This is a genomic window from Alkaliphilus sp. B6464 (genome assembly GCF_018141165.1).
Taxonomy (GTDB): Bacteria; Bacillota; Clostridia; order Peptostreptococcales; family Natronincolaceae; genus Alkaliphilus_B.
In genome coordinates, this window is record NZ_CP058557.1 from 807,399 (window position 1) to 922,741 (window position 115,343).

The 115,343-nt window shown below is 33.0% G+C and carries 93 protein-coding genes, 2 riboswitches and 2 other annotated features (2 of these 97 cut by a window edge); of the genes, 9 read left to right on the forward strand and 84 right to left on the reverse strand.

Going from position 1 to position 115,343, the window contains the following annotated elements; all coding sequences use genetic code 11:
- The 12 genes from HYG84_RS03995 to HYG84_RS04050 all read right to left on the reverse strand — a co-directional run.
- Positions 1-261 carry the start of an amino acid ABC transporter permease gene (locus HYG84_RS03995; protein ID WP_212380841.1) on the reverse strand. It extends 381 nt beyond the left edge of the window, so 261 of the gene's 642 nt are visible here — the first part of the coding sequence; the start codon lies at positions 259-261; its stop codon lies off the left edge, out of view.
- A 24-nt stretch (positions 262-285) separates the two neighbouring features.
- Positions 286-1,137 carry an amino acid ABC transporter substrate-binding protein gene (locus HYG84_RS04000; RefSeq protein ID WP_212380842.1) on the reverse strand — a complete coding sequence of 284 codons (852 nt, stop codon included), beginning with the start codon at positions 1,135-1,137 and terminating at the stop codon, positions 286-288.
- A gap of 65 nt (positions 1,138-1,202) precedes the next feature.
- Positions 1,203-1,470, reverse strand: a binding site (T-box leader).
- Positions 1,471-1,550: 80 nt separating this feature from the next.
- Positions 1,551-2,519 (reverse strand): class II fructose-bisphosphatase, encoded by a 969-nt coding sequence (gene glpX / locus HYG84_RS04005; protein WP_212380843.1) that lies wholly within the window; start codon positions 2,517-2,519, stop codon positions 1,551-1,553.
- Between the two features lie 165 nt (positions 2,520-2,684).
- A complete protein-coding gene (glpX, locus tag HYG84_RS04010; protein ID WP_212380844.1) occupies positions 2,685-3,689 on the reverse strand; it encodes a class II fructose-bisphosphatase in 1,005 nt (334 codons plus the stop codon).
- 136 nt (positions 3,690-3,825) lie between these two features.
- On the reverse strand, positions 3,826-4,605 hold the full coding sequence (locus tag HYG84_RS04015; RefSeq protein WP_212380845.1) for a sirohydrochlorin cobaltochelatase: 780 nt from the start codon (positions 4,603-4,605) through the stop codon (positions 3,826-3,828).
- Between the two features lie 76 nt (positions 4,606-4,681).
- Positions 4,682-5,485: an energy-coupling factor ABC transporter ATP-binding protein gene (locus tag HYG84_RS04020; protein WP_212380846.1), complete on the reverse strand. Its 804-nt coding sequence runs from the start codon at positions 5,483-5,485 to the stop codon at positions 4,682-4,684.
- Complete coding sequence (gene cbiQ / locus HYG84_RS04025) at positions 5,486-6,115, reverse strand: cobalt ECF transporter T component CbiQ (protein WP_212380847.1); 630 nt, start codon at positions 6,113-6,115, stop codon at positions 5,486-5,488.
- Positions 6,116-6,152: 37 nt separating this feature from the next.
- Positions 6,153-6,446: an energy-coupling factor ABC transporter substrate-binding protein gene (locus HYG84_RS04030; RefSeq protein ID WP_212380848.1), complete on the reverse strand. Its 294-nt coding sequence runs from the start codon at positions 6,444-6,446 to the stop codon at positions 6,153-6,155.
- Positions 6,430-7,161 carry an energy-coupling factor ABC transporter permease gene (locus tag HYG84_RS04035; RefSeq protein ID WP_212380849.1) on the reverse strand — a complete coding sequence of 244 codons (732 nt, stop codon included), beginning with the start codon at positions 7,159-7,161 and terminating at the stop codon, positions 6,430-6,432. Before HYG84_RS04035 ends, HYG84_RS04030 begins: the two co-directional genes overlap by 17 nt.
- A gap of 237 nt (positions 7,162-7,398) precedes the next feature.
- Positions 7,399-7,576: riboswitch (cobalamin riboswitch) on the reverse strand.
- Positions 7,577-7,621: 45 nt separating this feature from the next.
- Complete coding sequence (fsa, locus tag HYG84_RS04040) at positions 7,622-8,266, reverse strand: fructose-6-phosphate aldolase (protein WP_212380850.1); 645 nt, start codon at positions 8,264-8,266, stop codon at positions 7,622-7,624.
- A 12-nt stretch (positions 8,267-8,278) separates the two neighbouring features.
- The gene (locus HYG84_RS04045; RefSeq protein WP_212380851.1) at positions 8,279-9,088 is read right to left on the reverse strand and encodes a 3-keto-5-aminohexanoate cleavage protein; all 810 of its coding nucleotides are present in this window, start codon (positions 9,086-9,088) and stop codon (positions 8,279-8,281) included.
- 87 nt (positions 9,089-9,175) lie between these two features.
- Positions 9,176-9,556: a hotdog domain-containing protein gene (locus tag HYG84_RS04050; protein WP_212380852.1), complete on the reverse strand. Its 381-nt coding sequence runs from the start codon at positions 9,554-9,556 to the stop codon at positions 9,176-9,178.
- 379 nt (positions 9,557-9,935) lie between these two features.
- On the opposite strand from HYG84_RS04050, the gene HYG84_RS04055 reads away from it, so the two are divergent.
- Both HYG84_RS04055 and HYG84_RS04060 read left to right on the forward strand, forming a co-directional pair.
- Positions 9,936-11,315, forward strand: a complete 1,380-nt coding sequence (locus tag HYG84_RS04055) for a sodium-dependent transporter (protein WP_212380853.1) — start codon at positions 9,936-9,938, stop codon at positions 11,313-11,315.
- A gap of 538 nt (positions 11,316-11,853) precedes the next feature.
- Entirely contained in the window at positions 11,854-13,224 is a 1,371-nt protein-coding gene (locus tag HYG84_RS04060) for a sodium-dependent transporter (RefSeq protein ID WP_212380854.1), read from the forward strand.
- A gap of 139 nt (positions 13,225-13,363) precedes the next feature.
- Here HYG84_RS04060 and HYG84_RS04065 read toward each other — a convergent pair whose 3' ends face one another.
- The 5 genes from HYG84_RS04065 to HYG84_RS04085 form a co-directional block, all read right to left on the reverse strand.
- Positions 13,364-15,220, reverse strand: coding sequence for an S-layer homology domain-containing protein (locus tag HYG84_RS04065; RefSeq protein ID WP_212380855.1), 1,857 nt, complete (start codon positions 15,218-15,220; stop codon positions 13,364-13,366).
- Positions 15,221-15,386: 166 nt separating this feature from the next.
- A complete protein-coding gene (locus HYG84_RS04070; RefSeq protein ID WP_212380856.1) occupies positions 15,387-16,871 on the reverse strand; it encodes an S-layer homology domain-containing protein in 1,485 nt (494 codons plus the stop codon).
- A 71-nt stretch (positions 16,872-16,942) separates the two neighbouring features.
- A complete protein-coding gene (locus tag HYG84_RS04075; RefSeq protein WP_212380857.1) occupies positions 16,943-18,595 on the reverse strand; it encodes a hypothetical protein in 1,653 nt (550 codons plus the stop codon).
- A gap of 4 nt (positions 18,596-18,599) precedes the next feature.
- Positions 18,600-25,154: an IPT/TIG domain-containing protein gene (locus HYG84_RS04080; RefSeq protein WP_212380858.1), complete on the reverse strand. Its 6,555-nt coding sequence runs from the start codon at positions 25,152-25,154 to the stop codon at positions 18,600-18,602.
- Positions 25,155-25,172: 18 nt separating this feature from the next.
- Positions 25,173-26,570 (reverse strand): hypothetical protein, encoded by a 1,398-nt coding sequence (locus HYG84_RS04085; RefSeq protein WP_212380859.1) that lies wholly within the window; start codon positions 26,568-26,570, stop codon positions 25,173-25,175.
- A 350-nt stretch (positions 26,571-26,920) separates the two neighbouring features.
- On the opposite strand from HYG84_RS04085, the gene HYG84_RS04090 reads away from it, so the two are divergent.
- The gene (locus tag HYG84_RS04090) at positions 26,921-27,526 is read left to right on the forward strand and encodes a hypothetical protein (RefSeq protein ID WP_212380860.1); all 606 of its coding nucleotides are present in this window, start codon (positions 26,921-26,923) and stop codon (positions 27,524-27,526) included.
- Positions 27,527-27,676: 150 nt separating this feature from the next.
- Here HYG84_RS04090 and murJ read toward each other — a convergent pair whose 3' ends face one another.
- From murJ to HYG84_RS04180, 18 genes are all read right to left on the reverse strand, one after another.
- Positions 27,677-29,206 (reverse strand): murein biosynthesis integral membrane protein MurJ, encoded by a 1,530-nt coding sequence (gene murJ, locus HYG84_RS04095; RefSeq protein ID WP_212380861.1) that lies wholly within the window; start codon positions 29,204-29,206, stop codon positions 27,677-27,679.
- A gap of 194 nt (positions 29,207-29,400) precedes the next feature.
- A complete protein-coding gene (locus tag HYG84_RS04100; RefSeq protein WP_212380862.1) occupies positions 29,401-31,722 on the reverse strand; it encodes a sulfatase-like hydrolase/transferase in 2,322 nt (773 codons plus the stop codon).
- A gap of 248 nt (positions 31,723-31,970) precedes the next feature.
- Positions 31,971-33,467, reverse strand: a complete 1,497-nt coding sequence (locus HYG84_RS04105; protein WP_212380863.1) for a B12-binding domain-containing radical SAM protein — start codon at positions 33,465-33,467, stop codon at positions 31,971-31,973.
- Between the two features lie 347 nt (positions 33,468-33,814).
- Positions 33,815-34,402: a TetR/AcrR family transcriptional regulator gene (locus tag HYG84_RS04110; RefSeq protein ID WP_212380864.1), complete on the reverse strand. Its 588-nt coding sequence runs from the start codon at positions 34,400-34,402 to the stop codon at positions 33,815-33,817.
- Positions 34,403-34,419: 17 nt separating this feature from the next.
- The gene (locus tag HYG84_RS04115; RefSeq protein WP_212380865.1) at positions 34,420-37,533 is read right to left on the reverse strand and encodes an efflux RND transporter permease subunit; all 3,114 of its coding nucleotides are present in this window, start codon (positions 37,531-37,533) and stop codon (positions 34,420-34,422) included.
- A gap of 2 nt (positions 37,534-37,535) precedes the next feature.
- Positions 37,536-38,756: an efflux RND transporter periplasmic adaptor subunit gene (locus tag HYG84_RS04120; protein WP_212380866.1), complete on the reverse strand. Its 1,221-nt coding sequence runs from the start codon at positions 38,754-38,756 to the stop codon at positions 37,536-37,538.
- A 348-nt stretch (positions 38,757-39,104) separates the two neighbouring features.
- The gene (locus tag HYG84_RS04125) at positions 39,105-40,454 is read right to left on the reverse strand and encodes an ABC transporter permease (protein WP_212380867.1); all 1,350 of its coding nucleotides are present in this window, start codon (positions 40,452-40,454) and stop codon (positions 39,105-39,107) included.
- A gap of 10 nt (positions 40,455-40,464) precedes the next feature.
- Positions 40,465-42,126 (reverse strand): efflux RND transporter periplasmic adaptor subunit, encoded by a 1,662-nt coding sequence (locus tag HYG84_RS04130; protein WP_212380868.1) that lies wholly within the window; start codon positions 42,124-42,126, stop codon positions 40,465-40,467.
- Positions 42,127-42,158: 32 nt separating this feature from the next.
- Positions 42,159-42,869 (reverse strand): ABC transporter ATP-binding protein, encoded by a 711-nt coding sequence (locus HYG84_RS04135; RefSeq protein ID WP_249168707.1) that lies wholly within the window; start codon positions 42,867-42,869, stop codon positions 42,159-42,161.
- A 278-nt stretch (positions 42,870-43,147) separates the two neighbouring features.
- The gene (locus HYG84_RS04140) at positions 43,148-44,188 is read right to left on the reverse strand and encodes a copper amine oxidase N-terminal domain-containing protein (RefSeq protein ID WP_212380870.1); all 1,041 of its coding nucleotides are present in this window, start codon (positions 44,186-44,188) and stop codon (positions 43,148-43,150) included.
- A gap of 116 nt (positions 44,189-44,304) precedes the next feature.
- Positions 44,305-45,543, reverse strand: a complete 1,239-nt coding sequence (locus HYG84_RS04145; RefSeq protein WP_212380871.1) for an efflux RND transporter periplasmic adaptor subunit — start codon at positions 45,541-45,543, stop codon at positions 44,305-44,307.
- Positions 45,544-45,640: 97 nt separating this feature from the next.
- Entirely contained in the window at positions 45,641-47,998 is a 2,358-nt protein-coding gene (locus HYG84_RS04150; RefSeq protein ID WP_212380872.1) for an ABC transporter permease, read from the reverse strand.
- The gene (locus tag HYG84_RS04155) at positions 47,998-48,708 is read right to left on the reverse strand and encodes an ABC transporter ATP-binding protein (protein WP_212380873.1); all 711 of its coding nucleotides are present in this window, start codon (positions 48,706-48,708) and stop codon (positions 47,998-48,000) included. The genes HYG84_RS04150 and HYG84_RS04155 overlap by 1 nt, the downstream gene beginning before the upstream one ends.
- A gap of 1 nt (position 48,709) precedes the next feature.
- Positions 48,710-49,300, reverse strand: coding sequence for a TetR/AcrR family transcriptional regulator (locus tag HYG84_RS04160; RefSeq protein ID WP_249168708.1), 591 nt, complete (start codon positions 49,298-49,300; stop codon positions 48,710-48,712).
- A gap of 207 nt (positions 49,301-49,507) precedes the next feature.
- Positions 49,508-50,722 carry a TolC family protein gene (locus HYG84_RS04165; protein WP_212380874.1) on the reverse strand — a complete coding sequence of 405 codons (1,215 nt, stop codon included), beginning with the start codon at positions 50,720-50,722 and terminating at the stop codon, positions 49,508-49,510.
- Between the two features lie 293 nt (positions 50,723-51,015).
- Complete coding sequence (locus HYG84_RS04170) at positions 51,016-52,101, reverse strand: acyltransferase (RefSeq protein ID WP_212380875.1); 1,086 nt, start codon at positions 52,099-52,101, stop codon at positions 51,016-51,018.
- Positions 52,082-52,495 (reverse strand): hypothetical protein, encoded by a 414-nt coding sequence (locus tag HYG84_RS04175; protein WP_212380876.1) that lies wholly within the window; start codon positions 52,493-52,495, stop codon positions 52,082-52,084. The genes HYG84_RS04170 and HYG84_RS04175 overlap by 20 nt, the downstream gene beginning before the upstream one ends.
- Before the next feature lie 272 nt (positions 52,496-52,767).
- Positions 52,768-56,100 carry an S-layer homology domain-containing protein gene (locus tag HYG84_RS04180; protein ID WP_212380877.1) on the reverse strand — a complete coding sequence of 1,111 codons (3,333 nt, stop codon included), beginning with the start codon at positions 56,098-56,100 and terminating at the stop codon, positions 52,768-52,770.
- 549 nt (positions 56,101-56,649) lie between these two features.
- Here HYG84_RS04180 and HYG84_RS04185 point away from each other — a divergent pair.
- Positions 56,650-57,210, forward strand: coding sequence for an S-layer homology domain-containing protein (locus HYG84_RS04185; protein ID WP_212380878.1), 561 nt, complete (start codon positions 56,650-56,652; stop codon positions 57,208-57,210).
- Between the two features lie 105 nt (positions 57,211-57,315).
- Here HYG84_RS04185 and spoIIE read toward each other — a convergent pair whose 3' ends face one another.
- The 20 genes from spoIIE to purR form a co-directional block, all read right to left on the reverse strand.
- Positions 57,316-59,721, reverse strand: coding sequence for a stage II sporulation protein E (gene spoIIE / locus HYG84_RS04190; protein ID WP_212380879.1), 2,406 nt, complete (start codon positions 59,719-59,721; stop codon positions 57,316-57,318).
- Positions 59,722-59,934: 213 nt separating this feature from the next.
- A complete protein-coding gene (locus tag HYG84_RS04195) occupies positions 59,935-60,849 on the reverse strand; it encodes a Ppx/GppA phosphatase family protein (RefSeq protein ID WP_212380880.1) in 915 nt (304 codons plus the stop codon).
- Between the two features lie 67 nt (positions 60,850-60,916).
- Positions 60,917-61,342: a S1 domain-containing RNA-binding protein gene (locus tag HYG84_RS04200; RefSeq protein WP_212380881.1), complete on the reverse strand. Its 426-nt coding sequence runs from the start codon at positions 61,340-61,342 to the stop codon at positions 60,917-60,919.
- A 79-nt stretch (positions 61,343-61,421) separates the two neighbouring features.
- The gene (locus HYG84_RS04205) at positions 61,422-61,724 is read right to left on the reverse strand and encodes an FtsB family cell division protein (protein WP_212380882.1); all 303 of its coding nucleotides are present in this window, start codon (positions 61,722-61,724) and stop codon (positions 61,422-61,424) included.
- Positions 61,725-61,743: 19 nt separating this feature from the next.
- A complete protein-coding gene (gene yabQ, locus HYG84_RS04210) occupies positions 61,744-62,265 on the reverse strand; it encodes a spore cortex biosynthesis protein YabQ (RefSeq protein WP_212382058.1) in 522 nt (173 codons plus the stop codon).
- Between the two features lie 151 nt (positions 62,266-62,416).
- The gene (gene yabP / locus HYG84_RS04215; RefSeq protein WP_249168709.1) at positions 62,417-62,716 is read right to left on the reverse strand and encodes a sporulation protein YabP; all 300 of its coding nucleotides are present in this window, start codon (positions 62,714-62,716) and stop codon (positions 62,417-62,419) included.
- A 59-nt stretch (positions 62,717-62,775) separates the two neighbouring features.
- Complete coding sequence (locus tag HYG84_RS04220; RefSeq protein WP_212380883.1) at positions 62,776-63,780, reverse strand: SpoIID/LytB domain-containing protein; 1,005 nt, start codon at positions 63,778-63,780, stop codon at positions 62,776-62,778.
- Positions 63,781-63,864: 84 nt separating this feature from the next.
- Positions 63,865-64,107, reverse strand: a complete 243-nt coding sequence (locus HYG84_RS04225; protein ID WP_212380884.1) for an RNA-binding S4 domain-containing protein — start codon at positions 64,105-64,107, stop codon at positions 63,865-63,867.
- A gap of 226 nt (positions 64,108-64,333) precedes the next feature.
- The gene (locus HYG84_RS04230; RefSeq protein ID WP_212380885.1) at positions 64,334-64,612 is read right to left on the reverse strand and encodes an HU family DNA-binding protein; all 279 of its coding nucleotides are present in this window, start codon (positions 64,610-64,612) and stop codon (positions 64,334-64,336) included.
- A gap of 130 nt (positions 64,613-64,742) precedes the next feature.
- Positions 64,743-65,813, reverse strand: coding sequence for a MazG family protein (locus HYG84_RS04235; protein WP_212380886.1), 1,071 nt, complete (start codon positions 65,811-65,813; stop codon positions 64,743-64,745).
- 69 nt (positions 65,814-65,882) lie between these two features.
- Entirely contained in the window at positions 65,883-67,481 is a 1,599-nt protein-coding gene (locus tag HYG84_RS04240) for a putative polysaccharide biosynthesis protein (protein WP_212380887.1), read from the reverse strand.
- 216 nt (positions 67,482-67,697) lie between these two features.
- The gene (gene spoVT / locus HYG84_RS04245) at positions 67,698-68,246 is read right to left on the reverse strand and encodes a stage V sporulation protein T (RefSeq protein WP_212380888.1); all 549 of its coding nucleotides are present in this window, start codon (positions 68,244-68,246) and stop codon (positions 67,698-67,700) included.
- 143 nt (positions 68,247-68,389) lie between these two features.
- On the reverse strand, positions 68,390-69,358 hold the full coding sequence (locus HYG84_RS04250; protein WP_212380889.1) for a peptidylprolyl isomerase: 969 nt from the start codon (positions 69,356-69,358) through the stop codon (positions 68,390-68,392).
- Between the two features lie 45 nt (positions 69,359-69,403).
- The gene (gene mfd / locus HYG84_RS04255; protein ID WP_212380890.1) at positions 69,404-72,922 is read right to left on the reverse strand and encodes a transcription-repair coupling factor; all 3,519 of its coding nucleotides are present in this window, start codon (positions 72,920-72,922) and stop codon (positions 69,404-69,406) included.
- A 78-nt stretch (positions 72,923-73,000) separates the two neighbouring features.
- The gene (locus tag HYG84_RS04260; protein WP_212380891.1) at positions 73,001-73,381 is read right to left on the reverse strand and encodes a hypothetical protein; all 381 of its coding nucleotides are present in this window, start codon (positions 73,379-73,381) and stop codon (positions 73,001-73,003) included.
- A 76-nt stretch (positions 73,382-73,457) separates the two neighbouring features.
- The gene (pth, locus tag HYG84_RS04265) at positions 73,458-74,015 is read right to left on the reverse strand and encodes an aminoacyl-tRNA hydrolase (protein ID WP_212380892.1); all 558 of its coding nucleotides are present in this window, start codon (positions 74,013-74,015) and stop codon (positions 73,458-73,460) included.
- Positions 74,016-74,107: 92 nt separating this feature from the next.
- Positions 74,108-75,055, reverse strand: coding sequence for a ribose-phosphate diphosphokinase (locus tag HYG84_RS04270; protein WP_212380893.1), 948 nt, complete (start codon positions 75,053-75,055; stop codon positions 74,108-74,110).
- Positions 75,056-75,091: 36 nt separating this feature from the next.
- Positions 75,092-76,459, reverse strand: coding sequence for a bifunctional UDP-N-acetylglucosamine diphosphorylase/glucosamine-1-phosphate N-acetyltransferase GlmU (gene glmU / locus HYG84_RS04275; protein ID WP_212380894.1), 1,368 nt, complete (start codon positions 76,457-76,459; stop codon positions 75,092-75,094).
- 189 nt (positions 76,460-76,648) lie between these two features.
- Positions 76,649-76,927: a septation regulator SpoVG gene (gene spoVG / locus HYG84_RS04280; protein WP_212380895.1), complete on the reverse strand. Its 279-nt coding sequence runs from the start codon at positions 76,925-76,927 to the stop codon at positions 76,649-76,651.
- 184 nt (positions 76,928-77,111) lie between these two features.
- Complete coding sequence (gene purR, locus HYG84_RS04285) at positions 77,112-77,939, reverse strand: pur operon repressor (protein WP_212380896.1); 828 nt, start codon at positions 77,937-77,939, stop codon at positions 77,112-77,114.
- Between the two features lie 406 nt (positions 77,940-78,345).
- Here purR and murC point away from each other — a divergent pair, with 406 nt between their 5' ends.
- A complete protein-coding gene (murC, locus tag HYG84_RS04290; RefSeq protein WP_212380897.1) occupies positions 78,346-79,743 on the forward strand; it encodes a UDP-N-acetylmuramate--L-alanine ligase in 1,398 nt (465 codons plus the stop codon).
- 158 nt (positions 79,744-79,901) lie between these two features.
- On the opposite strand, the gene HYG84_RS04295 is transcribed toward murC, so the two are convergent.
- The 15 genes from HYG84_RS04295 to metG form a co-directional block, all read right to left on the reverse strand.
- Complete coding sequence (locus tag HYG84_RS04295) at positions 79,902-80,879, reverse strand: LCP family protein (protein WP_212380898.1); 978 nt, start codon at positions 80,877-80,879, stop codon at positions 79,902-79,904.
- Between the two features lie 239 nt (positions 80,880-81,118).
- Complete coding sequence (locus HYG84_RS04300; protein WP_212380899.1) at positions 81,119-82,588, reverse strand: aminotransferase class I/II-fold pyridoxal phosphate-dependent enzyme; 1,470 nt, start codon at positions 82,586-82,588, stop codon at positions 81,119-81,121.
- A 158-nt stretch (positions 82,589-82,746) separates the two neighbouring features.
- The gene (locus tag HYG84_RS04305; protein ID WP_212380900.1) at positions 82,747-83,862 is read right to left on the reverse strand and encodes a M20/M25/M40 family metallo-hydrolase; all 1,116 of its coding nucleotides are present in this window, start codon (positions 83,860-83,862) and stop codon (positions 82,747-82,749) included.
- A 190-nt stretch (positions 83,863-84,052) separates the two neighbouring features.
- Complete coding sequence (locus tag HYG84_RS04310; protein ID WP_212380901.1) at positions 84,053-85,603, reverse strand: AbgT family transporter; 1,551 nt, start codon at positions 85,601-85,603, stop codon at positions 84,053-84,055.
- Positions 85,604-86,034: 431 nt separating this feature from the next.
- Positions 86,035-87,408, reverse strand: coding sequence for a hypothetical protein (locus HYG84_RS04315; protein WP_212380902.1), 1,374 nt, complete (start codon positions 87,406-87,408; stop codon positions 86,035-86,037).
- An 82-nt stretch (positions 87,409-87,490) separates the two neighbouring features.
- Complete coding sequence (gene rsmA / locus HYG84_RS04320; protein WP_212380903.1) at positions 87,491-88,354, reverse strand: 16S rRNA (adenine(1518)-N(6)/adenine(1519)-N(6))-dimethyltransferase RsmA; 864 nt, start codon at positions 88,352-88,354, stop codon at positions 87,491-87,493.
- Positions 88,355-88,363: 9 nt separating this feature from the next.
- Positions 88,364-88,900, reverse strand: a complete 537-nt coding sequence (gene rnmV / locus HYG84_RS04325; RefSeq protein WP_212380904.1) for a ribonuclease M5 — start codon at positions 88,898-88,900, stop codon at positions 88,364-88,366.
- A gap of 79 nt (positions 88,901-88,979) precedes the next feature.
- Complete coding sequence (locus HYG84_RS04330) at positions 88,980-90,014, reverse strand: 3D domain-containing protein (RefSeq protein ID WP_212380905.1); 1,035 nt, start codon at positions 90,012-90,014, stop codon at positions 88,980-88,982.
- 249 nt (positions 90,015-90,263) lie between these two features.
- Positions 90,264-91,610 (reverse strand): S-layer homology domain-containing protein, encoded by a 1,347-nt coding sequence (locus tag HYG84_RS04335; RefSeq protein ID WP_212380906.1) that lies wholly within the window; start codon positions 91,608-91,610, stop codon positions 90,264-90,266.
- Between the two features lie 139 nt (positions 91,611-91,749).
- Entirely contained in the window at positions 91,750-92,562 is an 813-nt protein-coding gene (locus HYG84_RS04340) for a hypothetical protein (protein WP_212380907.1), read from the reverse strand.
- Complete coding sequence (locus HYG84_RS04345; RefSeq protein WP_212380908.1) at positions 92,549-93,250, reverse strand: ABC transporter ATP-binding protein; 702 nt, start codon at positions 93,248-93,250, stop codon at positions 92,549-92,551. Before HYG84_RS04345 ends, HYG84_RS04340 begins: the two co-directional genes overlap by 14 nt.
- On the reverse strand, positions 93,250-93,621 hold the full coding sequence (locus tag HYG84_RS04350; RefSeq protein WP_212380909.1) for a GntR family transcriptional regulator: 372 nt from the start codon (positions 93,619-93,621) through the stop codon (positions 93,250-93,252). Before HYG84_RS04350 ends, HYG84_RS04345 begins: the two co-directional genes overlap by 1 nt.
- A 157-nt stretch (positions 93,622-93,778) precedes the next feature.
- A complete protein-coding gene (locus HYG84_RS04355) occupies positions 93,779-94,900 on the reverse strand; it encodes an HD-GYP domain-containing protein (RefSeq protein WP_212380910.1) in 1,122 nt (373 codons plus the stop codon).
- Between the two features lie 181 nt (positions 94,901-95,081).
- Positions 95,082-95,849 carry a TatD family hydrolase gene (locus HYG84_RS04360; RefSeq protein WP_212380911.1) on the reverse strand — a complete coding sequence of 256 codons (768 nt, stop codon included), beginning with the start codon at positions 95,847-95,849 and terminating at the stop codon, positions 95,082-95,084.
- A 12-nt stretch (positions 95,850-95,861) separates the two neighbouring features.
- Positions 95,862-97,817, reverse strand: a complete 1,956-nt coding sequence (gene metG, locus HYG84_RS04365) for a methionine--tRNA ligase (protein ID WP_249168710.1) — start codon at positions 97,815-97,817, stop codon at positions 95,862-95,864.
- 47 nt (positions 97,818-97,864) lie between these two features.
- Positions 97,865-98,114, reverse strand: a binding site (T-box leader).
- Positions 98,115-98,295: 181 nt separating this feature from the next.
- Here metG and HYG84_RS04370 point away from each other — a divergent pair.
- Entirely contained in the window at positions 98,296-99,651 is a 1,356-nt protein-coding gene (locus HYG84_RS04370) for a hypothetical protein (RefSeq protein ID WP_212380913.1), read from the forward strand.
- 89 nt (positions 99,652-99,740) lie between these two features.
- Here HYG84_RS04370 and HYG84_RS04375 read toward each other — a convergent pair whose 3' ends face one another.
- On the reverse strand, positions 99,741-100,274 hold the full coding sequence (locus tag HYG84_RS04375) for a spore maturation protein (protein ID WP_212380914.1): 534 nt from the start codon (positions 100,272-100,274) through the stop codon (positions 99,741-99,743).
- Positions 100,271-100,843 carry a nucleoside recognition domain-containing protein gene (locus HYG84_RS04380; RefSeq protein WP_212380915.1) on the reverse strand — a complete coding sequence of 191 codons (573 nt, stop codon included), beginning with the start codon at positions 100,841-100,843 and terminating at the stop codon, positions 100,271-100,273. Before HYG84_RS04380 ends, HYG84_RS04375 begins: the two co-directional genes overlap by 4 nt.
- A gap of 326 nt (positions 100,844-101,169) precedes the next feature.
- Between HYG84_RS04380 and HYG84_RS04385 the strand changes: the two genes are divergently transcribed.
- Together HYG84_RS04385 and HYG84_RS04390 are read left to right on the forward strand one after the other, a co-directional pair.
- Complete coding sequence (locus HYG84_RS04385) at positions 101,170-102,603, forward strand: nicotinate phosphoribosyltransferase (RefSeq protein WP_212380916.1); 1,434 nt, start codon at positions 101,170-101,172, stop codon at positions 102,601-102,603.
- A 312-nt stretch (positions 102,604-102,915) separates the two neighbouring features.
- Positions 102,916-103,155: an AbrB/MazE/SpoVT family DNA-binding domain-containing protein gene (locus tag HYG84_RS04390; RefSeq protein WP_212380917.1), complete on the forward strand. Its 240-nt coding sequence runs from the start codon at positions 102,916-102,918 to the stop codon at positions 103,153-103,155.
- 144 nt (positions 103,156-103,299) lie between these two features.
- Here HYG84_RS04390 and rsmI read toward each other — a convergent pair whose 3' ends face one another.
- From rsmI to uppS, 8 genes are all read right to left on the reverse strand, one after another.
- Complete coding sequence (gene rsmI / locus HYG84_RS04395) at positions 103,300-104,154, reverse strand: 16S rRNA (cytidine(1402)-2'-O)-methyltransferase (protein WP_212380918.1); 855 nt, start codon at positions 104,152-104,154, stop codon at positions 103,300-103,302.
- Positions 104,138-104,905 carry a tRNA1(Val) (adenine(37)-N6)-methyltransferase gene (locus HYG84_RS04400; protein WP_212380919.1) on the reverse strand — a complete coding sequence of 256 codons (768 nt, stop codon included), beginning with the start codon at positions 104,903-104,905 and terminating at the stop codon, positions 104,138-104,140. The genes rsmI and HYG84_RS04400 overlap by 17 nt, the downstream gene beginning before the upstream one ends.
- Before the next feature lie 167 nt (positions 104,906-105,072).
- Positions 105,073-105,861, reverse strand: a complete 789-nt coding sequence (locus HYG84_RS04405) for a hypothetical protein (protein ID WP_212380920.1) — start codon at positions 105,859-105,861, stop codon at positions 105,073-105,075.
- A gap of 117 nt (positions 105,862-105,978) precedes the next feature.
- Positions 105,979-107,184 (reverse strand): anti-sigma factor domain-containing protein, encoded by a 1,206-nt coding sequence (locus HYG84_RS04410; RefSeq protein ID WP_212380921.1) that lies wholly within the window; start codon positions 107,182-107,184, stop codon positions 105,979-105,981.
- Entirely contained in the window at positions 107,181-107,918 is a 738-nt protein-coding gene (sigI, locus tag HYG84_RS04415; RefSeq protein ID WP_212380922.1) for an RNA polymerase sigma factor SigI, read from the reverse strand. Before sigI ends, HYG84_RS04410 begins: the two co-directional genes overlap by 4 nt.
- Positions 107,919-108,133: 215 nt before the next feature.
- Complete coding sequence (locus HYG84_RS04420) at positions 108,134-109,411, reverse strand: hypothetical protein (protein ID WP_212380923.1); 1,278 nt, start codon at positions 109,409-109,411, stop codon at positions 108,134-108,136.
- Positions 109,412-109,545: 134 nt separating this feature from the next.
- Positions 109,546-110,928 (reverse strand): Na+/H+ antiporter NhaC family protein, encoded by a 1,383-nt coding sequence (locus tag HYG84_RS04425; protein WP_212380924.1) that lies wholly within the window; start codon positions 110,926-110,928, stop codon positions 109,546-109,548.
- A 129-nt stretch (positions 110,929-111,057) separates the two neighbouring features.
- Positions 111,058-111,699: a polyprenyl diphosphate synthase gene (gene uppS, locus HYG84_RS04430; protein WP_212380925.1), complete on the reverse strand. Its 642-nt coding sequence runs from the start codon at positions 111,697-111,699 to the stop codon at positions 111,058-111,060.
- A gap of 237 nt (positions 111,700-111,936) precedes the next feature.
- On the opposite strand from uppS, the gene HYG84_RS04435 reads away from it, so the two are divergent.
- Complete coding sequence (locus tag HYG84_RS04435; protein ID WP_212380926.1) at positions 111,937-113,148, forward strand: alanyl-tRNA editing protein; 1,212 nt, start codon at positions 111,937-111,939, stop codon at positions 113,146-113,148.
- A gap of 11 nt (positions 113,149-113,159) precedes the next feature.
- Here the strand turns inward: HYG84_RS04435 and HYG84_RS20805 are convergent, their stop codons facing one another.
- The 4 genes from HYG84_RS20805 to HYG84_RS04455 form a co-directional block, all read right to left on the reverse strand.
- Positions 113,160-113,306, reverse strand: coding sequence for a hypothetical protein (locus HYG84_RS20805; protein WP_212382062.1), 147 nt, complete (start codon positions 113,304-113,306; stop codon positions 113,160-113,162).
- Positions 113,307-113,441: 135 nt separating this feature from the next.
- Positions 113,442-113,561, reverse strand: a riboswitch (SAM riboswitch).
- Between the two features lie 70 nt (positions 113,562-113,631).
- A complete protein-coding gene (locus tag HYG84_RS04445; protein ID WP_212380927.1) occupies positions 113,632-114,195 on the reverse strand; it encodes a chromate transporter in 564 nt (187 codons plus the stop codon).
- Complete coding sequence (locus HYG84_RS04450) at positions 114,192-114,746, reverse strand: chromate transporter (protein WP_212380928.1); 555 nt, start codon at positions 114,744-114,746, stop codon at positions 114,192-114,194. The genes HYG84_RS04445 and HYG84_RS04450 overlap by 4 nt, the downstream gene beginning before the upstream one ends.
- 196 nt (positions 114,747-114,942) lie before the next feature.
- Positions 114,943-115,343, reverse strand: partial view of an ABC transporter ATP-binding protein gene (locus HYG84_RS04455; RefSeq protein WP_212380929.1) — the end only. The gene runs 1,471 nt beyond the window's last position; the window shows 401 of its 1,872 coding nt (coding positions 1,472-1,872); the start codon falls outside the window, past its right edge — the gene reads right to left on this strand; it ends in the stop codon at positions 114,943-114,945.

Here is a 115,343-nt window from a genome sequence, read left to right on the forward strand (position 1 = left end):
TGCTGCTGTTGTTCTGTCTAAGGTTATTCCTATATAAGGAAATCCAAAGAATACAAATACAAGTTGAAGCATTAATGGTGTTCCCCTCATAATTAAAATATAAAGTTCTACTATTTTACTTATTATTTTAATTTTCGAAAGTCTTCCTAATGCCACCCAAAACCCTAAGGGTATAGAAAACAGTAGTGTTACTCCAAATATTTCTAAGGTAGTACTTAACCCAGATGTTAAAGACGGCAAAAGCGAATATATATATGGCATTTTCTATACCTCCTACTAACTATATTAATTTTCACTAAACCACTTACTATATATTTCGTCATAGGAACCATCTGATCTCATTTCATCTATAATATCATCAAGTAATTTTAAGATATCTTTATTTGTATTTCTAATTCCTATTCCATACTCTTCTTTACCAAAGTCCTCTGTTAAAATTCTGTACTTTTCATCTCCCTTTTGCTTAACATAATATCTTGCAAGTACTTCATCGGCTACAACAGCATCACTTCTTCCAGCCTCTAAATCCATAAAGGCTTCGTTGTTTGTATCGAATAATAGTGGCTCTCCACCTTCAAATTGTTCTACTAAATCGGATTCTCTCATTACAGCATCCATTGCACTAGATCCATTTTGAACAGCCACTTTTTTATTTTTTAAGTCTTCTTTATTTTCTATTTTTGAATCCGATAATGTAACAATTATCTGCTTATTTTCAAGATAAGGTTTAGTAAAAATCACCTTTTCTTTTCTTTCTTCAGTAATTGAATATCCATTCCAAATTAAGTCAATATTACCTGTGTTAAGCTCCGTTTCTTTCATAGCCCATTCTATTGGTTGAAACCTTACTTCTATGTTTGCTCGTTTAAAAACTTCTTTAGCTAAATCAACGTCAAATCCAACCAATTCTCCTGCATTATTTCTAAAGCCCATAGGCGCAAAGGTGTCGTCAATACCCATTATAATATAACCTCTATTATTAATTTGATCTAAATCTATACTAGAGCTAGCTTGGCTTTTGCCACATGCTGCAAGAGTTAATATTACAACTACCAATACAGTTATTAAACTATACCTCTTTCCGAAACCTTGCTTGCTTTTATTTCCTCTTCCTACATTAACAATACTTTTTCTCATAGATTTCTCCCCTTTAATTTAATTTAATTTTACACAATAAAAAAACTCCCGCCTCTAGCATAAAGCTAGAGGACGAGAGTTATACTCACGTGGTCCCACCTCTTTTTACTGATACTTCACAGTATCAATCTCTTCAAGTACGACAAGAAAATGCTTCTTGTTTATACTCTAGCACGATAACGGGTGCAGATTTTTCCGATGCAGTCTACTACCATAAGGGTTCGGTGCATAGCTCAGAGATGTGTTCAAAATATTTTCTAATGCCCCTCTCACCAAACGGGAACTCTCTGTAAAAGAATAGATATTTCTACTATTTCTCATCAACGCATTTTAGTTAAATCTATTGTGTATTGTTAAATATATTAAACTATTGTAATATATTTGTCAACATTTTTTCAAAATAAATTTCTCAACTAATAAGCATACTTTGGCTTTTTATTTAATCTATGAATCGCTTCTACAAAACGGATGGTACCAGTTTCCGCCCTCATAACAACAGAATGAGTTTTAGCAGTATTGTTACCAGTATAAACAACACCCTTTAATAATTCCCCATCTGAAATACCTGTAGCCGCAAAATACACTTCATTGCCTTTTACTAAGTCTTCCATAGAATACACTTTTTCTATACTAGCTCCCATTTTAATACATCTTTGTCTTTCTTCATCTGTATATGGAACAAGCTTTCCTTGAAACTCCCCGCCTAGACATTTTAATGCAGCGGCTGCAATTACCCCTTCAGGAGCACCGCCAATACCTAACATAATATCCACACCAGTATGATCAAAACATGTTGCCATGGCAGCAGCTACATCACCATCTCTAAATAGTTTGATCCTTGCTCCTGCTTCACGACATTGTCTTATTATATCTTCGTGTCTAGGTCTATCTAGCATAGTTACAGTTAAATCTGTAATGCTTTTATTTAATGATTCTGCAGTAATACGTAGATTCTCATGTATTGGTGCATCAATATGAATTTTACCAGCAGCCTTAGGTCCTACTGCAATTTTATCCATATACATATCAGGTGCATTTAATAAGCATCCTCTCGGAGCCATAGCTACTACAGCAATCGCATTAGGAAGTCCCTTAGCTACAGAAGTAGTACCGTCTACAGGATCTACTGCAATATCTACCTTCGAAGCACCTTGTCCTCCTGCTCCAACAACTTCTCCTATATATAGCATAGGTGCTTCGTCCATTTCACCTTCTCCAATAACTACCACACCTTCTATACTCATTGTTTGAAACATTTTACGCATTCCATCTACACCAGCTTGGTCTGCAGCGTTTTTATCTCCTCTACCCATATATTTAGCAGCACCAATTGATGCAGCCTCAGTTACTCTAACTAGGTTAAGCGCTAAATTTCTATCCATTACTACACCCCCAAATTATTGTTCTACTTTAATATTATACTAATGTTATATTATTTTAGTCAATCAATTGTGCTATATTAATTGTGAATAATATATACTATTTCCAATATATGCCTTACAATAAAATAGAGATAGTACATTACTATCTCTATTATTGGCATATTATTATCTTATTTTTCTATGTTTATTCATTACTTCAACTAAAGTATCATTTTTATCTAAACGATGGTCTGCTTCTACAAAACGAATGGTTCCAGTTTGTCCCCTCATAACAACAGAATGAGTAGAAGCTCTGTTGTTTCCAGTATAAACAACACCACTTAAAAGATCTCCTTGGGTAATACCAGTCGCAGCAAAGAAACAATCTTCACTACTTACTAAATCATCAAGATATAGTACCTTCTTAACATCTTCCTCAGAAAGTCCCATAGCTCTACATCTTTCATCCTCTTCTGGACTCATAGGATATAGTATGCCTTGCATATCCCCGCCTAAGCATTTAAGAGCTACGGCAGCAATAACCCCTTCTGGAGCACCGCCGATACCCATCATAATATCTATACCCGTCTCATCAAAACCAGTAGCAATTGCAGTAGCCACATCTCCATCGCTAAAAAGCTTAATTCTAGCACCAGCATCACGAATATCTTTAATAAGTTGATCGTGTCTTGGTCTATCTTGCACTGTTACTGTTAAATCTTCTATATTTTTATTTAGAGCCTTTGCCACAGCTTCTAGGTTATCTTTAACAGATGCATTAATATCTATTACTCCCTTTGCTTTAGGGCCTACAGCAATCTTTTTCATATAAGTATCTGGTGCGTGCAGTAAACACCCCTTTGGTGCCATGGCCAATACTGCAATAGCATTAGGAAGTCCTTTTGCAATTAGAGTTGTTCCTTCTAATGGATCTACTGCAATATCTACTTCCATATCTCCATCCTTACAACATCCTACCTCTTCACCTATATATAGCATTGGAGCTTCATCAAGCTCACCTTCACCTATTACAACTGTTCCTTTTATAGAAAGACTTGAAAATGCTCTTCTCATACCATCTACTGCCGCTTGATCCGCCGCTTCCTTATCTCCCATACCCATATAACCAGCAGAAGCCAAAGCAGCTGTCTCTGTTACACGGACTAATTCTAGGGCCAAATTTCTATCCATTATCTATTCCTCCTCATCCTAATTACAATAAAAGTATATAGAATGGGTTTAAGTATGTCAATTAGGTTACCAAATTCCATAATGTGCTATCCTATTATAAAATAAGGAAATATATCTATCTTCCCTTTCCCCCAAATTACTTTGTTAATATATCTTCTAAATGCTCCATATATATGTTTTGTATACCTTCTACTTCTCCTAGGCCTTTTAATACTACATTTGTTTCTATCCCCTCTGATACAAGCCTACTTCTCCAAGAATCTTCTTCCTCCGATGCCATATCATTTATGGCATGATCCCCTGCTACTAGCATAAATGGCATTAAATCAACTTTTTTAATATTATTTTCCTTTAAATGAGGAACTATATCATCTATAGTTTTATTGCCTTCTACTGTACCAATGTATATATTTTTATACCATCTCTCATTAAATGTTTCTTCTAGTTTAATATAAGCATTGTCCGCAGAATGTTCTGTACCATGTCCCATAAATACTATTGCCTTATCTTTATTGTTTCCATCTAAGTCTAGTGCTTCTACAACCTTAATATAGTCTGAATCTGCATAAAGTAAGGGCCTACCTATTTTTATGTTAAAATCACTATTTTCACTATTAAACTTTTCAACTTGCTTTAATAATTTTTCATACTCATAGCCAGGAATTATATGAAGGGGCTGAATAAATATATTATATATTTTCTCTTCCTTAATCCTATATAAGGCTTCCATTGGATTATCTACAAAATAGTTATCCCTTTTCTTTAATTTATTTATTACCATCTGAGAAGTAAATGCCCTAACTACTAAAAAATCTTCATATTTTTCCTTTATTCTGTTTTCAATGCTTTCTATACATAATTTTCTAGTTAGCTCATAGGTAGTACCAAAGCTGACAACAATAATAGCCTTTTTCATAGTATCTCCTTTCCTTCTGTGTACATTAGAATTTAACTTTTATCTTATACCTACCAGTTCTAATACTCTTCTTAATTTACATATGTTTTTGAATACCATAATCAAATAATTGCTCTTCCGTTTTAAACAATGGTGTGCCTAAAATTTTATGGATCTTTACTAGCCAAGGTTTTTCGAGGAGGGCTCTTTCTAGTAAATCCTCCTTCAAAAATACTTCTTCCACTAGTCCTTCTCCTAATATTTCTCCTCTTCCTAAAACATAAATATAATCGCACACATCATATATTAGGTCCATATCATGGCTTGATACTACAATATATTTTTCAGTAGCTACTTCTTTAATTATATTTTTTATTTCCTTAGTCATATAGGGATCTAATCCACTAGTTGGTTCATCCAACAATATTACTTGAGAATCCATTACTAATACACCTGCCATAGCAACTCTTTTTTTCTGGCCATAGCTTAAAAAATGAACTGGTTTATCTTTAAACTCATAGGCATTTACTTTTTTAAGAGCAGCCTCAACCCTCACCTTAATCTTATCCTCAGAAATATTTAAATTTCTAAGGGGAAAGGCTACGTCATCATATACATTGGAGTAAAACAATTGCTTTTCTGGGTCTTGGAATACAATATTAATCTTCTTTCTATATTCCCTTAGGTATTTCTTGTTGTAGTTTATTTTGGACCCATTATACTTTACACAACCCTTATTAGGCTTTAAAATACCTATCATATTTAGAAACAGCGTAGACTTCCCAGAGCCATTAGCTCCAATAACTCCTATAGTTTTTCCCTTGTTTAAATCTATGTTTATATTATCTAATGCCTTAGTGCCATCTTCATATTTAAATTCTAGAGACTCTACCTTAATCATCTAATCACCTATTTTAAATTCTCCATCGTATAGTTTACTATCCAAGGCGATAACCATGCTCTCATACTTAGTTAAAACCCTTACAAATAAATGCTTAATAAGTAATGAAACAGATCTATAGCTATTTTTAAAACCTGTATATCCGAACTTCATCTCTTGAATAGTATAAATTTCATTTGCTTCTTTTAGAAAAATAAAAATAAATCTATATATCAATACTAGTAGCTCTATTAACAAGTTTGGAATTTTAATTTTTTTAAGTACCTTAATAATATTGTTTAAAGGTGTGGTTAATCCTAAAAAAAATGTTGAAGATATGGCCGCCAATACCCTCATAATAATATGCAGCACATCTATTAAAGATTGATATGTAATCCCTATATACTTATTCCAAATCTTAATGCTCCAAATAAATATATCTACATTAGATATACCTATTAATATAGTAATAATACTTACAGCTAAAAACCCAAAAGGTATAATTAATATTTTAAAATATTTATTAAATGGGATATTTGCTACAAAGGTAGTTAAAAATGCCATAATAAAAAATATAGATATGTTTATATACAAATTATTTATTAACACTGCAATATTCAAGGCCCCTATAGCAAAGATAAACTTCGCCATAGGGTTAAAATTTGTTAACTTGTTTGTATGTGCATACTTATCTATTAAGAGCAAGTTTTTTCTTCTCCTTCATGGAGCCTAAAATATAGCCTATTGCTCCTGCTCCAATTGCTACCTGAACAGAGAATAACAAGCTTTCAACTTCTCCACTCGGCGGCTCCCATATACTTTCAAACCAAGGCTCATAGTCTGGGGCAATAACTTGAATTAACTCTTCACCCTCACCGTCTGCCCCTTCAAAATCAGCACTGCTATTAATAATTAGTGGCGCTACTATAACAACAATAGCCAATAAAAAAAGCAATAAATTCTTTTTACTTAACTGTTTCAAGGCTAACGACTCCTTCCTTGTTGTATTCTGCTAATAAATTATAAATAATGCTTGTAAGTAATCCTTCCACTATAGCCAATGGAATTTGTGTAACTGCAAATACTGTTAAAAATTTCCCTAGAGAACCAACAAAGCCTGAAATAGGGTCAGGAAATGCCAATGCTAGTTGGAAGGCTGTAACAACATAAGTAATTAAGTTACCAATACAAGCAGCTAAAAATACAGTAAAGGTCATATTTACATTTCTTTTCTTAAGTATCCTATAAATAAAGTAGGATACAAAAGGCCCTGCAACTGCCATGGAAAATCCATTAGCTCCTAATGTAGTTAATCCACCATGGGCAAGTAGTAATGCCTGGAACAGTAAAACAATTATTCCTATAACAGTCATAGTGGTGGGTCCAAATAATATTGCTCCCAATCCTACTCCAGTAGGATGAGACGAACTCCCTGTTACCGATGGTATTTTTAGTGCAGATAAAACAAACACAAAACCTCCTGCCAAACCTAATAGTACCTTTTTATTGGTGTCCTCCTTTAGAATGGTACTTACTTTTTTTATTCCAATAATAAAAAATGGAATAGTAATAGCTGACCATAAAATCGCCCACTTAGCAGGCAAAAAGCCTTCCATAATGTGCATTGCATGTACCACTTCTGGCGTTATTACTAGAAGCAATGCGATGGATAAAAGTACTGTTTTTTTGTTTTTCATAAAATCACCTCTCACTTTTATTTAAAGGCATTTGGTATTATGCCTTCAGTGCTTATTAGTTTCTAACCTAATAAAATCAGTAAGAGGGAAACATAGAAAATATGTTGGAGAAACAAAAAGGGTCCCCAACCTTCTATGTTAGGGACCCTTTGCCAAGTCTATAAAAATGTACACTTTAAGATATACACTTAAATTAACAGTTGACAAAATATAAGTCTCCCTTCCCTCCGAAGGTTACTACATATAAACTATTAGGCAGGTCTCCTGACTTGTGGATCATCCTACTTTTAACACCTTCCCAGATAAAATCCAGTGGCAAAAGTTAATTTCGTCTCCACTTACAGTAGCGGGGGCTGTATCGGATTTTCACCGATTTCCCTATTAATCAAAAAGAACCTAAAGTTTTCAATATTCATTTTTCACCTAATATGGTATCATATAACAAAAGTTTCTACAATGTTTATCTTTTAGTCTTTTCCCAATCGGCTAGAAACTTCTCTATACCTATATCTGTTAAAGGATGCTTAACCATTTGCTTTAATATATTATATGGTATAGTCGCTATATGTGACCCAGCCTTAGCCGCATCTACTACATGAAGATTATGACGAGTACTTGCAGCAATTATTTCTGTACTAATATTATGCACCTCAAAAATGTGAGCAATCTCTTCAACCAATTGAACTCCATCATAACCGATATCATCCAATCGACCAAGAAACGGACTTACAAAACTAGCACCTGCTCTAGCTGCTAATAAAGCTTGAGTAGCTGAAAAAACTAAAGTCACATTTGTTTTTATTCCTCTACTACTAAAGTTACTTACAGCTTTTAGCCCTTCCTCTGTCATAGGTACTTTAATAACTACGTTTGAATGAATTTTTATAAGATCTTCAGCTTCACTTACCATTTCCTCTGCAGTTTCACCTACAACTTCTGCACTAATAGGACCATCCACTAATTGTGTAATTTCCTCTATAACCTGTTTTAAATCTCTTCCTTCTTTTGCAATAAGGGACGGATTTGTAGTAACACCTGATAGAATCCCCCATTTGCTTATTTCCCTAATCTCGTCTATATTTGCACTGTCAATAAATAATTTCAAAACTATCACCGCCTAAATTTTTAATATTTCTCTAGCTTCATCAGGAGTAGCAATCTCTCTACCTAATTCCTTTGCTATTCTAACTACTCTTTCCACCAATTGAGCATTTGATTCTGCTAACTGTCCTCTTCCATAATAAACATTATCTTCAAAGCCTACCCTAACATGACCGCCTAGCAAAATCCCCATTGTAGCTAGAGGTAGCTCATGTCTACCTATACCTGCCACAGTCCAAGTAGAACCTTCCGGAATAGACTTTACCATATACATAAGGTCTTCTGCTGTAGCTGGACAAGCTCCAGGAACCCCAAGTACAAAATCAAAATGGAGTGGTGTACCTACTAGCCCTTTTTTAACAAGACCTTTAGCGTTTTCAATCATTCCTCTTTCAAAAACTTCAATCTCAGGCTTTACACCTAGTTCCTTCATTCTAATAGCAAACTTTTCCATATACTCCTGTGAGTTCATGAAAACATCTGGACCAAAGTTACATGTGCCAGCACTAAGTGTAGCCATTTCAGGTTTCAATTCTACAGGCTGTAGTCTTTCGTCTGGTCCATGCCAAACTGCACCACCTGTAGAAGGCTGAAAAATAATATTACATTTTGATTCTATCTTTTCTTTTATTTCCTTATATACGTCATATGATTGAGTTGGATTACCTTCTTTATCTCGTGCATGAATATGTACTATAGAAGCTCCTGCTAAGTAACACTGATAAGCCGCCTCTGCTATTTCATCTGGTGTTAATGGCAGGTTAGGTTGATTTTTTCTAGTTACTTCTGCCCCCGTTAAAGCAGCTGTAATAATTAATTTATCCATTTAAATCCCCCTTTAAATTCATACTAAGGATATGTTTTCTCTAAACCCAAATGCAATAAATGAAACCTTCCTACAGTCTGCTTTGTATTATTTTCTTTGTTTAACCTTAGGTACTACGCAGGTACCTACTGCTCTACAAACAACTATGGCCTCTTCTAGCACATCGCAGGCAGAGTCACTAATGTCTGGTCTAGGAACAATAACTTTTCTAGCCTCAAATGTCATCTTTCTAGATGAATTACCAACATTAGTAATTTCGCCAACTGCTTCTATATAATCTCCTGCATATACAGGTGCTGTAAACTCTACACTTTCGTAGCCTACAAAAAGTCCTTCGTCACCATCATTTCTAATAAGAAGCTCTGTTGCTACATCACCAAAAAGCTGAAGCATTTTCGCACCATCTACTAAATTCCCACCATAGTGTGCATCTGCTGCGCTCATCCTCATTCTAATCATAGACTTCATTATTTTACCTCCCCTATTTATTATTATAATTAACTTTAAGTTTCTCTGCATACAATTAAATAAATATTATTAATTTCTAACATATTATATTCTATATTCTTTATTTAACAACAAAATCCTCTTTTAAAAGATAATTGATTGAATTAACTAAAAATTTAAATGTTTTTCATTTTTAGTTAATATTTAGTTAATATTTCAAAAAAAGTTCCGAGTTAGTTAAAAATATATCACTTGCATCTTAGTAAAAATAAAATTATAATATAAGTAATTATTCTAAATGTTTTGAATATTATTGATTTAACCTATTATCAGGAGGTGATTTTTGAAAGATTCGACAAAATTCAATTATACTAAAAAAATAGTTAAGGGAGGGTAAATTATGATCGATTTAAACGAAAAGAAAGCAAGGGATCAGTGGGGTTCAAGATTCGGGTTCATTATGGCAGCTGCTGGATCGGCAATAGGCTTAGGCAACCTTTGGAAATTTCCATACATGGCTGGAAAAAATGGCGGTGGCGCATTTGTTTTTGTATATTTCATTATTTTGTTATTAGTAGGATTTACGCTGATGTTAGCTGAGATAGTTCTAGGTAGGAATACTCAATTAAGCGCTGTAGGTGCATATAAAAAACTTAGTGAAAAGTGGTCGTGGTTAGGTGCTATGGGTGTCCTTGCTGGATTTTTAATTCTTTCTTTCTATAGTGTTGTTGGTGGTTGGGTAATAAATTATATAGTCAGATCAGTTACTGGAGTATTGAACACCGCTGATATAGATATGCTAGGAAGCCTATTTGGCGGACTAATTACTAGTCCTGTTGAGCCACTTATTTACCACGCAATTTTTATGGTTATTACATTAGCAATTGTTATGGGTGGTATCAGTGGAGGAATTGAAAAAGCTTCTAAAATATTAATGCCTGCACTATTTATTATGATGTTTATTGTTATGCTTCGTTCTCTTACCCTTGAAGGAGCTATGGAAGGAGTTAAATTCCTATTAGCGCCAGACTTTTCAGCTATTAATGCTTCAGTTATATTAGCGGCTTTAGGTCAAGTTTTCTTCTCCCTAAGCCTTGGTATGGGATGTATGATAACCTATGGTAGTTATTTAAGTAAAGATGAAGACCTAGTACAAAGTGCTATGATTATACCATTGTTAGATACAGCTATAGCTTTACTTGCAGGGTTAACCATCTTACCAGCAGTATTCGCATTTGGATTTAATCCGGGTGAAGGTCCAGGGCTTCTATTCGTTACACTTCCTGCTGTATTTTCAAAAATGCCGCTTGGTAGCTTATTTGCATTCATATTCTTTACATTAGTGTTGTTCGCGGCTTTAACATCAGCTATTTCCTTATTAGAAGTAACTGTTTCTTATATGGTAGATGAATTTAAATGGGAACGTAAGAAAGCAACATTTACTATGGCAGCTATTATTTTCTTAGTAGGGGCTACTGCGTCCCTAGGACTTGGAGTATGGTCTAATATTAAAATAATTGGTGGAAGAGATATATTCGACTCCTTAGACTTTACAGCAAGTAATATTCTACTTCCTTTAGGTGGAATGCTAATGTGCATCTTTATAGGTTGGGTATGGGGTCTTGAAAATGCCATTAAAGAAGCTTCTAACGAAGGAAAACTTACATTTAAATTAGCTCCTTTCTGGGGTTTCTTAGTAAAATGGGTTGCACCTGTTGCTATAGGCATTGTTTTTCTAAATTCTACAGGATTGCTAGATATCATTAAAGGACTATTCTAATAGTGATACAATTTCCTTATAAATGTTGCGCTTCTTCATTGCGAAAGATTGGGAATATAAAGAGATAAGATAAAAAATGTAATACCTCCATAATATAATGCATCCTTTATTAAAGGGTGCTTTTTTTTGATATATATATATTTATAAATATTTTTTTAAAAATTAAATATTGTCAAAAAATTAACGCTTGCAATTTTCGACATGCATATATATAATTATGGAATATGAAGAGAGAACCTTTTTAAATTTTAAAATTGTATTTGTATACTAAATTGTTTGTATATTCTTTCATATATATTTTTTATTTATACATTACTAAATTATTTTAATAGCAGTTGCATAAATATTTGAATTAGATGATTATCCTTTAATTACTTAATGATAATATCTATATAAAATCTATTACAAGGAGGTGAATATTAAGTAATACTTGATACATCGGCATTATAATAAGTTCTAATCTATTATATTTTTTAAGTTTTATTTTTTTATTTTTAATTTTTATTATTTTCAAAATTTTTTATTAGGGGGTTATGTTATGACAGATTTAAAAGAAAAACAAGAAAGAGATCAGTGGGGTTCCAAGCTTGGATTTATCTTTGCTGCTGCTGGTTCTGCTGTTGGACTAGGTAACCTTTGGAAGTTCCCTTACCTTGCTGGGCAAAATGGTGGTGGGGTATTCGTAGTAATTTATCTTGGACTAGTATTATTAATTGGTTTTACTTTAATGATGGCAGAGCTTGTACTTGGTAGAAATACACAGCTTAGCCCAGTAGGTGCCTATAGAAAACTTAAAGAAAAATGGGCATGGGTTGGAGCTATAGGAGTATTAGCTTCCTTCTTAATCGTAACATATTATAGTGTTATCGGTGGATGGATTATTAAATATATCATTTCAGCTCTTACGGGTGCATTTAATACAACAGACCTTGCTACCCTTGAAGGTGTATTTACAAGCTTTATAGGTGCTCCAGTAGAGCCACTTATTTATCACGCTATATTTATGTTAATGACATTAGGTATAGTTATGGGTGGTATTAGTGGTGGTATTGAAAAAGCTTCTAAAATTTTAATGCCAGGTTTATTCATAATGATGGTCGTATTAATGATAAGATCTATAACACTTCCAGGTGCTATGGAAGGTGTTAAGTACCTTCTACAACCAGATTTCTCAAAATTAAATATGAGTGTTGTTGTAAGCGCTTTAGGACAAGTATTCTTCTCTCTAAGCCTTGGTATGGGTGTTATTGTTACTTATGGTAGCTACCTTAGCAAAGATGAAAACCTTGTAGAGTCTTCATTTATTATTCCTGCACTTGATACAATAATAGCTTTACTTGCAGGACTTACAATTTTACCAGCAGTATTTGCTTTAGGATTTGACCCGGCTGGTGGACCTGGTCTTTTATTTGTAACATTACCAGGTGTATTCGCTAAAATGCCTCTTGGACAATTATTTGCTGTATTATTCTTCGTATTAGTTTTATTTGCAGCTGTCACATCTTCTATGTCTTTATTAGAAGCAGCAGTATCTTTAACAGTAGACGAGTTTAACTGGGATCGTAAAAAGGCAACAATTGGATTAGGAATTCTTGCATTCCTTATCGGTGTACCTTCTTCATTAGCTAACGGTCCTGTACTAGGAAATGTTACATTTATTGCCGGTACTAACTTCTTTGATTCAATGGGTATTATTACAGATAACCTACTTCTACCATTAGCTGCATTAACACTTGCAATCTTTGTTGGTTGGGTATGGGGTACTGATAAAGCTCTTGCTGAAGCTACAAATCAAGGAAAAGTTAAATTCACAATCGGAAAATGTTGGGCATTTGCTATTAAATATGTAGCTCCACTAGCTATAGGATATATCTTAATATCAGGTCTTATACCACTATTTAAGCAATAAAATAACTTTAATATTTAATTTAAACCTCAGGCTTATCCTGAGGTTTTTTTATTGTTCTTTGTACCTATGAAGTTAAACATATTATAGGTCAATAATAAAAGAAATCACCCTAAAATTAATTAGAGTGATCTTTTTATTTTTATCTTCTTATCATAACCAATACTCTTTTTGCTACTATATAGTTACCATTATCCTCTGCATAAATAACTATTTCGTCTCCTACATTTATATCTCTAAATCTTATTATTCTTCCATCCTCATCATTGTAAATAGTATTATCATCTACATCTACTATTATTTCTTCCCGTGCTCCTACTTGAAGTTCTATATTCCCTTTTCTAGAATCCATATAGGTAACCTTACCTTCATAGCTAGCGCCTTTAAGCTTGCGATAGGTTTCCATACTTACTACTTCGCCATTTTCTATTTCTAGCTCCACCTGATAATTCAGTCTTAAATCGTAAATTCCAGCCTTTTCATCTTCTATCATTATTGTAGTATTAGGTGTTAATACAAATGTTTCCGTAGTTTTATCATCTTTTTCGATAGTTATTTGGGTTTTCTGTCCAATATCAATCTTTTTAATATAACCTTCTACAGTCTCTTGTACACTAGAAGCATTTACATAGGTTACCGTTTCATATTCTTTAGTAATTTTTACTTCATCACCTACTTTTATTTCATCAAAGGATACAGTCTTACGATCTCTTTTTAAAGTAGCTTTAGAAGTAATAGTAAATGTCTCTCTAGTATTGTCGTCTAGTAGCACCTCTAAAGTATATTTATCCTTACTGCCGCCCTTAGATTTAACTACACCATCTAGAGTCTTTTCCTTTGTTTCAGCTTCTATCTTAATTATTTCTTCATCAATATGTGTAATATAAATTATATCACCTGGAGTTAAATCTTTTATATTAACAGACTTATCCATTAAATATACCTTACTGCTTGTGGTAAATGATAATCCCTTTACATTATCTTTATCATCCTTAATAAATACCTTAGGATCTCTTCCCTCTAAGTAATAATAAAAATAACCTTCTAATACTTCTTCAGTTGTAATTGCCTTTATATCTATTATAATGTCATCCTCAACTATAGCAGTTACCGACTGTCCTATTTCTAGTTGCTTTGCAGTAGCAGTTTTACCATCAACAGTGATATTTGCATTAGAAGCAATATCATAAATCTGCTGTTTACTTCCATTTGCTATAGAAATAATGTTTTTAGTACCTAAAATAACATTATCTACCTCTCCATTAATCGTTTCTCTTACTGTATTTGTAGGAGGTAGTGTTGTAGTAGGTGGTGTTGTAGGATTGCCGCTTGAGCCTTTATCCAAAATTTTAGCAGCCAATGAAGCAAGCTTAGAAACTTCTGCCCTACTTATCAAATTGTCAGGTAAGAAACGTCCATTATTACTTTCCTTATCCAATATTCCTTTTTTCAATAATAAATCAATATAAGGTGCAGCTGCTGTTGGAATACTCATTTCATCTATATAAGGAATTACATATATAGTTCCGATCTGTTCACCAGCTCCGTACTGTAGAACCCTTCCAATATAAGTAGCTACTTCATGACGCTTAGCATCTAAATTTTTACCAGAGGATACTAATCCCGTTAAATCTTCCTTTAATAAAATATCATTAAAAAGAGCATAGGCAGTTGCACCTTGAGCCCAAGCCGGAATCTTATACTGTTCTAATTCTTGCTTATATTTATTTGTATAATATCCTGCCTCATTATCGGTATAACCCATAAGCTTCGATATCATAACTATAGTCTCTAGCTTTGTAATATTTCCTTGTGGTTTAAATGTAGCATCTGGGTAACCCGTTGTAATTTTACGATTATAAATATCCTCTATATATTCCTTTGCCCAATGACCGCTAATATCAGTAAAAACTGTTGGTGCAGCAAAGGATAAAGCGCTACTTAGCGTAACAGATAGTGTAACCATAGCAACAGCTGTCCTAAATTTTGTTCGACTCATTATTTTTTTCTCCTCCTCTTATATATTTCTCATTTCTATATTTAGTATATAATTCTACACAAACCTTGTTTTTCCTTCATCTTTATTAATATATTATGATTTGTCATTGTTTTGTAATAAAAACGAGAATGTCCCTCTCTATTATTAGAGAAAAACATTCTCGTGCTTAATTAAATAAAATAATATTTTCTCTATAATCCTGTTGTAGATCTTTCTCTAAAAACTCTAAAAATCTTACTAAGATAGCAGAAGCCTCAGCACGAGTTAATACCTGATTCGGATTTACCCTATTTAACTGATCTCCTTGTACTAAGCCTATTTCCTTTGCCATATAAATGCTATCCTTAGCCCATGCTGGTATTAGTCTATCATCGGAAAATGATGTATAGTAGCCTGGTGTAGGCGCTTTACTCTCAAATCCTAATACACGGATAATAATAGTAATAGCTTGAGCCCTAGTTAATGAATCTTTAGGTGCAAATTTATTCTCAGATACACCTTGAATTATTCCCTTTGCAACCCCATTTTTAATGTATTCATAATTAATATCTTCTACTGAAACATCTACAAATGGTGAAACTTCTGGATCTTTTCTCCTCGAGCTAGTTCGCTTTTTAGGATCCTCAGTAGGTCTAATATCACTTGCCCTAATAACTGCCCTTGTAAACTCTTCCCTAGTCATAGGTACATCAGGTACAAAAAATGTAGATACTTCATCAAATACATCTAATGAATATAGCTTATTAATATGGCTTTCTGCCCAATGTCCTCCTAAATCTCTAAATTTAGGTACTATCAATCTTTCAATTTTAGGAACTTTTTGCTTAGATAATGATATTGTTCCACGATCTCGTCTTCTATTATTTATTCCATTTCTGTCTATTAGCGGAAGATCATATTCGTACTTAGATACAATCTCACTATTAGTTGTTCTAATATACCCACCATTAAAGCTAGACAGATTAGCTTCGTTACCACTATATCTAAGTTCCTTAGTCATGCTATCAGAAACTTGACTTCTTACAGTGCCTTGCCAGCTAGTAGGTCGTCGATCTTCTGCTGTCTGTCTTTCTACTTCAAATACAAAATCGATAATTTGGGTTTCCGTTGCACCCCAAAAGTTTTCATATCCAACGCTACCACCACTAATGTCTACAATAGCCTCTCCTTCTGTTTTGTTAATAGTATAAACCTTACGGCCTTTTATATTTCCTGAAGAAAAATCAGAAGCAGGTCTGTTGTCAATAACATCAGATTTTGAAAACTGATAATCCTTTAATTCAAACCGGTCTTCATCTACATCTATAGTTTCTCTATAGCTACTAACACTCATCTGTCCTATAGTTTGTCCTTTATCACTACGGGTATCGTATTGAATAGTATAGGAAATACGACGATCTAGCTTACCCTTTATAGACTTATCTTCTGGAGCCAGTTTAAAACTGTAGCTAATAGTTTTTGAATCAGTTTTATCTTTTTCAGTTATGCTTACAGTACCTATAAACTTTACTGGCTCGCCAGTGAGAAAAACTACTTCTTCGTATTCATACTCGTTGTTAACACCACCCGAAAACTCAGGAGGGGAAGCAATAACATTTACTGGTACAATAATTAAACTTAGTATCATTAAAATTAAGATAGCCCTTTTCAAAATATCCCTCCTCTTATTATGTATTATAAGTAATCAATTTGGGGCTTTGATAAAAAATACACTCGGCCATTCTACTTCACAATAAGTACCTTACCATAGAAGTCATCACGTACTAAATAAATACGATCTCCCGCCTTTAGATCATATGGCTCAATTTGTTTACCGTCTTTAATCAATAATGCTTTTTCTAAATTAACCTGAAGATCTGCATTTTTCTCCATCCACTGAGACCTTCTACTACTCCAATCTCTAGCATTTTTAATGCTAATTCCCCAGCCAACTAGATTATCATTAGTAACAGAAGAAATTACACCATTGGTTACCCTCTGTCTTAGGAGAGAATCCATATTCTTTTGTACCATAATAGCACTTATTCTATCTCCATCGGTATAAACATAGCTATGCCAATCCTTAAGACGTTTATCTTTAGCATACCTAGAGCTTTCATCTACTGCATAATCCCCACTGTAAAACTCTTTTATAGTTATTTTTTTATTGTTAGTTAAGTCATAAATATCTGTGTCGTTATCGAAGAATAGCTCCTTTTCACCGTCAAATGACTGCCAATCGTTTTCTTCTAATAAGAAGAAGTCCTTTAGCCATAGGCGATCTTCTACTATTTGATCCATTCTACCAGCATAAATATAGTGCTGACCAATATTAGAGTTATTAACTTCCTCATTTAAAACATATACTACATCTGCACTAGAATCCATGCCTCTTCCATCTGCTACAACAAACACATCAGACTTAACATTTAAAGCAAAGTTATCTACTAGTCTATCATTTTTAATAACGATAGTCCCATCATGAAAACCAATGTTTCTATTGTTCTTTAACTCAAATCCACCAGTAAACCAGTTTATATCCTGAATTTTATCAGAATATGTACTTTCATATTGACTTTGCACAACCATTCTTTCCACCTGATCCTTGCCAAAGAAGTCCTTCATAGCTAAATAAACAGTTTTTCCACGATAATATTTTAGGTTATCATAGGAAACAGAGTATCCCCCTACATAAAGAGGCGATTGCTTATTATATGGTATAGTCATAGAAGCTGATAATTGCTTCCAGCTACCATTATTAAGATGTTGAACATCACTTATAGTAATCTTATCTTCATAGCCATCTACAAAGTTTAGTTTGCCTTTATAAAGGCCTTTAATACGAATAGAGTCGCCTTCTATACTAATACGACTAATAATATTAGTATTTACTTCATCAAAATGTAGCTTTACCCTATCCCCTACATATAAAGTGTCTAAAGATACATTTTTCCCATCCTTTAGAGTAATAGTACCAGGCATAGTTAAAAATGTTTCTTCCACTCCTGTTGCTAGCTTTAATACCAATTGGTTGCGATCTATCCTCGAAACCCTTCCAGTCCTTATCTTGCTTCCAGGAGAGATATATCCTAAAGAACTAGTTGAATATCCCTCTATTGCAACAACTCTCCTTCCCTCTATCTGTGCATAAACTTCCATACCTGCCATAAAATTAGATGCATTAACAGGTTGAGAGTCAATTGTATAGATAGTATTAGGGTTTAGAGGAAGGGAGTACATCCCGCCCTCATAGCTCTCTATTTCCAATGTTTCTTTTAATGGTTCTCTTAAATATCCTTCAACAAATCCCTGTCTATACACTTGATTAATATTTCCATAGGTAAAAACTGAGGATAATAAAGTTAGTGCTAAAATTAATATAAACATTTTTTTCATTATTTTACCTCCTACTACCAATAATAGCATACTTACCTAAGCGGATAACTCCACTAGATGCCGAACCTATCCAGTTCTTAGAAGAAGTTGCAAGTGGCTCCCAAGTGTTTTTAACAGGATCGAAATAATTAAAATCTAATTCAGTTAATTTTCTTAAACTAGCTTTTTGCTCGTCATAATCTAATGTAAAACTCATTGCACTAGCTAAATAATCCATAGGTGATGTGGTTTGTCCAACATATATTGACGCCTTTAGATTATACACAGTTGATAGCTGATTTCCAGATAAAACTTGTGTATTACCACTATCCTCTGAAATTACAAACCTTACCCCAGCATCAGCTTTATTTCTATTTTCTCTAACATTTGCAACATTAAAGACTGCAGTTTGGAGCTGAAGGGTAAAATCTTTGCCTATTACTTGAATATTTCTACTGTCATTATCTACTACTACACTAGCTGGAATAGAAACAACTAGCTCTTTACTACCCGCTAAAGCACCTCTAGTTAAATCTATTACTATAGTACCTCTGTTTCTATCCTTTGTACCAATTACAACATTAGCAGTGTTTCCTGTTTTAGACATAGTAGTATTTTCTACTAAGCCTCCATCTTCATCTGGAGGGCCTACTTCAGAACCAGTCCTTACAGTGTTACTTTCCATAGAAGGTTTAGAAGAGCCAAAGTCTCCTACAGCCTTTACAATAAACTTATATCTGGTTCTAGGCTCAAGATCGTTATATGCAAAGGAAGTAAGCTCTGTAGATCCTATCAGTTCCGTATTTTTATCATCTATTACAACAAAAATCTCATACTCAGTTGCTCCAGATACTGGGTTCCAATGTACTCTAATAAATCTGTCGTACACCAGCTCTGCCACCACGCCTGTAGGTGCTGTGATCTCTGGTAAGCCATAGGTTAGATTCGTATATATTGGGCTGGCTCCACCGTCTGGGTTAACTATGATTACACCGAAATCCTCTGTTTTTCCTGGTGGTGTTTTTATGGTTGCAGTTTCACTGTTTATAAAATTGTAATCCGTTCCTTCAGTCCCGGATTCTAATATATATGGAATTCCCTCTATATATATTAGGTTTTTATTGTTTCCTGTACTTTCATCTGCAGGAGTAATCTTCGGATTAAAGTACACCTTAGCACCCGCCATAAATCCTGAGCCCTTTAGCTTAATTTCCTGTCCACCTAAAATAGATATGACAGAAATCCTTGATTTTTCTGTAGGATCTAACGGGTCTACTACTGCTGTTATCCTTGGATTACTTGCGTAAGTATAGTTTACTGCATTGGACATTTCCCCGTCTGGGTTTTCTACTTTAACTTCTACAGAACCAGGTGTTCCAGAAGGCACCACTACTGAAATAGTCTTATGATCTATCACGTTTACATCTTTATCTGGTACCGGCTGTCCGTCAAAATATACTTTTAACTTTGAACCTGTATACCCCTCCATTGTTTCTCTAAAGTCCTTACCTTTTATTATAACAGAATTTCCACCACTAGCAGGTCCTCTAGGAGGAGTAATGCTTTCTATTTGTGGACTGGATTCTCCTTTAATAAACTGGATATATATTGGTGGTGAAGCTGCATCGGAGGAAGCCGTACCACCATCGTCATTGACTACAACAACCTTATGTAGGAACGCTAATGCACTTTCATTTACCGCTGGCATTTTAAATACTAGCCGGTTTGGTTCATTTACTAAGATGTCCTTCGCATCTATTTTAAGGATATTTCCTATTTGGATATGATCTACATCTCTGAAGTCCCTACCTTCGATAACTATGGTGCTACCGCCCTTCATGTTGACGGTTAAAATCTTAATGGCACCATTGTCTCCTAGTTGTGGCTGCTGACCATCTCTGGTAATGTTTGTAATTTGAGGGCGACTGTCTGGGTTTTTATATTGATAAACAGCCTTGTTTGATACGCCATCTGGATTTTCTACCACTACGTTAATATTTCCTACAGTATAGTAAGTAGGTGTTATAACCTCTAGCTGATCTTTGAAGGTTTCTCTTACCTGTGGCGAATATCCTCTAGTTACTAGAAGCCTGCCGTCTTTTACTTCAACCTTTATAAGTTCATTACCTGTGTAGCTGTTATCCTTATTATCCTTATCCTTTAAACCTTTAACATCTATATACTTTGCTCCTGAATCATAGGTGTATTCTTCTGTGTATGTTACTTTGTCTTCTGTTAAGCTGATTGTAATTCTATATGCACCGTCTACAACCTTATGCTCTACTTTTAAATCTCCTGCCAAGTTAACCGTTGCCATTCCTTGGTTTATAAGTCCAGAGTTTTCAGCTTCTCTAGGTATTTGACTGTTGCTTATTTCTCCAAACTTAACTAAATAAGTGTTTGCTCTGGTCTGTACTTTGTCCTTATCTATTAAATCTATAGTATTTAATTTAAAGCTGCTGCCAATTACATCTACCTTTTCGCCACCTTGTTTTTTACCGACATTCGGTAAAATGCTTTTGATTGTAGGATTTGAACCTTCATAAGTAAATCTAACTTTGTTAGATCTTCCAGAATCATTGTTCATAATGTATACATCTACAGCACCTATTGCGGTGCTTGTAGGTACAATAACCTTCATATAGCCTTCTCTAAACTCTACTATTTTTGCTTTTTCTCTTCCAAAATACACGGAAGGCAGCACTGGAGAATCGCTGTACTCTGTGAAAATAGGATGGTCTAATGGTCTCTGCGGCGCATCCTTTTCTGTTTTATAATTTGTCCATTTGCCGTCTTTATCTAAATCGTCAAAATCATCATCTGAAGAAGTAGGAATCTTACCTTTATATGGTTCATAATATCTAAAATCGTATCCCCATATTTCTACAACATCGCCACCTGCTGCCGTTCCCTTTACTGGATTAATTCGATCTATCCTAGGTCTGCTGGAGGCTATTACATAAGCAAATAAATCGTATTTACTGTGGTGTCCGCCGTCTTCATTTAACACAGTGACAGGTACAAACTTCTTGTCTGTAATAAAGTCTGTGTTAATATCTCCTGGATATTTCGGAACAGTTACAGTGATACTGGTATAGTTTACTGTATCTATTTTTACATCCTTGTCCGGTACTTTAACACCAGCAATATATACTTCTGTTGTATTTTGGAAGCCTTCTCCATATATTACTACTTCATAACCACCCTCTACAGAGCCCTGACTAGGAGATATATAGTTAATCATAGGCTTCGATTGAGGTATTAGATATTCAAATCCATTTTTAACAGTAAAGCTTTTGGTGTCTGGGTTTCTTACCGTTACATCGTAAAAACCCGGAATATCTTTTTTAGGTATAGTAACCCATATTTCATTTCTATTTTTTACCTTCGCTCTGTGTCCAGTAATGATTCCAGTTGATGGGTCTTGAGCGTAAGGTGTTTTGAATTCAAAGATCTCTCCGTCAATTACTATAGAATCATTATTTACTGTTACTACATCTGAATTACTACCTCGAATTGCAACAATATCCCTGCCATCTAGTTTAATTTCGTATACATTATTCTTGCCATCAGAAAGCGTAACTCTGCCTGCGTCGTTTACTTCTATTGTATAATAAGAAGCTCCTTGCTGAAGTATTAAACTATCGTAGTAATCCGCTACTCTTAAGCTTTTTGTACCAACTTCATTTGTGTTTACAGAAAACAAGCTATAGTCAAAAATTATATCTAATGGTTGGCCATCAATCGTTATAGCACTTGTATCCTTATCAATAACCACATTATCCAGAATTTCTCCAGAGCTATTTATCGCTTTTATGTCTTCCCCTATTAGCTTAATGGTGTAGCTTTCATTTTTTCCTAAAATCACTGGATTTCCTTCATAATCTACGCTGATGGTGTAATGTTCTTCTCCAGCAGATATTACAGCACTTTTATAGTAAGCAGAAAGCATAAGTCTTTTCAGATTCGTTCTTGGGTCTGGTTCTATTTTAAAAAGTTTTTCTCTTAAGTTTATATCTGGAGATTCGTATTTTTCTAAACCACTAGGATCCGTAGTATATTTATTGACATCCTCATTTCCCAAATATACTCTAGTTCCAATTAGTTTATAAAGCCCTAAACCATCAATATTCGTTACAGTTTGATCTGGTTTTAAAAAGTTGTCGCCCTTTATAATCACTAAGGTATCCTCGGTTCCCTTGTTCGGGGCTATTGTAGTAATTCTAGGGTCTATTCGCATAGTCTGTACATAGATGAACTGATGGGTATCGCTGCCTCCATCGGGGTTCATTATCTGAATGATATTTGCACCTTCTCTGCCCTTAGGTGCCTTGAATTTTAATGTACCTCTCGTTGTTATTTTATCTATATCTCTCACTACATTGGTTACTTCTTTTCCATCGATAAATACCTTGATCCCATCTTGAAAATTACGTCCCTCTATTACAACATCTTCTCCACCGTCTACGGTAACGATATAAGGATCTACTTTTTCTATTATAGGACTGCTAGTAACTGTAACAAAGGTGATAGCATCGTGTTTAATACTGTAAAGCCCTCTTTCAGCAGAATCTCTTTTAGGGTTGGCTACAGAAACCGATATGGCAGTATTAATATTAGAAGGAGATACTCCTAGTCCCTCTGGAATGGTAAGAACGAGAGATGTACCTGTTTCATTGCCTCCAATTCCAGTTACGATATTGCCATTTTTATCTAAAACCTCAAATATTACACCTGTTCTCTCTTCTTTTTTATAGCCAGTAGACTCTGTTGCATCTTTTGTACTATAATAAACCTTTCCATCGGGTGATCTTTCTATTATAATGTCCGCTGTACTTTCTCCTGCTCCACCAATGATTACTTTTGGGTAATTGGTTTTCATATCTACACCGTCTGCGTATCTAAATACATTAAACCCATTTCCCTGTATTGATAAAATAGTATCATTTGTAGTTTTAGGAATTGCTACGCTCTCTACCTGTATTTTATCTGGCGTAACCTTGTCTATTTGGGGATCTTGATGACTGGCTAAGAATCTATATCCATTAGCTAACTCTGCTGCTTCTGTAAATACAAAGGTTTCTCCACTATTTACTGTAATGGTAGTGGTTATCTCCATGATTACATCTTTTAAGCCTATTTCTTCTATTGTCTTAGTCTTTACATATAGCTGGTCTTCGTTACTGTCACCATGTCGAAATACATGGTTCCCCTTATAGTCTTCTTCAAATAAAGCATCTCTTCCTATTATAACTAAGAAGTCCCTAGTTAAATGTTTTACTTGTTTTCCATTATATGCGATACTAGGATCAGTATTATCGTCATAATAGTTGATTCTAAGCCTAGTCAGTCCATCGGTACCGCTGGTGGTAACTTCTAGTTTATCCGTAGTATCTACAGTGTCATTTACACCAACTAGTCCTGTTATATCCAGTTCTTCGAATCTACGCCCATATATTGTAAGGTATGCCCCTGCATTAGTTCCCTCCGAAGGTGAGGTTTTTATGATAGTCGGTCCAACCTCAGCATCTACAACTACAAATTCTCCAATCGTCTGTTGTTTTATAACTAAATTCGTTAAATCCTGTCCAGGATTTTTAACAAAACTATCTAAATTATTTGTAATAACCACTTTATAGGTCCCAGGAGATAAACCCTTAGGAACCTTTACGCTTATTCTTCCGTCGTCATCAGAGGTTACTACTGGATAATACGGGTCTTCCCCCATATTTTCATACATGAATTTGTCCGTTTCGTTGGACAAGAAAAAAACAGAATAATCTTCATCATCATCTTTTATGGTGATATTTACATTGGTTCCAATCTTTCCTCTATTAGGAAAAATAGTAATATTTTTTTGATCTATATTGATGCTTTCATATATTCTAAAAGCTTTGTTATGATTATAGGTCGTTGTTATTTTTACATCATTTACGTTTTTTTCATTATTAATGACGATATTCTTTATTCCGTGACCCAAAGATCTTAAAGTAGGTTCTTCTAAAGTTACTGAATTGCTTATAGGCAATGTTGTAAAAATACCTGTAAGATCGTCATTTCCTATTCTAATAGTAGTTTCTCCATTAGTAGGATGAGAACCGAAATTATTAAATTTTTCTCCATTTATTGTAGCCTTTGGGCTGGGAGAAGTACTCTTTAAATCCACCTGTGCAGGAGTAACACTGGTTACCCTTGGCATATTTGTCTCATTTACTAGAAAACTAATAGTTCCTGCCCTAATTTCTGAAATTTTTGTTCCTGGGTCTACTTTAAATTGTCTTAAAAAGTCAGTTCCTCCTGAAATCTCAGTTGTAAAAGGCTCATATAAGCTACCTCCGTCTCGCATATACATTATAGAGGCACTTTTAAGCCCAGTACCAAAAATAGATACAGTATAGGTTTCAGTCAATCCTTCAAATGTTTTAAACAGTCTAATTTCTGATATGGTATAGGTATCCCCATACACCACATCTAAAGGCATAGCGCCTATAATAAATATAACTGCCAAAAATAAGCTTATTATATTTTTATATTTAAAACTTTTTTTCTTATGATCTTTGTTATTTAATATATGCTGCATATCCTCCACCTCACTTTTCTAATACTTTGGTTCTACAACAACGTATATACCCGTCGTATAGGTTAATATATCTGCTTTTTGGTCTACTACATTTATAAGATAACTGCTTTCTTCCTCCCAAAGTCTCGATACATCGTTATATCTCAAAACTTTATATTTTTCATATTGTCCATTATCCATTGGTATCTCAGCAGAAAATCGAGATAAATTAGTATTGCTGCTGCTTATCTCTACTATTGGAGAACGTAATATGTACCCCTGTAAAGAATTCCTTAGGGTCTGCTCTTTAAATGGTTCAAGATGATCCAGTCTTATAATCTCTCCTCTTCTTAGACCAGAAACATTGCCATATGGAGTGGCAACTCCATAGCTAAAGTCTTCTGTAGGAGGAAGCCTGTATCCAGATGATGGTACAACACTTAAGGTGCCATAAAGCTCTCTGACATGCTGACCGCTATTTTGTATGATAATACTATATAGTCCAGCCTCTAGCTTGTTTCTTCCTCTTGGTAGATACACTTCTAAATACTGCTGGTTTCCATCTTCCCTAAGGTTGACTCTATAGGCCCTAATATCGTTAAAAAACACTTCTACAGACCGATCCAAAAATTTACCGTTTATAATAATTGGCTCCGTCACATCATAATCTTCTAATATGGACTGTACAATTACATCTGCTTCCCCTATGGAAGGTACTGCCATTGTATTAAATGTCCAAAGCCTAGTCTCGTTTGTGGTGTTGGGTCTGGTAGTATTGGTAACCTCCACTACACCAGGGCTTAACCGTACTGTATACTTCATATGGGACATTAACGGCTTTATTGGCACATACAAAGTAGCCCTAGTTTTATCAGTAGTATTGTAACTAAAAATATATCGATCGATGAATTCTTGTTGTTCATTTTTTCCTGTATCTTCATTGTTTGTTGTCATGTTATAAATCTCATTTAAAAAATCCACATCCACCATGGAAATATTACTGTTGTCGCTATATACGCCTACACCAGCAATTAGGTTGTTGATGTTCGAAAATGTAAGCTCTCCTTCATCTACCGTAAAATCCATTCTTACGAAAAGGCGTTCCATTCTTCTTCCATCATTATTGAGGTCTCTGTAATAAAGCCCTCTGATTCGATGGTACAGGGTATTTTCATTAAACCAATCGTCTTCATCCCTCGACTCAGGATATAGGCTGATATTCCACACTAAAGGCTTTACTTCTTCTACAGGGTTTTCAGGACCATTATTTTCACCGTCAGCGTCGTTATCTTCGTATTCATTACCATTATTCTCTTCAGTAATTTCTGTAGGTTCATCTGCAAAAACAACTGGTGCTAAAGCACCTAAAATCATCAAAGATGCTAGTAATATAGCAAGTCCCTTTACTATTTTATCTTTATACCTATGAAAAGTCATATTCTATAATCTCCTTTTAATTTGTAGTTAATATAACTAAAGCCGCACTAGCATAAAACTTTTCGATACACCTTTTAACAAAATTCTACTTAAAAAACATTAAAAACATTCCATAAAAAAATGTGCTTTATATACTTATATCGGCAAAATAAGTTATTTTCTTTATGCAATATGTATATTGTAATACTTTCGTAATATTTGATATTATATTCATTATTTCGACAAAATAGGTGTGTTTCCTGCAAGCAATATATTTTTTATAGGCCCTAAGAACATATGTTTGCTCTATCCCTAAAACATGATATAATGGAATTAACTAGGGGGTAAAAAAATTAAATAGAGGTGATAACTTGAAAAGATTAAATGAGATGTTAAAAGAACAAGAGAGAATTACCTGTATGCTAGCAGTTTATGAAAAGAATATGGGAAACTGCACTAAAATGGTTTTCCAAAATGGTAGAGAAATACTACTAAAACAATCTGTAGACTCGACTCTGCAGGCTATTTTAAAATATCACACTATAGATCTAAAGAAGCTTAGAAAAAAGCAGCAAAAGCTACTCAACTCCAGATACTACATACCACTACCTATAAGCAAAGACACGCTTTTTATTTGTATAAAAACTAGACTTCCTAAAGTTAAAAAGGATTCTTCAGTTAGCTATATTAACTTTTATGAAATAGATAGATTGGATAAAAAACATCCAATCATCTATATGAAAAATGGCTATAAAATAGAAAGTCTTAACTCGATAACAACACTTAAAAAGAGATATCACCAGGGAGAAATTTCTGCAAAACTACAAATTGGTCAGCAAAAGCAGAGCTTACTAGTAGAAGAAGAAACTGCTAAATATTTTTATCCAGCTACAAAAGGGGACATAAAGGCAATATCTAGAGAAATAGAGAGCTTAAGAGATATGCTGAAAAATGTTTTAGTTGCAGAGAAACAATAATTTCAGAATACTTACCATCTATATAATAAATAAACCAACGGTATATAGGGATACCCCTACTGTCCGTTGGTTATATTGTGCTCTTAGCTAAATCAATTAATACATCCTTCATCTGTCCATGATATTATATTAATTATTTGTCTTTCATTTTTAATCATTGTTTACACTTCTTTTTAGTTTTTTCTTTACCACATTTATCATAGTATCCACTTCTTCTATCTTCATAAAATAGATAATAATGAAATATATTACAGCACCTATGCCTATTGAAACTACTAAGGATAAATTAGCGCCAATAATCCTAAGTAAACTATTATATGATAATCTAGCTATTATTCCCATAACTAATGAGGCACATAGTATTTTCATAAAGGATACGATTATGCTTTTCATACCAAATGGACCTATCTTTTTACGAAGATTTGTAAATAATAGCCCAGTACAAAATATAGCAGATATACTCGTTGCCAGAGCAAGCCCACCTATGCCTAAAAATTTAGAAAGTATAATATTTAATACTATATTTATAAACATGGCTATTGCTGCATTTATAGCAGGCGTCTTAGTATCTTGCAGGGAATAAAAAGCTCTTGCCAATACATCCCTTAAACCGAACCCTATCATACCTATAGAGTAGTAAAATAGAGCACTAGATGTCATGGTTACTGCCCCAGCATCAAAAGCTCCCCTACCAAACAAAAGATTAACTACTGGACCTGCAAATACCATCGCTCCTACTGTGGCAGGTATAACTAACAGATTAATACTACTTATAGCTTCTGATACAGACTTTTTAAGTCCTTCCATGTTCTTTTCTGCTGCCATTTTAGATATTGCGGGATACATTACAGTCGTCAATGACATAACAAATATTCCTTGAACAAAACCATTTAGTTTATTAGCATAGTTAAGAGCTGATATTCCGCCTACTGCTAAATTAGATGCTAATGTTCTATCAACCAAAGTATTAATTTGATTAACAGATACTCCTATTATTACAGGTATTGCCATATAAGCCATACTTTTTATATATTTATCTTTTATATTTAATATAAACTTATATTTATATCCTTCTTTATATACAAATGGCACTATAAACGCCAGCTGTGCCATACTAGCAATAATACCACCTATAGCTAAAACTACAACATCAGTCCTCGCACTTACAACTATAGAGAGTATAGTAACAATATTCAAAGGAAATCCTATTAAAGCTGGTATAATGTAGTTACCCTTAATCTGTAAAAATCCGCTGTATACAAATATAAGTGTGGAAAAATAAATTCCAGCTATGCTTATTCTAGTAAACTTAATAGCTAGATCTAAAGTCTCGCCCTCAAAACCTGATGCAAATAATTTCACCAAGGGAGCTGTAAATACAAGTCCAAATATAACTAAGGCTGTACATATTATTAATAATGTATTTACAAGATTACTAGTAAATTGATTCGCTTTCTCTGTTCCTTTTTTATTCTCTACTTTACTATACATAGGTATGTAACCAGTAGATATACCTACCCCTACAAACGAAAAGATTGCAATTGGTATAGTGGTAGATATTAAATAGACATCACTTATATTTGATGCACCGTAAAAATATGAGAGAATAATATCCCTCGCAAAACCAAATATTTTAGAAAATATAGTTAACATCATTAAAAGTATTGCGGTTTTTTTCATTTAATTCACCTCATTAATACTTTAGTAAATTTCATATTTTTAATCATTGATTTTATTAAACTTTATTTAAAAACAAAAATGATTTCACTCCAACATGTCGAATAGATTAAGTGCTAATCAAATCATTCGCTGGAAGCGAAACCACTTAATGTAGGTTAGACAAATATTAGTTTGCTTTATATTGTTGTGCTACACTATCCATTTATAACCTTATACAAAATCTCCGCAGTCAAACCTCTAGTTAGCTTATCAGTACTATCTAAATTTAAATCCTTACTAATATTATCAATACCATCCTCTGGATCTAAGTCAAAGGTGTCATCTTCCTTAACCGCCTTCTCTAACCATATTAAGGCCTGTTCTGTAGAAATAAACTCGTCTGCTTGGGAAGAATTTGTAAGCTCTGCATCATTAATAATATTTTTTTCTATAGCTGCATTAGCGTAAGGTGCCCACCAATCTCCACCAGTACTTGTATCTACATCTATAACTAATGCAGATAGAAGTATCTTTAAGAACTCTGATTTTTTAATAGGATTATCAGGATAAAATCTAGAATCTGAATGTCCACTTACAATTTCTTTCTCTGCCATATATTCGATAGCTTCTTCTGATCTATGGTCAAGTATATCAGTAAAAGTAATTTTTTTATCTTTATCTACCTCTACAACCTTGTCGCCTTTTACATAGCTATCTGCTAAATAGTTCGACAGATTAATATCTTGTATTGCTCTTTCATAACCCTCCCTACATAGTTCTAAATCTACAGGCTCACCAGTATGCAAGCTCCATGCCTTACTATTTTCGAACCTACCATCACTAGACATTTCAAATATCTTCTCATCGTCAATAAAAGACCCTTTATTCATAACATTTTGCTGGGCAACAAAGCCTTCCTTCGCATTTAATAAATCCTGCCCCATTAAGAAATCGGATGAAGGTGCAACTCCCATAATATTTAGCATTGTAGGGAAAAAGTCAAGTTGCCCACCAGTTGTAGATATAGTTTCTTCTACTCCTGCACCTGGAACATGTATAATTAGAGGAATATTTAATAAGTCTTCATAGTTATACTCCCTATTAAGAAAACTAGAAGCCTGCTTTCTAATTTCAGAGTCATGCATTTCAATACCAAAGTGATCTCCATAAATAGCTATAACAGAATTATCGTACAAACCTTCCTGCTTTAACTCTTCAATAAACTCACCTAGCACTGTATCAAAATAATTAATTGACTCGACGTAATTTCCAAGCATAGTATCTTTATACTCTCCCTGTACACTTAACCCTTTAAAGTTTTCTGGAATAACAAACGGATGATGACTGGTTAAGGTAACAGAAAAACTATAGAATGGCTCTTTTAATTCCTTATAATAATCAATAGACTGCTTAAATAAAGATCCATCTGAAATACCTAGCCCAATAACCTCATCACTATTCAACTTATCTACACTAATAAATTTATCTAATCCTTGCGCGGGATATGCATTTTTTCTATTCCAAAACTCGGGATCATTACCATGAAAAGCAATAGTACTATAGCCCTTTGCCTTTAGTGCATTAGGTAGGGTATATAAATCTACCCCCTCATACTCTTTATATGAAAATGATCGCATAGAAGCATACATTGAGCTATGGGATACAAACTCTGCATCAGAGGTATTTCCTCTCCCTAGTTGCTGAAAATATTTATCAAAATAGAAACTATCTTTGTTAACCAAGCTATTTAATACAGGGGTTATAGGTTTACCCTCAATCTCTTTATTAATAACAAAGTTTTGCAAAGCTTCTACCTGAATAACAAATACATTTCTACCTTTTGCTATACCATAACCTTTTAAATCTTCTATTCTTTTTTTATTCCCATTTCTTCTATCTAAATAGCTTTGCATATTCACATCTTCTAGTTTATCCTGTTTAAAAAACTGGACTGCGTCATGTAAATGGTAGTTAAGTAGACCTAACTGATTAACAGTGTACATATTTTTATCTACTTTAACTCCATTTAGGTAAGATATTGAAAATACCATTAATATAGATGTTGCAAAAGCAATTATTCTTTCATCCTTTAGACTTGCTTTAATAGCAATCTTCTTTATCCAAAATACACAAGCTAATATAGGAATATCTATAAAAAGAAAAATATCCCCTGGTTTAATCAAGCTTTTTACACTATCTCCTACAGCACTTACCTGCCCTGCAGAATAAATAGAATATATGGATATTGGTACACGGAAATATCTAAAATGCACAATATCGGCAAAAGCTACAGTAGATAACAGTCCATAAATTAAAAATAGCCCTGGGACTCTCCATCGGTCTGGTAATACTAAAGTAATTGTATATATTCCAAATATAAGCAGGAGATTAATACATATAAACCATAGTGATATATTCGATACTTCCATAAATCTTTGTACTACAAAAACCTTTATAAATGTAATAGCTGCAAATAGCAATATCCATAAATAAGACTTGCCATATCTTTCACCTAATTTATTAATTATATTTTGCATTATGCACCTCTCTAACTAAAGCAATCATTGTTTAATATTTAATTAATATAGCTTATATTTTACCACTATGTATATAATAGGGCAAATTTTTAAGTCAGTTAAATTATTACATACAGCAATGAATGCGATGAATGCTAAGAAAAAATAGTTAAGATTTTTCTATAATCAAACGTATAAATATCCACCAACATAGTGCTGGTGGATATTTATATTTATATTTGTATATTTAACTATTTTTTTATATAATGTTAGCTTTTACTTATAACTAGCTTTGCTTTACCCGCTAAATTTCTAAACCTTGTAACCTGCTTCATAAATTTTTGAAGCCTTACAACAACATTTTCCTTATTTCCTTTTTCTACTTCTGCAGCAAGATTTTCAACCATAGGTCTTAGTTTAGGAAATTGTGTTAGATATGTTAAAGCCACCCATGTGCTACTTTCATTTAATTGATTAACAGCTGCCGGTCCCCAATACATATCATATTGCTCTTGAATAGAGCTATACATAATCCTATTCAATTCTTCTTCAGATAAAAGATTTGCCTCAATTGCTTTATCAATAATATCAGTTCCTGGTAAGAAATTTAGACCATGTAACTGTAGTTCAAATGGTGGTTCCAGTTGTAAGCAAAGTTTGTAGGTCTCCTTTAAATCCTCCAAGGTTTCGAATGGATGCTGTAGCATAAAGTCATATATAACCTTAGGAACCTTACATTTAGATAAAATACGACTAGCATTAATTATTTCTTCTTGGCTTTCTTTTCTATGGAATATCTCTTTTCTTATTCTAGGGGAACCACTTTGAATCCCTACAACAATTTGATAAAGACCTGCTTCAACAAGATTATTAATAATTCTTTCGTTTATCTTTAGTGGATGTCCCCATATTTTGAAAGGAATACCTATTTCCTTCTTATATCGTTCTTTAAATTCTTCTATCCAGCCCTCTTCATCAGAGAAAATTTCGTCCCAAAAATGAATAACTTTTAAGTTTTTAATAGAGGATTTAGCCTCTTTTAACTCATGCATAACACTATCTACAGAACGAAAACGTACATATCTCCCTTTTCCAGCATAAGTTCTTTTTAAATTAACAGAACTACAATAAGAACAGGCGAAAGGACAACCTCTAGATGCAGTTAATTCATAGGTAAATCCTTTAATTTGTGGATCTCCATATGCAATTTCATCGTTATGGATAAAATAAACATTATCTCCACCTATCTTAGGATAACCTAACGTATCTAATTCTTGAACTAATGGTCTTAATGAGTTTTTAACTAATTGTTTTTGTTCATTGTGTAATACAACATTCTCAATATGAGAAGGATCTTTACCTTGTTCTAAAGAGTTTAATAGCTCTATTAAAGGTAGCTCTCCCTCACCTTGAATAACATAATCTCCATACTTTAATGCTTCTTCAGGGAAAAGTGTAGAATACACACCACCCCAAATAATTGGTACATTAGATTTCTCCCTAATTCTATCATTTACTAAATATACAGACTCTAAATATAGAGAAGACATAACACTTAACCCAATATAGGAAGGTTTAATTTCATTTATTAAATTTTCTAATAAATCAAGTTCTTTTTGACTGGCTTTACTTGGATTAACACTATTAAACTCTTTAAAATATAAGATGTGAGCATTATATCCATTAGTATTTAATGCATTGGAAAGATATCTAACGCCTAATGCTTTTTCATTATAAAATCCAATTAGTAGGACATTCTTACCCATTTTTATCCTCCTCGTAAAATACATATAATATATATTAAGATACTTTAACCTAATGTGCTAGTAGATTTAATACAAGATGAATTTATCCATTTATTTCTACAAAAAATATATCCCTTATAAACTAGAATAGCCATTATTTAATATAATAATTATTCTACCACTGTAATATGGTAAAAGCAAATTTTTAATATAGTTAAATTGTTACATATTTACAATCCCAAGGTTTTAATCGATAACTTAAAAAGAGATATAACAGGAATTTGTCCTTGCTATATCTCTTTAACTTTATAACTTTCTGTCTAGAACTGATTGCTCATTATACTATAAAATTAATTTTTAATATCTTATTATTTGTTAGATAAACCATTGAAGACAGTATCGATAATAGGTCTAGAATCAATATCCTTTGGGTTAATACTTTTAAAATATACTTGAAACGCATAGTTATGATTGATAGCTCCTAGTATAGAGAATGTTGCTATTCTTTTATTTAAATCTGGCCTAAGTTCACCGGTTTCAATCCCCATTTCCAAGGCTTCATCAATTAGAAGAAATATTGACTGTTTCATTTCAATCATTTGATACTTCATTTCCTCTGACATAAATCCTGGTCCTGGAATAACATTTTCAGCCATGTCCATGTGTTCACTTACAAAGTTTCCATGATGCTGTGCAAATGCTATTAGCTTTTCTTTAACTGTTTCAGCAAGATCCATTGCTTCACGTGCCATATCCAGATAAGTTTCTGCCATATATTTTATCACTTGTTCAAATAAATCTTTTTTGCTATCAAAGTATTCGTATACTGTACCTTTCCCAATTCCCGCTTCTTTCGCTATTACTTCAACTTTTGCCTTATGAAATCCATATATTCTAAAAACCTTAGTTGCAGCTTCAATAATGTCAATTCTCTTTTGTTCTTTTAAGGAGTTCACTTCTTCACCTCATTTTCTTATGATTCTGAAGGACTCTTCTTTAGTTTCTTCACTTTAGATTTAAAAGAGTTGGACATATCATCAAATATTGTATATAGTACTGGCACAAATACTAGAGTTAGAACTGTAGATAAAACTAGTCCTCCTATAACTACAGTAGCCATTGGAGCCTGTAGTTCTGCTCCTTCACCTATTCCAAGAGCTAGTGGAATAAGTCCTAGAATAGTGGTCAATGTAGTCATTAAAATTGGTCTTAATCTAACTGGTCCAGCAATAGTAATTGCTTCAGTTCTTTCTTTACCTTCACTACGTAATATATTAATATAGTCTATTAATACAATACCATTGTTAACTACAATACCTGCCAGCATAATTACTCCTATAAAGGCAGTTACACCAAATGCTCTGCCTGTTAAGAAAAGAGCTAAAGCTCCTCCAGAGAAAGCCAAAGGTATAGTAAACATAATTACAAATGGATGAATTAAGGATTCGAATTGAGCTGCCATTACCATATATATTAATATTACAGCAAGGGCAAGTGCTAATAAAAGCTGGCTGAAGGCTTCCATCATCTCTTTATTCTCTCCACCCATACTATAATAGTATCCTTCAGGTAATTGGTATTCCTGAAGTTCTGCATTTATATCTGTAACTATACTTCGTAAGTCTCTTCCTACAATTTGACTGTTAACAGTTACTACCTTTTCTTGATTTTCTCTACTGATGCTAACAGGACTTTTAATTACAGATATGTCAGCTACCTGACTTAACGGTATGTTTATCCCAGTAGGGGTAGTTATATCTATCTGCTCAAAATTAGACAAGCTTTCTGTAACATCCCCTACAGATCTTAATACTACATCTATCTCATCACCATTATCTTTATATCTGGTAGCCGTAGTTCCTGTTGCAGCCCCCCTAACAGCAGAAGCGACTTGTGCAGTGGTTAGACCATAGGCTGCAGCTCTTTCTTTATTTATTAAAACTTCTACTTCTGGTACTCCTTCACTAAAACTAGTTTTAGTTTCTCTAGTTCCTTCTACAGATTCAATAATATTTTTAAAGTCATTAGATATTTCTTCAAGTACTTTTAGCTCACTTCCTTTAATACTTATACTGATAGGACTCCCTGCCATCATCATAGCAGTACTTGATGTTCCTTGTACGGAAATTTCAGCACCTGGAATATCCTTCACAATATTTCTAATTTCTTCTGCAACTTCATCCGTACTTCTATTTCTTTCATTTAGTTTAACTAGACCTACTGAAATCGAGCCACTATTGCTACCAGCTTGACCTCCCATTAAAACATTTCCAGCACTTATATTGGTAAATACTTTATTTACCTCTTTAACTGTTGTTAGTTTTTCTTCAATAATATGTGCTATACCGTCTATTTTATCAGTTTGAGTACCTAATGGCATACTTATGTTAATTGATATTGTACCTTCATCTGTAGTTGGGAAAAACTCCATTCCTACACCGACCAAACTAGCTATACTTACAACAAATATAACTATTGAGATAAATATAGTAGTTTTTCTACGTTTAAGACTCTTAATTAATAGCCCTTTATAGATATTTTCCATTTTATTAGATATCTTATCAAAGATTTTGTATATAAACTCCAACTTTCTTTTTTTTCCATCTGTCTTTTCAGATTCAACCTTTAAAATCTTTGAAGATAACATTGGTATAAAAGTTAAAGACACTACTAACGATGCTCCAAGGGATAAGGTAACGGTTAGAGCAAAATCTTTAAATATTGTTCCAACCATTCCATCTATAAATACTATAGGTAAAAATACGGCTATGGTAGTTAATGTAGATGCTGTAATAGCCATTCCTACCTCCGATGCTCCTTTTATAGCAGCTTCTTTTCTAGAGTATCCTTCAGACCTAAATCGATAAATATTTTCAAGCACTACAATAGCACTATCTACCAACATTCCTACAGCTAAGGCCAACCCACCTAATGTCATCATATTTAATGTAATGCCATTAAAATATAATAGTATAAAGGAAGCGATTAAAGATATAGGGATTGAGGTTCCTATAATAAGTGTTGTTCTTATATTTTTCAAGAAAATATATAGAATAACAATAGCAAGCACGGAGCCAATAAGAACATTGTTTACTACAGTATTTATAGAGTCCTTAATCATTGTAGAGCTATCTAACACGACATCGATTTCAACATTAGGATAATCATTCCTAAGATCTTCGATTTCTTTATTAATCAAGTCTGCTACCTGTACTGTATTTTTACCAGATTGCTTTTGTACCGAAATATTAATACTATCTTTTCCATTAGTTCTTGAAATAGCACTAATATCTTTTTGGTTAAGCTTTACTGTAGCTACATCTTGTAGCCTAATGACATCTCCAGTAGCTAGAGTAATAGGCATATTCTTTATTTCATCAAGGCTATTAAATTCCCCTACAACTCTTACGGCTAGTTTCTGTTCTCCCTTGTTTACACTTCCACCAGGAAGATTTATATTGGATGCACTCAATAATTGAGAAAGCTGATTTATACTTAATCCATAAGTAGCTAAACTATTTTGATTAACCGCTACCTCTATTTCATTTACAAATCCACCACCAACACTAACAGAGGCAACTCCATCTAACCTTTCAAGTCTTTGACTAAATGTATCTTCTGCTAAAGATTGTAGCCCGGCTAAATCGCCCTTAGTAGATATGGCAATCTGTATAATAGGCGTAGAGTTTGGATCTATCTTTAAAACCATAGGCTGAGTTGCGCCATCTGGTAAGACGCCCTTTATTAAATCTACTTTCTCTCGAATTTCTAATGCTGCAAAATCCATATCTGTTCCATTGTTAAACTGTGCAATCACAATAGAACTGCCTTCCGATGATATAGAACTTACAGTATCTATATTCCCTACAGTGGCAATAGCCCCTTCAATTTGTTTGGTAATTAGGTTTTCTATTTCCTGTGGTCCTGCCCCTGTATAAGAGGTAGATACTACAGCTACAGGTATTTCTATTTTGGGAAATAAATCTATAGGTAGCCTAGTTAGTGAAATTACTCCCAAAAGTACAACAATCAAAACTACCATAGTTATTGTAACGGGTTTTTTTACAGCTAAACTTGATAAATTCAATGCTACTCACCCCTTACTACTTTCACTTTTGTACCATCCTCTACATAATGTTGTCCTTCTACAATAACTTGTTCTCCTTCTTTAATACCTTCTTTTATTTCCACATAATCTCCTGTATCAAGCCCTATAGTTACTACTCTTTCAACAGCTTTATCACCTTCTACTACATAAACTAAATTTTTACCATCCCTATCTAAAACAGCATTTCTTTTTATAACAGTAGCAGATTCTACTTGGTCTAAATCTAATTTGACTTCTCCATTCATTCCAGGTCTAATATTATTATCTTGGTTATGTATATATACCTTTACAGGGTAGAGCTGACTTCTAGGGTCCGCAGTTGGACTAATATAGCTAATGGTACTTGTAGCTTCTTCACTTAATGCTGCTGGAACATTCACTACAACTTCCTGTCCAAGCTTTAGCTTATTAACCATATTTTCAACCACATTCATTTGTATGTAGACTTTATCCATTTGAGCTATTGTAGCTGCTGGTTGCGCATTAGATGCCATTTGTCCTTCTTTAACAGTTAAATCAGATACTACCCCTCCAATAGGAGCTGTTACCACTGTGTTTGATAAATTACTTTGAACCTGCTCGTAGGATATTTCTGCTTGCCTTAACTGGTTTAAAGCTTGCTCATAGCCTATTTTCGCTTGATCAACTTGACCTTTTATTGCCTCTAGACTTTTATCACTTGCTGCTAACTCGGCCTGCTCCAACTGACTTTTAGATATAGCTCCTTCTTCATAAAGCTTTTTAGTTCTTTCTAGGTTTAGTTGGGCATTTTCTATTTTTTCCTTATTTAATTCATAGTTAACATTTGCGGTTTTAAGACCGTTTTCAGCTTGAGCTACTCCTTTATTAGCAAGTTCTACACCATTTGCCGCCTGCTCAACACTCTTTGAAATATCTTCTTGCTCTATAGTAAACAAAACTGTACCTTTTTCTACTATATCACCCAACTTAACATTAATATTTGTAACTATTCCTGGCACCTTTGGTATAACTGCTATCTCTTCATTTGCAAAGGTCTTACCATTAATCTTTATTTCATTTCCAATATTATTAACAGTAGCTTTCTCTATAGCTACTGGTATGTAGTTTTCTTCTTCCTGAGCCTGACTAGCTTCAGTAGAGCTACCGCAACCCGATATTAACCCTACTACTCCTAATAACATTATAACTAGCAATATACTAGACTTTAATTTTCTACTCACTTTTTTTCCTCCTTTTTCTTATATTACCATATTCTTTCACCATTATATAATAAGATACAATTTACAAGACAGCATAAAGAAAACCTTAAGAAAGTCTTAAGTTTCTTCACCCATCTTAAATCCACCACCTCTACCTCCTGTTGGTATTATTAGTCTTTATTTATGTAAATATACAGAACCGAATAGTCGGTCAATACATTTTATTATAGTATATTCCTTCCATAACATCAATAATATTAATAAATTTAAAAATTTAAAAGAAAATATGACCCATTAGTAGATTTCTACTAATGGGTCATATTTATTCCTTAGTTTATCTCCATATGCCTTAAATACTTAACTTGAGGTTTATCTTCTTCTTAATGCCTCTACAGGTGGTAATGCTGATGCAGAAATAGCCGGATATACACCAAAGAGTAATCCTGCACCTAGTGCAACCGCCGCTGCAATACGAATAGCCTCAAAGCTAATTGCTGTTTGAAAACCGTAGCTAGCAAATATGCCCATGCCCCATATACCTACAGCAATACCAGCAATAACGCCAATAATACTAACGTATAATGCTTCTAATAAAAATTGAGCCAACAGGTCTATTTGCTTAGCCCCTAACGCCCTACGAACGCCAATTTCAGATGTTCTTTCAGTTACCGCCACTAGCATGATGTTCATGATTCCTAATCCACCTACTAATAGAGATACAGCAGCAATTCCTCCTAAAAGTAGTGTCATAATACGATTAGCCTCATCTAGCTCATCTACCAACTGATTTAGGTTTGTAATAGTCATACCCTTTTCTTTTCTAGAAGGCGCCTTATCTTTATCTTTATTTTTATCTGTATCTTCTCCCCCTTGACCATGTGAAACATTCCCCATTGTTGTTACCATAGTTTCCTGGGTGCTAGATCCTTCTGGTGTTGGTGTCGGTGAAGCAGTAGCACGACCTCCACTTAGTTCTTTTTTAAAAATGCGACCTAATTGAATAGTTGCAAGTTCGGCATCTTCAACTGAGTTGGCCTTTCCCCATATTTCTTCTACGGTTCGCTTTTTAGCAATACGTTGAGCCGTTGTATAGGGTATTACTACTTTATCGTCTATATCTTCAGCCTTTCCTTTTCCTTTAGGTTCTAATACACCTAAAATACGATAACTCTGTCCATCTAATGTAATTGTCTGCCCTACAGGACTTCTACCTCCATTAAGTCCCGCTGCTACATTATATCCTAAAACTGCCACATAAGATCTTTGTTCTACATGGAGCGGGCTAAAAAACTCTCCTGCAGCTTGACTATGGTCTCTAATCTTAGGAAAGTCTTGATTAACACCGATAATGTCAACCTCTTTTCTATCTCTCCGCCATCTCATTACAGTATAGGTCTGTACTACTGGTGTAGCTATTTCTAGCCCATTTACTCTTTCTACTAACTCTTGCGCCATTTCAGGTTGAAATTCTAACCCCGCTTCGTGGGCCTTAATAGAGATTACATTGGTTCCTAGACTTTCAAATTGTTCGATAACATTTTGCCTTGCCCCTTCTCCAATCCCCATTAAACTGACAACTGAAGCAACACCAATAGCAACACCTAAAATTGTTAATGCAGATCGGAATGTGTTAGAAAATACGCCATTTAATGCCATTTTAGCTGTAAACCAACACCGAACAAAAAAAGCGTAAATCCAATTTCGTTTTGGTTTCGACATAATTTCACCCCTAATCTTCTGCCGTTTCTTCCTCAGTTGGCTTGTCTGGTATTAAATTATTATTATTTGTTTTATTTTCTTGGCTCGGTAATAAATCTCTGCTACTTCCAGTAATAACAAGATCTCCTTCTTCTAATCCACTTATTACCTCAGCATGTCTGTCATTCATCAGCCCAAGCTCCACATTAACTACTTGTGCTTCACCATTTGCGCCTAATATCTCTACTTTATGTCTATTTTCTTCTTGGAAAATAGCCTCTATTGGAATAATTAATACATCTTCTGCAGTTCCTGCATCGATATAGCCCTTTGCCTGCATTCCGGGTCGTAGCTGTGGTCCACCTTTTACATCAATATAAACGGAGAATTTTGAAAGTCCATCTTGACCTGTACCCCGAGTAGATACTTCCTGAACCTCTCCTTCGTAGGTTTCTCCTGGTATAGCATCTACAGTAACCTTAACTTGTGATCCTTGTGTAACATATAAGACGTCTATATCGTCTATTTCTGTAAACATACTCATAGATGAAGTTGTATATACATGACCTAACCAATCTCCAGGTGTAGTACTCTCTCCTTCTTGTCGATACATAGATGCTACTACACCATCCATTGTCGAAGTAATCTCTAACATAGGAAAAATAGCATTTAGCTCTCTAATTTTTGATTCTAATTCTCGTATTTTATCTAATCTCGTTTGAATAGTTTCTTGTACATCGGCACCAGCTAAGCTAATGATTGGATCTCCTTCTTCTACTTCATCCATCTCCTGTACATGAACCTCCGTTACAATTCCTTCAGTACTACTAGCTACTCTTTCCTGATTTACATATTTTTCTACTATAGAGTCATTCATAAAGAAGATTGTCTGTCCTTGTGGAGTTGGGAGACCCACACGTACAGACATATTTGGTTGTACTAACCCTATATTTTTCCCTTCTACAGTGGCACGATATATATACCCTTGCTGCTTATCTTCACTTGTTCCAGAAGGAGCAGCATTAGGATTAATCCTTGTAATTGCACCTTCATATGTACCCTCAAAATTAGCAAAATGTATATTTACCTTATCTCCTTTTTTAACACGACTATACTCTCCTGGTGTTAATCTTAGAGGAATACTATATGTTGATATATCTACAATTCTATTTATTGTTTGTCCTTGCAAAATTTTATCGCCTTCAACAATATCTAAGTCTTGAATTCTACCTGCAATAGGCGCTCGTACTGTAACACCTTGGGATGGATCAATATCTCTAATTTTTTCCCTTGGTAAATCTGTTAATCTCATTAATGCCTGCTCTTCTCGCTTAACTTCGTCTTCTAACTCGGAAATTTTGTCATTTAGGCCAGTAGCAGCTAATCTAACCAAAGTTTGCCCTTTACTAACACTATCTCCTTCTTTTACTAAGATCTGGTCAATAATAAATTCTCCAGAATAACCAGACATACGGAGGGCATCGCTTACACGAATACCTCCACCATCTGACGGATTAAGTTGTCCTATTGTATTTACTCCTACAGATATATCTCCACGTATTACTTCTTGGGTTGCATATACAGGTCCCGCATCTACATCTTGTACCTCAGGAACAAGCTGCTGATAAGCATAAAATCCTCCACCTAATATAATTACAACAACTAATATTATCATAATTGTCCGTTGAAACATTGTTTTTCCCCCTTTACCAATTCCTTATGTTATTATTGATTGTTTTCTACTTCTGTATGTTTTATTTCTTCTATGTAATCTATCTCTCCATCCTTTATATTGTAAATATGATTTCCATACTCGCCTATATCCCTTTCATGGGTTACTTGAACAATAGTTATTTTTCTTTCTCGGTTAAGTTTTTGAAATATAGACATAATATTTTTGCTAGATTTTGAATCTAATGCTCCAGTAGGCTCATCGGCTAAAATCAATCTAGGGTTACTAACAATAGCTCTAGCTATAGCTACCCTTTGTTGCTCCCCTCCCGAAAGTTGAGATGGCATATGCTTAGCTCTTTTCCCTAGTCCTACAGATTCCAGTGCTTCTAAAGCTCTCTTTTTTCTTTCTTTACCTATAACCCCTTGGTAAATTAATGGCAATTCTACGTTTTCTAAAGCATTGAGCTTTGATATCAAGTGAAACTGTTGAAAAACAAAACCCATAAATTCATTTCGTATAGTTGCCAACTGAGAATCATTTAGTTTATGTACCTGTTTCCCTGCAAGCTTATAGCTTCCAGAGGATGGCTTATCTAAACAACCGATAATATTCATTAATGTAGATTTACCAGACCCAGATGGCCCCATAATAGATACAAAATCTCCATCTGCTATTTCAATACTTATTTGTTTTATAGCTTTAACACTAACTTGTCCATCTTTATAGGTTCTTGATATATCTTCTATTTCTATTAATCCCACGGTATCCCTCCTTTTGTGCATAATCTACCTACTAATATAGATGACTTGGCTTAGAAAATATTCTATACCCTGATATATCTTACCAATATTTTCCCATTTAGTCTACAGTTCTACATATTTTTTAAATTTCCTTTAATAAAAATAAAAAACCAAGAATTTAGGATTGTATTCCTAATATCTGGTTTTATATTAATTATGCTCTAACATATTTATTTTAATGAATTTGCATCAGAAAAGATAACCCATTGGTATTTTCTACTAATGGGTTATTTTAAAATTTAATATCTACTAAAACGATCAGTTCCTGATGATGTTCTGCTGTAAGTAGCTAAATCTTCCTTATAGTAAGTATCATACACATAACCATCAATGTTTACATCCCCTAGCTCATATTCAATATCGTTATAAATACGTGACATAAGCTTTTTAACTTCGGAGTCTGAAAGCTTATCCCAAGCACTACCATCTTGCTTAGAATCAAACTCAATAGAAAAAGTAACATCATTTTTACTACCTTTTAGCTTTATACGCAGATCAATATTTTTAAAATAATCATAGTACTCATCATCTAATTCCGTTTCTAATTTACTAATAGTCTTAGTGCTTGTACTAGATTCTTTTTCTATCTTTACTACTCCTTTACTGGTAGTAGTAAATTCTAATACAGTCTTTTTAACATCAATATCTTTAATGCTGCCATATACATCAGCTTTTTCATAAGCTTCTAGTACATCGTCTACAATGTCTTGTAAATAGCTTTCTCTCTTGCTGCTAGAAAGAGCCTTCCACTCCTTGTCGTAATCATATAAATCCACATCAATTTTTACATTTACTTTGCTAGCGCTGCCACTTAAGGAAATATCAAATTTTATATCCTTATATTTACCATAATTTTTATTTAACTGCTTTTCTAAATCACTTAAGCTAATGTCCTTTTTACTTTCCACTTCTTTTTCTAATTGCTTCAATTTACTTTGTAAATTCATTATTTCAACATCTCGTTTTAGTATTTCAGCTTGAAAATGTTCATTAACTTGTGTAAGGTCATCTGTAATATAAGCAGTAGAAGTTAGTGGGTTCCAGTCTACATTTTTATTAAAAGTATTTGCAACTACACGAAGAGGTATATATGTAGTACCATCTACTATAAAAGGCTCTATAGTTTGAGTAACATCTTTTCCATTTATTATTATTTTACTACTTCCATACAAAGCTTGTAAGGTCTTTGTAGCTGATGCTCCATATGAAGAAAATCCAAATGCAGTTACTAAAGTCATTGTCGTAACTAATAAACCAATCATCTTCTTTTTCTTTAACATTTAATCATCCTCCTATAAAATATATTCTATTTCCAGTATAATATACCAGCCGTACTTAAACAAGGCTTAAAAGCTAAAATTAACCTAGTCTTTTAATACTAAATATAATTAAATATCTATTCTACCTTTATACTAATACCTTCTTCTATGTTTTCATTAGGAGATAGAAGAACCACTTCTCCCTCTTTCAAGCCCTTAATAACTTCAACTTGTCTTTGACTTTCTATCCCCTTTTCAACTTCTCTTAGTCTAGCCTTATTATTTTCATTCACAAAAATAAAGTCCTTTCCATCTATATTAAATAGAGAATTCTCAGGTACTAGTAGGACATTTTCTTTGCTCTCAGTAATAATCTTAATATCTAAATCATAACCAGGTCTAAGGTTTTTTACAGTATCTTTTATTTCAATATCTACTTTAATTCTCTTTTGCTCGATACCTAAATCCGATACTTTACTGAATGCATTAGGGTGTATTTTTTTTACCACACCTTCTAGATCCAATATGCCTAAGTTTTTATTAGACATCTTAACTACTGAACCTTCGTAAACATTAGCTATATCTCCTACCAATACATCACTTTCTACATATAGCTCCTCTACATTACCAATCCGCATAATATGCATTCCTGGTTGAAGATAACTCCCTTTCTCTACTTCCTTCTGTAATATTGTTCCATCCATACTAGCAGTTATAGTAAAATTCTTGCCCGATTTCTCTAACTCGGCCTTCTGTATATCTAGTTGCTTTAGTTGAGCTTTATATTGAACATCAATATTTTCTGATACAGGTTTTCTCATAAGCTCCAAATCTAACTTAGCCTTTTCCAAGTTGCTTTTTTCTCCTTCAAGATTTCTTAAGGCACTCTGGTATTCCTCCTGACTTACTGCCCCTGCATCGTATAGTACCTTTTTATTATTAGCTGTTTCTTCTGCTGTTTTAATCCTTTTCTCTATATCTACAATTTCTAATTCTAACTTTTCTATCGTTTTATTATCTATAGGTTGTTTAGCCTCATTATATTGGGCTAATATAGCCGATCTCTGGCTCTCCAGTTCTGCAATTTGCATTGAGAGCTGTTCTCCATCTAGCTTAACCAATATATCTCCTTTTTTTACTTGATCGCCTATATCTACCAGTACCTCTGTCACCATACCCGCTGTAGGAGCATAAATATTCACCTGATCTTTTACCTTTACTACTCCTAACTCCTCTACATACTTTGCTATATCTCCTTCTATTACAGCTGCTGTACTTACATCTACAGCTCTGCTTCTAGTACTTATATAAAATCCTGATACACCTATTATAGTTACAATAATAGCTATGCTAATAATTTTCTTTTTCTTTGTCATTTTATCCACACCCCCAAAATATATTAATTTTTTAATATGAGCCACTTAATCCTATTTGTATTTTTAAGACATATATCCCATCTTAAAGCCTTACAATTTAAGATACTCTACTTTTAAGTGCATCTATAAAATTTAAATTATGAATCTTTCTAATGGTTGCAAGCTGTGCTATAGTAACAAAAATTATTGTAGCAACGGCTGTTATAATGTAGCTGCTAGGTTTTATTATTACTGGAATACTAAATAAATCTGTAGAAACTGCTGATACAATACCAACACACATTCCGTAGCCTATAGGCACTCCTAAAACTATTCCAAATAACGTCATTAACCCATTTTCTCTGCTAACTAATTTATAAATCTCCTTTTTATCAAATCCCATAACCCGTAGTGATGAAAACTCCATTGTTCTTTCACTAATACTAATAATAGTTATGTTGTATACAATAGCAAATCCTAAAATCCCACCAAACAACATCATTACACCCATAGAGTATATAATCATATCCATAAACTCTAAAATGCTATTTTTCATATCTTCAACAGATTGTATTTGTCTTATATTCTTTACATCCTGAAGTCTCGTTATTACCTCATCCTCAGAGTTTATTAGTGCCCCAGTAATCATGCCCTTTTCTCCTAATATATCATTCATCATCTCTATATCCATATATGCATTACTTCCAAAGTATTGCTCAATAATGCCTTTTACTTCAACAGATGTGTCTTCCCTATCTGACATAAAATTTTTTAGTAATATTTTGTCTCCTATTTTAACTTCAAGGGACTCTGCTAATATTTCTGAAAGTATAATTCCATTCCCTGGTAACTTAATTTCTACTCCAGATGGACTTTTAAAATTATATAGCTTTGTATCCCTTGATAGTCCAATAACACTGGCTGTTTTTTTCCTCCAACCCCTTTTCAATTCGAAAGGAATCTCTGACTTTGGTTCTATATAGCTTACATCAATAATATGAGATAGTTCTCTTATAGCATTATCATTCATAGGGCTGGCAAAATCTATACTATAATCCATTGTTTGAAACTCCCCATATTGTAGTGTAAACAAACTGTCCCATATAGATGTCATAAATACTGGTACCATGGTTATACCATAGGTTAAAGCAATCCCTAAAACTAAAAATACAGATCGCCTTTTAGTTCTTAATATATTTCTAATTACCATTTTCCAGCTAAACGAAATTTTATTCCAAATGAATTTAACTTTTTCTAACCAAATTCTTTTTCCGACCTTAGGTGCCTCTGGCTTCATGGAATCGGCAGGCAAAATTTTCAAAACGCTTCGTGCTCCTATTAGTCCAGATAGTATACAAAATATGCTAGTTAATAATATTCCATAAATAAAGTAGATATAATAGATCTCCATTTTAAGCATTGGAATATTCATATATATAATATATAAGCTAGTAAGCACACTTGAAAGAGGTATGCTTAAAATAATACCAATAATAGAACCTACTAGCCCAATCAGTATAGAATATTTAGTGTAATGACCTAATATACTAAAATTGCTATATCCTAATGCTTTCATTACCCCTATATACATTCTATCGTTTCTAACAATCCTAGATAACATAATATTTATAATTACCGCTGCGACTATTAAAAATAATAACGTAATCGAAGTAGACATTGTGTCTAAGGATTCTACTTCCTGCATCATCATACTATGACTTAGCTGATCTTCTCTTCTAACAGTTCGTCTAACTCCATATCTATCTAATTCATCCTCTATTTCATCTACTATACTATCTATTTTATTTATATACCTATCCTCAATCTTAATCAGTACTTCGTTATAACTACCTTGATACCCTAGGGCAGACTGTGCAAATTCTTCCGTAACGTATATAACTCCAAATTTTTCTGGTGCAGGTAATAAAGTCTGTTCATTTTCCATTAAATAAATATATTCTGGACTACCTACTACCCCTATTACGCTTAATGGATATTCCGTTCCTCCAATATAGGGCGTAATTGTATCTTCCAACTGCATTCCTCTAGCATCAAAAAACTGTTGTAGTACTAGGGTGGATCTTAATCCATCTTTTAGATCATCTCCTTCTATTACATATAAGTCATTAATTAGGTTCTCTTCCTTTGGTAAGGACACTACCCTAACCATAACCTTTTCCTTAGGATCTTCTACTCTTAAAGGTACATCTGCACTTATTCTGCCCTGGGCCATTTCAACTCCTTCTATAGTATGGAGCCTTTCTATAGCTGCTTTAGGAATTTTAGAAACTTCTACAAAAATATGTCCAAAATTTGTAGTATCATAATAATAAAGTATTGAATTATTAAGATTATCAGCCACCATATTAAAAGAGACATAGATAGTTAGTGCTAAAACAATAATTACAGATATAGAAATAAATTGTCCCTTAGAATTTTTTATTGATCTTAATAGTCTTACATCTAACTTCTTCATCACCATTCAATCCTTTCAGGGCTGATTGGACTATCATTTATTTTATCTTCAATAATTTCTCCACTTCGCATTTTAATTACTCTGTCTGCCATCTCTCCTATAGGTACATTATGAGTAATAATTACAACAGTTTTGTTATATTTTTTGTTAATCTCTTTTAACAGAGTTAAAATCTTTATTCCTGTCTCAAAATCAAGAGCTCCTGTAGGCTCATCACAAAGTAACAAAGCAGGATTCTTAGCCACTGCCCTAGCAATAGCCACCCTCTGTTGCTCTCCTCCACTCATTTGTGCGGGAAAATGATCTTTTCTGTCTTCTAACCCTACAGCTTCTAATACCTCATCGATATTTAGAGCATCTTTACAAATTTCAGTAGCTAGCTCTACATTTTCCCTTGCAGTTAAGCTTGCCATTAGATTATAAAACTGAAATACAAAACCAATTTTTTCTCTCCGATAAGCTGTCAACTTCTTGTCGTTATAGCTGGTAATATCCTCACCTTCCATAAAGACCTGTCCGTCTGTAGGTAAGTCCATCCCTCCTAAAATATTCAAAAGTGTACTTTTACCAGAACCACTGGGTCCTAATATTACTACAAACTCTCCTTTATATATGTTCAGATCTACATTTTTTGCAGCCGCTACTGTTACTTCTCCCATCTGATAAAGTTTGCTAACATTCTCTGCCTTCATCAAAATATTACTATCCATACTATTTCGCCCCTTTTCCCCCTAGAAGGCCATATTTTAGAAAATCATAAAATTTTTCTGTAAAGTCCTCTAATTCCTTTCTGCATGTTATTTTCTCAAAAAAATTCTTACTAATACTATCAATTAATGTAATTAGCATATTGGCCATAAAAGCCTCATCTACCTCCCTAATCTCTCCTCTCTCAACACCATTTCTTATAATATCTTCAAATATGATTTTGCTCATTCTCTTTTTTTCTTTCATTAGCCTATCTATAATGTATGGATTATCCATAATGTCCTTATAAAAAGTGAGTGAAAATTGCTTTGAATATTCTATATTAAAATGTAATAAAAAATCTATTTTTTCTATAGTTCCATCTATTTTTTTCATTTGATCTTCTATATATATAAATGATCTATCTCCAATTGATTGTAAAATATTTAAAAAAAGCTCCTCCTTAGAAGAAAAATATTTATATATTGTCATCTTACTTATTCCAGCAGCTTCTGCAATTTGATCCATAGAAACTGATTTATATCCTAGCTCAATAAATAGCTCCTCTGCTTTCTCCATCAATCTATTATATTTTGTTTCACTTTGGGTAATCATAATTTTCCTCCTTAATAAACGTAAAAACAAATAATAATTGTACTATTGTACTTTATTAGTATAATAGTATTGTATGTTTAAAAAAATATTCTGTCAATATTTTATTATTTATATATAAATTTTATAATTAGCTCAAAAATAAATAATATCAACAAAAAACACATAGCATACTCAGTTTATATGCTATGTGTTTTCTTAAGTTTATTATTAATTTTTTCTACCTAATCCCATACTATCTTGAAAATCAATTAACGCTGTATTATACATATGTAAATGATTCATATAGCTCTTTTTAGCATTCATTAAAGCAATTCTAGCTTCTGATACTTCTTTTATTGTACTCATGCCTAGTTCGTAATTTAATTCAGCTAATTTTAATGATCTCTCAGCCAATTCTATTGACTCTTCATATATACCTATATTATCTCTTACACTAGTTAAATTAAAGTAAGCTGCTCTTAAACCCATTTCAATCAAGCTTTCAACTGATTGCACATTTTTTTCTGCCTCTTCAATTGCTATCTGTTGTTCTTTATAACGATAAGTCATACTAGGATACTTAATGCTTAATGCTTCTGCAACTAATTTTTGTATTTCATAATTTTCCTTTACCGCTTTTAAAGACACATTGTTTTTAAAAGCTTGCTCTATTGCCTTTTCTATATTGATAGTTTCTTGCTCAGAATATGTAATATTATCAAGTAGTATAACCTTTGTATCTAGATTAGCACCTAATACATTATTAAAGCTTAGTAGCTGTACTTCGTACATTGTTTTAGCTGCTTCATATGCTGACTGAGCCTGTGTAACAGACATCTTTGTCATTAAAAGTTGATGCTCTGAAATTTGACCATTATCAAGCAACAATTTATTGTCATTGTATTGCTTTTGAGCTAGTTTTAAGTTCTCTTCAGCTATTTTTTTCTCTTCTTGCTTTAAAAGCAAATCATAATATGCCTTGCTTACTTTATTTGTAATATCATTGATTAGCATATCTTTATCCCATTTTGATTGTTGAAGTGTAAAATTTACATATCTTTCAACAGCACCTAACTCATATAACTCTTTATTGATTGATACTTCCGGTGTAACAGCAGGATAAATTGCTGGCGGTATATCCATCATGCCTTGCTCTGACCTATTGTAGCTTTTTATGTCTCTTATATTTTGATCATATTCAAATTGTTGTTTTTCTATTTTGATATCTTGTATTGTAATATCCTTATTATGCTCTAATGCATACTTAATAGCATCTTCTAATGTCAGCTTTAATACTTCCTCTTTGTCCTTTGCGGCTTCTATCTTAGTATTTTCCTTATGTTCTATTGCTGTAGTTTGTCCTGTAGCAAATGTAGGTACACCGTTACTTACTACGGTTAAAGTAATTAATGTACTCATTGCAATAAATTTTTTGAAATTCATTTTCGGCCTCCTCTTTTTCTTTATTTATTATGTATTAAACTTTCCTATTATTATATACCTTTAGCTATTCTTTTTCCAGTAACAAGTTATTAGAAAAAGAATACTATTGTACTTTATTGATATAATAGTATCATATATTTTTAAAAATTTTCTGTCAACAATTCATTTTTTACAAAAATTATATAATTAATTTACTAAATCAAAAAAGACAGTAGGCTTTTCTTTCTACTATCTTCTTAATAAGTCGATACTTATCACTTGAAGTTATTTATTTCTATCTATTTTGTATAATACTATTCAGGAACAGTCCTATTTAGTAATGGTATCTTTTGAAAAATAATCACTACAAAATAAGATAGTAAAAATGTGATAACACTTACTAGAGGTATTCCTATTATAGGATTAAATAAAAATGGATCTATGTTTATTCCTATAACTCCTGATGATATAATATCTAGTACAAGTAAATGCACTAAGTATATCCCAAAGCTTGTATTACTAAAAGTTGAGATAATCCTATGTAAATATAATTTTTTATTAATGAATTTTTCCCAATCAATATTTTTAAATAACAAAAATATACTTATACTCATAAATATAACGTTAGGTGCAAAGTATGAATAAAAGTGAGGTACATAGTTTCCATCATTATTTTTAGTGGTTATGTATGTACCAACTATAGTTGTTATTAATCCAACAAAACTAAGGATATGTATTATATTTACTAGCTCTTTACTAAGATTTTTCTTATCTAAAAAGAAACCTAAAATATAGTATCCAATGCTCCAATGAAAAAAACTTAAGTTAAAACCTATTTCTATGTTAGTAAACTTTTCTAAGAATCCTATTATGCCATTAGCCATAAACCAAATACTTAAAAAGTACTTTACACTGCAATTCTTATCGTTATTTATATAGATTCTAATAATAGGTGTAATTAAATAAAGACCTACTATAGTGTAAAGATACCACAGATGTATATATATATTATCTTCATAAAGATTTCTTATAAAGATTTTAAGTAGGGATAAATGCCATTCCAAGAACAAGTTATTAAACCAAATCATATATATAAAGCTCCAAAAAATAAGAGGAATAAATATTTTTTTAAGTCTTTTATTTAGAAACGGAAATATTTTTATTTCTTTACGATCGTCCAACATTAGCTTTCCGCTAATCATTATTAGGACAGGTACACACCATCTAGTAGCAGAATCTACTATGTTTCCTGTCCACCAACTTTTAACTCCATTAATATATAGATTTTCTACAAATGGTGCAGATACATGTAGTATTACTACTGTAAAAACTGATATTATCCGCAATATATCTATATATATAACCCTAGAAGTATTTCGACTACTGCCATTTAACTTCATTTTTCCCTTTGCTCTTAGTACCTTTATCTATTATAGTTCCATTCTCACCCTCTACTAATATTTCTGTATTATAGTAATCATATATTTCTCCGTAGGATTCATCAGTAGGGCCTTTTAAGCCTTCATTTACTGTATATCCAGATAAAGCTTTTAGGAAAAGAACTCCTATTTCCCTTACCCTTTCTTTTGGCACTTCTTCATTTACAGGTATTAGGTATAAAATTAACTTGTTTTTTTCTATAAATGCTTCTGCATAGTCTATTTCTCCGTAATTTTCAATTAACTGTGCACTCCCAGTAAGTGTTTCTTCAGATATTTCTGGTCTCTTAGGACTACACCTAACACTTGAAATTATAAGCATAACAACACAAAGTGTAAGTAATAATTTTTTCATTGTTTCTACCTCCTTTCTATTATTATGTCCATAAAAAAACTAGTCTAGTCCTTAGAATAGTAAAATACTCGTATACGCACTATAAAGTTGAGATAAGATTTCCCACCTGCTGTTATATACGGCTCTTCAAAAACAAAAATAAACAGCAGGGTTTTTCCCCTTCTGTTTATTTGACAAAGAGCCCATTATTACTACATAAGTAAAGGGAAGGCATTCTTTAGAATACCTTCCCTAACTACTAATATAAGAATCTCTACTTAATCTTAATTAGATTAAATTCTCTCTCTTACTGCAGCTCTGAAAGCACTTACAATTGCTGATGCATTTTCATATTCAGTACCAATCATAGCGTCTGCAACGATATCTTTATTAAGATCATCTAATGTGTTGTAAAGAGTCATGTCTAATCCTAAAGTTTTAGCATTTTCTTCTAAAGCTTTTCTCATAGTAGCAATAGATGTTGCATTGTTTACTGCTTCTACTGCTGCTTCTACTTTAGCCGCTTCTTCTAAAGCTTTTGTTGCTTTTTCTAAAGCTTCTGTTGCTTTTTTAATTTCAGCTACATCTTCAGCTGCTATTGCATCTGTTACATCAGTGTATACTTCTGCTGTTTTGTCTCCGTCAGCTTTTTCATAAGCTGCTTGTGCTGCTTCTGCTGCTTTTACTGCTGCTTCTAAAGCTTTTGTTGCTTCTTCTAAAGCTTTTGTTGCTTTTTCTAAAGCTTCTGTTGCTTTTTTAATTTCAGCTACATCTTCAGCTGCTATTGCGTCTGTTACATCAGTGTATACTTTTAATGCTTTGTCTCCGTCAGCTTTTTCATAAGCTGCTTGTGCTGCTTCTGCTGCTTCTATTGCTGCTGCTAGATCTTTAGCTCCTGTTGCTTCGTTTGTTGCTTTTACTAAAGCTGCTGTTGCTTCTTTAATAGCAGTTACATTTTTATCTGCTATTGCAGCTGTTACATCTGTGTATACTTTTGCTGTTTTGTCTAATTCAGCTTTTTCATAAGCTTTTTGTGCTTCTTTTGCTGCTTCTATTGCTACTTCTAACTCTCTTGCTCCTGTATCAATATCATTATGTTTTTCAGTTACTACTACAAGTACTTTTATTTCATTAGAATTATCTATATCTGTGATCATAAGAACTATGTCACCTTTTTTAATTCTAGATAGTTTAACAGTATTTTTTTCTAAAGCACCGTCTTTATCTACTTTGTAGATTGGAGTTTCTTTTTCATCAACTAAGTATGTTTTTCCATCTATTTCTAGATATTCGTCATCTACTTCAGCTGTCACTTTAGAAAGTTTTGAAGCAATATTGCCATCTTTAGCATTTAGTGTATTACCTTCTACTACTAATTCACCTTTGTTGTTTAGTGTAAATCTAACTAAGTCACCTTTTCTAACATCTTTTCTGTTAGATAATACATAAGTTACTTTTCCTTCACCAGCTACATCAACTTCAACTTTATAGTCTCCACCTTTTTGTACTTCTGGCTCTCCTGTTACTACTCCATACTTACTATCGTCTTTAGCTTGGAATTTAGAATTTGTAAATACAATTAATTTTGCATCTTTACCTGCATCACCAATCACAAAAGCTTCTTCCTTATCAAATGTCTTTCCGATAATATCATCGTATTTAATTACAGAAGGCTTAAGTTTGTCACTGTTATTAAGAGCCTTAATAACTATTGTGTTTTGTCTAATGTTATATTTCTCAGAACCTACTACTGATGTTATAAATCTATCTTTTGTTTCTAACTTTTTAAAGTCTTTTGCATCTGTTTCAACTTTTAATGTGTTTTTAACAATTTCTCCATCTTTGTTTACTCTGAATTTTACAGCTGCAAATTTTGTATTGTCGAAAGTAGATCCAGATAAGTTAACATGACCTCTTACATCATTAGCATCTGTATTCTCTTCAAATTTGTATTCTACCTCTTTACCTTCGTTAGTGAATACTGATAATACAGGATTTCTACCTTCTGTTAGATAAGTAGCAACTCCGTATATATCACTACTTGTAACCTTTGCATCTGTTGTTAACACCATAGCTTTTCCAGCTAGGTCAAGTACTACCATTACTTCTTCATCAATGAAATCTTCAACAGTTTCATAGTTTGTATCTTTCCAGAAATCGTATTTATCTCCTTGATCTCCAGAGAAAATTGCATTAGCTGCTTTTGAAATGTTTTTTCCACCAACTGTTACTCTGTTGTTGCTTACTCTTACTGCTTCAAGTGTTCCTTCTACTACTTCGTTTTTGATTACGATAAAGAAGTTATCATCTTCATCTTCCCAACCAAATACTGCTGTTCCTTTTTCAATGTCTTTTAAGTCAGCTTTAGTAAGGTCTGGGTTTAATACAAATACTTCTTCTGCGTCATCAAGTCCGATTACATCTTTTTTAGCAGTTTCAAGATTAACGAATTCGATTTCATCATCGTTTAATTCTAAAGCCATACCAACCATATCTGCATCAAAGTCATATAAGTATGCAAATGCTACTTCTTTGTAATCATTTAATACAAATCTACCGTAAGCATTTAAAGGTACATCTTCTACGTCTACTTTTTCATTGTTTACGTATACTACAGCATCTTCTGTTTCGTTAGTCTTAGAGAACTCAGACCATGCGAACTTATCGTCTTTAACTGTAAGTTCTACTTTTAATGCTTTTTTGTCTTCTTTATTTGATTTAACTGTATCATAAAGAATATCATCTTCATCTGTTTCTACTTCGTATCTAAATAATACGTCGTCTTTATCTTGCCAAGCAGATACTTCTAAACCTAGTATAGCATCTACATCGAATTCTTCAGTTACTTCATATTTGTCTTTACCAATCTTAATTTGGTTAGCTTTTAATTTAGAATCTACTCTATAGTTAGCTGTTACTATACCTTCTACTACTTCAATTCCTAATTTATCTGTTAAGATTGTTTGTTTTTCTGTACCAGTACCTTTTTGTCCAGAAACTACATATTTCTTTTCATCACCGTATCCAGTTTGAATCATAAGTGGCTTTGTTAAAGCGTTATCTAATAATTGGAATACGGCTCCTCTTGTAGCTGCTTCTCCTGTAGATCCTTTAACGTGATCTGTCATATCAATATCTTGCTCTGCAACTACTAAGTAACCTACTGGGTATCCACCTTTTTCTTGTGCAGCAGGCTCATATCCTAAAATTCTAACAAGTAATGTAATTGCATCTTCGTATTTGATGTTGTCTCCAGGTCCAAATTTACCATTTCCGTAACCTTGGATATATCCTAATCTAGTAGCTACGTTGATTGCTCCTGTAGCCCAGTCATATCCGTTTGTCATTGTTACGTCTGTAAATTGAGTTTCCCCTTTTGATACATTAGCAGAACCTTCTAATCCTAGGGCTCTTACTACTAATACTGCAAATTCCGCTCTTGTGATGCTAGCATCTGGAGCGAATCCTCTGTCGTCACCTTGAACGATACCTAGTTTGTTTAGTCTTAGGATAGCTTTTTCGTTTAAGTGTCCAGCGATATCACTTGTTGCTGGAGCTGCGAAAGCCATACCGAAGCTTCCAAGTACCATTGAAAGTACAAGTATAAATGATAATACTTTCTTCATTATGTGTTCCTCCTTCTTGATATTGGTTTCTTTTTTTAGAGTGGGTTAAATTTTAAGCTTGGTCGTAACCCCTCTCATACAAACCGACCAGCTTTAAAATTATATAGATGCGAATGCAATCCTTTTATGTAATGTCATCGCACACTATATCAAGAATTATACCATCGACCTATTACTTGGTCAATGTAAAGATGAAGATTGTAATATAACTGTAATATTCTCTTTAGATAGTTAGTTATTCAAGCATTGGCTCTCTAAGCAACCTTCACACTAACAATTATACACCTAAAGCGGTAAAAATACCATTACAGTATCATTACAATTTACTTTCATCTTTGTTACTACCATTATAAATTGACGGTATAATCCGTAATACTTAATATATATTCTTTACTTTTATAAAAAGTCCTGCTTGTACATAAAATTTTTTTATTTTTAATTTTTATTCTAATTTTTTTGTAATATAACCTTAATATAACACTGTCTATACATCTGTTATAATACTTATAAGATCTTTAGTTGTTATGTAATACGAAAGAGGTGAGCACTATGAGAAAGATCTTATCTGTTTTTTTATGTTTTTTATTGTTGTTTAGTTTTTCTCTAAATGTTACTCATGCTTTGTCTGTAGAGGAGCAGGCAGGAGAATATTTAAGAAAACTTGGCCTTTATACTGGCTACGAAGACAACACCCTAAGGCTTGATAAAAACATTACAAGGGCTGAGTTTGCTGCATTAGCAGTTAGAATAGAGGGCCTAGAGAATTTACAAGAGAGCCGTAAGGGAAATACAGCCTTTAAAGATGTGACAGCAAATCATTGGGCTTCTGGCTATGTTAATATTGCTACTTCACAAAATTTAATTAAAGGGTTTGAGGACAAAACCTTTAGACCTGAAGAACAAATCACATATGTTCAGGCTCTGGCTGTTATTATTCGTATATTAGGTTATGAAAAGCATGTTCAAGGCGAGTGGCCTAATAACTACATTAATAAGGCTAAGGATTTAGGACTTGATAAAAACATTAAATTATCTCCTAATACTCCTATTAACCGTGGACAAATTGCTGTTATAGTTACTAATGCTCTAACGGTTCCTGTCGCTAAATAATAGTTATTAATTCTCCCTTAAATAAAATAAACAAAAGTAACCCCTTCTTCGATAATGTTTCGTAAGAAGGGGTTCTTTTTAGTCTATATATTTTTTTATAGTTACTTAGTTAACCTCCCAAACCTTGGTTACTAGTACTGTTAAATCGTCGGTAGCTATATTTTGAGTAAACTTTAGAGCATTGTGGAGTATTCCATCTGCAATTTCTTGGGGATTTAAAGACTTAGTATTTTTTAAAAATTCTATAAGCCACTCTTCTCCCTGCTCTTGATTGGAGTCTATTATTCCATCTGAAACGGTAATTATAAGATCTCCATCTTCTAGGTTCTGCATATTACCTTCAACCTGTATATCCGTTAAAATACCTATAGGTAAAGTAGATGATGTAATTTCATCTATCCTTCCATTTTGACGCTTTATAAAACTTGGAGAACTTCCTATCTTAATAAAATCTGCCGTTCCTTTATATAGATCAATTAATGTCATATCTAAGCTGGCAAACATTTCGTCTGAGGATTTAAGCATTAACATTGAATTGATGGTTTTAATTGCAATTTCTCTATGAAAACCTGCCTCCATCATTTTTTCTAACATATCTATAGTAGCACTGGACTGTAGATGTGCCTTATCTCCTGTACCCATCCCATCACTAAGGGCTGTCATATATTGTCCATTTTTCAATTCCATAAAGGTATGGCTATCCCCTGACAGCTGGTTTCCTTCCTTAATTGCTACTGCAGATTTTGTACATGTGGCATATTTGTTGGCTTCTACTAATGTAAAGCTGCAACCTTCATTACCTTCTTGTCTACTACAGTTACGGGACTTTTTAACAAGTCTTGCTCCTACTGCTCCAGATACTACGGAAACAAACTTATCATTACAATGTTCCCGATTGTAGCATTGTTTTTTATCTACAACTATTTCTAAGTTCCCTTTCTCTCCATTAGATACCATAATGTTTTTTACGGATAAACCTGCCTTATCTAAAGCAACATAAATAGAATCTTCTAAATCTACATCGAATTGTACTTTATCGTTAACATTTATAGCCAGTTCTTCTATTACCTTAGCTACACCTCTTAGCTGCTCGCCTACCAGTTCTCTGCTTTCTATTAACCTTTGCTTCCATACCATATTTAAATAACTAAGTTCATAAAGATGGGCTATTTTCTCCATTACTGCCTTTATCCTAATGCACCGCTTTTGCATAGGCTTTGGTATATCATCGTAATGTAGCATCCCTTTTTCTTCTATATGAATTAACATATCTAACATTCCCTGATATGTAGTATTAAAGTTCTGATCCCAGCAGCTTCTTTTCATACCGCAGTTATGACATACATTGTTTGCTACTTTTTCAATTAATCTTGATAAATCTTCATTAGCAAAAAGCTCTTGTTTTTCTGATATTTTTTCGAAGGTAGTAGAAAGTTCTCCAAAGGTAGTAGCACATTCCTTTAATTTTTCGTATGTAAGTTTTCTCATTCTATCGCTATGGGTCTTACTGGAGTTTAAAATACCTGTACGAGTATTACAAAACTTCTCCATTTGAGAAATCCAAGTATAGGGCATAGCTAAAAATAATACAAAGGCTACTGCAACCTCTTTAAATTGAATAAATATTTCATAGTATCCGTTAATATAGAAGGTTAGTATTGCATTTCCCATTAAAAAGCCGAAGGCACTACCTACCTTTCCTATATCTTTAAATATGCCTGCCAAAAGACCAGAAAATCCGAATATACCGATAACAATTGGAGTACTGCCTGTGGACATACTTGTTATTAGTCCTAATGTTATACCTACGGCGGCACCTATACTTGCTCCACCATTGTATGCAAATAGAATTGTCATTAATATTCCTAAAATGTTTCTAAGGGAAAGCCCAAATATATATACTTCATTAATACCTGATAGTACTAAAGCTGTAATAATTGCAATGCAGATAATTTCTTCTGTAGAGAGTATCTTCCTATTTGTATTTTGTAGTGCCACAGGAATGGCGTAGGAAGAGATGTATACCACAACAAATATTACCAAGCTTTCGAAAGCAACTATTATCCAGTCGTATAAATAGAACCCGGTAAAGGATAAAAATAATGCTGTGGTTAGTAGATAGGCACCTGCCCCTACTAATGATGCTTTGAAAATTTTTGTTTTTCTTAAATCTAGTACATATTGAAACAGGCAATATATTACTGCCAGTGCAAATCCATATGGTATACTACTGGAAAGCCCTTGGACTGTAACTATTCCTAAAAAGGTAGTTATTCCTAAAAGTCCATATTTCCGATCTCTCTGACTAAGGGCTGTAAAAAAGGCTATACCAAAGGGTGTTAGTCCCTGTAGTATTCCTGCTCTTCCTAGTAAGAAGGCTACTAGATGTAGGAAAACAATATTTACATTAATACTGGATAAGGGCATAGTTTTTATTTTGCCTATGGGTTTTACACTTTCTAGTTCTACATAGCTTCTTTGGTACGGGAGTATTGTTGGTTTGTCTGCCATATTATTAACACCTTCCTATTTGATTTCTTATAGAAAGTGTACCAAATATGTTTTAAAACTTTTGTCAACATTAGTGGACTAGCTTTAAAAAGTTTTTGACAATTATCATAAGGTTTTTGACAAATTGCTTCAAATATGTTGTATGTAGGACATGTTATATATACTACATGTATTATTTTTAGTTTTACCTTGCTGTTTATTTGACGATACCTGTTATCTAATAGGGAAAAGTAATCCTTCTAAGTTGTCATATTCGCTAACTGTAATTTCATATATATCTAAGTTATCCATTATTACATTTAGAATAGTGACCCCTGCTACAATTATGTCTGCTCTTTTAGGATGAATACCTTTTAGTTGTTTTATTTCCTCTACTGTTAAGCTTAGTAATTTTTCTTTTAATGTGCTTATATCCTTTAATGTTAATTTGTAGTTATGTACTTTATCCATATGGTATTGGTCTAACTGTTGATGTAGCGCAGCAAGGGTTGTTATAGTACCTCCTATACCGACTATTGTATTTGGGTTATCTTTTTTAATTTCTTCTACTACTTCCTTTACTATTTTATATATTTCTACTTCCATTTCTTCGTACTCTTCTTTACTAATAGGATCTGTTGTAATACACCTTTCTGTCATACGCACTGCCCCTACATTTAGACTTATGGTTTTTTTAAGAGCATTGCCTTCTCCTAATATAGTCTCTGTACTGCCTCCACCTATATCTATTACTACTTGTTTACCTGCTTTAGACTTTAGCCCCATTGCTACTCCTTGGTATCCAAGTGCTGCTTCTTCTTCCCCACTTATTATTTCTATGCTAACTCCTGTTTTTTCGTAGGCTCTTTGTATAAATTCTTTACCATTTGTTGCATCTCTAACTGCACTAGTTGCGATTACCAATATTTTTTCTGCTCCAAAATCTTTTGCTTTCTGAGTAAAATCATAAAGGGCTTCTATATTTCTACTCATTCCTTCTTCGCTTATTAATTTATCTTTATCTACTGAGCTACCTATACGAGTTGGGTTTATATATTTTGATCTATTTATTATTTTTCCAGCTTCAACATTAGCTAATAGTAGTCTCATAGAATTAGTTCCTATATCTATAGCAGCGTATTTATTCATAAATATTCTCCTTCCTAATTTATATCTTAAATGCTAAAAAGCCAGGGGTTTCCCCTGGCTGAATTTACTAGTCTCTTAATTTTTTACCACTATAGCCGTTCCCACGTCTACCGTCTTTACCCTTTGATTTGATTGAAGACATTTTTTCTTCGCTATCCTTTAAAAACCTACTTAGTTTATCTTCAAAGGACATTACGGGTTGTTTTTCTGTAGGATTATTCCAATCCACTGTTGCAGGCTTTATGCTTTTCTTCTTTGGTAAAGCTGCCTGTTTGATAGACAAGCTAATTTTACCATTGGATTCAATGGATAATACCTTTACTCTAACTTTTTGCTGGGTCTTTAAGTAGTCGTGAATATTTTTTACATAGTCATCTGCTACTTCAGAAATATGAACCAGTCCTGTTTTTCCTTCTCCTAGATCAATAAAGGCACCGAAGTTTGTAATACCTGAAACCGTGCCATCTAATATAGCTCCTACCTGTGCCGGCATAAATATAAAATCCTCCTTCAAAATACGTGTATATTCGAAATATATTATATCATAGAGTTGTTAAAAGGTATACACCTTTTTATTTAACTGCTTTTCCTAAATCTATAAAAATCATTTCATCCTTTTTTACCATCTTTAAATGCTCCCTGGCGATCTTCTCTATATACTCATCTGTGTTGCTGTTTTCTATCTGATCATTAAGGGACTGAATATCTTTTTGTAACACTTCAAGGTTTCCTGTTAAGGCTTCTTCACGGGCATTTAAATATTTCATCTCTTTATACTGATCATAAAAGGTAGAAGTTACATAGAAGATAGCAAAAGCAAGTATTACCCTAATTATAAGTTTGCTATAGTTTCTTCTCCTTTTAGATTTTGCCATAAAGATGCCTCCTCCTATATTATTTCTTTTTAAAGTATGTTGCAAGTGTTTTTTTAGTATCCTTAATAATGCTAGCTGGCAATCTTCCAACTCTTCTTGCTTTATAGTATACTGGTTTTGCCTTTGCTTTACAATAAGAACAAGGTCCTGTTATTAGACATAGTACGACATCGAATGGATATTTAAGGACCTGATAAAGGTCATATATAAATTTTTTTGTAATTTTTAATAAAAATACTAAACTTCTTATTACTAATTTGCTTAATAAACCTTGATAAAAAATTGATCCAAGTATAAATCCTAAAAAGTTGTAAAAGCGTATCGCTCCTTGGTTACTAAATATGAGTACGTAAAATGCCACAATAGAAATAATGCACCAGAATATTAGATCCTGTATCATGGTAGCCATTTTTTTCGGTCGAAATAATCCTCTAAATATGCGATATATATCATACATAAACCCTATTAGTATACCTCCATAGATAGTAGCAAGTAATATGTAGCTCTCCTGTAATATTGAATATATAGTCAATTTTATCACCCCGAACAAGTTTATTTTACTTGATATATATATATTATGTGACTACAACTTGTCAGGTGACAACAAAATTGCCCTATTGCTTTAGTAATGTTTCGTGTCGGGTTTAAGCTTCCTAAGCAATTTAAAATAACTATCAGGATTAACCTGATAGTTATTTAAACATTTTTCCTAAAAATCCTGTTCCCTTTGCCCCAAAGCTTTCTCTATCACTATAGCCTAAGGAATACACTGTACCACTAATAGATAAATTTCCATCCTCTATGCTTAGTTTATTAACATCCAGTTCTTCTCCTTTAATAGTTAATACTCCTGCTACGGTTTCTAGTATTATCATTTCACTATTAAAGTTATTAACATGTTCTACACCTGAAACGCTAAGTTTTTCTCTGTTTTCTAATATTATACTATGGTTTCGCGTTTTATTCGCTCTTCGTTCTTCCAGGGCACTCACCTTCCCATTCTTAGTCCTTTTACTTATTATTTATGAATGGAAACGGTAAATTAGAACAACTACTCCCAAAGTTTAACTATTTGTACACCTTTAAAATAGTGCTTAATTATGTCTTCTGCCTTTTTACCATCTTTAGCCATCTTATAGGCACCCCATTGGCTCATACCTACTCCATGGCCATAGCCTGTGCCCTTCATAGTTACTTTATCTCCTTCTACTTTTATAGATTCTAGCTTAGTTGATTTCATTTTAGTACTATCTATCGCTAATCTAAATCTAGGTGCTTGTACTGTTTCATTTCCTATTTTTAATTCTGTAGCTCTACCTGAAGGTCCTTTTTTTACTATTTCTATACTATTAAAATCTCCTGGGGTTTTTCCTACTTTTTGCATAGCCTCATTTATTTGCCCCTTGGTAAATGTAGCTGTCCAGTTGGCATCCTCTGGTGGAGCTTCTGGAGAATCTGGGGATTTAACTACTTGAATATAGGGGGGTTCTGCCTCTGTATATCCTAGTCCTTCTTTAGCAGTGGCTGTCTTTCCTCCAGCATGGGCATAAAACCATGACTTAACATACTTACCATCATATAATAGCACTTGTCCCCTAGTATTTGAAACAGCTTTTATTATTCTTTCATTTATTTCTTTCGAATTCCAAGCCTGAGCTTCTTCTATATCTGTGGAAACATGAGCACCTTTATATTTAGATTCTCCCTTTTCTGTAATAAACTCCATAACGAAGGTTCTTGCTAATATAGCTTGAGCTTCTAAAGCCTCCTCTGGAAAATCATTACTCATTTCTCCAGCCAGTACTCCAACAACATAGTCTTCAAATTTCATTTCATTAATTTTTTGGCCCTCAGTAAGATATACTTTAAGTCGAGGTTCTTTTCCTTCACCTTGACTAATGGACTCAGGAATAGGAGGTTTCTTAATATTCTTTTCTTCTACTTTCTTAGGCACTATTCCCTTTTCTCCTGGCCTTTTTGCTGGTTGACATGCAACAACTGAAACTATAAGTAATAAAACAGCTAATGCCAAACTTAATCTTTTATATATTTGCATATAAATCCTCCTTAACATTTACTATATGGTTAGTATGTTGCGAGGAATCTATATATATACAAACTTACTACTTTTTAAAAAAATTTAATCGATAATAACAAACATTTCCTTAGATGAGTCCTTGGTTACATGTTCAGCAATATTAGTAATCTCTGCCTTTAAAGTTTTATCTCCGAATCTAATTTCAATGATGTCTCCTACCTCAACCTCTACACTAGGCTTAGCTACTTTACCGTTAATAGATACTCTGCCACCTTCGCAGGCCTCTTTAGCTATGGTTCTTCGTTTAATAATCCTCGAGTTTTTTAAATACTTATCTAATCTCATTTAATATTTTCTCCTTTATACGATTTTTCTATTATAAGTATTATATATATTAAGCGATAAATATACAACAGAACATGATTTTCTATAATTCTAAAATAATTTAATAATACAAAAGCAACCTCCGTAACAATAAAGTATTGTTACGAGGTTGCTTAGCACACGTTTTCTTTCACTATATGTATAATATGTAAAGTTAGCAGCGTGTATGTATTATCTTTGCTTTAACTTATTTGTTCATTTGCTCTTTAAGAGTTTTTCCTGCTTTAAATACAGGTGCTTTTGAAGCTGGGATTTCTATGATTTGCTCTGGGTTTCTTGGGTTTCTTCCTTGTCTTGGTTTTCTTTCTCTAACTTCGAATGTACCAAAACCTACTAGTTGTACTTTATCTCCAGATGCTAATGCCTCTTCTACACTTTCCATAAATGCATTTAAAGCAAGTTCTGTATCTTTCTTTGTTAATTGAGCTTTCTCTGCCATTTTAGCAACTAATTCAGCTTTATTCATTTGTAATTCCTCCTTAATTTTATAATACGTATAGTTTTATTCTATCTTAATTTTAAAATTCCTTCTTTTTTGTTGAATTACCATCATTTTTTTGAAAAAAACCTTAGATCACTACCATTTTATCTGTTTTTTATTTGTTTTTCATATGTTTTTCCTTCATCTTTTGCTCTGCCCATATTTTTGCAACATCTTCTACAGTATCTGCACTTTGTCCGCCAAAAACATGGGGGTGCCTAAAGATCAATTTTTCACATATTCCTCGAATCACATCCTCTATTTGAAATGCTCCTCTTTCCTTGGCTATTTGACTATGAAAAATTACCTGCAAAAGCACATCCCCTAGCTCTTCTTCTAAAGAACTATCGTCTTCTTCGTCTATAGCTTCTAATACTTCATTGCTTTCTTCTATTAAATAAGGCTTTAGGCTTTGATGTGTCTGCTTTATATCCCAAGGGCATCCCTCTTTACTTCTTAATCTTTCCATTATTTGTACTAAATTATTCATATTGTAATATTTTTTTTCGCAGTTTTCAACCTTTTTTATAAAAATAGTTGTCAAATAGTCTATCCAGTCTAGTCTATCCAGTTCAAAAAGGGGAATTTTTACTATTTTTTGTAAATTAGGTACTCCCGCGGCCTTTACAACATATATCTCTTGCTCGTCATCATAATGGTTCATTAACTTTAGTTTTATTTCTGATGCGATAAAAGGATCATATACTTGTGTAATTATATTATCTATATTAGGATCTGGCTTTTGCTTGTCAAGCTGAAGCCCATCTATTAATTGAAACCCATCTACAGGATCTATTTCTAATGCCATAAACATAGCATCTACAAAGCTCATAGCGGGATATACTACTCTTTCTATTCCTTCCCTTTTACAACCTTCTACAATAAGCTGTACTGTACTTTCTGCCACGTAGGGATGTCCTGGTACTGCATATAGTATATCTCCTTTTTTAGCTTCTTCTAGTACGCTACTAGCTATGTGCTCGTAAACTTCCTGAAAGTCCTCGTATTTATTATAAGCATAATCAAATGTTTTGAAGTTTATACCTTCTTGCTTTAAATATGAAACTACTGGATGCTTTTCTGTACGCAAATATATATTATTATGTTTTTTCATTGCTTCATATATAGCTATAGTTAAGTGTTCTTCTCCACCTGGACCTAATCCTACTATTGTAATTTTGCCCATGTTAACCCTCTCTTCTTTTATTACTTTTGAATACCTTTACTAAGATAGTAAATTTTTAAATTTAAAAGCCTATTTAAGCAACTTAGCTTTTCTAAGAACCTTAGCCAACTTATCTCCTTTAGGTAAAAGAGCAAAGTCCTCTTCTACAATTGTTCCCGTAATAAGAAGCATTAATCCGTAAATTGTACCACCTACAGCAATGGAAATAGCAGTAGATAGAGTGTTTCCTAGTATAGGATATATAAGGCTGTAGGCTAAATACACAACTACACCCATAATACCTACAGAAATAATAGGCTTTAAGGCAAATTGGACAAATTCAAACTTAACCTTTGTATACTTTTTAACCGCAATAAAGTTTAATATAGTTGCAACTGTGTAAGCAGTTACTGTTCCTAAAGCCGCACCTTTTACATTCAGCCAAGGAATACCTGCTAGAGTATAAGTTACAACTAGCTTTAAAAGAGCACCAATCAGAAGATTACGAACAGGGATTTCTGGCTTACCAACACCCTGCAATATGCCAGTTAATGTTTGCACCAATGATAATGATAATGTTGCAAAGGATAAAAATAATAAAACTTGTCCGGCAGAAGCAGGCTCTTTAGGGAAAAGCATAGTCATAATTGGAGTTGATAGTACAGCTAATCCTACAAAAGATGGAAGTCCAATTAGTAAAGATACACGAAATGCTGATTTTATATCACTTTGTACAGACTCAATCTCATTTTTAACCATAGATTCTGCAATAACTGGTACAATACTCATTGATAATGCCGCAGTTAACACTGGCGGAAGTTGAATTAATGTAACAGCCATACCAGTTAGCTGACCAAAAAGACTATTTGCTTGCTCATAGCTAAAGCCAATAGCTTGAAGTCTTCTTAGTACAACCATAGAGTCTATCATATTGATTAAAGGCAGCACAGCTGCTCCTGTAGTAATAGGAAGTGCAATTTTTAATAAATCTTTGGTTATTGTACCTACAGATTCTTCTTCATATTGTTCTATAGGTTGAAATTCTGAAAAGATCTTATTCTTTTGCCTAAGATATATAATGATCATAGTTATTAATCCCGCGATACCTCCAGCAGTAGCTCCAAAGGAAGCACCAGCCGCTGCATATTCAGTTCCACGACTTAATAGGAAAGTAGCTAAACCTAAACCTAGTACTACCCTTCCTATCTGCTCTATTACTTGCGAAACAGCAGTAGGAGTCATATCTTTCAGCCCTTGAAAATAGCCTCTATATGCTGCCATCAATGGTATAAATAATAGGGCTGGGGCTAGTGCAAGTACAGAATAATATGAGCTTGGGCTTTTAATAAAGTAATCAACTAAAAAGCGTGCACCTAGGCCTAAAACCAAGAAGCTTACTAGACCTAACACAGCTAAAATGCCGAAGGAAACTTGAAAAACTCTATGGCCTCCTCTTATATTCCCTTTAGCTCTTTTTTCTGAAACTAGCTTTGAGATTGCCGTTGGAAAGCCTGCTGCTGAAAATGATAATAAAAATGTATATATAGGATATGCCACCTGGTAATACCCTACACCTTCTGAACCTATAATATTTACAAGTGGTATTCTAAAAAATGCTCCTACTATTTTAACTAAAATTCCAGCCATCCCCAAAATAAATGCACCTTTTAGAAAGGTATCTTTTTTCATCCTTTTTCCTCCTAATTCCAGCTAACTATACATTTCACTAACAATAAAAAATTATCAACTATAGAAAACCTCGTCTTTAATATTGACGAGGTACACTATTTATTATACTACAGTATTTTTATACTACAACAAAAGTATTATTACAGTTTGATAAAATTATTATTATATTATAGCAAAAAAATCATCCCCTGGGAAGAACCAGGGGACTTGTCTTTATTATTCCATTTGTTTGGATAGAAAAGCAGCAGCTGTTGTAGCTATTTTCTTCTCAACTTCTCCCATAGTTACCCCTTTATCCTTAGAGCATAATATAACAGTGCCTATAGGGTCGCCATGGGTAACAATTGGTGCTATAACTTGTGCAGTATATTTTCCTTCGTCGGTCTCATCTATTGCAAAGGTTATCATTCTATCACCTTGATTAGCAACAAATGCTTCTCTTTCTTCCATAATTTTTTCCAAAGATTTACTAACTCTTTTTTCTAAGTAATCTTTTTTTGATACACCGGACACAGCAATAATTGTATCTCTATCAGTTATTATGGCATTATGTTGTAATGCTTCATGAAGGGATTCGGCATATTCTGTGGCAAATTCGCTTAACTCTCCAATTGGGGAATATTTCTTTAAAATTACTTCCCCATCCCTCCCAGTAAAAATTTCTAGAGGGTCACCTTCTCGAATTCTAAGTGTTCTTCTAATTTCCTTAGGAATAACCACTCTTCCCAAATCATCTATTCTTCTTACTATACCAGTTGCTTTCAATATAACTCCCTCCTAAGTTTAAGTAAAATATATCCTGTAGTAATACTATTATTTTACCAATAGTGGTTTTTTATTCATAAGATGAAAGTTTTTAAAAAAATATCCCCTTATTACTTTTTTTGTAATAAGGGGATTACTATTTACTATAATTTTTCTTTTTTAACTACATTTGCTTCTTTTATTGCTTCATCCATATGTTTTTCATAGTCTAATTCTTTAAGATAAGCTTTAATTTGATCTTTTGCTTCTTCAAATGTTGTACCTTCTTCTCTCTTATCTTCTACTATAATAATGTGGTATCCAAAGCTTGATTTAACTGGCTCGCTTATCTTTCCGACTTCTAATGAGAAAGCTGCTGCTTCAAATTCTGGTACCATTTCTCCCTTTTGGAAGTATCCTAATTCTCCACCATTTTCCTTTGCAGTAGGATCTGTAGAATGTTCTTTTGCAAGCTCTGCAAAGTCTTCTCCAGCCTCAAGCTTTTTAATAATATCTTTAGCTGTATTTTCATCATCTAATAAAATGTGCTTTGCTTTTACTTGCTCCGAATGGAAAATATCACTATTTTCATCGTAGAATGCTTTTGCGGCTTCATCAGCAATTTCTGTTTTTTCTAAATAAAATTGCTTATACTTATAACCTAGTAGATCTTTTCTCATTTGATCTTTTATAAATGTCTCATCAAGATTGTTTTCCTCAATAAGCTTTTTATAATCCTCATCTTCTTCCATCATTTTTAAATGATTTTCTTCATATAGTTCTTTAAGTTCTGCTTCATCTACTGTAACATTATTTTCTTCTGCCTTTGTAGCTATTACTTCTGTTAAAACAATGATATCTAACACATTAGCTTTTAATGTATCTAATAGGGTCATACCTGTACCTTCATCTGTGTTTAACATGTCGTCTGTTAAATTATATTGTGCACGAGCTATTGATAAATAATAGTCTAATAATCTATTATATTCTTCTTCAGAAACTCTTGTACTACCAACAATAGCCACTTCCCCATCACCTAGGGTTGGAGCTTTGGAACATCCAGTAACTACTATAGCCATTATAAGCAGTGCGACGACCAATACTGTAAGCTTGTTCTTCATATTAAATGTCAACCTTATCATCTCCTATCATTTTCACTATACTAACTTATATTATAACTAATTTGTACCAGCTTGAAAACCACTAATTTTTTCTATAATATCCCTTAGCTCTGTTAACATCTTGTATTGATCCATTGTAAGTACTTTATAAATAAAATATGGCTGAGCTGTGGCATTAAAAGTTACTTTCCTATTATATTTGTGGAGTACATTTCCTATGCCCTCTGGTTTTAGCATACTACCGTCTTTAAATTGAATACGAATATCCTTATCTTTCTGGGTAATAGCTAAAATTTTTAAGGATTTTGCCATACCTTTAATATATGAAATTAGGAGAAGATTCCGTATGCTTAAAGGTATATCTCCAAAGCGATCTTCAATTTCCTCTTCTATTTTATACATATCTTCTATATCTCGTATGGATGCAATTTTTTTGTATATTTCTATTTTGTGGCTTTGGTTATTTATATATTTTTCTGAAATATATGCGTTTACATTAAGCTCTATAGTAGTGTCTTCGAACTTTTCGGAATATTCTCCCCTTAGTTCTCCTACTGTTTCCTCTAGAAGCTTAACATACAAGTCATATCCTATTGCAGCCATATGCCCATGTTGTTCTCCACCAAGAAGATTACCTGCACCACGTATTTCAAGATCTCGCATAGCTATTTTAAACCCTGATCCAAACTCAGTAAATTCTTTAATAGCTTTAAGTCGTTTTTCCGCTACTTCAGAAAGTACTTTGTCTTTTTCATACATCAAATAAGCATACCCCTGTCTATAGGATCTACCTACCCTTCCCCGTAGCTGATATAACTGAGAAAGCCCTAACTTGTCTGCATCGTGAATTATTATTGTATTAACATTGGAAATATCGAGTCCCGTTTCTATAATGGTTGTACTTACCAATATGTCGTATTCTCCATTCATATAATCTAGCATTATTTTTTCTAATTCCCTCTCTGACATTTGCCCGTGGCCTACAGCAATTCTACTTTGAGGTACTAGCTGCGCCAGCCTATTGGCTACTTGATGGATGTTTTGTACTCTATTATATACGTAATATACCTGGCCACCTCTAGATAGCTCTCTTGTAATTGCATCTATAACCATAGCCTCACTATATGAAAGTACATAAGTTTGGACAGGGAATCGCTCCTCTGGCGGCTCTTCAATAACACTCATATCTCGTATACCAATCATAGACATATGCAAGGTTCTAGGTATTGGTGTAGCAGTTAATGTTAACACGTCTATAGATTTTTTTAACTGTTTTAAAGCTTCCTTATGCTTTACACCAAAACGCTGCTCTTCGTCTACTATAAGAAGTCCTAAATCCTTAAATTGCACATCCTTAGATAATAGTCTATGGGTTCCAATAAGAATATCTACGTTTCCAGTTCTCACATCCTCTAAAATTTGTTTTTGTGCTGAAGGAGCCTTAAATCGACTAAGCATTTCCACATTTACAGGGAAGCCCGAAAACCTTTGTTTAAATGTATTATAATGCTGCTGTGCTAAAATAGTTGTAGGTACTAAAAATGCTATCTGCTTACTATCTGCTACGGCTTTAAAAGCAGCACGAATAGCTACTTCCGTCTTACCGTAACCCACATCTCCACATAGTAGACGATCCATAGCTCTTTCTCGTTCCATATCTGATTTTACTTCCTCAATACATCTTAGCTGATCTGGAGTTTCTTCGTAGGGAAAGAGGTCTTCAAATTGTTTTTGCCATTCCGTATCCTTGCTAAATGCATACCCCTTTGTCTTTTCTCTTTCTGCATAGAGCTTCAACAAATCTCCTGCCATATCTTCTATAGCCTTTTTAACTTTTGTCTTTGTTTTAGCCCATTCTGTACCACCTAACTTATTTAGCTTTGGTGGTGCGTCATCGCTTCCAATATATTTTTGAATAAGATCCATTTGATCTGTAGGTACATATAAAAATCCTTCACCTGAATAACGAATTTTTAAATAGTCCTTTTTTACTCCCTCTACTTTAAGCTCTTCTATTCCAATATACTTTCCAATACCATGGCCTTCATGTACTACATAGTCCCCTGCATTTAAGTCTATAAATGACTTAATTGGAGAAGCATCTTTTCTCTTGGTTGTTTTTCTCTGCTGTTTGTGGACTCCATAAATTTCATAGTCTGTTATAAGTACATACTTATTTTTTACATACTCGAAGCCTCTACGCAAATTACCCTGTAAAATGATCACCTGGCCTGTAACCAGATCTTCTCTAGGAGTTACAACAAACTCTGCATTTATTCCTCTATCTTTTAAAAGTTCTAGTAGTCTAAGTGCCCTCTCTTTTGTACCAGGGACTAATGCTATTTTATAGCCTTTATACTGCAGTCGTTGTATCTCATTTACTAGGAAGTCAATTTTGCCATGGAAGGATTGCATAGGCCTTGTATCGAAATTAATAATTTCTTTAGGCGGAAAATCCATAATGGCCTTAGGTAATAAACTTAATGCAACTAATTTATATTTCCGTAACTCACCTATTATCTCGTTGTAGGAAAGTAGAAGCTTACCTTGGCTTGGAAGCACTTCTCCTCTTTCCATAAGGACTTTAAAGCTTTCACGAAATTCTTCTATATGTCCCTCAGCCTTTTCCCGCAAACGACTTGGTTCATCTAGCAGAAAAACTGCATCCTCTGGAAAATAGTTTAAAAGAGAAGTTGATTTTTCATATATATATGGTAAAAACTTCTCTATACCTTTGAAACTACCTAGTTCTTTTAATTTTTCTATTGTTTCGTCTATCTTTTCTTTTAGTACTTTCTTAGCTTCTTTATCTAGCTTTTTGTTAATTATTTTATAATCTTCATACAATTTAGCAATTACTTCTTCCGAGTTGAAATCTTCTATAGTTGTTTCCTTTGCCGCATAGATTTTTACAGAATCTACCTTATCCATAGATCTTTGGGTATCTACTTGAAATTTGCGAATAGAATCTATTTTGTCGCCAAATAATTCGATTCTTAAAGGTGCTTCTGCTGAACCTGGGAAAATATCTATAATATCTCCTCTAATACTAAACTGTCCTCTTTCTTCTACTATGTCCATTCTTTCATAACCTTGAATAATAAATGTTTCTATTACCTTTGCTAAGTCAACAGTTTCTCCTACATTAAAGATTATTTGATTTTTAGTATAGGAGTTGGGAGGCGGTAGTCTTAAAAGAAATGCATCTATAGAGGTAACTACAATACAGTCTTCACCCTCTATAATCCTTTCTATTACCCTCATTCTCTCTTCTTGTATTCCCTCGCTTGTAGCCTCCATATTATAGAACATTACATCTTTTGCAGGGAAAAATAAGGCCCTGTCCCCTACGTAAAATTTTAAGTCTTCGTAGATTTGTCTAGCTTCTATTTCGTTATATGTTACTATACAAACTTGTCCCTTTAATTCATCAAGGATTCCATATGCAATGTGTGCTTTTTGTGTTTCATTAAGGCCATATAGTGCAATAGGCTTTTTTACATCTTTAATATTTTTTAAAAGCTGCATGTAATCCATGGAATTCTTCATTGGTGCAAGTAATAGTCCTTTATTCATGCCCATCACCACCTGTATACTTCATGTTATAAAACACCTATAGCCTAGGTCACTAACCCTAGGCTTAATACTTAATATTTATACATATTTTGTTATATACCAGTTCCAAGTACTATGGATTAGCCAAGAGAGAAATATTCCCCAGTAAATAGAGTAGCCTGCTTTTATGGTTAGGTAAGTAACCAATCCAAAGATGCTATGGCTTATTACGCTAGCTAATGCCGCCCACTTGCCTATACTCTTAGATGAATTCACTATGTCGTATATCCCTTCAATAAGTCCAAATATAAAATGTGTACCTATTATACTAGTACCTATAATAATAGAACTAGCTGTTTTTAAAGTTTCCTCTATAAACGGTACTGCCACTACAATAGCTATGTCTCCTAACCCTTTTAATACCCATTTATTACATATATAAGAAAAAAGTGCTGCAATCATTCCTGCAAATATAACCATGGACAAACTCCTTTTTAAATATTTTTAAATATTTTTAAATATAGCTTTTGTCCTTTAGTCTTTGCTTATACCTACTCTATCCATTGTATCTGTTCATTGCTAGTGAAACTCCATCTGTAACTATCATTTCAGATGCTAGTGCGGCTCTTTCTATGGTTTCAATCATTGTTGGGATTTCTTCCTTTGGAAATCTACCTAAAACATAATCTGCTAAATCTCCAAATTGTGGTTTTCCAACACCTATTCTCACCCTAGGAAACTGGTCTGTCTGCAATTGATAAATAATAGATTTCATTCCATTATGACTTCCTGAGCTTCCTTTTTCTCGAATTCTAAGTGAGCCTACTGCCACATCTATATCATCGTAAATTACTATAAGGTTTTTTGGATCGATTTTATAAAACTGTACTATATCTAAAAGGCTTTGTCCACTTAAATTCATAAATGTTTGTGGCTTTACTAGCATTACTTTTTTGCCACCGATATTTCCTTCCCCACATAGGGCTTTATGTTTTAATCTTTTTACTTCTATATTATTTCTTTTTGCCAACAAATCTATAGCTTCGAAGCCTACATTATGTCTTGTGGCATCATATTTTTTGCCTGGGTTTCCTAGTCCAACTATTATATGCATTTTTTCACCTCTTACATTGTAAAATACATGTTCATATATTTTGAATATTAATATTAAAATTATAGACAGCCTAGGGCTGTCTATAACTAAAATTAATCAAATAATTTGCTTACAGAAATGTTTTTGTAAATTCTTTGAATTGCTTCTCCAAATACTGGTGCAACAGATTTAATTTTAATTTTGTCGATTTTCTTTTCATCTGGTAGAGGAATAGTATCTGTAATAATAAGCTCTTTAATTACAGAGTTTTGAATTCTTTCTATGGCTGGTCCTGATAATACAGGATGAGTACAGCAAGCGTATACTTCCTTAGCTCCAAACTCTTTTAGAGCATTTGCTCCCTGTGTGATTGTACCAGCAGTATCAATCATATCATCAATTAAAATTACATTTTTACCTTCTATATCTCCAATAATGTTCATTACTTCTGCTACGTTTGCCTGTGGTCTTCTTTTATCGATAATAGCAATTGGTGCATCTAAGAGGTTTGCAAAGTTTCTAGCTCTTGTTACACTACCTAAATCTGGTGAAACAACAACAAGATCTTTAATTTCTTTTTCTTGGAAGTACTTCGCTAATATTGGCACACCTAAAAGATGGTCTACAGGAATGTCAAAGTATCCTTGGATTTGAGCAGCATGTAAATCCATAGTTAAAATCCTATCTGCTCCTGCTGATGTTAGTATATCCGCTACTAGCTTTGCAGTAATTGGATCTCTAGCCTTCGCCTTACGGTCTTGTCTTGCATAACCATAATAAGGAAGCACAGCCGTTACTCTTCCTGCAGATGCTCTTTTAAATGCATCTATTAAAATTAATAACTCCATTAAGTTATCATTTACTGGTGGATTTGTTGGTTGAACTACAAAAACATCTGTACCTCTTACTGTCTCCTCTATGTTTACAGAAATTTCTCCGTCACTAAAGGTTGATACTGTTGCCTTTCCTAGAGGTAAACCTATTGAATCTGCAATTTTCTGTGCTAATTCTGGATTAGCATTACCAGTAAAGATTTTAACTTCACTTCCACTCATATTCATCTCAAACTTTCCTCCTTAGTTATATACAGGCTTAGCTTATTTTTTAAGTAATCCTTTTCTCTCAACCCAGCCTTCTTTGTTTTCTTGACGTCCTCTTGCTACTGCTAAGGATCCTTTTGGCACTTCTTTAGTAATAGTAGAGCCACATGCCACATAGCCATTTTCCCTCACAATTACTGGCGCAACTAGATTTGCATTGCTACCTACAAATGCATTGTCCTCTACTATGGATCTATGCTTATTTTTGCCATCATAATTAACAAAAACAACACCACATCCAATATTAACATTTTTACCTACATCTGCATCTCCAATATACGCTAAATGAGATGCCTTAGAACCATCCCCAATAGTTGAATTTTTAACTTCTACAAAGTCTCCAATTTTTACATGTTTGCCTATATTACTGTTTGGTCTTAAATAGGCATAGGGACCTATAGTTGTATAATCATCTATCTTGCTCTCGATAATTGTGGAACTTTGTACTTCTACCCCACTACCAATAGTTGTATTTTCTATACGACTATTTTGTCCAATAATACAATCTTCTCCTATTACAGTATTCCCTGTTAATGCTGCCCCAGGATATATAATGGTATCCGCTCCTATAATAACTGTTTTTTCTATATAGGTGTTCTCTGGGTTAATGATAGTTACACCATTAATCATATGCTTTTTAGCTATTCTCTTTCTCATTATAGCTTCTACTTCTGCCAATTGCTCTCGAGAGTTAATTGCCATAATGTCCTCGTATTTATCAGTTTTATAGACTCCTACCTTAAAGCCCATATCACGGATAATTGATAATACATCTGTTAAATAGTACTCTTTCTGAGCATTATCATTTTTAAGCTGTGGCAGAGCTTCTTTTAATAGCTTCCCATCGAAGCAATAAATACCTGAGTTAATCTCCATTATGGACTTTTCTTCTTCTGTAGTATCTTTTTCCTCTACTATCTTCTCTAATTGCCCCTCTACATCCCGAATGATTCTTCCATAGCCCTTAGGGTCTGGTAAATCTGTTGTAAGTACTGTAGCTTTGTAGTCACCATCTCTATGGTAGTCCATAAGAGAATTTAGAGTATCCTCTGTAATTAAAGGTCCATCTCCGTACAGCACTAAAATGGTTCCTTCTTCGATATGATTGTATGCCATCATAACAGCATGACCCGTTCCTAGTTGTTCTTCTTGAAGAACAGTTTTTACTTCTGGTGAAAGACTTTCTTTTACTTTATCCGCTCCATGACCTATAACGGCGATACATTCTTTTGCATTAGAGTTGCCTGCCACATCTATTACATGTCCAAGCATAGTCTGTCCGCAAACTTTGTGAAGTACCTTTGGTAATTTGGACTTCATCCTTGTACCTGCTCCTGCTGCTAAAATAATCGCTTTTAGCTTCATATTTATTTTCACCTCGATATCTATTGAATAAAAACAATTTATATATATTATATCCTTCTATACCCTTTAATAGTTTATTACATTTTCAATAAATAATGAACCCCTTTTTTGTCTTTTCCTGTTTTTTGTTGTATATAGGATTTTTATATAACAAAAAGGAGGCTTATTTGCCTCCCTGCACTTATAGTATTATTGGTTGTCTGTTTCTTCTGAATCACTCATTTTTTCATATTCGGAAAAAATAGCGTCTTGAATTCTATTTCTAGTGATTGAATTTATTGGGTGGGCTATATCTCTAAAATCTCCCTCTCCCATTTTTCGACTAGGCATTGCAATAAATAATCCATTTTGCCCTTCAATGATTTTAATATCATGAACAACAAATTCATCATCAAAGGTTACTGATACTATAGCCTTCATTTTCCCTTCTGCTGTTACTTTACGTATTCTCACATCTGTAACTTGCATATATCCTTCACCCCTTTATGTTTTTGTCAACTTCAACAATCGTACATTTTCCCACTTTTAATATACGGGTTAGAAACTTGACTTATCTAACTTTCTAAATCTATTCTCCATATTTTTTCATTTTCCTTCTTTATATCGGAAATTTTCAGAATTTTTTTTGACTTAATCTATTTTTCTAGAATTATTATATTAAATTAAGAAGACTTTCATTTGGATAAATATTTATTTGTCCATCCTCTTCCTTTACTTCTTCTAAAATAAGCAAAGGTATGTAATCGTTAACAATCTTTTTTTCTGGTTCTTTAGTTGCTATTAGTACTCCAGTACCTACAACCTCAGCATCAAATTCCTTCATCATATCAATCATTCCTTTTGCTGTTCCACCTGCTTTCATAAAATCATCAATAATAATAACCTTAGAACCCGGTTTAATAGCTCGTCTTGAAAGAGACATCCTCTGAATTTTTCCAGAGGAACCAGAAACATAGTTTATACTAACAGTAGATCCTTCTGTTACTTTATTTTCACGTCGCAAAATAATAAGTGGCAAGTTCATTGCTTTAGCTACCATAAGGGCTATAGGTATTCCCTTTGTTTCTACAGTAACTATATAGTCTACGTCCTTATAATCAAATTGACTAGCAAAAACCTCTCCTACACTATGGATTATATGTGGAGAATAAAGTACATCTATCATATATAAAAATCCCCCAGGTAAAATTCTATCCTTATCTTTTAACCTACTGCATATCTCTCCTAAAATCTCTTTATTTTGATGAGCCGTAGTTATAGGAATAAGTTTAACTCCACCAGCAGCACCTGTCATAGTTTCGATCTTTGCCAAATTTGCTTTTTCCATTGCCTGTTTTGTTACTACTATATCTTCACTAATAGTTGACTTTGCTGATTGAAAAAGGTCACTAAAATAACTTAATGTAAATGTTCTATTGGGATTATCACTTAAAATTTTTACTATAGCTGCAATTCGTTCGTTTCTTTTCAATTTTCCCATTATATTTCCTCCTAGTCCGAATGTTATATACTATTATTCATTTTATTATTTTCATATGGTAAATTCAAGAAAAAAATCCCTTCAATAATTACAGAATTTATATTTTCTTATTTAAGTTAAAAAATAGTATATAGTATATTGCTAAATTTAGTACATTCATCCTATTTTTTATGTTATTATACTTAATAGAGTTTTATATTTATTATAACAAAGTCTTTAATAAAAATTCTAAATGCCGACTTTGGTCCATAGCTAACAAATATATATTGATGAGTTTTTTTTACTTTCCTACTGCATTATAGGAAAAAATACATATCTACATACATATACTTACTAATATGAACTAATAGAAAACCACTTATTTGGAAAGAATAACAAATAACCTCATATAAAGGGAGTGACAATTGTGATTGCGTTTGATATAAACCAAAAACTAGATCAGCATATACATTTAATTGGAATTGGTGGCATTAGCATGAGCGCTATAGCTGAAGTCCTGCTAAATCAAGGATATAGAGTTTCCGGCTCTGATATGAATGATTCTAAAATATTAACTAAGTTAAGGAAGCATGGAGCTCAGATTTTCATTGGGCATAATAAGGATAATATACAAAACCCAGATTTAATAGTATATACAGCTGCAGTAAAGGAAGATAATCCAGAACGTATAAAAGCAAAGGAATTAGATATTCCTCAAATTGATAGGGCGGAAATGCTAGGCCATATAATGAAAAACTACAATAAGGCTATTGCTGTAGCTGGAAGTCATGGTAAAACTACAACTACATCTCTAATCTCTCTAATTATGGAATATTCCAACTTGGACCCAACTATACTTGTGGGTGGAGAACTAGATGAAATTGGTGGCAATATTAAAATTGGTGAGAGTCAGCATTTTATTACAGAAGCCTGTGAATATGTTGAAAGTTTTTTAAAATTCTTTCCCTCTATTGGTATCATTTTAAATATTGATGAAGATCATTTAGATTATTTTAAAGATATAGACCATATTAAAGAAGCCTTTAGAAAATTTACCAACTTAATTCCTAAGGAAGGCTTTCTAGTGGCTAATGAAGACGATGAAAATGTAAAAGAAATACTCCCTCATGTTGAATGCAACGTAATTACATATGGCATTAACAACAATAGCAATTTTGTAGCTAAGGATATTTTATTTACTAAGGAAGGTTATCCAATATTTAGAGTAGAGTTTGATGGAAAAAACATTGGTACTTTTGAGCTAAATATTCCAGGAAAGCATAACGTATATAATGCTTTGGCTTCAATTGCTACAGCGTATATACTTGGGGTAGAGCCTTCTAATATAGAAACCCATATTAAAAAGTTTAAGGGAATACATAGGCGTTTTGATATTTTAGGAGAGGTTAAAGGATGCAAAATTGTAGATGATTACGCTCATCATCCTGCTGAAATTAGAGCTACCTTAGAAGCGGCACAAAACTATCCACACCGCAATATATGGTGTGTTTTTCAGCCCCATACCTTTAGCCGTACAAAGGCTCTATTAAATGATTTTGCTTCTTCATTTAAAGATGCTGATCATGTAATAATAACTGATATCTATGCTGCACGGGAAATTGATAATGGTGAGATAAGCAGTGAAGTTTTAGTAAATATGATTAAGGAATTTAACCCTAGTGGAGATATTCGTTATATGAAGAATTTTGAAGAAATATCTAAATATATTTATGAAAATATTGAATCTGATGATTTAGTATTAACTATGGGTGCTGGGGATGTATATCGTATAGGAGAATTTATAATTAATTTTGAGAACCATTAATATTTATGTTTAGGCATAATATGTGAGGGTAATTTATAAATACATAACCCCACTCCCCCTATCCATCCACCCTAAATGGATAGAAAAAGAGTAGAAAATATTTTCTACTCTTTTTTTCATATTATTTAAGCCATGAGAAAGGTTTATTTGCATTCCATCTATTCATTACTGGTTTCTGTTGTACTTTCTCCAGAATAAATTTGAATTAAAAGATCCTTTAATGCCTTTGAATCATGGAAGAAGTAGGATACTCCTCCTTTATATTCGGCCTCTCCTGGAAGTACGCTTATATTTACATTGTCCATTTTAAGCCCTACAGCACTTGTTGCGTATTTCATAGCGTCTTGTAGAGGCATATCTGTTTTTACATGCTTAAAAGCAGTGGTTACCGCATTAGGTAGCTTAGGCCCTAATACCTTTTTCATTGCCGATTTCATAAATTCTTGCTGAGCCTGTATTCTTCCTACATCTCCATTTCTATCTAATGCTCCGCTACCTTGGTTAGGCTTACGGTAACGTAAAAATTCTATGCTCTTTTTACCGTTTAATACGTGATTTCCCGGCTCAAAATAAATGTGAAGAGGCGGGTCATCGTAAGGGTCGTCATATTTCATTACCTTAGGTATATATACTGGTACACCACCTATGGAGTCAACTATAGCCCCTACTCCTTTATAGGTAAGTGTTACATAGTAATCTACCGGCACGTCATGAAGCAAACTACTTATTACGGTTTTTACTCCTTTAGCACCATGGGCACCATAGGCGGCGTTTATTTTTTTCTGATCTGATCTAGGATATCCTTCTCTTACTAAATAAGTATCTCTAGGTATGGAAATTCCATCCAGACTTTTCTTATCAGGGTCAAAGGACATAAACATCATCATATCACTTCTTGGACCTTCTAGTCCTAAAACAATGAAGTTTATCCTTTTACTGTTTTTAGCTAATCTTAGAAGCTCATCCATCTCTCCATTTTCTCCATCTAATTCATCATTTCCGTCGTCAGTAACAACTACAGGTAAATTGTCTGACTCATCTTCCCTCATAAACTTATTAAATGACCAAACAACTCCGCTAAACACCATAACAAAGGAAAGAAATGCAACTATAAATACCTTCCAAAATGTCTTCACATCATTCACTTCCTCATCCTAGTCTTATATCGTATAATAACTGTATTTCATAATTATAAATTCAATATTTTTATATTATAGCAAATTTCGATAAAATAATCCACAAGTAAACTACGAGTTTCCTTTGAAAGCGGAAACCTTAACTCTTTCGTTACATTGTAATAAAAATCCCCGAATGCACAATTTATTACACAAAAATATACCCCATGTTCCAAAGAGGAACAATGGGGTATATTTTTCTATCTTTTACTTCCTAATCCTAAAACCCTTATATATTCAGCATAAGGATCTTCTGTTCCTTGAAGCAGACTTTCTTCTTCCTTTAAAAGCATAATATGCTCGATAATATCCTTTGATATCCTTTCACCCGGAGATACTATAGGTATTCCTGGAGGATAGGCCATAATAGACTCCCCACTAATTTCCCCTTCTGCATCTTCAAACTTTATTGCCTTTTTATTGCTATAAAAAGCATCCCTTGGAGAAACTATTACATCTGGATTTTCTAGAAAACTATTAACTACTTTAATTTCTTCATCTGTTTTATATTTTTCTGCTATATCTACTAAGGCTTCTACTAGTGCGTCTAATTGCTCCTTATGGTCTCCTAAGCTAACTATAGCTAATATATTATAATAATCTGCAAGTTCTACTTGTATGTTGTATTCGTCTATTAATATGTCGTAAACTTCGAAGCCAGTTAGTCCTAACTTTCGTACATTTACTCCTAGTTTACTTTCGTCAAAAGAATGTACTCCCTGTGTCCCTATAAGTTCTGTACCAAAGGCATATAGTCCTTCTATTTTATTTATTCTACTTCTAGCATCCCTAGTCAAATCTAAAACCTTTTGAAGAAGTTTAGTCCCTTCTACAGCTAATTGTTTTCTTGCTACATCTATGCTAGCCATAAGCAAGTAAGAAGCACTAGTTGTTTGCATAAGAGATAGATTTTTCTTAACAATAAAAGGATCTATAATTCCTTCCCTTAGTAAAAGAAGAGAACTTTGAGTTAATGACCCTCCTGTTTTATGGGTGCTAATAGCACTCATATCTGCACCAGCTTCCATAGCGCTCATAGGAAAATTCTCGTGAAAGCTCATATGGGCTCCATGTGCCTCGTCTACTAATACTGCCATAGCATTTCTATGAGCTACTCTTACAATATCTTTTATATTTGATGTGGCCCCGTAATAGGTTGGATTAATTAAAAATACTGCTTTGGCATCTGGATGTCTTCCAATGGTTTCTTCTACACTCTCTACTGTAACACCCATGGCAATACCAAGATCACTGTTGATTTCGGGTTGTATATATATTGGTATAGCTCCACTTAATATTAATCCCGAAACTGCGGATTTGTGCGCATTTCTAGGTAAAATTATTTTATCTCCTGGTTGACATGCACTCATAATCATTGCCTGCACCCCCGAAGTTGTCCCATTTACTAAAAAGAAGGCTTTATCCGATCCATAGGCATAGGCAGCTAGCTCCTCAGCCTCTTTAATTACTCCAATGGGGTTACAAATGTTATCTAAGCATTTCATAGAGTTGACATCTAACTCCATTACTATATTTCCTACATAATCAGTAAACTCCTTTAAACCCCTTCCATGTTTATGTCCAGGTACATCAAAGGGAATTACATTGTTTTTATGATGTTCTTTTAATGCCGTAAATAGTGGTGTTTTGTTTTGATTTAAATAAGACACATTTGCACCCCTTTCAAAAATTATAAAAATACAATAGATTCATTAAACATTATTTTTAATAAACATGCAATAATTTTTTTATATCTACTTAAACAAAAAAGAATACCCTAATATGAATTAGGATACCCTTGTCTTATGTGTATTATCCGATGACCGAATTATTCGCCAAATATTTTAATTAACTCTGATACCATTTTTGAAGTATTTACCAAATCTTTAATATGTAGATGCTCTTCTAATGTATGAACCTTTGTCATGCCTACTCCAAGGTTAACAGCTTTAATTCCATAACCATTTAAAATATTTGTATCACTTCCACCACCTGTAGCTGCTGTATGGCTTTCTATTCCCATTCTGCCGAATACTTCTTGTGCTTTTTTAACTATTTCATCTTCTGGATCTATGTTAAAGGCTGGATACATTCTTTCTACATCCATTTCTACTTTACCACCAAGGTCTTTAGCTGCATTTTCAAATACTTCTACCATATGTGCAGTTTGAGCATTAAGCTTTTCTTCATTTATACTTCTTGCTTCTGCTTTAATAGTAACTTCTGGTGCAACTATATTGGTAGCTATACCACCTGAAATAGTCCCAATATTAGCTGTTGTTTCTTCATCTATTCTTAGAAGTTTCATATTATCAATTGCTCTTGCAGCAATCATAATAGCACTAACTCCTTCTTCTGGAGCAACCCCTGCATGTGCAGGCTTCCCGATAATTTTAGCATTTACCTTGTCTTGTGCAGGGCCTGTTACTATAATTTCTCCAGGGGCTCCACCACTATCTAGTACAAAACCATATTCAGCACTTATTTTGCTAGTATCAAGGTACTTAGCACCAAATAAACCGCCTTCTTCCCAAATACTAAAAACAACTTCAACATCTGAATGTTCTATATTATTTTCTTTTACTAATTTAATTCCTTCTAATATGGCAGCAATTCCAGCTTTATCGTCTCCACCTAAAATTGTAGTACCATCACTATATATTACTCCATCTTTTATAATTGGCTTTATACCTTCTCCAGGTGTAACTGTATCCATATGAGAGCTAAATAGAATAGTAGGACCATTTTTAGTTCCTTTTAGCTTACCAATTACATTACCTGTTTCTCCACCTGCTTTTTCGCCTGCATCATCTATAATTACTTCTAGTCCCATTTCTTCTAGCTTTTTAACAAGTACCTTAGCAACTGCTCCTTCTTTACCAGAGTGGCTATCGATTTGAACTAGCTCTAAAAATTCGTTTACTACACGATCTTGATTAACCATATGTAATTCCTCCTTTAATATTATTTACAGAATATTTATGCTTTATATATTATATCCTTTATTTTATCATAATATCATTTTGGTTTAAACATTAGAATAATTACATCAAAATAATAAAAAAATCAGAATGATAAGAGACTATGTTCAAAGTGACAGCCTTTATCATCCTGAATATCAATGTTTTAAAATATTAATAGAATAGACCTGCTCCTGGTCCTAATGGTAATCCTAATAGGAACCATGCTGCAAAGAATAGTGCCCAGCTTAATAAGAACACCATTGAGAATGGTAGCATTGTAGAAATAAGTGTACCAATTCCTGTATCTTCATCATAGCTTTGAGCAAATGCAATAACTATAGCAAAGTATGACATTAATGGCGAAATAATATTTGTTGTAGAGTCACCAATTCTATATGCAACTTGAGTAAGCTCTGGAGAGTATCCAAGTCTCATAAACATAGGAACAAATATTGGTGCCATAATAGCCCATTTTGCTGAAGCACTTCCAACAAATAGGTTAATAAATGCTGCTACTAAAATAAATCCAAACATTAGTGGTAAACCTGTAAGTCCTACTGCTTTTAGGAATTCTGCTCCGTTAACAGCTAGGATAGTACCTAGGTTTGACCATGTGAAATATGTTACGAATTGTGCAGATACAAAAGCAAGAACGATATATGATCCCATAGAAGACATTGATTTAGCTGCAAAGTTTGCAATATCTTTATCTCCTTTAATAGTTCCAGCTCCAATACCATATGCTACCCCTGGAATTAAGAACATTAAAGCAATAATTGGAACGATACCACCCATAAATGCTGACTCTTTTATAATAGATCCTGTTTCAGGATTTCTTAAAATACCATTTGCAGGTGCTACTAAAGCTGCAATAACTGCTATAAAAGCAATTAATCCAATTAATGCAAATTTTAATCCTCTAGATTCTTCTGCACTTACTCTATCAACATCAATAGTCTTTGATGATTTTCCTTTATATTCGCCAAGTCTTGGCTCAACAATTTTTTCTGTAACTAATGTACCTACTATAGTAATAAGAACAGTAGATGCAGCTAAGAAATACCAGTTAGCAGCAATATCAACCGTGTAGCTAGGGTCTATCATTTGTGCTGCCGGCTGAGTTAATCCTGATAATAAAGCATCAGTTGAACCGAAAATTAAGTTAGCACTAAATCCACCAGATACCCCTGCAAATGCTGCTGCAAGACCTGCTAATGGATGACGCCCATAACTCGCAAATATTACTGCACCTAATGGTACTAATACAACGTATCCTGCATCTGATGCAACGTTAGACATAATACCTGCAAATACAACTACAGCTGTAATTAATCTTGCTGGTGTACTTAAAACTAATTTTCTAAGCATAGCACCTATAAGTCCACTACCTTCTGCAACCCCTACACCAAGCATTGCGACTAGTACTGTTCCTAGTGGTGCAAAGCTTGTAAAGTTAGTTACTGCACTTGTAAATATTTTTCTTATTCCGTCAGGTGTTAATAAGCTTACTGCATGTACAGTTTCTTTAACAAGCTCTCCATCTACAAATTTTTCAAAATTTACATGAACTCCTGCCTTTGCAGCTAGTGCTGAAACAATAACAACAACTACAGCAAAAATAGCAAATAAGCTAACTGGATGAGGTAGTTTATTACCTACATACTCGATTCCATCTAAAAATTTATTAAATAGTCCTTTTTTCTTTTTTTCCTGTTTAACCATCCTAACTCCTCCTTCTCTCATAATTGTCATCCTATAAGTCCAAAATATACACCCTAAAGTGAAGGGTAAGAAAATGCATAATTGAGTATACCATATTATTAGAAGAAAATCTATAATTGTTCGTAAGTTGGAATAAATTGTTGTATTTGTAATATTTAAAATACTGAGGTTTGTATATTATTTTAAATCTATTGAACAATATTTTCGAAATTAAGCATTACATAATTACATGGCATAAAGCCTTTTAAAGACAAATATATTATTACTAGGGAAGTACTATGTTTATAAGGGGTGAAACAATGCGTTTTTTAGTATTCAAAAAAAGACATGTTTATATTTGTGCGGCAGTAATCGCTCTATTAATTATTAGTGGAATTGTATTATGGATAAAATAGACAAAAATAAAACCCCGAGATGGGGTTTTATAATTTTTAATTTTCAATTACCTTTCCGTTTTTAGGATCGATGAGTAATATCCAATAGCCGTGAGAATTAATATCCTGTGGCCCAGGATCACAGGGATGCCAATAAGTAAAACCTGTAGCTCCTTCATAGGGTTGTTCTGAAGATAGTCTTCTGCCTGGTATACCATAAGCATAATATTTAGCTACACTGTTTTCTTCATATAGTATGCCAAATATATGATGTTGATGCAAATAAATGGTTTGCATCATTTTAGAAGCATAATAATTTATAGGTCCCCTCACACTATCTACATATAAAATAAATGGCATATATGATCTATATATTGTTTGGTGATTATAAGGAATTTGCCACCAAATGTAGCCCTCCAGATTGTTAACAAACGGATTAACCTTTGGGAAATCCTTTAGTGCATTTTCAATATAGCCTTGCATTTGAACTCCGTAAGATTCCTCACTGTTTATTTCGTCTTCCAATAGAGTATTACCCTCTTCTTCAACGAATATATTGTTTTGTTCTACCACTTCTTCCTCAATTTCTTTCAAAACCCTTCTTTCAATCTGTTCTTCAGCAAACATATCGTTTTGTTCTATTACTTTTTCTTCAGTTTCTTCTGAACTTTCTCTTTCAATCTCTTCTTCAACAAATATATCGTTTTGTTCTACTACTTTTTCTTCAGTTTCTTTTAAAATTTCCCCTTCAATCTGTTCTTCAACAGATTGACTTTTATTTTCAACCTCATCTTTAATTGATTGGGTTTCTTCGATTTGATCTTCTATATTTTCGTCTATTATTTCTTTTATGTCATCTTTAATAGGTATGTATTCTTTATCAGTTTCAATATGTTCATGGAGTTTTTCAGGAATAGCTGGCTCTTCTTGAGGTTTAGGAGATGCTATTTTTGAGTCTATCTCTTTCTCTTTTTTTGATGGGATGTATAAGTGTTTTTCTAATGCATATCTCCAAGCTGTTGGTTTTTCTTTATCTATATAACCTACTAAGGGTATAAATAAGTTTCCTTTATCATCCTTATTTTGTACTGCTAATATTAAAACATTAAAGTTGTCTATCTCTTCCATAGATCCCCTTACGTTCTCTGCATTAAACTCCCAAACTACTTCTCCCTTTCCTTTCTCATCTACTTCCATAGGACCCACTTCTACTATAGCAGGTTCTCCTTCTTTCTTCGTATTAATTAAATACCATCGATATCTGTCGCCGTTATTCCCGGTCTTTAAGTTTTGACAATAAATAGCTAAAGTACCTTCATCATTTTTAACTTCTATCTTTGCATAACCCTTTGGTCCTTCATTTTTAACAGTACCAGAGCTCTTATCTTCTACCTCTAGCATAACGAAATATCGTCTATATCGTCTTTTCACCTTATTTACCTCCCTCTTCTATAGAATACTTTTAGGTCTCTATAATTAATATATGTATAGAAGGGTAAATAATTTACAATTATTATAATATTTTTGCCAAGTTGTTAGCTAACAGACCGTATTCTTCAATAGTCAAGGTTTCTCCTCTACGATTTTCATCTATTCCACTTGAGAATAATACGTCTTTTAGTAAATCTTTATTTAGCTTGAGATTCCCTGTGCTTAAAGCATTTAATAAAGTTTTTCTTCTTTTTCCAAAAGCATCCTTTACTAATGCAAAAAACAAGTCTTCATTTTCAACATGGACCTTAGGCCTCTCTAGTATATCTAGTTTGATAACGGTAGACTCTACCTTGGGTTGAGGAATAAATACTGATGGAGGTACCTTTAACAATATTTTAGGATTACAGTAATATTGCACCGCAATAGATAAAGCTCCATAATCCTTTGTACCTGGTTTTGCCTGCATACGATCTGCAACTTCTTTCTGGATCATTATGGTTAGAGACTGAACAGGAACCCTTTCCTCTAAAAACTTCATAATAATAGGTGTAGTTACATAGTATGGCAAATTAGCAATTACTTTAACCCTGTTCCCTTTAAATTTTTCATTAATCAATTTATGTAAATCAAGCTTTAAAACATCTTCATTTATTACTTCCACATTAGAATAATCTTTTAATGTATCATTTAAAATAGGAATTAGAGTTTTATCAATTTCGATAGCAACTACTGACTTAGATTTTTCTGCTATATTTTGAGTAAGACTGCCTATTCCTGGCCCAACTTCAATAACATAATCATCTTTTGAAATATTAGAACCATCTACAATATTATCCAATATGTTTTGATCTATTAAAAAGTTTTGTCCTAGGCTTTTAGAAAATTTAAATCCATATTTTTGCACTATTTCCTTGGTTTTCTTTGGTGATGATATTCTATCCATATTTTACCCCTACTCTTCTAATTTTTTTATCGCTTCTGTAAACTCTTCACGGGTAACACCATAGTTATTAAGTCTGCTTAAGAATTGCTTAGCGTTTCCATATCCAATTCCTAGTATTTTCCCTAATTCGTCCCTACGATATGCAGCACCATCAAAACCAATTAAGCCATTAAACAATAAGTCATTTTGAGTAAATTCATTAGTCTTCTCTATAGATTCACTTCTAGCTTTTTTTAAAGCTAACATAATATTTTCTGGTGTGGCATTTTCAATTCCAATATCTCCATTTTTTAAGGCTTGCTCCTTAGGCAGGAAAGCATGTTTACATCCAGGTACTTTAGAAGATATAATACCTCTTATTTTTTCACCTGCGAAATCGGGATCTGTAAAAATAATTACTCCTCTTCTTTTAGCCGCTGTCTTTATCCGATCTATAACATGGCTTTGTAGTGCAAATCCTCCTGTTGTAATAATTTCTGCATCTGTAGCTCTCTTAATAGCTGCTACGTCATCTTTTCCTTCTACAACAATTATTTCTCTTATCATGACATTCTCCTTTATTTGAATATATTATATTATTATACATGAAATTTGCATAATAAAACAGGTCAGAGAATCCTCTGACCTATTCTAGTACATATACTTTTACTTTTCTTCTACCAAATCTTTTTACTTCTTGGGGGGTTTCGAAGAAAAGATCAACTTTGTTTCCTTTTATAGCACCACCAGTATCTTCTGCACTAGCAAGGCCATAATGAGAGGTTCCATCAGTGGATTCTATATACAGCTTTGTACCTAAAGGAATAACTTTAGGATCTACAGCTACTACTCCTGGTCTCACCTTAGTACCGCTTGCGGTTAGACCATAATATTTATCGCCAGGATTTTTTCCTGTACTACTGTATCCAGCATGATAAGCAGTAGCTGTCATAGTTAACATTTCACTATATTTCCTTGTATCTCCCCTGGAGGTTGCTAATAAGGTCGCTGTTCCTTTTTCAATAATTTCATTAACAGCACCTTCAACTACATTTTCCTCAACAATTTTCTTAGCAACTTCTACTCCATTTTCATAAAGAACTTCAAGCTTTACTTCTCGTAATCCTTTTTTACCTTCTTGAACTTTTTGAGTTTTTCCTTTCTCTAGGTCCTTATTGTTTTTAAAGACTGTTTGAAAAGGTAACTCTTGAGTTTCAACTACTACCTCTCGGGTAACTCTGGTTATTGTAACCACATCTCCCTCTCGAATAGGCTCCTCTAGCATTGGTTCGATTCTATCTTCTTCCTGAAGTTGTATATTAAGTGAGTCAATTAAGTCTTCTACGTTATTTTCTGCGGTAAGTACATTCTTTTCAACTGTTCCATCAATAAGCTTTATTTCAAAAGCTCTATGAATAACTATCTTTGTTCCATCCTTTATTTTTTCATTTAAATTTGGAATAACTTTATCCCCTTTTTCAATTACAATGTTTTGTTTACGCAGAACATCTTCCACTGTACTCGCTAGAGTTGAAACCTGAATTTCCTGTCCATCATGTGCAATCACAATTGTATTTTGAAGCCCGAAAAAGGCTACCCCCAATAACAATAGTGATACTACGACAGCTACAATAAGAGTTTTTTTACTAAAAATCTTATTGCTGCTCAGGTGACTTTGCATAAAACTTCCTCCTGTTCATTTTTAAATTAAGGATGAAACATTTACTCATTTTATTCTATGTTTTTGTTTTTGTCAACATTATCTGCTACATGCTTGTAATGTCAGTAATCAATGGACACTTAGATTATTTCCACAATACTAATTTAATATTCTTATTGCTTTATTCTTCATTATATGAATAAAAATCAAAAATTACATATTAAAAATGAAAAAGCAGATTAACCTGCTTTTTGCTTTAATTATGAAATTTTAACTTATTTCTGGAAAAACAACATTTTCTCCAAACCCATAATATTTGTATTGCCCATCTATATTAACCTTTGTTTCAACTTCCATAAAGTTTATATTAATCAGCTGCTTAACTATAAGCTTACTATAATGTTTATTCTCCCTATGGATGTAATATTCTTGCATCATTTTAATATCTGTGTTTTTCAATACCTGTTCTGCTGTCGATCTTACTATAGCTTTGAAGGTTTCTTCCTCCATGCCCTCTGGAAATCCTTGTGTTTTCCTAGTTTCCTCCCACATTTCACCTTCAAACATATATTTAAATGTTTCATCCATTGCTTTATTGTACATTTCCATAAAAGCCCTTGAGTCTAAATCAACCTTAATAACATAATATTTTTCTCCATCAATTTCTACATCATGACCATATCTCGCGTACATTCCAACTGCTTCTAATTGTTCCTTAGAAAACTGTGGTAAACCTTCCTGTGTATTTCTAATTCCTGTTATAGAACCTACCTGCATAATCATAGTATTTAAGTCCACTTTTATCCACCCTTGGTTTTGTCCTATGTGAATATACATAACTCTATCCTTCATGTATACTTCAGATACTTCTTCTATTAGTTGTCCTTCTATATTTGTGGTATTTTTAGAGATTGTATATACCGTCCCTGGTGCTTCAAAGATTCCGTCTTGTTCTATTTTGGTAACAGTCAATTCCTCTTCTCCAGTAGGCAATTTAACATTTTGTGTCATACCTATTGACCCTTTAAACTTGTATGTATCATAGCCTTTTAACTTATTATCAGCCAACTCAAGAATTTGTGCCGCTGTTAGCCCTTCTCTTACAAAGGCTTCTTTAAACTTATTTAGCATTTCCACAATCTCTGGCTTAGTAACTACTTTTTGTGGCTCGAATTTTCCTTGACTATCATCTATCAGTCCATATTTAACAGCATAAGTAACATATGGTCTTGCCCAGTCTGAAATTTTATTAGCATCTAAAAAGTTGATTTCTGCTTTACTAGCTTCATCCTGATTAATATTAAGTACACCTAGTGCTCTAACCAGCATAACTACTGCCTGCTCCTTAGTAACAAATTCTTCTGCATTAAATTTTCCTCTATCCCCAGATATAATTTTTTTATTGAAGGCAGCTGCTAAATAGGGTATATCCTCCTTTTTTGTTATATCCTTAAAAGGTGGCTCCGAGCCCTGGTCTATTTCTACATTCATTAATTTAATAAGCTCTTTTACAAAATTAACTCTAGTCATTTTCTGTGGTTGCTGCGCATTGACAAAACCAGATAGCATTAGTATTAAAATTAATGCTACTAAAGTAATTTCTTTTACTTTTTTCATAAATACCCTCCTTCTTTTATAATCCATAGGAAAGTATATTTCTATTTATATTTATATATGCACTTTCTGTAGAATGGGTTTTAATAAAAACATCTTGAATTTAAAAAGCAGCCTCTTTAAAAGAAGCTGCCGAAAGTCTTTAAAGCTCAACTTTTCGATCGTATATAGCTGTAGTTGCTAAAAATAATAGTACAGATGCTCCTATGAGTAAAATTGAAATAATCGAAAAGTCAACGCCTGATAAGCCAACGCCTGGTGTAAGTTGCCAAGTAACATTGGCACCATCAATCATCATTCCTTTTTGCACATACGGATTGAATCTAGGTGTGTTTACTAATTCAAGTAATTTAGCTATTATCGTACTCGTTCCATAATTTATAGCTATAAATGCGACAAAGGTAATTAATCCTGAAAACTTCTTAAATAATTTTCCTATAACTGCACTTAAAAATGCTATAATAATCGCTAACCCAAAGCCTAATAAAAGAAGAATACCTACTTTACCCATCTCCCATACTATTTCAGGAGTGGTACTAATATCTTTTATGGCTACCCAAATATGTTGAAACTGTGAATGCATAAATACAAAAGTGCCGGTAAATATTAGCGCAATAGCTCCAAGTAGGAAAAACTGTGTTAATAGGGCTAATAGCTTGGAAAGGAAAATAACGTTACCTGTAGTAGGTAGAGACATCATAAAATAGACCGTATTTTCCTTCCATTCACTTCTAATAAAGCTAAAGGCTCTAAAAAACGTGGATAGAGGTACAAAACCTAATATCAACACACTGAAAACTAAGGATACCTCTATAGGCCAGGATGTTTTAGCTTTATAATATAGAAATAGATTTCCTACTAAAATAAAACCCATAATCAATAAAGTTTCAAATTTTGTCGCCGCTAAATCCTTTTTATAAAGTGTAGCTAGCTTTTTTCCATTAGAAATTTTCATTGCGATAGACCTCCTTCATTAATTCTACTAGGGACAAACCATTTTCATTTCTTAGCTTCTCTGCTTCACCTTGAAGAATCACTCTTCCACTTCCAATAAACACTGCATCGTCTACTAAGCTTTCAATTTCTTGAATTTCATGAGTAGAAATAATAATTGTCTGCTCACCAACCCTATAGTCCCTAATAATAGTTTCGATAATCTTATCACGAGTTAATATATCGATCCCTGATAGGGGTTCATCTAATAGTACAACCTCTGCATTTCTTGAGAAGCAAAGCAATAGTTTAACCTTTGCTCGCATTCCTTTAGATATTTTCTTTATAACCATATCAGGCTCTAGCTTTAAAAATTCAATTAGTTCTTTGTATTTTGCCTCATCCCAATCTCCGTAAAACCCACTCATAAAATTTGCTGCGTCTCTAATAGTCATCCAAGGGTATATATAATCAATCTCTGGTAAATAAGATACTATTTCCCTAGTCTCTTTAGATGGTTTTCTTCCAAATATAAGTATCTCTCCACTATCAGGCTTATTTAAAGATGCAATCATTTTTAAAGTCGTAGACTTCCCGGAACCATTAGGTCCAAAAAGTCCAATAATTTTCCCTTTAGAATAATTTACTGATATATTATCCAAGGCTTTAGTGTTACCAAACTGTTTAGATACTCCTTTAAACTCAATCATTATTTCTCCTCCTTTAATCTTTTTTGCCATTTGCTAACTAAATCTAGTAACTTTTCATCCTTATATCCTAAGGACTCTATTTCATGAAAAAAGCTCCGCATGATATTTTCTGCCATTTCTTCCTTAATTTCATCTAACATATCTGGTCTATTACAAATAAAAGTTCCTTGGCCCCTTATGGTTTCTACTAAATTCATACTTTCCATCTCCCTATATGCTCTCTGTACTGTATTCGGATTAACCTTTAATTGTTGTGCAAACTCTCTTTGAGAAAGAATTTTATCACCTATATTAAGTTCTCCTCTAATTAACTGTTTTTTAATATAATCTATGATCTGTAAATAAATTGGCTTAGAATTATCGAATTCCATTTATTTCACCTCGCTATATCGAAATAGTGCACTAGCATCCTAGTACACTATTATTATATGTCTATTTTATAATTTTTGTCAACATATTTACTTGTACTTTCTTAGAGAATAAAAAAAGATCAGTTAAATTTCTGATCTTTTTAAAAATATTTTTTATTTAACAAAACTCTACTACATCAAGATATTCATATTGATTATGACCTAAATCTAAAATCTGTTCTTCATTTTTCAATTTAATAATAGGACGAAATAAGTTCTGTTTTGGAATAAAAACTATTTCTCCCTTATCGCCATTGTTAAGTATTACTCCTTGACCTATATAATTTGAAGCCACTCGACGCAGAAATAAATATAAAATATTAGCATCTAATTTATCCATATATTCTGTTTCTAATATTCTAATAGCTTCAAATGGAGTCTTCTTATCACGATAAGGTCTGTCAGAAATTAATGCATTGTACACATCAGCTATAGCAACTATTCTGGCGAATAATGGAATCTTATTGTCCTTAAGTCCTAGGGGATATCCACTACCATCCATTCTTTCATGATGAAGTAATACAGCCTTTTTAACCCTATCGCTAATAAATTCATATCCTTTAATTATTTCATGACTAAAAATAGAATGCTTTTTTAGCTCTAAGAATTCATCATTAGTAAGTTTTCCTTCTTTATTCAACAATTTATCATCAACTTGAATTTTACCAATATCAATTAGCATGCCGCTTAAAACTAATTCCTGTAAATCGTTTTCATTTAAATCTAACCATTGCCCAATGGAGTAGCTTACAAGTGCAACATTGTGACAGTGAGAGTAGGTAATATCGTCTAAATGCTTTACACTTTGCATTAGTTGGAAAACATTTATATTCCCTTTAAAAAGCTTTAGTGTATCACTGATTCCTTTTTCAATTTCCTGTTGTTCTATCTTTTGTCCTTTAACAAATTTATTGAAGGACTCCTTCAATACCATTTTATTATCATTAAACTCATTGATAGATTTAGTAAGCATTTGACTATTTATATCACTTGTCGAAATTTGAACTTTCTCTTTTGTCTGGAGCCTCTCTTTTTTAACCTGTTCAGTTTCTTCCCTTATAATGCTTACAAATAAGACGTTATGTTGATTAAGTGATCTTTTAATTTTAAATGCCTCGTTAATTTTAAATCCTTCTGCCAATAAAATTTCCCCATTTGAACCTAAGATATCTTTGGCTATAACCATCCCATTTTCAATATCCTTAACAAATATTTGACTGTATCCACTTTTTTTATTCATCCTGATACCCCCGAATATCTTTATGTAGTTTTAAGACTAGCAATTAAAAGCCTTTTCAGAATTATATCACAAAATTTAGAAAAATTGGTAAATAGTATTTTTAAAATTAAAGAGTCGCGACTATCGACCTACAATTATAGCTTTTGTAGGGGATAGTCTGCGACTCTTTATAATACTATTATTAATCAATACGGAACAATTTTTTAGCATTTAATGTAGTTTGGTGCGCTACTTCCTCAAAAGATATTCCCTTCGCCTCTGCTATTTTTTCTGCAACAAGCTTTACGTAGGCCGGTTCGTTTCTTTTCCCACGATGTGGTGTAGGTGTTAAATACGGACTATCAGTTTCTACTAGAAGCCATTCTAGTGGAATTTCTCTAGCTACATCATATGTTTTTCTAGCATTATTAAATGTAACTGGTCCTGCTAACGAAATATAGACACCCATTTTTATATATTCTCTTGCCATTTCTACACTACTAGCATAGCAATGCATTACACAGCCAAGACTACCTACATCATATTCCTTTAAAATGTTAAAGGTTTCTTCGTGAGCATCTCTATCATGGATAATTATAGGAAGATTAACTTCCTTAGCAAGTTCTATTTGTCTTCTAAACCACTTTCTTTGCTCATCTCTTGGGGAATGATCATAATAGAAATCTAAACCGATTTCTCCTATAGCAACCACCTTTTCTTTATTACTTAGAGCTTTAAGTACCTCTATAGTATCTTCATCCATATCCTTTACGTCATGAGGATGTACCCCTACAGCTGCGTATATCATACTATGTTTTTGAGCTAAATTAACTGCCCTTATTGAAGTATTTAAGTCTGCTCCAGGGTTAAGTATATATTGTATTCCACTTTCCTTAGCCCTAGTTATAATGCTATCTCTGTCCTTATCGAAACGTTCATCGTCCAAATGGGCATGACTATCAAAAACCATGTTTTTTCCTCCTTAGCTAATAGCAGTACCACTGGCAATGTCCTTATCCACTGTACCCAATACTAGCTTTTCATCGTTAGATGCAGCAAGTATCATGCCGTGGGATTCTATACCACGGAGCTTTACAGGTTTTAAGTTAGCCACTAGCATAACTGTTTTTCCAACCAACTCCTCTGATTTATAATGGGCAGCTATACCTGATACTACCTGTCTTCTTTCATTGCCTACCTGTAACTGCAATACTAAAAGTCTATCTGCCTTAGGGTGTTTTTCTGCTTCTAGTACCTTCGCTACTCTAAGCTCTACCTTATCGAAGTCATCGATAGTTATTTGTTCTTTTGGCTCGATAATAACTTCTTCTTCTTGAACTCCACTTATTTTTTCAAGGTAAGTAGCATTAATATTTTTTAATTCCTCTATTTCCTTATCTATATCTAGTCTTGGGAATAAAGCATCCCCTTTTCTTACATTTATGCCAGTTGGAGTTTTGCCAAAGTTAAATGTATCCTCCCACTGAGTTCCTTGTCCTTCATCAATTCCTAGCTGTGTCCAAATTTTAATAGTAGTAGACTCCATGAATGGCTTTATTAATACAGAAATAATTCTAATAGAGTCTGCTAGATTATAAAGTACTGTATTTAATCTTTCTTTATTAGCGTCATCCTTTGCAAGTACCCAAGGTGAGGTTTCATCTATATATTTATTTGTTCTACGAACTACCTTCCAGATTTCCTCTAACCCATCATGAAACTGTAGCTTATTAATTGCTTCTTCTACTTTGCTAGCAGCACCTGTTGCAATAGATTTTAAATCTTGGTCGAATTCACCTGCTTCTTTAGCCTCTGGAATAATTCCACCATTATATTTTTCAATCATAGATATAGTTCTGCTTACAAGATTTCCTAGATCATTTGCAAGGTCAGAGTTTAAACGACTAATAAAGTTTCTATTAGTGTAATTACCATCTTGCCCAAAAGTAAACTCTCTTAAAAGGAAGTATTTAATAGCATCTAATCCATAACGCTCTATTAGTGGCTCTGGATAGACTATATTTCCTTTTGATTTTGACATTTTATCAGCACCAAATAATATCCAGCCATGTCCATATACCATTTTAGGTAGTGGAACTTCTAGGGCCATAAGTATTGCTGGCCAAATGATTGTATGGAATCTAATTATTTCTTTACCTACTAAATGAACATCAGCGGGCCAATATTTGTTAAACATTTCTTCATTTTCTGACCCATATCCAAGTGCAGTAATATAGTTACATACTGCATCAAACCATACATATATTATATGTTTTTGGTCGAATGGTACTGGTATACCCCAATCAAAACTAGTACGAGATACACAAAGGTCTTCTAGCCCTGGCTTTAAAAAGTTATTTACCATTTCATTTTTTCTAGACTCTGGATAGCAAATTTCTGGATGTTCTTCAAAGTATTTAATTAATCTATCTTGATACTTTGATAGTTTAAAAAAGTATGCTTCTTCCTTTGCTAGATGTGCTGGACGATTACAGTCTGGACATACATGACCTTCGTTTAATTGTGTTTCTGTCCAAAAAGACTCGCAAGGTGTACAGTACCAGCCTTCATATTCGCTTTTGTAAATATCTCCTTTATCGTATAATTTTTGGAAAATATTTTGTACTCTTTGCTTGTGTTCTTCGTCAGTAGTACGTATAAAGGTATCGTAGGAAATATCCATTCTGCTCCATAAATCTTTAATCTCGTCTACTATTTTGTCTAAGTACTCCTTTGGAGTTACTCCTGCCTTTTGAGCAGCTTCTTGTATTTTTTCTCCGTGCTCATCTGTACCTGTTAAAAATTTTACATCGTAGCCTGTAAATCTTTTAAATCTAGCTAACACGTCAGCTGCTACTGTTGTATAGGTATGTCCTATATGAAGTCTTCCACTAGGATAATATATTGGTGTCGTTAAATAAAATTTTCCTTTGCTCATTTTCATTCCTCCTGTTTTTTTATAAAACAAATCCCCGTCCCTAAAAATATAGGGACGAGGATATACTCGCGCTACCACCCTAGTTTATTATTATCTTACGACAATAAACTTAGTAAGTGATGATTATCACCTTGCAAGGCTAACGGGTGCAAATCCGGCATAGTCTAAAAACTACAAAAGCTTCTCAACCATGAAGTTCAGGGGCCATCTTCAGTCGCTTTATTAGTACCGGCTTTCACCTTACCCGGCTCTCTGCTACTAACTCTGTAAACCTACTCTTCCCGTCATTACTTTTACATATAGTATTATACAATAATATATTAAATTATACCCACAATGTCAACTAACTTAACCTTTATAATCGACAAAAATATTTTTTGTGTCTAAATACCTATTGACATAAAACGCTTTCTCCTGTGAAATATTACTATGGCGAATTATTATTTGAAAAAGACAATATGGTAAGGGTGAAAAACAGATGAATTCCTCATATTTAGATCGTTATACAATTGTTCAAACATTTAAAGAAAATGATTTCCAAAAAGTTTTTATTGGTACGGATAGTACGGATAATCAGGCTGTAGTAATTAATACTATATACACAGAGGAAAATGATTCTATTTGGGATTTAGTGGGGCAAAACTATAAGGATACATTTAACCATGTTCTTCACTTTGAAAAAATGGAAGATCAGATAGTTTTAGTTACAAAAGTAGAAGAAGGATTATCATTAAATACATATTTAAATGACTTTTCTCCAACCTTCACCGAAAGGGTTAACCTAATTTATCAATATTTAGATGGTATTAGGAAGTATGATCCTGTTCCTAATAATGTAAAATCAATATTAGTGGATGAATCACAAATCATTATAAATAAAGGAAAAATGTCATTTGATGAACTAATTATTTTTAATGAAAGTTCTTTTAAAAGCAAAAACTTTGAAGCAGTTATAAATAATATTGTGTTAGTATTAAAAAAATTAACAAGTCTACAGGACATCAATTATGAAGAATTACCCTTATACATAAAAACTATGGGATTTTTAGATAAGCTCCAAAAAAACAATGCGATTTATAATAGCATTGATGAAATATTTAATGATTTAGAAACTCTTAATATTGTTAGCTTGCCTATATCGAATACTCAAGAAAATATAATAACATATAATTCTACTAATCTAGTTGGAAGAAAAGTAGGTTCTATAAACGAAGATGATATTAAAAAAAATGATATACATAAAAAACGCCTCTTTACTATTGCTATAAGTACCGTTGGATTAATTGCAATAGCATCAGCAGGGGTTTTTGCTTTAAAATCTATGTTTCCAATAGACAAGGCCACAACTTCAAATGTAGTCATCTCTCCTAAGGATACAACAGATATAAACGCAAACAATCCAGAGGAAAATAAAGAAACAGAAGATAATAATGAAGAAGTTATAGGACCTAATAAAAATATTGATTATTTAAGTGAATATATAGAAAAGGATTTCGCAGCTTCAAAATATGGTGATTACTCATTTAAATTCTCTGGTGAAAACCATACCTCGCATAAAATAACTATTAACCAAGGTCCTATCAAAGCGAATTCTCAGCTCTTAATGTGGGTAAAATTAGATGCATCTGATGAAATTAAAATAGCCATCGAAGGCTATTCTAATAGTAAATTATCATTTCAACAATCTATATCCCACAAACCTTTATACGTAAATAGTTGGGAGCTGATACAGCTTACTTTGAATAAAGATATTGAAGACTCTATTAATATTATTTTCAATAATATAGACAGCACAGTATGGGTAGATAAAATTTCAATCGATATGTTTAAATAAAAAAGTACTCCGATCCTATCGCAGTGCCTATAGGGCGCAGGCACTGCACAAAACACTTCCAACCTCCAATTTTCTAATTAGGTTAGTATTTATAGAAAAAAATAGGTACAAATAACAACAGCCGCTATCATAGAGGCTAAATGAGAAATTAATGCGGCTCCTATCGTATGTCTACCCCTTTTAATTCCTACAGAACCAAAGTATATTCCCATAGTATAAAAGATAGTTTCCGCAGATCCCATCATAGTGGATCCTAGTCTACCGACAAAGCTATCTGGGCCATAGGTATTTAGAACATCTTGCAAAACTGCCAAGGCTCCACTACCTGATATGGGTCTCATTATTGCTAATGGCAATATTTCTGGGGGTATTCCAATAAATGACATTATAGGGCTTGAAAAATCTATTAAATAATCAATAGCCCCTGATTTTCTCATAAAACCTATAGCAATAAATATGGCAACTAAATAAGGCATAATTGCTATTGAACTTTTAAACCCATCTGCTGCCCCTTCTACAAAGGTTTCGTACATACTTACTCCTTTAATCCACCCATGTAGCAATATAATGCTCATCATTATAGGAATAGCGATTACCGATGTATAACTAAGTACTTTTATCATCTCTTTCCCTCCATTATTTTACATGCAGCAACCCCAACAACAGTTGATACGATTGTAGCTAAAATTGATGTAATAATTATTTCAGATGGATTAACAGATCCCGCATCTGCTCTTAATTTCATTATGGTAAGGGGGATTAGCTGTATAGAAGACATGTTAATTACAAGAAACATAGCCATTGCATTAGTAACAGTTTTTTTATCTGGATTTAATCTTTGAAGTTCTTCCATAGCCTTAAGGCCTAGGGCTGTTGCAGAATTACCGGCTCCAAACATATTTGCAACCATATTCATCATCATTGCCCCAATAGCAGGATGGTTAGGTGGTATATCTGGAAATAAAAACCTTGTTATTGGTGTCATAGATTTGGCAAAGCTATTAATAAGGCCAGACTTTTTGGCAATATTCATAAGGCCAAGCCAAAATGACATAATTCCTGTAAGGCCAATTGCAAAGACTACGGCTTCTCCAGTATCATGAATAATTACATCATTAATTATTTCAGGTTTTCCTGTAAGAATAGCAACTGCAATTCCTATAAATATCATAACTATCCAAATAATATTCATATAAAAATCTCCTTCTCACATATATAAAAAAGTTTTCTTCATTCTAATATATGAAAGGAGGCTTTTCCTATATGTGAAAATTCCTCTAATGCTTTCTCACCAACCCATGGCCCACTTGAAATTTTTCCGATGGATATGAGATAAAAAACAAACTAATACTAAATAATAATATGTATAAACTATGGAATATTCTAAAATTCGAGTGTTTATATATGTTTTCGTCAATTTTCTTCGGTTTATGACATAGATCAGCTTGTTGCCTGTTATTATTCAACTTTGATATAATAGATTTTAATTAAAAATATTAACCAAAGGAAGGTAGAAAAATGAGAAACTTGACCTTGCTGACAGATCTTTATCAGCTAACTATGATGAATGGTTATTTTAAAAATGGAGTTGATAAAAACACTGTCGTCTTTGATCTGTTCTTTAGAAAAAATCCTTGCCAAAATAGTTATACTATAATAGCAGGAATAGAGCAGGTAATCGATTATATCGAGAATATTAATTTTGATGAAGAGGACTTAACATATTTAAAGAGTTTAAACTTATTTGATGATGAGTTTATAGACTATTTAAGAAACTTTAAATTTACTGGAACTATTTATAGTGTTGAAGAAGGTTCTGTTATGTTTCCACACGAACCTATTTTAAGAGTAAAAGCTCCAGTCATTCAAGCTCAACTAATTGAGACAGCTCTATTAAATATAATAAACTTCCAATCTCTAATTGCTACTAAGGCTTCTCGTATTTGTACGGCGGCAAAGGGAGATTCTGTTTTTGAGTTTGGTTTAAGACGTGCCCAAGGACCTGATGCAGGCATATATGGTGCTAGGGCAGCTGTTATAGGTGGCTGTGTGGGAACTTCCAATGTTCTTGCAGGGAAGAAGTTTGATATACCAGTTATGGGAACCCATGCACACAGTTGGATTCAAACATTCGAAACAGAGCTTGAGGCATTTCGTGCCTATGCTAAAGTATATCCAAATAATACACTTCTTTTGGTTGATACTTATAATGTATTAAACAGTGGTGTTCCAAATGCTATTACTGTATTTAAGGAATTAAAAGAACAGGGATACAAGCCCCAAGGTATTCGTATTGATTCTGGAGATATAGCTTATTTATCAAAGGAAGCTCGCAAAATGCTAGATGCAGCTGGATTTGAAGATACAACTATAGTGGCTTCCAGTGATTTGGACGAGGAAGTTATTAATAATTTAAAGTTGCAGGATGCTGCTGTTAATGCTTGGGGTGTAGGTACTAACCTTATAACATCTAAAGGCTGTCCAGCTTTAGGTGGAGTATACAAGTTATGTGCAGCTGAAGAAAATGGTGAGCTTGTTCCTAAAATAAAGATTTCTGAAAATCCTGAAAAAATTACAAATCCTGGATATAAAAAGGTTGTACGTATTTATGATATAGAAAATGGCAAAGCTCAGGCAGACTTAATAATGCTTGATGACGAAGAGATTAACATTAATGAACCTTTGACTATATTCCATCCATTATATACTTGGAAAAAGAAAACCTTTAGAAATTATCGTATTAGAGAGATGCTAGTTCCTCTATACGAGGATGGAACCTTAGTTTACGAAAGAAAGAGCATGAAGGAAATATGTGAATATACTAAGACTGAACTAGACGCACTTTGGCCAGAATATAGACGTCTAAACCGTCCACAGCTTTATAAGGTAGATCTCTCTAAAAATCTTTGGGATTTAAAGAATGAAATGATGGGCCAATTTCGTGAAGAATGAACTATTCTGAGGTATCTAAGATCTATATCTTAACTTAAAGATATAGATCTTTTATTGTGAATACAACAAGGTTCCCGGGACCCATCAGCAATCTTTGGTTGCATTGATGAGTGGGGTTCGTATTATGGGCACCTATATAGCACTATGGAAATTTTAAAAAACATATGTATTTTATGTTGACTAATAATGGAATATTTGGTACTATTTAAAGAGGGATTGTCGAATTTTGTAATATTAGCATATGGCACTATAATTATTTAATGAGACATTACATATTCTAATCATCTTATTAATAAAGAAGGGGGATTTCAATTGAAATCAACAGGTATTGTAAGAAAAGTGGACGAGCTTGGTCGTGTAGTTTTACCTATCGAGCTTAGACGTACATTAAACATTGCAGAAAAAGACGCTTTAGAAATTTATGTAGATGGACAAAATATTATTTTAAAAAAATATGAGCCTGCATGTATATTCTGTGGTAATGCAAAGGATGTTATAATCCACAAGAATAAAAACATTTGCTCCGAATGTCTAACTGACCTTAAAAAATAGTCTTCATTATGTAATATACTCTTTATGTAGATTACATTTAAAAGAGCCCCTTGGGCTCTTTATTTTTCTTACACACTTGAAATTTTTGACAGAATTAAAAAATTAAATTCGACAGGAATCATGGAGATGGTATTAGACGACTTTCTATAAATCAATAGCTTCTTTGTATACATCTCTCTTTGAAATATTTCTAAGCTTCGCAACTTCTCTTATTGCCGATTTCTTATCTGCTCCATTTTCCATTAATAAAATAATATGTTCCTTTATGGTCATTTGTTCTAGCTTATTTTGCTCCTCTAAAGCTTCTTCCTCCAAACTAGCTCCTTCACAAAGCAGCACCATTTCTCCCTTAGGTGGATTTATATTTAAATAATCTATAAGCTCCGTTATATTGCCACGAATAAATTCCTCGTACCTTTTAGTAAGCTCCCTCCCTATTACCGCTTTACGATTACCAAATATGTTAAGTATATCTTCTAGAGTAGATGTGATTCTATGTGGAGCTTCATAAAAAATCAATGTACGATCTTCTCTTTTAATCCTTTGTAGTCTTTCTTTTCGCTTCTTTTTATCCCTATCTAAAAATCCTTCAAAGGTAAATTTAGTTGTATCTAGTCCAGAAGCTACTAAGGCTAAAATAGAAGCTGTGGCCCCCGGTAAAACCTCAAAAGCTATTCCCTCTTCTATACATAGTTTTATCATATCTGCGCCTGGGTCTGATATTCCTGGCATTCCTGCATCGGATACTAGGGCAATATTTTCTCCTTCTAATAGCTTATTAACTAATACTTCTCCCTTTGTCCTTTTATTATGTTCATGATAGCTAATTAAAGGCTTTTGAATTTCAAAATGATTTAAAAGTTTTAGAGTATGTCTAGTATCTTCTGCTGCAATTAAATCTACACTTTTTAATATATTTAATGCTCTTATTGTTATATCTCCTAAATTACCTATTGGCGTAGGACAAATATAGAGGATTCCTTTATTCAAAAAACTCATCCCCTTCCTCTATCTGTGTTTTTCCATATGTATGAAAAATTTGAGCAGTGTATTTGCCTTCTTCATTATATACATATAAAGGATCTAATATTTTTAACTCTGGTTTAGCTGCCTTAATACATTCTAATAGGAGTAAATTCGGTTTTTTATTATATGTAGAATGAATAAATTGTAATCTCTTTGGTTCTAACTTATATTGTCTACAGTAAACCATTATATCAACTAAACGTATAGGTCTATGAACCATAAAAAATCTTCCGTTATGCTTTAAAAGTCTAGAAGCTGTCCTAATAACATCCTCTAATGTACATTTTACTTCATGACGTGATATAGCTTTTTTATCGTCTATGTTAATAAGTCCATCTGGATGCATATATGGTGGGTTTGATGTTATTACATCGTATCCATTAACCTCTAAATTTTTTTCTGCATCCTTTAAGTCCATATTTAATATTTTAATTCTATCCTCTAGTTCATTTAACTTGACACTTCGCTGAGCCATATTTGCTACTTCCTCTTGAATTTCCAATGCGGTAATGTGGCTAGTTTCACTTTTACCTGCTAGTAGGATAGGAATTATTCCAGTGCCTGTACCAAGATCAACCACCTTAGCATTTTTCTTTAATCCTACAAAATTAGCTAATAAAACAGCATCTATTCCAAAGCAAAATCCTTTTGGATTTTGAATAACCTTCAAATTATTTATTTGTAAATCATCTACTCTTTCATATTCATATACTAGATTTTCCATTTTGACTCCCCTTGTCTTTTAGTGATCCTATATCTAATAACTCTAAAACTCTATCCCATCTATTATATCACTTTTATTTATTGTCTATTATATAATTCTTTCTTTTACTAGTTTAATGCTCTAAACACAAAACAGGTAAAGCGCTTATGCTCTACCTGTTTTAAATACTATTTCATTTTAATATCTATAACCTTGTTATCCTGTATATAAATAACAGCTTCTTTACCTACTTTAACTTCAGCCATGTTCACATCTTCTTCAACATAAAACACCTTAATATCATTATCTATTTGAATTACAATTAAAGGTTTTCTACCATCATCCTTGGCAATAATTTTTCCTTCTAGCTTTCTTGTTTCCTCATCTTTACTTCCTTCAATTAATTTTACCTTATCTCCTTCTATAGTAAGCTTTAACTCCATCCCTTGAATTAGGTCGTCAATCTTTCCTTTTTCTCCATTAATGCGGACAATAACATCAGACCTTAGTTGATAATTAAGGAGTTTGTTATCTTTATAAATATATACTTGATTTTGATCTTTGCTAATTAGTAAGAGCTTTCCTTCTACAGTATATGTAGTTTCTTTTTCTCTTGTAGCCTTAAGTTCTGTAATAGTATTATCTTTGTCTAGTTTAATAAAAACTTCATCGTTTTTCCTAATATCTTCAAACTTTGCAGATTTGTTATTTAACTCTATCTTAGCTTTATTAGACACAAATAGGCTAAGAATCGCCGTTCCATCTTCAATAACTATTCTTCTTTCTTTCGTATCTATATCTTTTATAGTTGTTTGATATTCCTTCGTATCTTTTTCTTGCTGAATAAATCGTTTCTGTATTCCAGGGGGTAACCCTCCCTTTTTGGCTAAGCCTGGCGGTGTATATGCACTTACCGAAGAAAATCCTAACCCAAACACTAAGCACATAGTAATTAAACTGGTTAAACGTTTTTTCATTTTATCATACCTCCTGTTAGTTTATGTTATATCATTACGACCATTTAAAATTTTTAGGTGCCTCAATATGGAGAATTAAGAAATATTTTATTTTATTTCCAAAAAAAGAAACCCTTATTAAGGTTTCTTTGGCTTATTATTCTTATCTTTATTATCTTTATCTTTATTATCTTTATATTTATTATCTTTATTTCCATTAGCAGGGTTATTATTTTTTATCCACTTACCATCTTTTTTTTCTTTGTTGCATTCTTTATTATCGTCATCTTTTCTATCATCATCTTCGTCTTCATCCTCATCTTCGCTATTTTCTTTATTATCATTAGGATAATCCTTTTCTTTATTGTTCCTTGGATGTTCTTTAAATACTGGATGCTCTTTCTGATTTTGTTCATTAACATTGTTATTCTTCTGAGCATTTGGGGTATTCTCTACCTTTTCTTTCTTCTCCTTTGCTTTGTTATTCTTATCTTCTTTTTTCTCTTTTTGATCTTTATTATTTTCTTTACTCTCTTTCACGGAGTTTTCTTTTTTATCTATTTTAGGCTCATCAACTTTGGAAGCTTTAATTTTAGAAACTTCTTCTATAAGTTCCTTTACCGTTTTATTTTTTAGCTCCTTTATTTTATTCCCGTTCAAATCTTTATTTTGAATATTTTTATAAACCTCCATCTTTCCTACTGAAATATGTTCTTCTTTCGATCTTTTTAGTGTTTCTTTATTGGATTCCATTGTAACAACTTCAATATGCTGTCCACGCTCAGTAGATGTGTTTTCTATCTTTTCCTTTCCCTCTATCAACAATTGTGTTAGGTCTTTAGTATCCCCTTTATAGGCGTTTAATCCTACTGCTGTTACTAGTATGTAATTAGGCTCAGCTTCTTTAAGATATCCTTTATACTCTGCCATTTCCACCAGCTCTTGTAATGCATCCACCAATGGTTGCCTTTCTAGATTACTAAGAGGAAGTCCTAGAGCATCTTCATTAAGTGCTGACACCTTTATTACTTGGTGGTTTCTATTAATTTTTATTTCAATACTTGGATTTATATCGACAGATAGTAAAGCGACTGCTCTGTAGTTTGTATTCCAAAAACCTACACTGTATATAGAAGTAATGACTAACAAAAATATTGCGGCTGCAACCGTTGAAATGTTTTTGACAGTTAGGTTTCGTCTTCTAATAATATCTTCAGTTTCAAAATATACTTCCATACCTTCTTCTAAGCCTTCACTTTTCTTAATTCTTTCGAAGGTACAATCTTCTGTAATTACAACTATACCATCATGGCAAACTTCTATTATGCTACCACGGTGAATCATTCAATTTTCCCCCTCTCATTATGGGAAATATACTCCTTTAATGTATCTAAATCACTGTTCAGAATTACTATAATTGCTATAATAAATTTTCTACTTCTTTGTACAACTTTTTTGGATACCTTTAGATCTCGCATTAGATCACCAGTTGGAAGATTTTTTGTCTTTAAAAATTTTTCTCTTAAATGGACATTTTCAAATACATATCTTCCAATACTAATAGCTGTAATTCTAGTATCTCGATGCTTTGGAGCGTGATTAATTAAGTCTTCTAAGGAAACATCAAAGTCTTTCATATTTTCAACTAGAGTGGCCATATCTAATCTAGTTTCGATTCCTGCCTCAAATCCTTCTATAGCCATAATATTTTCGGTATAATTATCATCCTCATCATCGGATTTTAACTGATTAATATAAACTTCCTTGGATCTTCTCGACTCACTACGAAGTTGGTCTATCAATCTACTTTTTATTACCATAGAAGCAAAGGTTAAAAAGTTACCTCTTTTTTCATCGTACTTTTCAATAGCTTCGTTAAAAGCTATTAATCCGATACTAAATGCATCATTATTTTCTACTTCTATATATTTTCCTAGTTGATTACTAAGTATTTTTTTAATAAAAGGAATATACTCCTCAATTAGATTATTCCTATCATCTTCGTTCCCATTCTGTATATCCTTGACTCTTTCCTCTAATGTCTTTTTTTTCTTAAAAATATTGAGAAGTTTGGTCACCCGGGCACCTCCTCTTTATACATTACGATGGTTTACAAATTTTTCAGTCTCTATATTTAATTACTTATATTTCAATATTAAAAAACTCCACTCAAAATTAGAGTAGGAATTTATTGTTGTTTCCTATATACATCTAATATCTGATACCCTTAACTATATCATAATCAGATGTTATATTGCCACTTTTCAAAGTGCATTGGTAATTTAAACCTACACTATAAATTTTTACCTAGTATAATGCAAATATTTGAAAAGTCATCTGGCGAAAAATCTTTTTGAAATTTATTTTTTAGTTTCTTGTAATATGAAAACCTAACCATTGAATATTTTTCTATTTTTTTCACATATTCTTTACTAAACATATTTTTATTTTTAGATATTGCTTCTAATATCATAATTTTACAGCTGTCTCTAATAACTTCCTTTACCTTTATAGATTCCTCTGATGAAAAAGTATCTGTATCATTTAACACTTCTTCTATAAACCAAAAAAGTTTATTAGTTAATTTATCTAAAGGTAATTTTTTAGCCAAGCTAGAAAATATAGTCATGTGATTATTGACTAAATCATCTTTCACATCCTGCAAATCATCAATTAATTGTAAAAACACACCATATGCAAACATAAATCCTGATTCTTCCTCAGAAAGCTGACCCTTTACAAGATAACCATCTGCTAATACAGACGTGCCTCCTTTTTCAAAGCTAATACCTATAATATCCTTTTCAAAGGGCAAGGTATATCCTTTTTGTTGAATTAAACTCTGCTCTTGAGCTCTATGGATATATAATAAACTTTTAAAGACTTCACTATTTTGATCTCTTGAGTATTGTTCCTCTATATTTTTAACTAACCTATAAATAGACTCTTCATGGCTATTTATAGGCATAACTTCTTTACCCAAAAGCCATTCTTTAAACCTCTGGTTAAAATTGATTTTATCTTCTAAAGAAACCATTGTATTGTCTAGATAGTTATCTGTATAAGGATATAACATACTGTAAGCAAAAATAGATGGAGTTAACTCCACTTCTATATCAAATAATATTTGAATGCTATTCATAATCCACACATTTCTAATAGCTTGAAAAATATCATAAATTTCTATATTAGAATCAAAATTTCTGGCTTCATCTAGAAATGCTTCTGTAACTAAAGAATATCCTTTATCAGCAAAGAAATCTATAGAACTATTTTCATGTCCAAGAATACTGAATTCTATATTTTTTATCAAGGATAATATGTTATTATACCATTCCTTTCCATCATCTTTATCCTTTGGTAAGTTTTCAAGCTCTATGAAAAGCTTTTTTCTAAACTTATCTATTTGGCTCTCATTTTTCAACTTATTAAAATAGGTAGTTTCATTTTCAAACCGAGGAAAATCATTCTTTGTTTCCCACCATAATAATAGATACTTATTTTTTAAATATTCTACAAGGTCTCCAGTATTATAACAATTTTGAATACCCTCATTAATCTTCTCAGTCAAAGCTTTGTCCCCCATCTCCCCATAATAATATAATTATATATTACCATATGCTGGATACCACCACAAAGGTATACTATAAAATTAAATCTAATAAAAAAACAAACCAAATCTACTTAGGATATGGTTTGTTTAATTTAAGCTACACTTTCACTTGTAGTTTTTAACCTACTAAAACTGATAAACTCTCCTATTATCATTACGATAGGGTTTAAAAAGCATAGAACAGCAAAGGGTGCATACTGGATAGCAGAAACTCCAATTATAGAATATATAATAACGGCATTTACATTCCAAGGCATAAGTGGGGCTACTATGGTACCTGTATCTGCCACAGTTCTAGCTAATATAGATTTATCTATATTTCTTTTTTCAAATTTTTCTAGTGCGACCTTCACGGGAATAATAATACCAACGGTTTGATCGCATGTAGCGGCAGTAAGTAAACAGCTTAATAAGCTAGTCTTTGCAATAAGAGAAAATCTGCTATCCTTTTCTTTAAATAAACCATCAATTAAAGGTTTTAATAAATTGCCGTTTTCGAAAAGGCTACTAAGAGCAACACTCCCCATTATTATTAGTACTACTTCAAGCATTTGCACTATTCCACCGCCAGATACTAGACTATCTAATTCTACCATTCCAGTTTCGGATTTGTACCCCCAAAGTATAGATTTTACTAGAGTTAATACATTAACCTTCTGTACTAAAACTGTTACAACAGATGTGCAGATTACACCAATTGTCATGTTATATGATGCCTTAATACCTAAAAAAGCTAATACAATAACTAGCAAAGGAAACAGCAAAAGATATGGAGAAACCATCATAGAGCTATTTATTAGCTTTTGGTATTCATATACTTTACTCATATCCCCTCCACCTTTATAAACATTTCCGAGAATATAATATATTATTGATGATAAAGCTATAGTAGGTATTAAAGTCTTTGAAGCAGACTTTACGTAATTGATATAATCTGTGCCTGTTACTTCCAATGTTAAATTATTAAGAGAAGATATGGGTGCAATCTTATCTGCAATAAATGCTCCAGAAATTACGGCTCCTAAAAGTACAGGGGTGGGAATCATAAGCCCCTTACCTATAGCTAACATAGCTATTCCAATAGTACTTATAGTTCCAACGGCTGTACCCATTACATAGGACATCATTAAAGTAAATATAAAAGCTACAACTACAAAATTATAATCTTTAACATAATTAAATCCATAGTAGATAATACTTGGTACCACACCAGAGGACAACCAAGTAGATATAGTAGCTCCCATAAGTATTATTATTATGAATACAGACCTACATCCCTTAATTCCTTCAAACATTATATTTATAAGGGCTCCGATTCCATAACCATTTCTCAAAAGTATTATTGATGTAAAAATAACTGCTCCTATAAAAGCGAACACAAGCGAAATATTTAAAATAATACTTATAGTAATTAGCGTAAATGATACAATAGCAACAATTATAGTATCAAATATAGAAACTTTATGCTCTCCCACGAAGTCCACCCCTTTTTTACTAAGCTTAATAAATACATCTTGAAAATTAATTATACTATTTTTCATTGTAAAATATAAGGGGTTATAAATAATTAATTTCATTTTATGAAATATTCTGTTAACTTTGTTTTATCCTCCAAGGGTAATGTCTTGGTCATTGTACCAGTTTAATGCCTCATAAAAATGGTTAGGCTTAAAGTCTGGCCAATAATCGTCCACTACATAAAAGTCTGCATATATGGACTGTACTGGAAGAAATCCACTTAGCCTTCTTCGTCCTCCCCAGCGTATAATAAGATCTACCCTTGAAACGTCATAGGTTTCTATTTGATTATTTATATTATTACTTCTGCATTTGGACCTTTTCAAGTAGTTTAGATCCCACTTCCAGCTATAATTTACTAGAAAGTTAACCTTTATTCCACCACTACCAAAGGTCTGTCTAGTTGTATAGGGCAGTAGTTCCTTTGGAAACATTGGAGAATTAGTATTTCCTACTACAAGAAGAGATGCATTTTCATTCGAAAGCACTTTTACTGCATTAATACACGCATCTGTAAAAGCTTTTATTTGATCCGTTGGTCTTTTTGTATTATCTACTGTAAAACCGTAATATGTAATTTCTTTAACTCCTGCCATTTCGCACATTTTGAAAAGTAAAAGACCTGGATCAATTCCAGACTTATATCCATCTGCTCTAGACAGACCATTATTCTCCGCCCATCTTCTATTCCCATCAGGAATTATTCCTATATGTTCAGGTATTCTCACTTTAACCACCTCTTAAATATTTAATATACAAGTATTGTGACCTATAATTCTTAACTATAGTAAGTTTTATTGCTTTAAAATACTTTATCTACATTATTAACATCCTTTTGAAATTTAATCATATATTGCGGATATGTTTCATTTGATGCACGTCACCTATTGAATAACTTTTAGTGAATTGGCGTTTTTCTTATGGTAAAATATAAATAGTATATATGGAAAAAGGAGCTGTTAATATTGGAAAAGCTTTATTATAAAAATCCTTATGAAAAAGACTTCATTGCTGACATAATAAATATAATAGAGGAAGATAATAAGTTTCATATCTTACTTGATAAAACCTACTTTTATCCTGAAGGTGGGGGACAGCCAAGTGATACTGGTTATATAGAATCTACTCCTGTAGTTTATGTTTACGATAAAGAAGGAAGTATATATCATGTAGTAGAAAGAAAACCTTCTAAAATTAAAAAAGTTAAATGCAAAATAGATTGGGAAAGAAGATACGATCATATGCAGCAGCACCTAGGACAGCATATTCTATCTGCCTCTTTAATCGAGCTTTTCAATGCTAACACTGTTGGTTTCCATCTTGGAAAAGAGTATTCTACTATAGATATAGATAAGGTAATTAGTGATGATAACTTCAGGAAGGCAGAAAACATGGCTAATGAGATAATACTTAACAATATCCCTGTCGAAGTTTTATATCCGACTAATAAAGAACTAAAAAAACTCTCCCTTAGAAAACTACCTCCTAAGACAGAAAATCAAATTAGATTAGTCAAAATTGGGGATGTCGACATTAATGCATGCTGTGGAACACACCCATACTCTACTATTGAAGTTCAGCTAGTTAAATTTACTAGATGGGAAAAATATAAAAATGGTATGAGAATAGAGTTTCTGTGTGGAAAAAGAGCTGTAGAGGATTACACTGCAAAGCATGAAAGAGTAAAAGAAATAGGTAGGCTATTATCCGTAAGTGAAAATGATATATTAGAAGATATAGGACGTATATCCAAGGAACTTAGGGGGACTAATGCTGAAATAAAATCCTTAAAGGATGAAGTAGCTGGATATGTAGTAGAGAAAATGCTTTTAAATACAGAATCTATAAAGGATGTAAAGATAATTAAAGAAGTATATAATGATGTGGACTTAAAATATGTTAACACTTTAGCTTCTAAGTTAGCAGCTTCCCCTAATGTAGTAGCTTTATTTGGGGTTGTTTCAGAAGATAAGGCTCACCTTATATTTATGCGTTCTAAGGATTTAAGAATGGTGAATATGGGCACCCTTCTAAAGGATGCCATAACCCTAATAGATGGTAAAGGTGGCGGCAGTGATTTTTCAGCCCAAGGTGGTGGAAGAAATAACAATAATTTAGAGTCCTGCCTAGAGTATGCCTATAATAATGTTAAGGATTTAGTAGTGTCCGGTAATTAAATATTAAAATTTTAATTTGCTAAATCTATAAGCTCCTTCATATGTTTTGCAACTACTGCCTTATTTGTAGTTATTACATATTTACCTGTAGTTAAAGCATGTTTTATATATGCATAGGCTTCTGCAGTGCCTCCTATTGCCTCTATAACTATATCTATATTAGGATCATCCCTCCATTTTTATCTCCCCTTAAAAATATTTTTGTTAAATAACATAAAAAACCCCTTTCTCTAAATTTGAATAATCTAGATGAAAGGGGGCTTTACATGCAGTGGTAACTATTCCACAGCTCCCTCTCATCTTTCTCTAGAATTTAATTAACCTAGAGTAGGAATTGGCACCTTTTCAGATAAATGGGTCTGAAGGTTGCCGAGGTTTCATAGGGCCTTTCCCTCCACCTCTCTTGATAAGTATTATATTAAATTAATGCTATTTAAATAAATATTAATTACTATGTCAATAGTTTTTATATAATAATTATAACTAGTATTTAAATATAATGCCTACAAAAGCAGCACCTACTAAGTATAGTATTGGATGTTTTTTATATTTGTTTATTAAATATAGCATAATTGAAAATAACGCAATTGCCTTTAAATCTAATATTGATAAAATTTTATTTGTAATCTTATATTTTTCAATATCAAACAAGGCAATTTTTGCCACTTGAAAGGCTACCGCTGCAATTAGCCCTGTTACTGCTGGCCTAATTCCATAAAAACTAGATTTTACGATAGGCTTTTCACTAAATCTCGCAAAATAATGAGCAATTATTAATATTACTATGACAGATGGAGTTATAATTCCTATGGTTGCTACTACACCACCTAATGTTCCAGCTGTTGTATTACCTACAAATGTGGCTGTATTTACCCCTATGGGACCTGGTGTAGACTCTGAAATTGCTATCATATCTAACAATTGCTCGTGGGTAATCCATCCATATTTATCTATTAACTGTTGAAGAAAAGGTAGGGTGGCAAGACCTCCACCTACAGCGAATAATCCTATTTTAAAAAACTCTAAAAATAGCTTTAAATAAATCATCCTATATTATCCTCCTTAACTTCGACATTTTTACCTTTTAAAATACCTACTAATGCTGCCATAACTATTACAACTATTGGAGAAATGTCTATAAAGGCAATGATTAAAAATGCACTTATAAATATTGCTATACCTATTCTGTCTTTTACTGTTTGTTTCAACATTTTAATTACTGTATTTGCAATCAATGCAACAACACCTACTCTAATGCCTCCAAAAGCATACTGTACAACTTTATAGTCTTGAAAGTGTTTAAAAAACGTTGCTATTATAGTAATAATCATTAGAGATGGAAGTACCACTCCTAGAGTGGCAGCAATTCCACCTATAACACCTTTTTTCTTATAGCCTATAAAGGTTGCTGTATTTACAGCAATAACTCCAGGGGTACATTGACCAATGGCATAATAATCTATAATTTCATCATCGGTAGCCCATTTTCTTTTTTCCACTACTTCATTTTGTATAATCGGAAGCATAGCATAGCCACCTCCAAAGGTAAATGCTCCTATACGGAAAAACATAGTGAATAGTTCCCATAGATCCTTCATTTACTTACCCCCTTAAATTTTGTATATAATACATATCATTATACTACATATATTAATATTATTAAAAGTATAGACACAATTGTACAAGCAAATTAGAGTGGATGTATATTATATAGTTCCATTTCTAAACCAAAATCCAATTAGACTATAAAAAATAATCTGGCCATATGTATGGTCAGATTATTTTTACTTATCGTTAAGCTAATTTTTTTCCACCTGTAAACTGACTATTATAGAGCTCTGCATAAAAACCTTGCTGAGCTAAGAGCTCTTTATGATTACCCTTTTCAATAATACTACCTTCGTTCATAACTAATATTAGATCTGCCTCTCTTATTGTAGACAACCTGTGGGCTATTACAAAGCTTGTTCTTCCCTCCATCAGTGTGTTCATAGCCTTTTGTATATAAACCTCTGTTCTTGTATCTACGCTACTTGTAGCCTCATCTAAAATTAATATTGCTGGATCAGCAAGTATTGCGCGAGCAATTGTAAGAAGTTGTTTTTGACCTTGAGAGATATTAGATGCCTCTTCTCCAAGTATTGTTTCGTATCCATCCGGAAGAGTTCTAATAAAATAGTCTGCATGAGCTGCCT

What these genes read in the sequence shown, in the direction of transcription:
- HYG84_RS04000 (WP_212380842.1), bottom strand. Translation starts at nt 1,137, where the DNA reads ATGAGAAAAAGTATTGTTAATGTAGGAAGAGGAAATAAAAGCAAGCAA.
- glpX (WP_212380843.1), bottom strand. Translation starts at nt 2,519, where the DNA reads ATGGATAGAAATTTAGCGCTTAACCTAGTTAGAGTAACTGAGGCTGCA.
- glpX (WP_212380844.1), bottom strand. Translation starts at nt 3,689, where the DNA reads ATGGATAGAAATTTGGCCCTAGAATTAGTCCGTGTAACAGAGACAGCT.
- HYG84_RS04015 (WP_212380845.1), bottom strand. Translation starts at nt 4,605, where the DNA reads ATGAAAAAGGCTATTATTGTTGTCAGCTTTGGTACTACCTATGAGCTA.
- HYG84_RS04020 (WP_212380846.1), bottom strand. Translation starts at nt 5,485, where the DNA reads ATGATTAAGGTAGAGTCTCTAGAATTTAAATATGAAGATGGCACTAAG.
- cbiQ (WP_212380847.1), bottom strand. Translation starts at nt 6,115, where the DNA reads ATGGCGAAGTTTATCTTTGCTATAGGGGCCTTGAATATTGCAGTGTTA.
- HYG84_RS04035 (WP_212380849.1), bottom strand. Translation starts at nt 7,161, where the DNA reads ATGAAAAACAAAAAAACAGTACTTTTATCCATCGCATTGCTTCTAGTA.
- HYG84_RS04045 (WP_212380851.1), bottom strand. Translation starts at nt 9,088, where the DNA reads ATGGATAAATTAATTATTACAGCTGCTTTAACGGGGGCAGAAGTAACT.
- HYG84_RS04050 (WP_212380852.1), bottom strand. Translation starts at nt 9,556, where the DNA reads ATGAAGTCTATGATTAGAATGAGGATGAGCGCAGCAGATGCACACTAT.
- HYG84_RS04055 (WP_212380853.1), top strand. Translation starts at nt 9,936, where the DNA reads ATGATCGATTTAAACGAAAAGAAAGCAAGGGATCAGTGGGGTTCAAGA.
- HYG84_RS04060 (WP_212380854.1), top strand. Translation starts at nt 11,854, where the DNA reads ATGACAGATTTAAAAGAAAAACAAGAAAGAGATCAGTGGGGTTCCAAG.
- HYG84_RS04065 (WP_212380855.1), bottom strand. Translation starts at nt 15,220, where the DNA reads ATGAGTCGAACAAAATTTAGGACAGCTGTTGCTATGGTTACACTATCT.
- HYG84_RS04075 (WP_212380857.1), bottom strand. Translation starts at nt 18,595, where the DNA reads ATGAAAAAAATGTTTATATTAATTTTAGCACTAACTTTATTATCCTCA.
- HYG84_RS04080 (WP_212380858.1), bottom strand. Translation starts at nt 25,154, where the DNA reads ATGCAGCATATATTAAATAACAAAGATCATAAGAAAAAAAGTTTTAAA.
- HYG84_RS04085 (WP_212380859.1), bottom strand. Translation starts at nt 26,570, where the DNA reads ATGACTTTTCATAGGTATAAAGATAAAATAGTAAAGGGACTTGCTATA.
- murJ (WP_212380861.1), bottom strand. Translation starts at nt 29,206, where the DNA reads ATGAAAAAAACCGCAATACTTTTAATGATGTTAACTATATTTTCTAAA.
- HYG84_RS04100 (WP_212380862.1), bottom strand. Translation starts at nt 31,722, where the DNA reads ATGCAAAATATAATTAATAAATTAGGTGAAAGATATGGCAAGTCTTAT.
- HYG84_RS04105 (WP_212380863.1), bottom strand. Translation starts at nt 33,467, where the DNA reads ATGGGTAAGAATGTCCTACTAATTGGATTTTATAATGAAAAAGCATTA.
- HYG84_RS04125 (WP_212380867.1), bottom strand. Translation starts at nt 40,454, where the DNA reads ATGTCGAAACCAAAACGAAATTGGATTTACGCTTTTTTTGTTCGGTGT.
- HYG84_RS04130 (WP_212380868.1), bottom strand. Translation starts at nt 42,126, where the DNA reads ATGTTTCAACGGACAATTATGATAATATTAGTTGTTGTAATTATATTA.
- HYG84_RS04140 (WP_212380870.1), bottom strand. Translation starts at nt 44,188, where the DNA reads ATGTTAAAGAAAAAGAAGATGATTGGTTTATTAGTTACGACAATGACT.
- HYG84_RS04145 (WP_212380871.1), bottom strand. Translation starts at nt 45,543, where the DNA reads ATGACAAAGAAAAAGAAAATTATTAGCATAGCTATTATTGTAACTATA.
- HYG84_RS04150 (WP_212380872.1), bottom strand. Translation starts at nt 47,998, where the DNA reads ATGAAGAAGTTAGATGTAAGACTATTAAGATCAATAAAAAATTCTAAG.
- HYG84_RS04155 (WP_212380873.1), bottom strand. Translation starts at nt 48,708, where the DNA reads ATGGATAGTAATATTTTGATGAAGGCAGAGAATGTTAGCAAACTTTAT.
- HYG84_RS04160 (WP_249168708.1), bottom strand. Translation starts at nt 49,300, where the DNA reads ATGATTACCCAAAGTGAAACAAAATATAATAGATTGATGGAGAAAGCA.
- HYG84_RS04165 (WP_212380874.1), bottom strand. Translation starts at nt 50,722, where the DNA reads ATGAATTTCAAAAAATTTATTGCAATGAGTACATTAATTACTTTAACC.
- HYG84_RS04170 (WP_212380875.1), bottom strand. Translation starts at nt 52,101, where the DNA reads ATGAAGTTAAATGGCAGTAGTCGAAATACTTCTAGGGTTATATATATA.
- HYG84_RS04175 (WP_212380876.1), bottom strand. Translation starts at nt 52,495, where the DNA reads ATGAAAAAATTATTACTTACACTTTGTGTTGTTATGCTTATAATTTCA.
- HYG84_RS04180 (WP_212380877.1), bottom strand. Translation starts at nt 56,100, where the DNA reads ATGAAGAAAGTATTATCATTTATACTTGTACTTTCAATGGTACTTGGA.
- HYG84_RS04185 (WP_212380878.1), top strand. Translation starts at nt 56,650, where the DNA reads ATGAGAAAGATCTTATCTGTTTTTTTATGTTTTTTATTGTTGTTTAGT.
- spoIIE (WP_212380879.1), bottom strand. Translation starts at nt 59,721, where the DNA reads ATGGCAGACAAACCAACAATACTCCCGTACCAAAGAAGCTATGTAGAA.
- HYG84_RS04195 (WP_212380880.1), bottom strand. Translation starts at nt 60,849, where the DNA reads ATGAATAAATACGCTGCTATAGATATAGGAACTAATTCTATGAGACTA.
- HYG84_RS04200 (WP_212380881.1), bottom strand. Translation starts at nt 61,342, where the DNA reads ATGCCGGCACAGGTAGGAGCTATATTAGATGGCACGGTTTCAGGTATT.
- HYG84_RS04205 (WP_212380882.1), bottom strand. Translation starts at nt 61,724, where the DNA reads ATGGCAAAATCTAAAAGGAGAAGAAACTATAGCAAACTTATAATTAGG.
- HYG84_RS04220 (WP_212380883.1), bottom strand. Translation starts at nt 63,780, where the DNA reads ATGCAAATATATAAAAGATTAAGTTTGGCATTAGCTGTTTTATTACTT.
- HYG84_RS04225 (WP_212380884.1), bottom strand. Translation starts at nt 64,107, where the DNA reads ATGAGATTAGATAAGTATTTAAAAAACTCGAGGATTATTAAACGAAGA.
- HYG84_RS04230 (WP_212380885.1), bottom strand. Translation starts at nt 64,612, where the DNA reads ATGAATAAAGCTGAATTAGTTGCTAAAATGGCAGAGAAAGCTCAATTA.
- HYG84_RS04235 (WP_212380886.1), bottom strand. Translation starts at nt 65,813, where the DNA reads ATGGGCAAAATTACAATAGTAGGATTAGGTCCAGGTGGAGAAGAACAC.
- HYG84_RS04240 (WP_212380887.1), bottom strand. Translation starts at nt 67,481, where the DNA reads ATGAAAAAAGATACCTTTCTAAAAGGTGCATTTATTTTGGGGATGGCT.
- mfd (WP_212380890.1), bottom strand. Translation starts at nt 72,922, where the DNA reads ATGAATAAAGGACTATTACTTGCACCAATGAAGAATTCCATGGATTAC.
- HYG84_RS04260 (WP_212380891.1), bottom strand. Translation starts at nt 73,381, where the DNA reads ATGGTTATATTTGCAGGAATGATTGCAGCACTTTTTTCTTATATATGT.
- pth (WP_212380892.1), bottom strand. Translation starts at nt 74,015, where the DNA reads ATGCATATAATAGTTGGACTAGGAAACCCAGGCAAAAAATATGATGCC.
- HYG84_RS04270 (WP_212380893.1), bottom strand. Translation starts at nt 75,055, where the DNA reads ATGAATATGAGTGGAAGTGAAGTTAAAATCTTTACTGGTAATGCTAAT.
- glmU (WP_212380894.1), bottom strand. Translation starts at nt 76,459, where the DNA reads ATGAAGCTAAAAGCGATTATTTTAGCAGCAGGAGCAGGTACAAGGATG.
- spoVG (WP_212380895.1), bottom strand. Translation starts at nt 76,927, where the DNA reads ATGCAAGTTACAGATGTGAGAATACGTAAAGTAACAGCAGAAGGGAAA.
- purR (WP_212380896.1), bottom strand. Translation starts at nt 77,939, where the DNA reads ATGGGAAAATTGAAAAGAAACGAACGAATTGCAGCTATAGTAAAAATT.
- HYG84_RS04305 (WP_212380900.1), bottom strand. Translation starts at nt 83,862, where the DNA reads ATGGTTAATCAAGATCGTGTAGTAAACGAATTTTTAGAGCTAGTTCAA.
- HYG84_RS04310 (WP_212380901.1), bottom strand. Translation starts at nt 85,603, where the DNA reads ATGGTTAAACAGGAAAAAAAGAAAAAAGGACTATTTAATAAATTTTTA.
- rsmA (WP_212380903.1), bottom strand. Translation starts at nt 88,354, where the DNA reads ATGGATAGAATATCATCACCAAAGAAAACCAAGGAAATAGTGCAAAAA.
- rnmV (WP_212380904.1), bottom strand. Translation starts at nt 88,900, where the DNA reads ATGATAAGAGAAATAATTGTTGTAGAAGGAAAAGATGACGTAGCAGCT.
- HYG84_RS04330 (WP_212380905.1), bottom strand. Translation starts at nt 90,014, where the DNA reads ATGCAAAGTCACCTGAGCAGCAATAAGATTTTTAGTAAAAAAACTCTT.
- HYG84_RS04335 (WP_212380906.1), bottom strand. Translation starts at nt 91,610, where the DNA reads ATGAAAAAAGTAAAAGAAATTACTTTAGTAGCATTAATTTTAATACTA.
- HYG84_RS04340 (WP_212380907.1), bottom strand. Translation starts at nt 92,562, where the DNA reads ATGAAAATTTCTAATGGAAAAAAGCTAGCTACACTTTATAAAAAGGAT.
- HYG84_RS04345 (WP_212380908.1), bottom strand. Translation starts at nt 93,250, where the DNA reads ATGATTGAGTTTAAAGGAGTATCTAAACAGTTTGGTAACACTAAAGCC.
- HYG84_RS04350 (WP_212380909.1), bottom strand. Translation starts at nt 93,621, where the DNA reads ATGGAATTCGATAATTCTAAGCCAATTTATTTACAGATCATAGATTAT.
- HYG84_RS04355 (WP_212380910.1), bottom strand. Translation starts at nt 94,900, where the DNA reads ATGAATAAAAAAAGTGGATACAGTCAAATATTTGTTAAGGATATTGAA.
- HYG84_RS04360 (WP_212380911.1), bottom strand. Translation starts at nt 95,849, where the DNA reads ATGGTTTTTGATAGTCATGCCCATTTGGACGATGAACGTTTCGATAAG.
- metG (WP_249168710.1), bottom strand. Translation starts at nt 97,817, where the DNA reads ATGAGCAAAGGAAAATTTTATTTAACGACACCAATATATTATCCTAGT.
- HYG84_RS04370 (WP_212380913.1), top strand. Translation starts at nt 98,296, where the DNA reads ATGAATTCCTCATATTTAGATCGTTATACAATTGTTCAAACATTTAAA.
- HYG84_RS04375 (WP_212380914.1), bottom strand. Translation starts at nt 100,274, where the DNA reads ATGATAAAAGTACTTAGTTATACATCGGTAATCGCTATTCCTATAATG.
- HYG84_RS04380 (WP_212380915.1), bottom strand. Translation starts at nt 100,843, where the DNA reads ATGAATATTATTTGGATAGTTATGATATTTATAGGAATTGCAGTTGCT.
- HYG84_RS04385 (WP_212380916.1), top strand. Translation starts at nt 101,170, where the DNA reads ATGAGAAACTTGACCTTGCTGACAGATCTTTATCAGCTAACTATGATG.
- rsmI (WP_212380918.1), bottom strand. Translation starts at nt 104,154, where the DNA reads ATGAGTTTTTTGAATAAAGGAATCCTCTATATTTGTCCTACGCCAATA.
- HYG84_RS04400 (WP_212380919.1), bottom strand. Translation starts at nt 104,905, where the DNA reads ATGGAAAATCTAGTATATGAATATGAAAGAGTAGATGATTTACAAATA.
- HYG84_RS04405 (WP_212380920.1), bottom strand. Translation starts at nt 105,861, where the DNA reads ATGAAAAAACGTTTAACCAGTTTAATTACTATGTGCTTAGTGTTTGGG.
- HYG84_RS04410 (WP_212380921.1), bottom strand. Translation starts at nt 107,184, where the DNA reads ATGATTCACCGTGGTAGCATAATAGAAGTTTGCCATGATGGTATAGTT.
- HYG84_RS04445 (WP_212380927.1), bottom strand. Translation starts at nt 114,195, where the DNA reads ATGATTTATTTAAAGCTATTTTTAGAGTTTTTTAAAATAGGATTATTC.
- HYG84_RS04450 (WP_212380928.1), bottom strand. Translation starts at nt 114,746, where the DNA reads ATGAAGGATCTATGGGAACTATTCACTATGTTTTTCCGTATAGGAGCA.